The sequence below is a fragment of the Arenibacter sp. P308M17 genome (assembly GCF_003426735.1).
Classification (GTDB): Bacteria; Bacteroidota; Bacteroidia; order Flavobacteriales; family Flavobacteriaceae; genus Arenibacter.
On sequence record NZ_QVON01000003.1, the window covers coordinates 519,043 to 634,385 of the forward strand.

Genomic DNA, 115,343 nt, shown 5'->3' on the forward strand with positions numbered 1-115,343 from the left:
GACCCAACTCACGATCCATCATTCCTTACCTGTCGTTTAAACGTTGACCGAACACTGGATCCTTTCGCAACAGAAAATTTATTATCCAAATGCCAGAAATAATTGTAACTGCAAGGATTTTGAAATAAGATGTTTTATTTTTCATATGTTTGTGAAATTATGAATAATTCCCTTAAATAGTTCACAAAACTGGACCCATTGCTTAACTTTTAACCATACATTAACAGCCAATAACTAAATAAATTTTCAATTTGCATCCACTTTTGGAGTAAACCACTGTAAACAAAACAAAATAAAGGATTTTATGGAAGAAAATACTTCGGTAGACATTAGTGCCGTGAATGAGAAAATTGCCCGGGAGAGTGCTTTTATCGACCTACTTATTTTAGAGATGAACAAAGTAATCGTTGGACAAAAACATATGGTGGAACGATTGCTCATTGGACTTTTGGGGCAGGGCCATATTCTTCTGGAGGGTGTCCCGGGTTTGGCCAAAACCTTGGCGATAAACACCTTGGCAAAAGCGGTACAGGGAAGCTTTAGTAGAATTCAGTTCACTCCCGATCTTCTACCGGCAGACGTTGTTGGTACCATGATCTACAATATGAAATTGAACGATTTTTCAATTAAGAAAGGTCCCATATTCGCCAATTTTGTCCTAGCGGATGAAATTAACCGTGCTCCCGCAAAGGTGCAATCCGCCCTTTTGGAAGCCATGCAGGAAAAACAGGTTACCATAGGTGATGAAACCTTTATTCTGGACAAGCCCTTTCTGGTAATGGCCACCCAAAACCCGGTGGAACAAGAAGGAACTTACCCCTTACCGGAGGCCCAGGTGGATCGTTTTATGTTGAAGACCGTTATTGATTACCCCAAGCTCAGCGAGGAGCAATTAATAATTAGGCAAAACCTTAAGGGCGCCTATGAAGAGGTAAAACCCGTGGTTAGCGTTAATCAGATTCTCAGTGCCCAAAAGGCGGTAAGGGATGTGTATATGGACGAAAAAATTGAGAAATATATTCTCGATATTGTATTTGCCACCCGATATCCTGAAAAATATAATTTAGAAAACCTAAAACCCTTGATCAGTTTCGGAGCTTCGCCAAGGGGTAGTATCAATTTAGCGGTAGCGGCCAAATGCTATGCCTTTATAAAAAGACGGGGTTATGTTGTTCCTGAAGATGTAAGGGCTGTGATCCATGACGTTTTGCGCCATAGGGTTGGCATAACCTACGAGGCAGAGGCAGAAAACATTACTTCGGAAGAAATAATAAATAAGATCGTAAACGAAATTGAAGTACCTTAATCAGTCTACAGTTATCCGTCTACAGCTTTTAGTCTTTAATCCTTAAACTGTAACTGAATACTTTTTACTGCAAACTGAAAATGGATACCAAGGAATTATTAAAAAAAGTTCGCAAGATCGAAATAAAGACGAGGCGTCTTTCCGACCATATTTTTGGTGGGGAATACCACTCTACCTTTAAGGGAAGGGGTATGACGTTTAGTGAGGTGCGCCAATATCAATTTGGTGATGATGTCCGGTCTATAGATTGGAACGTAACCGCACGATATAACGAACCTTTTGTAAAGGTCTTCGAGGAGGAAAGGGAACTTACCATGATGCTCATGGTAGATGTGAGCGGTTCGGAACTTTTTGGTACCAGCAATCAGTTTAAAAAGGAAATTATTACCGAAATCTCCGCTACGTTGGCTTTTTCGGCACTTCAGAACAATGATAAAGTGGGACTTCTTTTGTTTACCAATGAAGTGGAACTTTACATTCCTCCCAAAAAAGGAAAAAGTCACGCCCTGCGTATAATTCGGGAATTGCTGGAGTTTACGCCCAATAGCAGTGAGACCGATCTGGGGGCTGCCTTAAAATTTCTTACCAACGTAATGAAGAAAAAGGCCATTGTCTTTGTCCTCTCGGATTTTATTACAGATGATTATCTCCAAACCTTACGTATTACGGGCAAAAAACACGATCTAACCGGCATTAGGGTGTTTGATGAGAGGGAGGAAAATATTCCAAATTTAGGCATGGTACAGATGCAGGATGCCGAAACGGGTGCTATCCAATTGGTGAATACCCAGTCCAAAAAAGTAAGGATGGCCTATGGCAAGCACTATAGTGAGCGGGTTGCCTATTTTCAGGAGACTTTTACAAAATCGGGTTGTGGGGTGTTAAGTTGTAGGGTGGATGAAAGTTATGTAAAGAAATTATTGGGCTATTTTAAGAGAAGAGGTTGATTTAAATGAGGAACTTAAATTTGAGCATCATAAATAATTATTCGTATTTACTACGATATATGACCCTGTGTCTAGTAATGGCATCGATACAAGGGTTTTCCCAAAATACGCCCATCATTGAATCCGGGGTGGATACCACCTCTATAAAGATTGGTGAGCAGATCAATTTTAAGGTTAGCGTAGAAACAGATTCCACCGCCCAGGTAATCTTTCCGGAAGGCCAAACATTTTCCCCATTGGAGACGGTGGAGGCCCTAAAGACCGATACTGTTAAAAAATTGGATAGGATGGTCTTACAAAAAATCTATGCGCTTACCCAATTTGATTCCGGTTCCTATACCCTTCCAAGACAACAGATTATGATAAACGGGAAACCGTTTTTTACGGACTCCCTAAGAATTGAGGTTGCCACGGTACCTGTAGACACCTTGGCGCAGAAGATGTACGATATAAAACCCATAATAAATGTAGAAAAATCGAACGGAGCGTTTTGGAACATTCTACTTTGGGTACTTGCTGTTTTAATAGTGGCCGGGGCAGCACTGTACTGGTTCGTTTTCAGGAAAAAACCCTTGAGCGAGGAGGAAAAAGTGGCCCTATTGCCTCCGTTTGACCGTGCCATCCTTGGTTTAAAACAATTGGAAAAATCAAAATATTTAATTCAGGACGATTATAAAACCTACTATTCCGAATTAACGGACATTGTACGGTCCTATCTGGAGGAAGATGTTCATGTTACCGCATTGGAAAGTACTACGGACCAATTGATAGATAAATTGGAAATGATGAAGGACGCCGGTCAATTGAAATTGGACCATGAGACCATACAACAGTTCAAAAAGGTGCTACAGACTTCGGATTTGGTAAAATTTGCAAAATCCAAACCCGAATCCTCGGCAGCCGAGCAGGATAGAAGGTCTGTGGAGCAGATCGTGATCAAGACCAAAGAGGCCATTCCAGAACCTACCGAAGAAGAATTATTACAGCGGGAGGAGTATTTGGAGGAACTGGAACGCAAAAAACATAAGAAAAAATTGGTAATAGTTGCCGTTACTGCGATACTTGTCCTATTATTTTCCGCTATTGCAGCAATAGGTTATTATGGGTTTGGAGAGGTAAAGGATACGGTTCTGGGCCACCCCACCAAAGAATTATTGGAAGGGGAATGGGTACAAAGTGATTACGGTTTCCCGCCAATTAGCCTACAGACCCCAAAAGTCTTGTTGAGACAGGCGGTAAAACTCCCACCGGAGGCCCAGGCATCTATCAAGGAAATGCAGGCATTTGCCTATAGGAGCTCCATTGGACTGTTTACCATTGGTGCCACCTCCATTACCTTGACCCAACCGGAGGAACCGGATTTTGAAAAGGCCGCGGAACAGATATTGAAAAATTTTGAAGATCAAGGTGCCAAGAACATCACTACCAAACAGGAAGCTTTTACTACCATCTCAGGGGTTAAGGGAGTTAAACTGTACGGCAGTGGAAAATTTGCCGTACCGGAATCCGAGGAACCGATCTCCGGTAACTATACGGTCCTTTTTTTTGGAGGTAATGGCTTTCAGCAAAATATTATCCTGACGTGGTTGGAAGATGACCAATATGCGGACCGGATAGTAGATCGAATTTTGAACTCAGTAGAAGTAAAAACAAGCTTATAGATGTTTGAGAATATTTCCTTTGCGAACCCACAATTTTTCTGGCTGTTGTTATTACTTCCAGTGGCAATGCTTTGGTATTTCTTTAAAAGAAGGGAGCAGACCGCTTCCTTAAAAATATCGAGCATCAAGGGCTTTCCCAATCGCAGCATATTGCCCAAATTAAAACCGGTGCTGTTTGGTATGCGATTGTTGGCATTGGCCTCCATTATAGTGGCCATGGCGAGGCCACAGACCGAGGATATCTCCACTAGGACCAAAACCACCAAAGGGATCGATATTGTCATGGCCATAGATGTTTCCTCCAGTATGTTGGCAAAAGATCTAAAGCCTTATAGATTGGCAGCCCTTAAAAAAGTGGCCGCCGATTTTATCAACGAAAGACCAAATGATAGGATAGGCCTGGTGGCCTATGCAGGGGAAAGCTATACCAAAACGCCCATTACCAGTGATAAATCTATAGTTTTAAGGGCTTTGGACGAGATAACCTATGGACAATTAAACGACGGAACCGCTATTGGAATGGGTCTTGCCACCTCTGTAAACAGACTAAAGGAAAGTAAGGCCCTGAGCAAGGTAATTATTCTTCTCACCGATGGGGTAAACAATTCAGGATTTATAGAGCCCCAAACTGCCGCGGATCTGGCAGTGGAGTTCGGCATTAAAACCTACACCATTGGTCTTGGCACCAATGGCAACGCCATGTCGCCCATAGCCTATAACGCGGACGGATCTTTCAGATATGGAATGCGGGAAGTGGAGATAGACGAAAGTCTATTGAAATCTATAGCGGAAACAACGGGGGGACAATATTTTAGGGCTACCGACAATAAAAAACTGGAAGCCATTTACGAGGAAATCAATAAATTGGAAAAAACAGAGGTAGAGGAGTTTAAATACTACAAATACGAAGAAAGATTTAGACCTTGGGTATATTTGGCAGGGGTTTTGCTCTTGTTGGAATGGGTGGCAAGGAACACCTTGTACAGGAGTTTTATATAATACAAAGGAAATTGATTTAAAAAGGAAGAATACGAAATGATTCAATTGGACGAAAAATCATATTTATACCTCTTATCCATCATTCCGGTGATGGTGGTCCTTTTTATGCTCCTTCAAATATGGAAAAAAAGGACACAGAGAAAATTTGCCGACCTTAGCCTTTTAAAGCGATTGACCCCGGATAGATCCAACTTTAAAGCTACCTTAAAATTAATTTTTGTTCTGTTCGGATTAGCCTCCCTAACAATGGCATTGGTCAACCCAAAGATAGGCACCAAATTGGAAACCGTTAAGAGGGAAGGGGTAGATATTGTATTTGCATTGGATGTTTCCAAAAGTATGTTGGCCGAGGATATCGCCCCCAATAGGCTGGAAAAGGCAAAACGTCTGGTTTCAGAGATCATCAATCAACTGGCCAGTGATAGAATTGGAATTATTGCCTATGCCGGACAGGCGTTTCCCCAACTCCCTATAACGACAGATTACGGGGCCGCCAAAATGTTCTTGCAAAACATGAACACCGACATGCTTTCCTCCCAAGGAACGGCTATTGATCAGGCCATTGAACTGGCTTCGACCTATTATGACGATGAGGAACAGACCAACCGTGTACTTTTCATTATCTCGGACGGGGAGGACCATTCCCAAGGTGATGTATCCAATGCCGTTGAGGACGCCACCAATGAAGGGATAAGGGTATTTACCATTGGGGTAGGAAAAATAAAGGGAGCACCCATCCCCCTAAAAAGAAACGGGATCGTTGAAAGCCTAAAAAAGGATAACCAGGGAGAAGTGGTCATAACAAAATTAAATGAAGAGGTACTTCAAGAAATTGCCGATGAGGGCAATGGGGAATACATAAACGGCGAAAATACGGAAGATGCCGTTGCCTTTATCAAGGAACAATTGAACCAGATGGACAAGAAGGAATTCGAGGCCAAACAATTTGCCGAATACAAAGATCAGTTCCAGTGGTTTTTGGCCGCAGGGCTTTTATTCCTATTTTTAGATATTTTTGTCCTGGATAGAAAGACCAAATGGCTTAAAAAATTGAATCTGTTTAACGAGCGATAAACGAACGAGGAAGGATTATGAAATATCCATTAGCAAAATTTTCAAGCCTCCCGATAATTATCGGGACGAAAATGATTACTTGGATATTACACCCGCCTGTCCGCCCGTTCCGGTACGGACGGGAATGAAGAAGTCGGGCAGGTCTGACCAATATGAAACAAATAAATACGAACAGATGAAATGAGCCATAACGATTCTGGATACTTCCCGATAATTATCGGACCGAAATGTTGATTGGCGAATTACATCCGACTGATATGAAACAAATAAATAGGAACAGATGAAAAAGATTGCATTTGTCATTATTTTGATAGGAGGCCTTGTCCACGCACAGGAACAGGAAGTGGATAAGGAAAAGGAAAAATCGATTAAAACTGCCAACAACTATACTTGGGAAGGTAATAAGAACCTGTCCGAAAGCGATTTTGTAAATGCTGAAGCCAATTACAGAAGGGCCATCTCCAAGAGTGCGGAAAGTAGTATAGCCCCTTATAATCTAGGGAATGCCTATTACGAAAACGAGACCTATAGCGAAGCCTTTGGCAGATTTAAGCAGGCAGGCGAAAATGCCACCAACAAAAAGGACAAGCACAGGGCCTACCATAATATGGGCAATGTCTTTATGAAAAATAAAGAATACCAAAAAGCGGTAGATGCCTATAAAGAATCTTTAAGAAATGACCCTACGGACGAAGAGACCCGTTATAATTTGGCATTGGCCAAGGAAATGCTAAAAAAGCAACAGGAAGAAGAGCAAAAAAACGATCAGAATAAGGAAGACCAGAACAAGGAAGACCAAAAAGATCAGAAGGACCAGAACGAGGATAAAAAGGAAGGGGACCAAAACGAAGACAATAAAGGCGATCAGAAAGAGGACCAGGGCGACAAAAAGGAAGAGGGGGATAAAGGCGAGGAAGAGAAAGAGGATAAGAAGGAAGGCCAGGGAGACGATGAAGAGAAAAACGACGAGCCCTATAAGTCGGAGGAACAGAAACAACAACAGCCAAGACCCAATCAATTATCCCCCCAACAGGTAAAAAACTTGTTGGAGGCCATGCAGAACGAAGAAAAAAAGGTTCAGGAAAAAATTGATGCCCAAAAAGTAAAAGGGGCAAAAATCCAAAATGAAAAAGACTGGTAATACAAGTGAATATTAAAAGATACATATCGTTATTTTCATTGTTGATCCTCGGCATGTCATCGTATGCGCAAAATGATGATACCGTCACCTTTGAAATGAATCTAAGCAAAGATGTGTTGGGTATTAACGAACGTCTTAGGGTAGACTTTACAATGAACAGGGACGGGGATAATTTTGTTCCACCGGATTTTGAAGGCTTCCGGGTACTTATGGGTCCCTCCCAATCCATTAGCTCGTCCTGGGTGAACGGGGTAAGAAGCTTTTCCAAAACCTATAGCTATACCCTGGCCCCTACCGCAAGGGGGAAATTTACGATCAAGCAGGCCACCATAGTCATTAAGGGCGAAACCTATAAATCCCTCCCCAAAGAAGTGGAGGTTACCGCTGCAGTGGAAAGACCGGACGGGGAAAAAACGGTGGATGATGTGGCGGATGAAAGCTTACATTTGGTAGCCGAAATATCCAAAACCGGCCCCTATTTAAACGAGGCCGTTACCGTAGTTTATAAACTTTATGCAAGTCCCTCCATAGACGTAACAAATTTTAGGGCGCTGGACAACCCTAAATATAACAATTTCTGGAGCCAGGATATCCCGGTCACCAAATACGATGTCCAGAATAGTACCTATGAGGGCAAGGCGTACCGATCCGTAATCTTAAAAAGGGTAGTTTTATATCCACAAAAAACGGGAGAACTGGAAATTGAGCCGCTTTCACTGGATGTAAGTCTCCAGGTCCCCACCAATAAACGCGATTTCTTTGGGGGAAGAATCTTTGCCCAAACCAACAAGACCGTATCCGCCGGCAATAGAACAATTAATGTAAAACCTTTGCCTACAGAAGGCAAACCGGCAGATTTTAGTGGAGCGGTGGGCGAATTCCAATTTTCGGTAACTACCAGTAAGACCCATCTTAATGCCTCCGAATCCCTACAGGCCAAAGTGGCCATAAACGGTAAGGGAAATTTAAAACTTTTCGAAATTCCAAGTTTAAATCTCCCCGGTTCCCTGGAAGTATATGATCCGGAGTTCAATGAAAGTGTTCGTACCACCCTATCCGGTATGGAAGGGAATGTAAGCGATAGCTACACCATAGTGCCCACATTTAAAGGCAAGTACCCCATTCCCAGTATCTCTTTCAGCTTTTTTAACCCTAAGACCGAAAAATATCAAACCTTGAGTTCCGGGGAAATTATGATCAATGTACTGGAAGGCCCCGTTAGCGGGGCCGTAGACAACACTGGTGCCGTTTCCAATAATAAACAAAGGGTTGTGGCTACGGGAGATCAATTTGTGTTCAATAAGATAACCCCAAACCTAAGGGCCATCAACAATAATTACTTTTTTGGGTCTACCGGTTTCTTTCTTTGGTGGTTACTTCCGCTGCTGTTAATTCCCCTGGCCATTCTTTTTGGTAAAAAAAGAGAGGCCATTTCGAGTGATGTGGAAGGCAATAAAATTAAACGGGCCAATAAACTGGCCAAGAAATACCTATCTGCGGCCAAAAAGGCCTTAGGGTCCAAGGAATCATTTTACGTGGCCCTGGAAAAGGCACTGCACAATTATTTGAAGGCCAAACTCAAAATAGAGACATCGGAATTCAGCAAGGATAAAATAGCCTCTTTATTAAGTGAAAAAAATGTTGAGGAGACAACGCGAGAGGGTTTTGTAGGATTGCTAAAAAATTGTGAAATGGCCAGATATAGCCCTTTCTCAGACGTTCAGATGCAACAGGATTACAATAAGGCCAGTGAGGTAATTTCACAACTGGATAAACAAATTTAAACAATGGTACGTAAATTAACTATTTTGGCTTGTTTGGTATGTACCTTGGGATTTTCCCAAAACGAACAACTGTTTGAAGAAGCTACGGCATTTTACAACCAAGGGGAATATACAAAAGCTGCGGACAATTATCTAAAGATCTTAGAGAATAAGGAACATTCGGCCGAACTCTATTTTAATTTGGGAAACACCTATTATAAGCTGAATAAAATTGCCCCAAGTATCTATTACTATGAGAAGGCCTTATTGCTAAGACCGAATGATCCGGACATTAAGAACAATTTGGCCTATGCCCAAAATATGACTTTGGATGCCATTGAACCCCTGCCCCAGACCACAATTTCCAAAATGTACGACAAACTTACCACCTATCTCACCTTTGACCAATGGGCCTATGTAGCCGTTGGCTTTATGATGCTCTTCGTATGCTGTTATATTGCCTTTTATTATTTCAAGTTTTCCTCCCAAAAGCGGATAGCCTTCATAAGTAGCCTTATTTTTCTTCTCTTAACCGTAGTTGCGGTAATGCTGGCCTATATACAGTTTTCCAATTTTAAATCGGAACAACCCGCCATAGTCTTTTCGGAAGAAGTGGGCGTTAAATCCGAACCCAACAATAGGGGGCAGGCCATTTTCACTTTACATGCCGGTACCAAGGTAAATGTACTTGAACAATTGAACGATTGGAAAAAAATTGCCATTGCCGATGGTACCACGGGCTGGATTCCCTCGGAGGCCATAAAAACCCTTAAAGATTTTTAATATATCTTTAACGTCTAATAAATCCGTTGGTGTTATATTTGCTCTAATTTGAGATTCTATGAAGGTTTTTGCCCGTTTACTTTTACTATCCCTTTGGCTATTTGCCATAGTGGCTCCGAGCGCCTTCACTTTATTGGATGTTGACAATCCCGTTATTATAACCAATCTTAACGAAGAGGAACAGCAAGAAACGGTTGAAAAATCTCCCTTACAGGAGAAATTTGTAAATGATGGTAATACCGATTATTCATTAATAGCCCTGTCACAAAAATCTATAATGGGTGTTTACCACCCAATGGGCCATATAGACTTCACCAAAAAAATTCTTCTTCCACCCCCAGAACATATTAGTTAATCCTTTAAGTTAAGTATAACTATTTCGATTAATTAAAAACTTGTCCTTGATTCCCATCAAGGATTAAATTATTATTATATATGTTCAAAACTATTAAATCGGACCTTCCGGCTAGTATTGTAGTGTTTTTTGTTGCGTTACCTCTATGTTTGGGTATTGCTTTAGCCAGTGGGGCCCCCTTATTTTCAGGTTTAATTGCCGGTATAATCGGCGGAATTGTTGTTGGAGCCCTTAGTGGCTCAAAAATTGGTGTGAGTGGACCGGCAGCAGGACTGGCCGCAATTGTTTTGACCGCCATAGGCGCTTTGGGAGGGTATGAAAACTTTCTTGTTGCGGTGGTCTTAGGTGGCGTTATTCAATTGATTTTTGGTTTTTTAAAAGCCGGTGTTATCGGATACTATTTTCCATCTTCCGTAATTAAGGGCATGTTGACCGGAATTGGTATCATCATTATCTTAAAGCAGATTCCCAACTTTTTCGGTTATGATGAGGAGTCTGCCTGGGATCTGGAGTTTTTTGAGATTGATGGGGGAAACACCTTTTCCGAACTATTTACCATGCTTAGCAATATCCAGCCCGGAGCGGCTTTCGTAGGAATACTAAGTTTGGCACTTTTAATATTTTGGGATAAAGTATTGAGTAAAAAATCAAAAATCTTTCAGTTGATCCAAGGACCTTTTGTTGTGGTGGTTCTGGGTGTTATTTTCCATAAATTATTTCAGGGCAACGAAATAATGGCCATTGAAGGAAAACATTTAGTGAGTGTACCCATACCAGAAAGTGCCACGGACTTTTTTGGCCAGTTTAGCTTTCCCAATTTTGCGGTAATTACCAATGTGGATATTTGGGTTACGGCGTTTACGATTGCCTTGGTCGCCAGTTTGGAAACCTTGCTCTGTGTAGAGGCTGCCGACAAAATAGACCCCGATAAAAACGTAACCCCTACCAACAGGGAGCTGTTGGCACAAGGTACAGGTAATATTTTGTCCGGTCTAATTGGTGGTTTACCCATAACACAGGTAATTGTACGAAGTTCAACAAATATACAATCTGGAGGAAAAAGTAAATTATCAGCCATTTTTCACGGTATTTTGTTATTGGTATCGGTGATTTTGATTCCGAAATTGCTGAACATGATTCCACTATCCGTATTGGCCGCCGTACTTTTGGTTGTTGGGTATAAATTGGCAAAACCATCCTTGTTCAAAAAAATGTATAGTTTAGGTTGGAAACAATGGGCCCCATTTATTGTAACCGTAGTTGGAATCGTACTTACGGATCTACTTTTCGGTATAGGATTGGGATTAATGGTAGGAATAGTTGTTATTTTGCTAAAAAGCTACCAAAACTCGCACTTCCTTCATATTGAGGATAAGAGCAACGGCAAGCATAAAATAAAGATGACACTTGCCGAAGAAGTTACCTTTTTTAACAAAGGTGCCATTCTTAAGGAATTGGATAGCCTACCAAGGGATACCTATTTGGAAATAAATTTGCTCAAGACAAGATATCTCGATTATGATATTATAGAAATTCTGGACAACTTTTTAGTGAAGGCGAAAGAACGCAATATAGATATTCAACTGACTTCAAAGCGGGGTGTAGTTGAAAATCCGGAAAGTTTTACTGAATTCTTTAAAACAAGACCTAAATCCAAATTAAGTTTAAGCTAATAGGCATGGAAAAGAATAAACACCAAATAGCTTTATTCACCTTTTTAAAAGAGGACATATCCAGCCTGCTAACAAGTACGGTTGGTCTGGCTCAAATGATCAATGCGGAAATTGAAGTCTTACACATAACAAAGCCTACAGCGGTTATTAGGAAAGACAACCAGCTCTCGGCCATGCGCTCAATAAATAGGGAGCATATGCTGACGGACAAACGGATGAAAGAAATAGTATTGCCCATAATTGATAATTATGGAATCCCAATTACTTATTCCAGTACCCTTGGAAACATTAAAAATGAGTTGGTCAAATATCTAAACGAAAACAATCCGGACATTTTGGTTTTGGGAAGGGGCAGGAGCAACCCTATTAATACTGCCGATGATAGAATAATCAATTTTGTCCTTAGTGTTTTTAAAGGTCCCATTCTTATTGTTTCACCAGACAATGGTCTTGAGCCCGGCAAGAAGATAGGTATAGGCACATTAAATTGTTCCGAAGCGGCATTTGCCCCGTCCTTTACAGAGAACCTCTTTTTAAATGCGAACAGCACCTTGAGGTCGTTCAATATTGTTGAAACTTCATATGTGCTGCCATTGGCAGAGGATATTCTAGGACGCAAGACCATCAACTACGTTTTTGATCACAATGAGAATACGGTAAAAAATCTTCCTATTTATTTATCCAAAAACAATATAGACCTCTTGTTTTTGGAAAGAAGAAAAAAGAAAGAAAAAGGTCTATCCGAATTCTTGGTTACCTATGATATGGTAAGAAAATCGGATATTAATCTTATGATAACCGCTGAAGAATACGGTCAGAAGAACTATAATACAAAACTAAAAAAAACATAATTTAAAATAAATACATATGAAAGCACATACAAGAGAAACCCAAGCAACAATGACCCCTAGCAAAGCGTTGGCGTTTTTAAAGGAAGGCAACCAAAGATTTCAAAGCAACCTGAAAGCCAATAGAAACCTTCTTGAACAAGTGAACGATACGAGCGAAGGCCAGTTTCCTTTCGCAACCATTTTGAGTTGTATCGATTCCAGGGTTTCCGCCGAATTGGTATTTGATCAGGGCCTTGGGGATATCTTTAGCATTCGAATAGCAGGTAACTTTATAAACGAAGATATTCTGGGCAGTATGGAATTTGCTTCCAAACTTGCAGGAACCAAGCTAATCGTTGTTCTAGGACATACCAGCTGCGGTGCCATAAAAGGAGCGTGTGATCACGCAAGGTTGGGTAATCTTACCGCCTTGATCAAAAAAATTGAACCATCAGTGGAAGCCGTTAAAGAACCTTCTGACGAAAATTTAAGAAATTCCAAAAATCTTGAATTTGTGGATAAAGTTGCCGAAAAGAATGTAAATTTAGCGATGACAAATATACGCAGGCAAAGCCCCGTATTGGCCGAGATGGAAAAAAATGGGGAAATAAAAATTGTTGGCGCCATGTACGATGTCTCCAATGGGGAGGTTGTTTTCTACGAATAATATTTCCAATGAATTAGTAGGTCAATGTTGCCATATTGGCCTACTTTTAATTGAACCCAACATTTGGTTTCAATCCGAAGTATTGATTGCTTAAACTAATCTGGCATTAAATTCAATTTTATGAAATATCCATCAGCAATATTTTAAAACCTCCCGATAATTATCGGGACGAAAATGATTACTTGGATATTACATCTGACCGATAAAAAACAATAAATATAAACAGATGAAAAATCTTTTTTCGAATTTAAGAGGAGACCTTTTTGGTGGAATTACAGCAGGTATTGTGGCTCTTCCACTGGCTTTGGCCTTTGGTGTAAGTTCTGGGCTCGGACCTAGTGCCGGACTTTACGGAGCCATATTCATCAGTTTTTTTGCTGCACTTTTTGGAGGGACCAACACTCAAATATCCGGCCCAACCGCTCCAATGACGGCTGTAAGTATGGTGATTATAGCAGGTATTGTGGCTATTAATGACGGAAGCATAGAAAAGGCCCTCCCCGCCATTCTTATTGTATTTCTATTGGCCGGCCTTATGCAGATAGGTCTTGGTCTTATGGGAATAGGCAAGTACATTCGTTACATCCCTTATCCGGTGGTCTCTGGATTTATGACGGCCATTGGGGTCATTATATTGGTTACCCAAATTTTGCCATCTGTAGGGTATTATCCAAAAGAAGATGACGAGTTTGTCTCACAGTACAAACCAATGGCCGAGGAAATCATATTGGATAATATTCTTAAGGAAGAGGCTGGTGAAGGTATTCTGGTTTTGGAGGATTTTGAGGAAACGATCAAACGTGCTGGAGGTATTACACAAGATGACATGATCAAAGAAGCCAGAACCTTGGCCAAAAATGATGCTTCAGGAGTTATAGGGACCATAAAAGTGCTTCCCAGGGCCTTGCAGAACATCAATTGGCTAGAACTTATCTTAGCTTTATCCACAATTGGGATTATTTACGGTTTCAAAAAAATTACGACTGCCATACCAAGCGCATTGGTAGCCCTTATAGTTGTTTCGGGCGTGGCATACGGATTTGGATTCGATTACCGTCCAATTGATGAAATACCCAGTGGTTTCCCTGTACCCAATCTTGATATATTCACCGATTTTAAACTCGGCTCCATAACCCCATATATTTTTACCGCTTTGACCTTGGCGCTATTGGGAGCCATAGATTCGCTTTTGACCTCTGTAGTAGCGGATAACATGACCAAAACTAAGCACCAACCCAACAAAGAATTGGTAGGTCAGGGTATAGGCAACAGTATAGCGGCCATTTTCGGAGGAATCCCCGGAGCTGGTGCTACCATTCGTACCGTCGTAAACATAAACGCGGGGGGTAAGACCAAGCTATCAGGGATGACCGCAGGAGTATTGCTTTTGATCATTCTTTTAGCTATGGGCCCTATTGCATCACAAATTCCTGCAGCCGTTCTTGCCGGTATATTGATTACGGTAGGTATAGGGGTTATGGACTATAAAGGTCTGAAAGCCATACCAAGCTTGCCGAAAGACTTAAGTATAGGACCCATCAAATTCAGTTCCGAAGTTACCATTATGCTTGTTGTGCTGGTTCTTTCTTCGATATGGAATTTGGTCTATGCCGTAGGTGTTGGTCTGGTAATCGCCTCGTTAATGTTCATGAAAAAAATGGGGGATCTTACTGCAGAAAGATCAGATGTAAAAACCCTGGAACAAGAAAAAGGGTGGGCAGATGAAGCCAATTTTCCGAAAAATTTAAAAGATAAAGTCTTTATAAAACACATTAAAGGGCCCCTATTCTTTGGTTCTACCAGTGAATTCCAGGCATTGGCAAACCAAATTCCAAGGTCGGCATCAACGGTAATTATTCGTATGGACCGAATGCAATATATGGATCAATCCGGTCTTTACACTTTGGAAGATGTACTTATAGATTTACTTAATTCCAACATCGAGGTCTTGTTCGTAGATGTACTGGATCAGCCTCGTTACATGATGGAACGTGTAGGCCTAATTCCTGACCTGATACCACTGGAACGCATTTTTGACACCTTCGATGAATGTATTACGTACTTAAATAACAAAACAATTAAACAAAAGGCGGAAGCTTCGGCATAGGTCCACACTACCCCAATTTATGATGAAATATGTAGTCGGTAATGCTGTAAATAACTTAAATTTGCGGAATTAGCCGAACACCATGATCGATACCATAAAAAAACACATTACAGAGGTAGAAAATTTTTCTTCTACCGATATTGAAACCATTGAAGCATTTCGAATTAAATATTTAGGAAAAAAAGGGCTGTTCAATCACTTTTTTTCAGATTTTAAGGATGTTCCCAGTGATCAAAAAAGAGAGTTTGGACAAGTTATAAATCAACTAAAAACAGCGGCAACCGAAAAAGTTAATGCCTTAAGGGAAGCCCTCGAAAATAAAAAGGAGGAAAAGGGAATATATGGCGACTTAACAAGGCCGGGAGAACCTTTGCCCCTAGGTACACGCCATCCCATCTCCATAGTAAAAAATCAAATCATAGACATTTTTACAAGAATAGGCTTTAATGTATCCGAAGGGCCTGAAATTGAAGATGATTGGCATAACTTTACTGCACTAAACTTACCGGAATATCATCCGGCAAGGGATATGCAGGATACTTTTTTCATACAGACCGACCCAGATATCCTATTACGTACCCATACTTCATCCGTACAGGTGCGCTATATGGAAAGTAACACCCCTCCCATTAGGACCATATCTCCTGGAAGGGTATACAGGAACGAAGCCATCTCCGCAAGGTCGCATTGCTTTTTCCACCAGGTGGAAGGACTCTATATAGACAAGGACGTTTCTTTTGCGGATTTAAAGCAAACCCTACAATTTTTCACCACTGAGCTTTTCGGAAAATCCCAAATAAGGTTAAGACCCTCTTATTTCCCGTTTACAGAGCCCAGTGCAGAGGTAGATGTGTATTGGGGATTGGAAACGGATGCGGATTACAGAATTACAAAAGGGACCGGATGGTTAGAGATCGGGGGCTGTGGAATGGTAGACCCCAATGTACTTACAAATTGTAAAATAGATCCCAATGAGTACTCGGGCTTTGCCTTTGGTGTGGGAATTGATCGTATTGCGATGCTTTTGCACCAAATTACCGATATTCGATTGTTAAGTGAAAATGATATCCGTTTTTTAACGCAGTTCAAAAGTGCATTTTAATTTGTTCTTCCCAGATTCCGAAAGGAATCTTTCCATCAAGCAATAGTGCCATAGTATAAAGGCTACGGATTTTGAATTTCCTAGCCTTATAAAGATATGCTACACATCCTAAATCGGATCGTCACCAAAAACCCACTATCTTTAGAACGGACCTAGCAAGTACTTATGGGTTATGCCCATACATCTACCTTGCCTAAAGACTATACTTGGCACAAGCCTCCACTTAAACCCCATTCATATATCGAACTCACTTTATTAACAAATTCTTAACTTCGCTTAGTTTTGTTTGTTCAGAACCAATTGTATTTTTGCAGCAAATTTTAAAACTAAAATTTTGGAAGCACCTGTAAAAAAAGAATTGATCGAAGCCTTGGGAATGCACTTTGAAAACCTGTACAAAATGCCCCCATTAGCTACAAGAATTTACGCAATGCTCATCCTTACAGGTTCTGAGGGGCAAACTTTTGAAGAGTTAATGGAAGCTACGGAAGCCAGTAAAAGCTCTGTATCCACCAGTATCAATCTACTATTGCAAACCCAAAAGATAGAATATTTTACAAAACCAGGTGATCGTAAGCGTCATTTTAGAAAGAATGTAAACTACCTTAAAAACAGATTGGTGAATTATACGCAACAAGCGAACAAGGAATTAAAACTTTTTGAAATGACCTGTGCTTTTATGAAGCAAAATCACCAAGCATCTTATATTAAAAATGAAAAGTTAACCACTATTTATAGAGACTATCTGAAAGCTATAAAACTACTTATGGAAACTACCATCAATAAGCTTGATGAAATTAACTAACATATTCATCTTAAACATTTATCATACCTAAAATCAAAATCCTATATCATTCTATGAAACGTTCTCATTATTTTTATTTCGTTATTGGTCTGCTTGTGTTACAAGCTTGCAAACAACAACCACAACAACAAGCTCCCGTAGCACTACCTTATCCGGTAATATCTATTCCAACAAAAACAGTTATTGCCCATAACATATATCCGGCCAGTGTTGAAGGTACAAATAACAGCAGTGTACGTGCCAAAGTACCGGGATATATCACTCAAGTACAGGTGGATGAGGGCCAAAAAGTAAGAAAGGGACAGGTCCTTTTTAAACTGGAAACACAATCATTAAGTCAGGATGCCGAAGCAGCAAAGGCCAATATTAATGCAGCGCAGGTGGAAGTGGACAAGTTAATTCCGTTAGTAGAAAAAAACATCATCAGCAGTGTTCAATTGGAAACCGCCAAAGCCAAATTAGCACAAGCCAAGAGCGGCTATAGCAGTATTGCTGCCAACATAGGCTATGCAACCATTAAAAGTCCCATAGATGGCTATGTGGGCTCCATTCCGTTTCGCGAAGGCGCTTTGGTTAGCCCATCGGACCCACAACCATTGACGACGGTCTCTACAACAGAGGATGTGTATGTGTTTTTTGCCTTAAACGAAAAGGATTATCTGAATTTTTTGAAAACAACCAAAGGAACCACCCGTGACGAAAAAGTGAAAAACTTCCCGGAGGTGGAATTGGAATTGGCTACAGGAACCATTTATGACCAAAAAGGTAAAATCGAAACGGTTACCGGCCAAATTAACAAAACTACGGGAACGGTAACTTTTAGGGCAAAATTCCCAAACCCCAACGGTTTGTTGGCCAATGGCAGCAGTGGTGCCATCCATATTCCGAAAACCTATGAAAATACCCTTGTGGTTCCTGAATCGGCGACTTATGAACAACAAGGCATTGTCTATGCTTATAAAGTGCAGGGAGACACCTTGGCCATAAGTATACCTATAGGTGTTTTAGACCGCGTGGACGGTTTGGTAGTTTTGGATTCAGGATTAAAAAAAGGCGATCATATCGTTGGCAGCGGTGTTGGAAAACTGCGCAACAATACCCCAATTGTACCACAAATGGTTGAATTTGATAGTATCGCTAACGGATTAAAAACAGTATTCAAATAAGATAATCGTATGTTCAAACAATTTATAGACCGTCCGGTTTTATCAACGGTCATCTCTATCGTATTAGTTATTTTGGGAGTGCTGGGAATTTCCACGCTTCCAACGACACAATATCCCGAAATTGCACCACCGACCGTACAAGTGAGCGCCAATTATCCAGGAGCCAATGCACAAACCGTACTGGAAAGTGTAATCATTCCCATCGAGGAACAAATCAATGGCGTGGAAGGGATGACCTATATTACTTCTACTGCCAGTAATAATGGTAGTGCACAAATACAAGTGTTTTTTGAGCAGGGTGTTGACCCGGATATTGCAGCCGTTAACGTTCAAAACCGTGTAGCACGTGCCAATCCGTTATTGCCAAGGGAAGTAACACAGTCCGGTGTTATTACCCAAAAACAGCAAACAAGTGCCTTAATGTTTTTGACGGTGTACTCCGAAAACGAAGCTTATGATGGTACGTATATTCAAAATTACCTAAATATCAATGTACTTCCAAGATTAAAACGTATCAAAGGTGTAGGGGACGTTTCCATTTTTGGTTTAAAGAACTACGCCATGCGTGTTTGGTTGCATCCAGAGAAATTAGCCGCCTATCAATTGGTGCCCGAAGATATCACGGCAGTTATCAATGAACAAAGCCGTGAGGCTGCTGCAGGTTCTTTAGGGCAGAACAATGCTGAAGCTTTTGAATATGTATTAAAATACAGTGGCCGATACAAGGAAGCGTCCCAATATGAAAATATTGTTATCAAAGCTTTGGATAATGGGCAATTTTTATATTTAAAGGATGTTGCTACAGTAGAATTGGATGCTGAAGGTTATGGCGCCATTTCTTTTACCAATGGAAATCCAGGCGTAAGTATGGCCGTGTATCAAACACCAGGTTCCAACGCCCAGGAAATTATTGAAACCATCCATGAAGAGTTGGAGGTGTTACGGGCAGAATTTCCCAAGGGTATGACCTATATTGTCAATTTTGATACCAACGAATTTTTAACAGCGTCTATTGACAAAGTGATTATGACCCTACTTGAGGCATTTGCTTTGGTGTTTATAGTAGTGTTCTTGTTTTTACAGGATGTACGTTCTACCTTGATTCCCGCTATTGCAGTTCCGGTCTCCATTATTGGTACGTTCTTTTTCTTGAACCTTTTCGGATATTCCATTAACTTATTAACGCTTTTCGCCTTGGTGCTGGCCATCGGCATTGTGGTGGATGATGCCATTGTGGTCGTGGAAGCCGTCCATGCCAAATTGGAAGAAGGTGCCAATTCTGCCATGGAAGCCACCAAAACTGCCATGGATGAAATTACGGGCGCGATTATATCGATTACCTTGGTAATGGCAGCGGTATTCATACCTGTAACGTTCATTACGGGCCCAACGGGTGTTTTCTATGAGCAATTTGGTATTACCTTGATGGTGGCTATTGCCATATCCGCTGTGAATGCATTGACCTTGAGTCCAGCATTGAGTGCTTTGTTCTTAAAAGCACATACGCATGAAGGCGAAAAGAAAAAGAATTTTGCAGATCGTTTCTTTATAGCATTTAATGTGGCTTTTGATAGAACGACCAAACGCTATGTGCAATCCCTTGGCTTTTTATTTAAGCATAAATGGATAACGGGTGCTATATTGATTGCATCGTTAGCTGGTATTTTTTGGGCAGCCAATACCACCCCCACGGGCTTTGTTCCCGATGAGGATAGAGGATTGATTTTTGCCAATATCGAATTGCCGGCAGGTGCCACTATTGACCGTACGGTAGCGGCAACCAATGAATTGAATAATCGCATAAAAGACATTCCGGGTATTTCCGATGTGTCCTTGGTCAACGGTTTCAGTATCATCAGTGGTGCAGGAAGCAACTATGGTATTGCCTTTATCAAATTGGATAACTGGAGCGAGCGTAAGGAAGATTCAAAATCGGTGGAAGCCATTACAGGTCAATTATTTGGAATAGCAGCAACGATTCCTGAAGCAAATATGTTGTTCTTTGCGCCACCTAGTGTACCGGGTTTTGGTCTGTCGGCAGGTTTTGAAATGAAAGTATTGGATCAGTCGGGGGGTTCGTTTAACGAATTGAGTGCAGTGACCCAGAGTTATCTGCAAGAATTGATGAAACGTCCAGAAATACAATATGCGCAAACGTCATTTAATACCAATTATCCACAGTATGAAATAGATGTCAATATTACCAAAACGAAAGAAGCTGGTATTTCAGTAAGTTCTATACTAACAACCTTACAAGGTTATATAGGAAGTATCTATGCAGCCGATTTTTCGCGCTACGGAAAGCAATACCGGGTGTATGTACAGGCCTTACCGGAAGACAGGGCAACCACCGAAAACCTTAATAGTTTGTTTGTTAGGAATGAGGAGGGTGCTATGGCCCCAATTACGGAGTTCATCAACTTAAAACGTGTATATGGCCCGCAATCCGCAACACGTTTTAATCTGTTCAATTCGGCAAGTGTCAATGGTGCAGCAGCTCCGGGCTATTCTTCCGGAGATGCTATTGCTGCGGTACAGGAAGTGAGTGCTACCGCATTGCCCAATAATTATACTGTGGATTTCTCAGGATTGACACGTGAGGAAATTAACGCAGGCAACCAGACGACCTTTATCTTTATATTGAGTATTTTGTTTGTGTACTTTATTTTGGCAGCACAGTATGAAAGTTATTTATTACCATTTGTGGTACTGTTTTCATTGCCCGTTGGCGTTATGGGTGCTTATGTGACCACAAAACTCGCAGGGTTGGAAAACAACGTATATTTCCAGATTGCATTGATTATGCTCTTGGGATTATTGGCCAAGAATGCCATTTTGATTGTCGAATTTGCTATACAACGGCGGCGACATGGCTATAGCCGAAAAGATGCCGCTTTTGAGGCAGCCAAAGTAAGGTTGCGACCTATTTTGATGACGTCGTTTGCGTTTATTATCGGACTCTTACCATTGGTATTTTCAGGTGGAATTGGTGCCAGAGGAAACAATGCCATAGGTACAGGTGCTGTAGGCGGACTTTTAATTGGAACCATTCTGGGGGTATTCATCATCCCAATATTGTACATTCCTTTCCAATGGATGCAAGACAAAGTAAGTAGAAAACCAGAACCAACAACAATTACAACCCATGATCATGAATAAAACATATATAGGCAAATTTTCAATCATCATCATTGTAGCACTCACCCTACAATCATGCTTCGTAGCGAAAAACTATGACCGACCCGATTTAAAGGAAATCGACAATCTGTACCGAACGGACCATATTGATACCGACAGTACTTCAACTGCAGCCCTTTCCTGGAAGGAACTCTTTCCGGACCCGTTTCTATCGGAATATATAGAAGAAGGGCTTCAGAACAATTTGGATATACGGATCGCCGTCCAGCAAATTGCTGCGGCAGAATCATATATGAAACAGGGTAAAATGGGCTATTTGCCCTCATTGGACGCAAAAGCATCCATGACCCATCAGGAATTGGCTGCAAACAGCCAATTTGGTTCTTTTTTTAGCGGATCCCTAGAACAATTCGAGCTCACGGGAAATTTATCCTGGGAAGCCGATATATGGGGCAAGATACGCAGTAACCAAAGAGCTACCCAAGCATCCTACCTACAAAGTACGGCGGCCCATCAGGCAGTAAAAACAAGGCTTATTTCGGAAATTGCATCCAATTACTATCTGCTATTGGCCCTGGACAAACAACATAAAATTACGGAAGAGACCATTGAAAACAGAAAGAAAAGTCTACAGACCATTCAGGCGCTTAAAGAAGCGGGCAATGTTACCCAAGTAGCCGTAGATCAAACAGCGGCTCAATTGTACAATGCCCAGGCCCTGCTCATAGATATTGAAAAAAACGTTTTTAGAACCGAAAATGTACTTGCCATACTATTGGGCAAGCCCGCTACCAGTATAGATCGTAACTCTTTGGAAAACCAAACCGTAACCACAGATCTAAACATTGGTCTTCCTGCCTATTTATTGGCCAACCGCCCAGATGTGCTTGCTGCAGAATACAAGCTTGTGAATGCATTTGAACTTACCAATGTGGCCAAAAGCAATTTCTATCCCTCTTTGACCATAACGGGGGCAGGAGGCTTCCAGAGTTTGGAATTTAAAGAGTGGTTTAGTTCCGGTTCCCTATTTGCCACTATGGTAGGGGGAATTACCCAGCCAATTTTCAATAAAAGAAGGATCAGGACCCAATATGAGGTGGCCAAGGCCCAAAAAGAGGAAAGTCTGTTAAACTATAAAAAAACTCTTTTGATAGCGGGACAGGAAGTTTCCAATGCCTTGTACGAATATGAGGCTGAAACCCGAAAATATGAATACCGAAAGAATGAGGTGGAAACCTTGCGCAACGCCGAACTTAACTCAGAGGTCCTTTTGAACAATGGATTTGGCACCTATTTGGATTTGTTGACCGCAAGGCAAAATGCCTTGAGTGCCGAGCTAAACATCATAGACAACAAATTACAGCAGTTACAAGCAGTAGTGGAACTATATAGGGCTTTGGGAGGCGGATGGAAATAAACTGGCCGACGGATGGAAAGTAAAGAGGAGTTTTTGGAATTTACCATTTCCAAATTTTTAAGGTATGGTAGCAAAAGGTTTACGTTGGACGATTTGGCCAATGAAATCGGTATTTCAAAAAAAACGATCTATCAACACTTTACCAACAAGGAAGCCTTGGTTTATGAAAGCCTTAAGTTTTTATTGGATAAGATAAAGCTGGAAATCCTTAGAGGAGTGGAAAAAGAGAAGTCGGACCCTATTTTGGCAATCATATGCATCTATAAAATAGGGTTGGACCATCTTAGGACATTTAGCCCAACCTTCCTATTTGGCCTTAAAAAATATTATCCAAAAGCCAATGAGGTGTTCTATAGCTTTAGGGCTGAAATCAATGCAATTATCATAAACCTGCTCAGCGAAGCCCAGCAAATCGGTTCCATTAGGAAGACCGTAAACCTTGAACTGACTTTCGAACTTTTCCTCAATCAATTTGAACTTAATATTTTTTTAAAAAATAACTTATTCGAAAAATATTCGAATAAAGAACTTTTACAACATTTGATCGTGCACAACCTACAGGGAATATGCAGTAAAAAATATTCGAACAATTTTTTTGAATAAGATGCATTATGCCCTTGCCCATCAGCCATTAAACCGCTAAAGTTGGTTTTCCAACAACCACTTTAGCGGTTTAAATTTTTATCCCTTCCAATTCTTAAAAGGGTTTTTGCTCAGTTGTGAATTGTAATATTTGGTAATTGCAGTTACTTCCTCCCCCAACCATTGAGGCTTTAAAAAATCCTCATCTTCATGCCCCAATTCAATTTCGGCAATTATTAATCCCGAATTATCCCCCAAAAACTCATCCACCTCAAACATATGTTTCCCAACTTCAACATAGTATCTCAGCTTATCTATTGCCCCGGGCTCGGACAATTTGATCAGGGCATCGGCTTCCTTGACCGATATTTCCTTTTCCCATTCAAAACGCGTTGTGCCATTCCGGTTGCCCTTTCCCTTCACGGTAATATACCCCTTGTCCCCCTTTATCCTTATCCTTACGGTCCTTAAGGGATCGGTATTCAAAAAGCCTTGTACAATTCGTTCCTTTCGGATTGCCTCCTTCTTAAACTCTTCCGAATCCACTAAAAATTTTCGCTCTATTTCTATCATCCAAAAAACGTGGTATTTAAATTAGGGTCGATTGTGGTACAACTTTTTAATTTTATCGGACGGAATCCTTGATTTTTCATAAGGATGGCTGGCCAGCCAGACCATGGCGCCCGCAATAACCTCTGGTGGAATGGCCCTAAATTTCTCCAAAGGGCCGATGAGGACCAAATTAAGTACTTTCATAAACTGTTTGGCCAACCATTCCCCTACCCGTTTCTCCTCTCTTTTTCCTCCAATTAAGGAAGGTTGTAAAATATGGGTCTTGGGAATATCGCATTTTAGGACAGCTTCTTCCATTTCCCCTTTTAACCTATTATAGGTCACCCTGCTTTTGGCATTGGCCCCCAGGGCGGAAATAACCAAGAAGGTCCCTATGCCAATGGATCGGCATAATTTGGCGGCCGAAACCGGGATCCCAAAATCTATCTTTCTGTACATTTCCGCATCGGGGGTCTTTGCTTTGGTGGTGCCAATACAGCAAAAAACTTCATCGGCAACAAAATAATCCTTAAAACCTTCCAATTGCAATAGATCGCCAATATGCTCCTCCAACTTAGGGTGGGAAAACCCAATACTGTTCCTGGTAAAGATCCTTACTTTCCCATAGCGTTCATCTTTTAGCAATATCTGCACTAAATACCCCCCTGTTAGCCCGGTAGCGCCCAATACTATGGCCGTTTTCTCCTTCGGTTTGCTCTGTTCCTTCCCCATTTGGCACGTTTAACAATTTAGTTGGGGCCATATAGCTCCAACTTGTTATAAATTTACGGTATGAAATTGGATTTCCCGCAACGAAAAATAATCCATATAGATATGGACGCCTTTTACGCCTCCGTAGAACAAATGGATAATCCTGCCTTAAAAGGCAAGCCTGTGGCCGTTGGTGGGGCCGAAAAAAGGGGTGTGGTCTCTGCCGCCAGTTACGAGGCAAGGAAATTTGGCGTCCGCAGCGCCATGAGCGGTTATTTGGCCAAAAAGAACTGTCCCGATCTAATCTTCGTACCCCTTCGATTTGACCGTTATAAGGAAATTTCCCATAAAATTAGAACCATATTTTTCGATTATACGGATTTAGTGGAACCGCTTTCATTGGACGAGGCCTATCTGGACGTTACAATCAATAAAAAAGGCAATCCTTCGGCCTCACTTATCGCAGAAGAGATTAGGCAACGCATCTTGGAGGAAGTAGGGTTAACTGCCTCTGCAGGGATATCCATTAACAAATTCATCGCCAAAGTGGCCAGCGACTACAACAAGCCCAATGGCCAAAAAACAGTGAACCCGGAAGAAGTAATATCCTTTTTGGAGGATTTGGAAATCCGGAAATTCTATGGGGTGGGAAAGGTTACGGCCGACAAAATGTACCATCTTGGAATATTTACCGGTAAGGAACTTAAGCAGAAATCCCTCGAATTTTTAAGGGAAAATTTTGGTAAAAGTGGCGATTACTACTACCATGTGGTAAGGGGGATTCACAACAGTGAGGTAAAGCCCAATAGAATTCCAAAATCGGTGGGTGCCGAGCGTACTTTCGATGAAAACCTCAGTAGTGAGATCTTTATGCTCCAAAGAATGGACAATATTGCCACGGAACTTGAAAAGCGCCTAAAAAAATCAAAGATATCCGGAAAAACCATAACCCTTAAAATAAAATATAGCGATTTTACCCTTCAAACACGGAGTAAGACCTTAGCTTATTATATTGCCGACAAATCCTTGATATTGGAAACCACCAAGGAGCTGCTCTACCAAGAAAAATTGGAAAATTCGGTTCGCCTTCTAGGAATATCCCTGTCCAATTTAAATACGGAAAAAAATGAACCCCTGGAGCAAAAAGTGCTTAGCGTACAATTAAAATTCGATTTTTAAGATATAATAATAATTGCCAATCTTCCGTTGGCGCGAGCCTGCCTTTGCATAAAAATCCCTAAATTGAAAAAAATAAAAGGATTAATCCCCATAGCATGCTAAGCGCAAGTGTAAAAAATGAACTCTTTTTTAAAATCTGAATTCAAATTAATTATCTTTCTTAGAAGATGTTTTTAATTAAGTTGGTTACAGCTTGTCTTTAAATAAATCAACATAGTCTTTAAAAATATAGAGTCGTCCTCGTTGACCTCCGGTAATTTCGTGCAGAATCTCAAGCTCCTCTAAAGACGCTATTAATTTGTATGCGGATACATTGGATTTTTGAATAATTTTTTCCACCCGGTTTACATCAATGACCGGTCTGGAGTAAAGACTTTCTATAACCAAGCGTGCATCTACACTTCTGTTTCCCAAGGTCTTTAATTTAATGTCCAGTGTCTTTTGTAACTGCATGATACTATCAAATGTGGTTACACCCGACTTTGCTGTTTCAACAACACCGCTCAGAAAAAATTTGAACCATTGGGAAAGGTCATTATGTGTTCTTACCCGCATCAGGTTATCATAATACAGTATTCTATTTTTTTCAAAAAAGTCCGACAAGTATAAAATAGGTTGTTTTAAAATTCCCTTGCTTACCAGATATAGTGTGATCAATAACCTTCCAACCCTTCCATTACCATCCAAAAAAGGATGTATAGTTTCGAATTGATAATGTATCAATGCGATTTTTAACAGATCGGGTAAATGATTGAGTTCGTCATGGGCAAATTTTTCGATGTCCGACATTAAGTCGTTTATTGAAGTATGGACGGGAGGAATAAATACAGCGTCATTTATTGTGGCGCCGCCAATCCAGTTTTGGCTAGTCCTGTATTCTCCGGGCAACTTGTTTTGTCCCCTTACTCCTTGTAATAATATCTTATGGGTCTGCTTAATAAGTCTCGACGAAAAGGGAAGCCTGTGTAACATTTTTACAGCCTCGTTCATTGCGGCAATATAGTTTTGAACTTCTTCCCAATCATCCCTTTTTTCAACGGATATTTCGTCCTTTTTGAGAAAGGCCTCCTCCATGTTAGTTTGTGTGCCTTCTATCTTAGAGGATTGTGTGGCCTCTTTCGCAATGTGCATACTTATGAATAGTTCAATGTTGACATATTCCGAATACATATCCAATCTGCCCAATTGCCTATCCGCTTTACTTAATAGTGCAAGTACTTCCATATCTTCAATTTGCCATTGTTTATGGACCGGATTAGGCTGAAAACTTTTATAATAGCCTTGATTAATTTGCGTACCGGAAACGAAATTCTTCATAATTGATTTCCTTTATTTAAATTGTTGTTAGTTAACAAATATACTAATTACCTTTAATAATTAAATCACTATTTAAGTTTTATCCCAAATAAATTAAATAACATTATATTTATTTAAATGTTTATAGTAAAAACCCAAATCTTACAAAAACTTTGCGCTTGGATCCTGATTCGATTTTATAGCGTTCGGGGGGATAAGCGTTAAATAAAATCGAATTAGGGCGCAACCTACTTTTGACCTGGCTTTCTTTCCTCATTAGACCATATCAAAAAGTGCTTGTAGATATCAGGATGCTCTTTAAAATAGCTATTCAGTTCCGTTGGATTGGCTGCTTTTCCCTCTTCGAAAGCCTTCTCCTTTTCTTCTTCGAACTGTACCACCTGGTAGCCCAAATAGCCCGAAATGGATAAAGAAATAATTAATATCAAACTGACCATGAACAATAGCCATTCAGGGATGATCTGCGACTTTTTCAACTGCTCCCCTATTTGGTTGGTTCTTGTATCCTGCCCTTGGAAATGATCCCCCTGTGTTCTGTTGAGTTCCTTCAGTTCTTTTCTGATCGCCGAAATATCCTGTACCGTTTCCGAACCCGTGAGTTCCTTGCTCAAGGTCTCCAGTTTCACCAACATCCGTTTCAATCCTTCAACTTCGTCCGTCAATAGTTCCGTAATCTCGTCCAACTTTGCCATATTATTTTCGTTTTATCATTAGTATCCTATCTCGAATACCGCACTTTTTTGGATCGATTGTTTGATGACCTGTTTTGCCAACTTCAAGGCGATATTCCCGCTGAGCTGCGTGGCCCTTCCCATGAGGCTGACTGTATTGTCCTTGTTCTTGACGAAGCCCTTACCCGCGTTTTCCCCTATCCCCATCACCAATCTACTGCCCGACATGGAACGGTGCACCTCGCTCCCCTTTAAACTATGCTCCTTGTATTCAAACCGGAACCCTTGTAGTTGGTTGGACTTGTTGATGCTTGGGACTACCTTTATGTCCTTTTCTTCCATTAATCTTATGTACCGGTCCAGGTCCTTGGGGCGGTATTCTGCCATGACCTTTTCATGGACCTGTTTGATCTCAAATCGTATAAGTTTGATCCGGTCCAGCTTTTCCTGTTGCACCTCCCTTGCCGTGGTAAGCCCCATTTCCCTGGCAACATTTTCTGCGGCCTGTTGGCTCTTCTTTCCGATAAAACTGTCGTTATAGGCCCTACCGTTAAAATCGATGCGGTTCACGTATAAATGGACATGGGTATGTTGTTGGTCCCTATGTACAAAGCCGATGGCCTGGTGCTCCTGTAGTTTCATTTCCTTGAGGAATTTTTCCGTGATCTCGCCAAGCGACTTGGCGCTCAGCTTCTTTCCCTCCTCAATGGTAGGGCTGAGGACAAAGCTCAGGGTATTGTTGGTGCACCTGGTATTCTGTTCTTGGATGATCTTGAATTCCTCCGTAATCTCTTTTGGAGTTTCCCCGGCCAGATGTTTGGAGTATACCACCTCGGCATCCTTCTCCTGGTTCCAGCCATATTGCATGGAAGCCCTGGTGTGCGATATCGATTTTCCCTTGCCTATCATTTTTTGAAATTGTAAAGATGGTTCCGTATTTCCTCGGCCAGTTTTGTGACCTCTTCCGCCAGTTTGGGATTTCGTTTGCGGAACATGTTCCCGATCAGCTTAAAGTTTGTTGCATATTGGATCAGCATCTTATAGATGTCTATCTGTTCCTCCGTCAAGCGTTCGACGATCCTGTCCCCGAAGGCGGCACGACGGCAATATTCGCTCACGCTCAGGCCGCTCTTTTTGGCCTTGATCCTGAGCAGTTTCTTCTCGAAGAGGGAACACCGGAATTTGATGTAGGTCCTTTTCATTTTTTGTTTCTTTGCGACCATCGGGAGCAAAGCAAGATCGTCTTTGTGGCAACAAAGACACATCTTGAATTCCTTCCCTGATGGGTCATAGTTTTTTCGACATCCACCATGCGTTCACATCTTTAAAATCCTTGTACAGGTTTGACATGTCCCTGCATTTTGGGCTTTGTTCCATCAATAATTCAGTGGCAATTTTACCTGTTTTGTCATTGTCCAGGTAGAGCTGTACGGATTCATAGCTTTCAAATAGTCTAGGTATTTTTTCCACAAAGGCAAGGGAATTCAATATCAATAGGTCATTTTCACCCCGTAGTTTTTTGTCCCGTTCCAACAGGCTCAACATATCGAACATTCCCTCTGTGACAATTAGCCTTCTTTTTCCATAATTGATGTATGTCATATCCTTTGGGGAACTTGAGTTCTTGACATATTTGTTGCGCAGTTCCCATCCATAGGAATCGTTTTGTAAACCGATGGCGAAGTACATTCTGTCCCTCAAGCTATAGTGGACCTCCCTGCACAGTCCCAGGGCCGTTGGCAAGGAAATTCCCCTTACTTCCACATACTCCTGTAGGGCATTATGGCCCAGTACTCTTACATCCCTAATTTTGATCCCCTCTTCATTAAATTCATTAAAACGATGCTGGTGAAAAGAAAGAGAGATCTGGCCGTTTTCCAACCAGTCCAATGCTTCCCTAACGGATGATCCGTTTACAATACAGACCAGGTCGATCACATTGCCCCCTTTCCCCGCCCCATGGTCGTACCATCTATTGAGTTCCTTGGACACCTTGAAAGAGGCTTGGGTTTCTGACCTGAAAGGACTCAGGAACCAAGCTTCTTTGACCGATGTCCGTGTGGGAAAGTGCCCGAGTTTTGCCAGCGCTTTTTCGATGGGAAAATCCCGGGCTGTTTCACACCGTGTCCTAAATGTTTTTTTTCTTTTCATCAGCCGGTTCTTTTTTTTGATTTTCTCTTACCTTCTTACCTAAGTCCCTGTTTATATAGGTTAAGAACCTAGGTAGTACTGATTTTGATGTTACCCATCCTACCCTAATAGGTAGGTTAGGTAATACCTAGGTAACCAGTAGTTAATGTATCCTACCTAGAGGTAGCTCCCGCTGTTGGGGAGGTCATGCCCCATTAGGTAACTAGGTAGGTGCTTTTGCACTTTTTCTATACTTCCACCTCCAAAGGGCTATCGGTAAATACAGGTTTTGCCAGATATCCGTATACCTGCCGCTTGGGATGTTTTACCCTTTGGAAGTTGAACCCGGACAGTGCCCGCCCCAGGTTGATCTGGTTCAGTCTCAGATTGAGGTGCCTTAGCTTTACCAACACGTCCGAGGCCGTCACGAAATCCACCATGTCGTTGGATTTTTCAAAGTATTTGGAGACCAGTTCCTCCTCGGTGGTCAATTTGGTGTATTTTTTATTGCGCTCCTCGTTCTCCAGAATATCGGTCAAGGTGAGCTCTGGATTGAATGAAGGATCATGATAGGCCAGATGATAGGCCTGGATCCAGACGTCCTTGATCTCCATTTCCCTGGAATAGGAAAAATCTATCTTGTCCCTGAGCTCAAAGCAAAGCCACCGTACCGATCCCGTCTCGTCGTTCAAAAAGGAGGACATATTGGTGGAGCCCAAAAAGGAACAGATCCTGGGCAGGGTAGTGTTCTTCCTGTCGTAGGGAAGCCGTTCATTGATAAAGGTCTTAGAGAAAAATGCTTTTAGGGCATTTACATCCTTTTTGGTCAGTACGGCCAATTCGTCCAGATTGTACAAAAAATTGCGGCACAATTGGATGCGTGCGTCCTTGTCGTTGCTGATGTCCTCTGCCATATAATCGGAGAGTTCCGGGGGACAGATAAAGCGGCACCAGGTGGATTTGCCAGAGCTTTGTCCCTTATGGCTTATTATCAGTGCCTGTTTGTTGAAATAGGCAGGTTCCAGGGCACATTTTATGGCCCGGACCAACCATTTTTTGAGGTGGTAAACAAAGGCCCCATCATCATAGGTGGGGACATAGGATGCCAATTTCAGGATATGGTCCTCACCGTTCCATTTTGGGAGGGATTCAAAATATGCCCTGATCGGATTGTATTTCGGGATAAGTTCCGATCGGATCAGGATCTCCAGTTTCCCCGTGCTGATATCGATACCCGCCTTGGCAAGTTCTATGATCAGGGAATTGAGGTTCAGATAGGACCATTCCGTTGTGTGTTTGAAAGATATCTGGAAATCATGGGATATCTCGTTGTACATAATGTCGTACTTCCCCTCCAGGTATTCGATGGTATAATCGTAGATGGTCTTTTTTTTGGCATCCTTTACATTGTAAAGTCGATTGCCCTGATCCCCGACTATCATGAGCTTGTAATTTTGAAAGAGTCTCCCTTCGCATCGCTATCAAAATGACTTGGGTGCAAAATGCCATTTTGCAGTAGCCAGTCGTTCAGCTTCTTCTTTTCAAAGAAGATCAGTTTCCCATTGGGCTTGGAGTGTGGTATATTTCCGGAAGAAGTAAGTTTATAAAGATAACTTCTTGAAATTCCCGTATAGTCACAGGTTTCCTCAAAGGTCAGTACCTCTTTATGGGCCGTCATGAGCCTTTCCAAACGGTCCAGTCGTTCAAGTATTAAAAAATTGTCCATTTTGTTTCTTTTTAGGTTACGAAATGAACAAAAGCGCTTTTGTCTTTCTACAGTATTGTAGGTAGGATAAATGTATAAAAATAGGCAAAAAAGGAATCTGAAAAATTGCAATATTTATTCACAACTAGGTGATATATAATTATTTACATCAAATCATATCAAATAATATTGCACTTAGCTTCACTTAATTTTATTGGATATCATTTGATATCAAATGGCCACAACATATAGCAATGGAAAAATGTCGATTTCTAGGTGACTTTGTAGTTATTAACAATGAATTTAGAAGGGCCAGGTAAATAATGGCTTCTAAAAACACAGATTTCTTCATTTGCATTTCTGCAATTGTAATTTTCCCCAAAGGTTTTTATGAATGACCTCCTAGGTATTTCAGATGTAAAGGTTTTAATTTTCGAAGTGGACTTTTGCAAACTAAATTTGAAGTAGGTTTAGCAATCTTCCAAATAATGTAGACCCTTAAAAGGTTGGTTTTAAGGGACGATTTACATTCTTTTTTCGATATACTACTTACCCAGTTTCAGTATCCGTATTGCCCCCTGTACTACCAATACGAAGACAATAGCACCGATGACCAGATCCGGTAGCCCCGAATCTAGCCAAAGAACAAGTAGACCCGCAATGATAACCCCGAGATTTATAATAACATCATTTGATGTAAAAATCATGCTAGCTTGCATATGGGCATCTTCTTTGCTCTTTGATTTTTGAAGTAGATAAAGGCAGAATGCATTCGCTATGAGCGCAAAAACGGATATAACAATCATAGTAGAGAAATCGGGTAGTTTTTCATTTCCCAAAAACCTTCTCAATATTTCTAGAAATCCCAAAGCTGCAAGTATTATTTGAAAATATCCTGCGATTTTCGCAATCCGTTTCTTTTTGGTCAAAGTGCCCCCAACTGCGAAAAGACTGATTCCATATACAAATGAATCCGCCAACATATCGAGGCTATCCGCAACCAAGCCCATTGATTTTGAAATAAGGCCAGTTGTCATTTCGATTAAGAAAAAAGCGAAATTTATGGCCAGTACAATCCAAAGTAACTTTTTTTGGTTTGTATTTTCATTAAAGTTCTTTTGGTCGGTCTGTTCTGTTAAAATTTTCTTTCCGCCCAATTTTAAATCGATAATCGACTTTTCAATTTGGTCAGTCTGTCCGTCGTGAAAAACGATTAATTTTCTATTAGTAATATCGAAGTCAAGATTTTTAATTCCTGAAATTCCGTCCAGTTTCATTCGGATTAGGTTTTCCTCGGAAGGACAATCCATTTTGGTAATTTCAAATATTGTTTTGTTCATTTTAGTCTTCATCTTCGTTACCAAATGGTTTTATGATTACTCCTACGCTAAAAATAAAACCGTCAGTAGGCGCATAAATTTCCGGGAATTCTGGGCTGTCGTGTGGCGGCAAGACCAAAGGTGAAAACCTGCTTTGTCTTCTGTCAGTAAAGTTTTCAAAATTCAAAAAGGTTGTTCCCCATTTGAAATTGCGCATTGCCACAAAACCCATTGTAACAAAATCCGTGGTTTCTGTGCCGGTTGACAAAAACTGCTTTCCTATGTAAAAAGTTTCGTAACCTATTCGCCATTTATCGGATTCGTACATCAAAACACTACCCACGTTGTGCTTTGCTGTGAGTGGTTTTTGGGGATTTCCTGCTAAATAATTCAGTTTTGTGTCGATGAGTGCGTAGTTTAGAAACCATCTAAAATCCTTGTATGTAAACTTGATATTGGTTTCCGCTCCTTTACTTATTATTTTATCGGTTGCATTTTCAAACGTAAAAAATCCATCGTCTGTAGAATTTAATAATAGTCCGTTGTTGATAGCTGAAACGTAGAAGAGTTGGTTAATGCTAAAACTTACAGCATCGAATAATCGTGCCTGATAGTTCACATCAAAATTAACACCATAGGAACGTTCGGCTTTAAGTGCAGCTTTATCTATTGCGAGAACATTTTCAAAATTTATATTTTCAGCCTCTTCGGTAAAAATATCTGGTATTTTGTAACCTAGGCCACCACCAATTCTGCTCGAAAATCCGCTATCGTTCTTGTAAAGCAAGGAGACTCTTGGAAGTGGAAAAAAACCGAAATCCGTATTGTAGTCTGCTCTTAATCCTGTTTCTAAAATCCAATTATCTGAAATGTCGTAAATGTTGTTTACAAATGTTCCATACGTAACGTCTCTTTGGTCACGTTGTAATGTTGCATTATCATTTTCATCAAAATTGGATGTGTATAAATTTGCTCCAATAATCCAATCTGCTTTTTTAGATGCCTTTTGATAGTTGATTTCTGTGAAAGTATTAGTTTGTTTTCCATCAAAACTAAAATCGGGAATAGACAGCTTTCTATCGAAAAATGAGATGCTATTTTTGATGTTCAATGAACTGACCGAATCCATCTGTTTTTCGTAAACAGTCTGACTGCTCAATCTTTTAGAAAGATTTTCTTCGGTATATTGATGAATCCCATTTTCGCCACTTTCAATTTTTGTGATATCGCCACCAATTCTGTCGTCATAAGTTCCATTGAGACCTATCCAAAACGTTGTTTTATCTGAAGGGTAATAAAAGAATTTTGGGTTAAAAGACAACGATGTTGTTTTTGGTAGATTACTGAAACCATCATCTTCTGGGTCATACGCTTTTTGGTAATGACCAGAACCGTACAACGAGACTCCAAATTTTTCATTCCGCACGCTGTAAAAGACATTTGCTGTACTACCTAGCGCTTGTGTTTGGGTGAGCATAAAATCCAAGGATGGTTCTTCATCAGGTGTTTTCGATACCATATTTATTAAACCTGCAATAGCCCCACCACCATAAAGTGTTGAAGAACTTCCTTTTATTATCTCAAATTGTTGTAGGTCTAAAGGCGGAATTTGTAGAATACTCAAACCACTTGAAAATCCACCATACAAAGGAAATCCGTCTCTTAAAAGCTGAGTATATCTACCGTCAAGCCCTTGAATTCTGATGTTTGTGTTTCCACTACTTAACGAGGTTTGTTGCATTTGTATTCCGGTACTTTCTCGAAGTACCATTGAAATATTGGTTGGATTCATTACTGCTTTTTCGCCTAATTCTTCCACTCCAATAAATTCAATTCTTGTTGGAATTTTTCTTACTGTCCGTGTACTTCTTGAAGATTGTATAACGACTTCGTCAAGTTCATTCCTTCTTGATTCGAGCTTGAAAAAGAACTCTTTTTTTGTACCAACCTCAATAGTGGTTTCGATAGTTCTGAAACCAACGTATGAAATTTTTACGGCTTGGTTTCCGTTCGGGATTTCTGTAAACGTTGCTATTCCGTCAAAATTGGTTATTGCTCCCTTTTCAAGTTCTTCAAAATAAACTGTCGCTCCTGGTAGTGGCTGATTGGTTTCCGTGTCGGCAACAAAAATTGAAACATCGCTTGTTTGTGCGAAAGATATAAGTGATAATGCTAAACATAATATAGTTACATATGCTTTTTTCATTTGCTAATTCTGGTTTTTAAGAATATTGCAAATGTATTTAGCTTTTAGTGCAACTCGATTGCAAAGATTATCTGTTGCAGTTGTCGCACAAGCCTTTCACGACCATATTTGCTTGTTGCAACTTGAAATTTTTTGGAAGTTGAATATTGGGAATAGGAATGTCGAAAAGACAAAACGTTTTGTCACAGTTAGTACAATAAAAATGATAGTGCAAATCTATTGGGTCGCAATTGCAACCTTCAGCGCAAACTGCATATTTGGTCATTCCAGAGCCATCTTCAATACTGTGAATTACTTTGTTTTCCTCAAAAGTCTTTAATGTTCTAAAAATAGAACTTCTGTCAGTATATGCCAATGCGTTTTCGATATCCTTTAGCGATTGGGCTTTTTCATGGCTTAAAAGATGGCGTAAAACCACAGTTCTAACTGCGGTATTTTTCACCTTTTTTATTTTTAGGATTTCTTCTTCCGTTTGCATTTTCCTAATATATCATTTTTTAGAGTGTTGTCTTTTCAGCAACAACTTTTGTTTTCTTGAATCGGCGGACAAGATACAGTTCCGTAAGAACAATAAACACAACAATCTCCTTCTTTTGGTTTCAGCACCGTTTTGCAACTCTCACATTCATAAAAGAATTGACATGCCGTTGTTGGCATTTCCTCTATTTTTTGGTGTCCGCAACTAGGACAGAAAATCGTAGATTCGAACTGTATCTCCATTACTTCACTATTTTATATCCAGTTTTTAAGATTGCCTCTTCAATCTTTCCTGCATCGACTTTTGCATGGTCGAATTTTATGACGGTATTCGCTTTTTCGAAATCGGCCTTGACGTTAAATATTCCGTCCAACTTGTTTATCTCACTTTCAACATGGGCTTCGCACCCTAGGCAGGTCATTCCTTTTACATCCACCGTGATTTCTCTTATATTGTTGGACATGGTAGGGGTGTCGTTTGTTTTGTTCTGTGGATAGAACACGGAGGAATAATAGGGAAACGCCAGCATTATGGCCGCAAATACGGTAACTATCCCTAGGAATTTCTTGGATTGCCAAAACGATGTTTTTTCATCTTCATCACAAGCGCATTCCAACTCTTCTTGCATCCTTGGCCGCAACCGTTGATACCACTCAAAGACCAAAACTAGAACCGTTAGACCAATCAAGTACGGTCTAAAAGGATTAATCCACGAAAATGTGGATGCTATACCACTTGTTCCGGCCAACATTGCCAATACGGGAGAAATACAGCATAATGATGCCGTTGTCGCCGTAAGTAGAGATGTGCCTATCAATTTTTTATTGTGCTTCATTCTTTATACCAATACTTTATTGTCCTTTACCATTTCAAATATAGGTGTCATTATGAAGGATTTGTCCTTATTTAGCGAATAGAAAACGGTCTGTGCCTCTTTAGTAGTGTATACAATATCTCTATCCCTCAATTTTCTCAAGTGTTGGGAAATTGCGGAAACGTTCATTTCCAAAATATCGCTTAAATCACAAACACATAGTCTTCCTTCTTTTTGAAGCAAATAAAGAATCTGAAGGCGAACTTTGTTTCCCGCTAAATTTAAAACCTCGGAAATCAATGCCAGGGAACCATCCAATTCCCCAATAGATGTCCTACAGTCCATTATCTGTTTTGCATTCGCTTCTAGTCTTATACATGGTTGATTTTCCATAGTATAAAGATATCTTTTTTTGTATTTAAGCAAATACTAAAATACGTTAAAATTACTGTCCCTTAAAAAGGCCGTTTTATGGGACACTTTTGAGAAAACTGATATTCTTTTATCCCAGTGTTCCATTCTTGGTCCTTTTTAGTAGTTTCGCTAATTAACCTTTTATGGGACACTTATGGTAGTAGGATATGCCTAGGTTTTTACAATAGATTAATTATTAAGTTCACAAATAAAACCTTTGGCAAGTGGGGCATATGATTTGTTCCAATACTGGCACTGAAAGATTCTAAAAATATGGATTGAATAATGAAAACAGAAGTCTATAAAACATATTTGCTGCATTTTGACATCAAATGATATCATTTGATGTCAAAATGATTTTTAACATATTTCGCGTGCAAATTGCGTGCAAATGAAAAAAGCTTCAAAAGTTAAAAACTCTTGAAGCTTCGTGTTTATTGGTGGAGAATACCGGAGTCGAACCGGTGACCTCTTGCCTGCCAGGCGCAAAAATTCTAGTATGTTTATTTCAAATAATTATATAAATATTTGATTTTCAACTATTTGTATTTATTTAAAATTATTAACCATTATATGATATCAAATGGTATGAAGAAAAAGTGAGCCTAAAGTGAGCCATATTTTTCATTAACTTTAAGTAAAGAACAAGAGAAATGGCCAAGATAAGATTGGTTTTGGATACAAGAAAATCAGCAAAAATTGCAAATACGGAACTATTTCCTATAGCGATTCGTTTGTTTCATCGTAAAACAAGAATTATTCGTCTACCTTATAGCACTTCACCAAGTGCATGGGATGATAAAATGATGAAAATTAAAAAATCTGCAATCGTTAATGAAGATATTGACTGCTCTGATGTGAACGAAATTATTTATGACAAACTGCATATTGCCCGGAAGCTTATCGTTGAATTTGGAGATAGCATAGACTTGATAAGTCCCGATATTCTGGTTGGACTTATCAAAAAGGCCTGGGACAAAGCCGTTGGTATCAGTATACGAGAAGAAGTGGAAAATGGACTGACCTTATCTGAATGGGGTAAGGTAATCATAGACAGAAAATTAAAATCCAATAAGCCAGGCACTGCCGAATGGTACAACAATGGGATTAATGCTTTCAACAAGTTTAATGCTAATCAAGATATAAGATTAGATGAAATCAATGTGACATTCTTAAAAGATTTCCAAATTGATCGTGAATCAAAAGGCAACTCAAATAATGCAATTAGCTCCTACATGCGGGCCATAAGAGCCATTTATAATAGTGCAATCAAAGAAGATCAATTTGTGACCAAAAAAAATCCTTTCGAACACTTTAAAATACCTGCTACCCGACGTACCAAAAAGAAGGCAATTGTAAAAATGAATTTCTTAAAGATTAGGGATTTATGCTATAAAAAAGGATCTCCAATCTGGCATGCTAAAAATTACACCCTTATTATGTTTAACTGTAGGGGAATGAATTTTGTAGATTTAGTAAAGCTTCAGGTAAAGGACATGGTCAATGACCGCATATTTTATGGAAGGAGTAAAACAGGCGACCAGCTTTCTGTTCGTATTACGGATGAGCTTAGAAAAATTTTGGGTTTCTATATCCATGATAAAACGGAAAATGATTATTTATTCCCTGCGAATTATGATGGAAGTACAAAGCGTTATGAAAAATACAAATCCTTACGAAGAAGGATGAACGGTTACCTTAAAATCATCGCCAATGATGTGGGTATAAAGGAAGCCTTTACGACTTATACTATCCGTCATTCTTGGGCCACTATAGCCAAGTTTATGGGAATATCAACAGAGATAATTAGCGAAGGACTAGGCCATAATTCGTTACGTACAACTGAAATTTATTTAAAAAGCTTTACCAACACTGTTTTAGACGAGGCGAATGAGCTCGTTGTATCCTAAATGGTTATTTAATTAAAAATTTGATTCAAATACTTTAACAGACATAGTTGCAACAATAATATACCAATCAAAAATCGGAATATAGTATGGTCTAAGCGAATTCTCATCCTTGTAACAAGCCTTTTCAATGCATAAGAAAGTAAAAATAGAATTTTGGATCTTTAACCGATTTTCAATTACTTTTTTTCAGTTTTATTAAACCTTTTGGATAAGCGAAGGTCAATAGTATTTGGGGACCCTTCCCTAGTATAGATTACTAAATCAAGACCGTTGCTAGGGGTTGAATAATTTTTCGATATTTCGTATCTTGTATTGATGGAAATACAACGTTCCCCCACATTAGCGGATAGTATATGCGACCTTCGTTCACGCAAGATAAAGCGGACCTTTTTCGCACAGATGGACACTCTTTTGGATTGGCGGCCCATCATCAAGGTCATAAAAAAGCATTATACCAAGGGCAAGAGTGCTACTGGCAAACCTAGCTATAGCGGATTATTGCTTTTTAAAATGAGTCTGTTACAGACTTGGTACGGCCTGAGCGACTATGAAGTCGAGGACCGGATGAACGACAGTATTTCGTTCGGTTACTTTTGCGGGCTCCACATCGACCAAGTGGCACCGGACCATAGCACCCTATCCCTTTTTAGGAGCGTTATGACCAGGGCCAATGCCTACGAACCGCTATTCAAAGAAATTAACAGACAGCTGGAACTTAACGGCATCATCGTAAAGACAGGGGCCATCGTAGATGCCAGCGTTATCGATACCCCGTTGAGACCCAAGGGCAAGACCGACCATAAAGTCACCGAGGACGGAAAAGATGGGCAGGAAGTTGAAGTGACCAAGGATTATGCGGCCAGTGTGGATACCGAAGCTGCTTGGTTAAAGAAAGGCGGCAAGTATAGGTTCGGTTACAAAAAGCATCACGTTACCGATAACGAAGGCTTGGTATTGGGCGTACTTACAACCAAGGCAAGCACCAATGAGATAAGCAATCTGGAAGAAGTATTGGACACGGCGGACCTGCCGGAGGACATTCCCTTAAAAGCGGACAAGGGCTACCAATCCAAGAAAAACGGGGCACTGCTAAAAAAACGAAAATTAAAGAACCACATTTTAAAAAAAGTATACAAGAACAGACCCTTGACCCATTGGGAGAAGGTGTTCAACAAACTTGTGGGCAAGACAAGGTTTAAGGTCGAGCGTACTTTTGGAGGTATTAAAAGGTGGTTTTCCGGAGCAACAGCAAGGTACAGGGGAATTAAAAAAATGCACACCCAAAATATAATGGAGGCCATGTGCTACAATTTGTACCGCAGTCCGGGGATACTTGCGTCCAATTGTAAAAATTAAGGGAAAATGGCTTTAAAAGACGGGCCATTTGACCCGAAAAATAACCAAAAAACGAAAAATGACTGAAATATCGGCCCGAAAAATTTCTAAAAAATCAAATTTAAAAAATCGACCCTTTTTGGTAAGGGTTATGCAACGGTCTTAAATCTATATGGATATAATTTCGCCAACCGGTGTTAATAGATATAGAACGCAATAGCATTTTATAAAACCTCACCCATCGGTACCCTCTGAGAAACGAGCAATTAACAATGAACTTCAAAAGTTTGACTTGCTCTATGCAGGACGATTTATTGATTTGTATACTGATTTTTCAAATGTGTATGCACTTATTTCAAAAAATATTTCTATATTGCAATCCGAATCACAAGTGTATACACTTTTGATTATGTGGTATTAAACAAATGATAACTATGGCAATCTTACTCCAATCTCCCCGGAAAAAATCAAGTGGGCTAACAAAAAAGGAAATTAAGGAAATCCTCAAGAAAATATTTATAAGTGACCCAAAAATCAATATAATCCAGGATTCCACCTAATGGTTAATTGAAAAAATCAGTTTAAAAAAGAATACAATAATCGCATTTATAAAAAGTGAATCACCTAATGTTTAATAAATCAACCATTTAAAGAATTATGAAAAAAGTCGATCAACAGAGGTCTTTCCATTTGGCTTGCCCATATAAGGACTTATTAAAAATTAAGCTCACGATACTCATTATGATGGTTTTTATTGGCTGGGCTAAGGCCAATGTGTATGAGCCCAACACAAAAGTATCGTTCGATACAGGTACTATTACTGTAAAGAAGGATTTGGAATCAATTGAACAATCTTTCGTTGTCAAGGGTACCGTTACTGACAATTATGGAGAGCCATTACCGGGAGCCAATATTATGGAAAAGGGTACCTCAAACGGTACCCAAACTGATTTTGACGGAAATTTTCAGTTAAGTGTACTTGATCTGGAGGCTATTCTGGAGGTGTCCTATCTCGGTTTCGGAACAAAGGAAGTTCCTTTAAAAGGATTGACGATTCTAAAAATCCAACTAGAGGAAAGTGCATCCGGTCTGGATGAAGTTGTACTTGTTGGATATGGCTCCCAAAGCAAGGCCACATTAACCGGATCCATAACCAATATGACTACGGAAAAGATTGCGCAAATACCCTCGGCCGATCTAACTACACTGTTGGCGGGAAGGCTATCGGGAGTAACGGTCTCAAGCAATACGGGAATGCCTGGAATATCCTCGGATTTAACAATTAGGGCGAGGGGAACTTGGAACAATGCTACTCCAGTATATGTTATTGATGGTATTGTAAAGAGCAAGGCCGATTTTGATGCACTTGATGTTAATGAGGTAGAGGAAGTCAGCATCCTAAAGGATGCCGCTTCTGGGGCTATTTATGGGGCCAGAGCTGCCAATGGGGTTGTTCTGGTAAATACGAAAAAAGGACATTCCGGTAAGCCTACGATAAATTATATTTCGACCTATAGTGTAGAAAAGCCAACTATATTGCCTGATATGATGTCAGGGATAGATATTGCCAATATGGCCAATACAATAAGTGAGACTTCATGGTTTTCTTGGAGCCAAGAAGATTTAGATTGGTTACGTACCGTAAACAATGGTTATGGTTACGATTATTTGGACGAAGTTTATAAAGATCCTTATAGTAGCCGTCATGCTGTTAGCATATCCGGAGGATCCGATGCGGTTAAATACTACATAGGGGGTTCTATCTTTAAACAGACAGGTTTTCTTGAGCCGATTACCTATGATAAAAACAATTTAAGGGCAAATATTGATGTCAAAATTTCTAATAACCTAACTGCGAATGTGAACCTTGCTATTTCCAATAGCTTACGCCAAAGAATGGACCCACCTGGTGATGGCAGTGATTGGGGAGGAGAGGGGTTATGGACAAAGTTACAGACTTGGAACTTTTACGACCCAATTTTTATAGATGGGAAAGCCCCTAATTTAGGATGGCTAGGTAATGTGGGCGGATTGATCAATAATTCCGGATATATGAAAAATAGAGGTCAAAATCAAAATGCTGTACTTAGTTTGACCTATAACATTCCAACATTGGAAGGCCTATCTGCAAAGGTTACTTACGCGAACAACCAGTCGACAAGCGATGTAAAAATATTTCAAAAGAAACATACGCTATACGAAATTACTGGGCATACACCTCATGACTTTTCACAAGTGAAACTTACTGGGCAAACTGTTAAAAGCAATTGGCCATCCAGGGAATCACTTTCGGAAACAGCTTATTTTAACAGGTCATATCAATTTAATACGCAAATAAATTTTAAGAGAGCTTTTGGTTATCACGGTATTGATGCATTGTTAGCCTATGAACAAAGTGAAGGTTTCAATAACAATTTTGGAGCTGGTCGATATGATTTTCCCGTTCTGGTAAGGGATCAATGGAATCAAACTAGTGGAGTACCTGAAGATTCATGGGCTGGAGGATCTGAAAATGAAACAGGTAGATTGTCGTATGTTGGAAGATTAAACTATGACTTCAAATCCAAATATTTGCTTACTGCATCATTTAGATATGATGGGTCTCTAATATTTAAACCAAGCGAGCGTTGGGGGTTATTCCCCTCTGTTTCTGCTGGTTGGGTTGTAAGTGAGGAAAAATTCTTTGACATTAATTTCATTGAGCGACTTAAATTAAGGGCATCATATGGGACTGTAGGTAATGATGCAGTTGATCCATGGAGATGGCAAGAGCAGTACGTCGGGGGCACCGGATATTTTTTGGGACAAAGTCCGCGAGAAGTCAAGGGAATACAATATGGGGGAATCACCAACCCCTTGATGACTTGGGAAACTTCCGAATCGACAAATTTTGGTCTTGATATAAATTTGACCAACAATCTCAGTTTTACCTTAGATGTATGGGGCAAAAGAACGAAGGATATCTTAGGGTCGCAACTTGATGAGCTGTCTTCTACGGTTGGGGGAAATATACCAAATACCAACTATGGTGAAATGAAGTCCAATGGTTATTTATCTTCAAAAATCACAAGGATTAATCAATTAACATTAATAAGAGCATAGGCTATGAAATCAAATAGGAGAGATTTTCTGAGAAAAACATCCATTGCTGGTATGGGTTTGGCAATGACCCCGGCATGGTCAAATTCAATCACTGGCAACAACCCGTATAATATTCCGGCACCTTTATCTAACGCCAACTATATGGGCGGATTTTCTGCTCCTAAATTGGAGACGGTAAAATGCGCTTTCATTGGAGTAGGTGCCCGAGGGTCTGGGCATGCACAACAGATTGCGGCCATTGAGGGAACAGAAGTAGTGGCTATCAGTGATTTGTACCAGGATCTAGCCGAAAAATCGGCAAATGTTTGTAAGGAGAATGGTGGGGGTACCAGGCACAAGAAGATAAGCCTGTACACCAATGGGGAGAACGACTGGAAAAAGATGTTAAAAAAGGAAAAACCAGACGCGGTTTGGGTTTGTACCCCATGGGAATTGCATGCACCTATGGCCATTGAAGCTATGAAAAGTGGGGCCCATGTTTTTGTTGAAGTTCCACTTGCCCTTACCATCCAGGAGATGTGGGACATTGTGGATACCTCGGAAAAAACCCAAAAGCATTGTATGATGATGGAAAACGTCAACTACGGCAGGGAAGAACTACTCTACCTAAATATGTGCCGAAAAGGTGTTATAGGGGAGTTGCTGCACGGGGAAGCATCCTATATCCACGAATTAAGGTCAGAAATGAACCAGGTGGAACGGGGCACCGGATCTTGGCGTACCTATCATTATGCCAATCGCGATGGCAATCTATATCCTACACATGGCTTGGGACCGGTTGCCCAATATATGAATTTAGCCAGGGGTGAGGATAATTTTAAATTTATAAACTCCTTCTCTTCTCCCGGCAAAGGACGTAATCTATACGCCGCCAAGAATTTTCCAGCAGACCACAAATGGAACAAGTTGGACTTTAAAGGAGGGGATATAAATACATCCATTGTAAAAACAAATATGGGTAGGACTATTTTGGTACAGTGGGACGAAACAAGCCCCAGACCCTATACCCGACTTAACCTGATTCAAGGAACAAAAGGAACCCTGGCAGGTTTCCCTACCAGAATTGCCTTGGAAGGTGGGATAGAAGGCGGTCCGGATAGCCACCACGAATGGGCAGAAGGCGAGCAATTGCAAAAGATTTTTGAAAAATATGAACATCCATTGTACGTGCGCTTGGGAGAATTGGCTACCAAAATGGGCGGACATGGTGGAATGGACTTTATAATGAGGTATCGAATCATCGAGTGCCTACGCAATGGCCTACCATTAGATCAGAACGTATACGAAGGCTGCTATTGGAGTGCTGTAGGTACTTTGAGCGAGGTATCTGTGGCCCAAAATGGTGCTCCTCAAGAGTTCCCGGATTTTACCAGGGGCAATTGGAAAACCACTGCGCCTTTGGATATTGTCGGCTAAAAGCCCTTCAGAATAAAAATAAAAAGTCATTGTATACCGGTTCAACCTAATATTATTTGGTCCATGTATACAATGACTTTTTCTTTGATATTAGGAGGGGTACTAGACCCTAAAAGTTACTCTGTACTATCAACGCCTGCAACTTCGGTCCTACCATCCATATAACTGATCAGGTCCAGGGTACTTGTAAATACCTTTTTACTGTAATAACGTCCTCTATCCCAATCTGCAGGGTCGGCAGCCTTTAAGGCATCCGCTATAATGTCCTGAACTTTTTCCGAAAGGCCTTCACATTGACTGCCTTCCAATAGCTTAAAAAGTTTTTCATAGGACTCCAAGGCCTTTCCCGAATAGAATTTCTGATGATCATAGTTATTCGCCTTCAATGCGCTTTTGGCATGATTAAGGGCATAGGAAGCGGTAGAATAAATTAATTCACAATCGTCCTTTGCCTGGGCTATGGAAAAAACAACAAATAAACTTTTGTCATAGGTACGGGGTTTTAAGATTTGTCTATAGAAAACGAAACTTTAATCCCAATATTGCTGGCCTATTTTATTTCTATTATTTTTACACAGGTTTCATACCTCCCTTATTTCCAACTAATTTCAATAAATTTTACCACCAAACAACGAATAGTTTTTCAAAGGTAAAATCCGATGATTTCATCCATAATAATGGAGAATTCTTAATTTCCAATCCAGCTGAAATCAATTCTAGCACATCATTATGGCTTAGCCAATTAACTCCTTGATGTGGGTCCAGAAGCCATTCCTGCTTGGACGGAAAATAATATTGGTGTTCAAGAAACAAAGGGGACTTAAATTTTTGGAAAGGAATCCACCTTCCACTTATACAATTGGCGTTAAAAGGTGCCAAATCCAAATTATGCGCCATAAAAGGGATAAATAATTGGGATTTAAAACATACCTGATGCAATAGTTCCGAAGGTTTTATATTAAACCCTTGTAGCACAGATATGGCTTCCGGTGTCTTCAAAAGTGGAATTTGATGATTTATCATCCTTTCTTTCTTAGCTTTAAAGGAATCGCGCTGGTTGGGCCCTATCAATCGGTGCTCAATATTTGTTGCCTCCTCAGATATTACATAAAACTTATACGTCAATTCAACATGAGTAAATTTATGACTGTCAATATCTTGCAACAAGAAATCTATTTCCCCTAAGGTTACTTTTTCCTTCCTTATGGGAATATTGTAGGCTATAATTTTGTATTGCCGCGAATGTTGGATCAGCTTTAGAAAAATGTGTTCTATTTTATGCCCTAACCGTACATTGGAGGGAATCAACCCCATATCCAAATTTTCAAAATATATTTCTGGAAATACAAATTGCTTCAAACCCTCCAATTCCCCAGTCCAAAGTGAAGGAGTGTTAAAAAATGCCCTGTAATATGAAAGGTTTTTATGATCCAAGCGATACTAATATAGGTAAACCGTTAAGTTTTCTTTAAAAAGGAAATGGTCTAGACCAAATTAAGTAAATTTATAGTATGGCTATTAATAAAAGAAAAGGGTTTCGATTTTCCAACTATGAAACCCCAGAACAAACTCCTTTTGAAAAGCTTTTTGACATTTTCAAGGAACTGATTACACATACTTCTGGAGATGTGGATGAGGCTTTGGATTGGTTAAGGGAGTTGGACAAGGAGTACCAACTTACCGATGAGAATTATACCATTGATGATTTTATTGAAGATCTTAAGGCTAAAGGATTTCTGAGAGAGGAACCAATAGAAGGTGATGGCGATGGTTCCGGGGGGGCAGAAAGCGGATTTGTCCATAACTGCCAAAATGGAACGGATTATCAGACAAGCGGCCCTGAACCAAATTTTCGGCAAGATAAAGCGCAGTGGTTCGGGCAATCATAAAACCGGCTTGTCGGGCAGGGGGGATGAACATATGGGAGAATTCAGGGAATATAGATTTGGCGATAGTTTAGAGCGAATTTCCATGACCGAGAGTTTAAAAAATGCCCAGATAAACCATGGTATCGGTAATTTCCATTTAAGCGAAGAGGATTTGGTGGTAGAGGACACCCAATTCAAAGCTCAAATGAGCACGGTCTTAATGATCGACATTAGCCATAGTATGATACTCTATGGTGAAGACCGCATTACGCCTGCCAAAAAGGTAGCTATGGCCTTGGCAGAACTCATCACGACCCGTTACCCAAAGGACACCTTGGAGATTTTGGTTTTTGGCAACGATGCCTGGCCCATTCCAATAAAGGATCTGCCTTATCTTAAAGTGGGGCCCTATCATACCAATACGGTTGCCGGATTGCAATTGGCCATGGACATGCTCCGTAGAAAGCGAAATACGAACAAACAGATATTTATGATTACAGATGGCAAACCCAGCTGTATTCGATTGGCTGATGGCACCTACTATAAAAATAGTGTGGGCTTGGACGATTATATCGTGGAGAAATGCTACAACATGGCCAGGCAGGCCAGAAAGCTCCATATCCCCATAACTACCTTTATGATTGCCAAGGACCCGTATTTAACGCAATTTGTGAGGCATTTTACGGAAGCCAATAAGGGAAAAGCCTTCTTTACCGGCTTAAAGGGACTTGGTGAAATGATTTTTGAGGATTACGAACAAAATAGGAGAAAAAGATTAAAAGGATAAATAACAAAAAAAAGCAAAAGCTGATAGGCGCCATTCCTGTTGAATTAAATAAACAGGGAGACCAAAATATAAATATTTACAGATGAAATTAAATCATAAGGATATTACCAATCTAGGGTAACTTAGAAAGGCAGGATACAAAACAATAAAAATAAAGGATGAGTTAAGGGCAAATCTTATTGACAAAATAAAGTCGGATGAAATTACATTTCCCGGGGTTTGGGGCTACGAAAATTCTGTAGTGCCGGAACTTGAAAGAGCTATATTATCCCGGCACAACATTAATCTACTGGGGCTTAGGAGCCAAGCTAAAACGCGTTTGGCAAGACTAGTGGTAAATTTATTGGACGAGTATATTCCAATAGTCACCGGTTCGGAAATAAATGATGACCCCTTAAGCCCAATCTCCCGCTTTGCTATAGAAACCATAAAGGAACACGGTGACCTAACACCCATTTCCTGGCTGCACAGAAGTGATCGATTCTATGAAAAATTGGCTACACCGGATGTTACTGTGGCCGATTTAATTGGTGATGTAGATCCTATCAAAGCTGCAAACCTAAAGTTGTCATATGCAGATGACAGGGTTATACACTTTGGAATGATCCCCCGTGCCAACCGTTGTATTTTTGTAATCAATGAACTGCCGGATCTACAGGCAAGGATACAGGTCTCCCTTTTTAACATCTTACAAGAAGGGGACATTCAAATCAGGGGTTTTAAGCTTCGATTGCCTTTGGACCTACAATTTGTATTTACTGCGAACCCTGAAGATTATACCAATAGGGGAAGTATCGTAACCCCACTAAAAGATAGGATAGGGTCCCAGATTTTAACGCACTATCCCGAAGATATTGAAACCGCGCGTAAAATTACGGAACAGGAATCCAAATTGGACAAACGCCAAACTGAGGCCATTTATGTCCCGGATTTAGCAAAAGATCTTTTGGAACAAATAAGCAGGGAAGCCAGGGAAAGTGAATATGTAGATGCCAAAAGTGGTATTAGCGCCAGGATGAGTATAACTTCCTTCGAAAATCTAATGAGTACCGCTGAGCGAAGGGTACTGAAGAATGGTCAAGAAACGACAATAATAAGATTGAGCGATTTTATGGGGGTTATTCCCTCTATTATCGGTAAGATAGAATTGGTTTATGAAGGGGAACAGGAAGGTTCCGGCAGTGTTGCAGAGATATTGATAGAAGATGCTGTGAAGTCCCTCTTCCTAAATTATTTTCCAAAGATAGATAAATTGGAACGCAAGGATGCCCAAGGGCAAGACCGACCATAAAGTCACCGAGGACGGAAAAGATGGGCAGGAAGTTGAAGTGACCAAGGATTATGCGGCCAGTGTGGATACCGAAGCTGCTTGGTTAAAGAAAGGCGGCAAGTATAGGTTCGGTTACAAAAAGCATCACGTTACCGATAACGAAGGCTTGGTATTGGGCGTACTTACAACCAAGGCAAGCACCAATGAGATAAGCAATCTGGAAGAAGTATTGGACACGGCGGACCTGCCGGAGGACATTCCCTTAAAAGCGGACAAGGGCTACCAATCCAAGAAAAACGGGGCACTGCTAAAAAAACGAAAATTAAAGAACCACATTTTAAAAAAAGTATACAAGAACAGACCCTTGACCCATTGGGAGAAGGTGTTCAACAAACTTGTGGGCAAGACAAGGTTTAAGGTCGAGCGTACTTTTGGAGGTATTAAAAGGTGGTTTTCCGGAGCAACAGCAAGGTACAGGGGAATTAAAAAAATGCACACCCAAAATATAATGGAGGCCATGTGCTACAATTTGTACCGCAGTCCGGGGATACTTGCGTCCAATTGTAAAAATTAAGGGAAAATGGCTTTAAAAGACGGGCCATTTGACCCGAAAAATAACCAAAAAACGAAAAATGACTGAAATATCGGCCCGAAAAATTTCTAAAAAATCAAATTTAAAAAATCGACCCTTTTTGGTAAGGGTTATGCAACGGTCTTAAATCTATATGGATATAATTTCGCCAACCGGTGTTAATAGATATAGAACGCAATAGCATTTTATAAAACCTCACCCATCGGTACCCTCTGAGAAACGAGCAATTAACAATGAACTTCAAAAGTTTGACTTGCTCTATGCAGGACGATTTATTGATTTGTATACTGATTTTTCAAATGTGTATGCACTTATTTCAAAAAATATTTCTATATTGCAATCCGAATCACAAGTGTATACACTTTTGATTATGTGGTATTAAACAAATGATAACTATGGCAATCTTACTCCAATCTCCCCGGAAAAAATCAAGTGGGCTAACAAAAAAGGAAATTAAGGAAATCCTCAAGAAAATATTTATAAGTGACCCAAAAATCAATATAATCCAGGATTCCACCTAATGGTTAATTGAAAAAATCAGTTTAAAAAAGAATACAATAATCGCATTTATAAAAAGTGAATCACCTAATGTTTAATAAATCAACCATTTAAAGAATTATGAAAAAAGTCGATCAACAGAGGTCTTTCCATTTGGCTTGCCCATATAAGGACTTATTAAAAATTAAGCTCACGATACTCATTATGATGGTTTTTATTGGCTGGGCTAAGGCCAATGTGTATGAGCCCAACACAAAAGTATCGTTCGATACAGGTACTATTACTGTAAAGAAGGATTTGGAATCAATTGAACAATCTTTCGTTGTCAAGGGTACCGTTACTGACAATTATGGAGAGCCATTACCGGGAGCCAATATTATGGAAAAGGGTACCTCAAACGGTACCCAAACTGATTTTGACGGAAATTTTCAGTTAAGTGTACTTGATCTGGAGGCTATTCTGGAGGTGTCCTATCTCGGTTTCGGAACAAAGGAAGTTCCTTTAAAAGGATTGACGATTCTAAAAATCCAACTAGAGGAAAGTGCATCCGGTCTGGATGAAGTTGTACTTGTTGGATATGGCTCCCAAAGCAAGGCCACATTAACCGGATCCATAACCAATATGACTACGGAAAAGATTGCGCAAATACCCTCGGCCGATCTAACTACACTGTTGGCGGGAAGGCTATCGGGAGTAACGGTCTCAAGCAATACGGGAATGCCTGGAATATCCTCGGATTTAACAATTAGGGCGAGGGGAACTTGGAACAATGCTACTCCAGTATATGTTATTGATGGTATTGTAAAGAGCAAGGCCGATTTTGATGCACTTGATGTTAATGAGGTAGAGGAAGTCAGCATCCTAAAGGATGCCGCTTCTGGGGCTATTTATGGGGCCAGAGCTGCCAATGGGGTTGTTCTGGTAAATACGAAAAAAGGACATTCCGGTAAGCCTACGATAAATTATATTTCGACCTATAGTGTAGAAAAGCCAACTATATTGCCTGATATGATGTCAGGGATAGATATTGCCAATATGGCCAATACAATAAGTGAGACTTCATGGTTTTCTTGGAGCCAAGAAGATTTAGATTGGTTACGTACCGTAAACAATGGTTATGGTTACGATTATTTGGACGAAGTTTATAAAGATCCTTATAGTAGCCGTCATGCTGTTAGCATATCCGGAGGATCCGATGCGGTTAAATACTACATAGGGGGTTCTATCTTTAAACAGACAGGTTTTCTTGAGCCGATTACCTATGATAAAAACAATTTAAGGGCAAATATTGATGTCAAAATTTCTAATAACCTAACTGCGAATGTGAACCTTGCTATTTCCAATAGCTTACGCCAAAGAATGGACCCACCTGGTGATGGCAGTGATTGGGGAGGAGAGGGGTTATGGACAAAGTTACAGACTTGGAACTTTTACGACCCAATTTTTATAGATGGGAAAGCCCCTAATTTAGGATGGCTAGGTAATGTGGGCGGATTGATCAATAATTCCGGATATATGAAAAATAGAGGTCAAAATCAAAATGCTGTACTTAGTTTGACCTATAACATTCCAACATTGGAAGGCCTATCTGCAAAGGTTACTTACGCGAACAACCAGTCGACAAGCGATGTAAAAATATTTCAAAAGAAACATACGCTATACGAAATTACTGGGCATACACCTCATGACTTTTCACAAGTGAAACTTACTGGGCAAACTGTTAAAAGCAATTGGCCATCCAGGGAATCACTTTCGGAAACAGCTTATTTTAACAGGTCATATCAATTTAATACGCAAATAAATTTTAAGAGAGCTTTTGGTTATCACGGTATTGATGCATTGTTAGCCTATGAACAAAGTGAAGGTTTCAATAACAATTTTGGAGCTGGTCGATATGATTTTCCCGTTCTGGTAAGGGATCAATGGAATCAAACTAGTGGAGTACCTGAAGATTCATGGGCTGGAGGATCTGAAAATGAAACAGGTAGATTGTCGTATGTTGGAAGATTAAACTATGACTTCAAATCCAAATATTTGCTTACTGCATCATTTAGATATGATGGGTCTCTAATATTTAAACCAAGCGAGCGTTGGGGGTTATTCCCCTCTGTTTCTGCTGGTTGGGTTGTAAGTGAGGAAAAATTCTTTGACATTAATTTCATTGAGCGACTTAAATTAAGGGCATCATATGGGACTGTAGGTAATGATGCAGTTGATCCATGGAGATGGCAAGAGCAGTACGTCGGGGGCACCGGATATTTTTTGGGACAAAGTCCGCGAGAAGTCAAGGGAATACAATATGGGGGAATCACCAACCCCTTGATGACTTGGGAAACTTCCGAATCGACAAATTTTGGTCTTGATATAAATTTGACCAACAATCTCAGTTTTACCTTAGATGTATGGGGCAAAAGAACGAAGGATATCTTAGGGTCGCAACTTGATGAGCTGCCTTCTACGGTTGGGGGAAATATACCAAATACCAACTATGGTGAAATGAAGTCCAATGGTTATGAGATAGAAGTAGACTATAATAATAATATTGGGGATTTTAATTATTATCTAGGGGCAAATTATGGATATGCTACGGATGAAGTCGTAAAAATAGCGCAAGGTGATAATATAAGGGATTTTCAAAATAGAATCGGCCGTTCCTGGAATTATATTGCCGGGTTGGTTTATGATGACATTCTAAGAACTCAGGAGGACATTGATGCTTTACCTACAGGTTATACGATCTATGGTCAGTCCCCTCAATTGGGTCAAATTAATTACCAGGATATTAGTGGTATAGACGGTGTACCAGATGGCAAAATTGATGGTTTGGATAATACTGTTATTGCTGATAATGCCGCTCCTACTTCAACTTATGGGATTCAACTTGGTGGGAGTCTAAAAGGTGTAAGCGTGGACGTATTGTTTCAAGGAACAGGAGGTTATAAGAAAATCCTAAGTGCCCAGGCTCCCTATGGATGGACACGGGTGTATGGCATATGGGAAGACTATTGGTCACCTGAGAATATAAATTCCTCAATGCCTAAACCAAATTGGGATATTGCATCAGACCGTTATCATTCTACTTTTTGGTTAAAGGATGCGGATTATTTGAGACTTAGATATTTGAACATAGGTTATGATCTGCCGGAGAAAGTGCTCAATACCATTGGGGTTAAAAAATTAAAATTGTTCATTTCAGGAACTAATTTATTTACGTTCTCGAAATTTAAAGACTATGATGTGGAATTGGGTAGTGCAGGAGTTTATCCAAATATGCAAAATTATAGTTTGGGTTTAGACATAACACTTTAATATAAATAACGTAACAAATGAAAATAAATAATCACCTAGTAGTACTTTTCATTCTGATAGGGCTTGCTTTTGGTTCCTGTGAAAAAGTATTCGAAAAAGAAAACCTGAATGCGATCAACCCGGAAGATGTATGGTTGGACGAAGGACTGGCAGAGGCCTATATCAATAATATTTATAGTCTTTTCATGCCAGGAATGGCTTTTAATGGGGGGGCATCGGACGAGGCACCTAATGGGGATGGTTTTACCATGCAGCCTCTTCTAAAGGGAACCGCAGATATAAATACAGTGAATTATTGGCCTTATGCAAATATTAGGAAAATCAATATTTTGCTCAGAGAAGTTGAAACCAGTACTCTTGATCCCGATTTTTTGGGTGGGCTGAAAGGACAGGCCCTGTTTTTCAGGGCCTGGGCATATTTCAATATGACGAAACTTTATGGAGGTGTTCCTTTGGTGCTGTATGCACAAGGTTTGGAGGAGGAAGATTTGTCCGTTCCAAGAAGTAATGCGGCCACCTGTTTTGAACAAATAATAAAAGATTTGGATGAGGCAATCTCATTGTTGCCCGATGAATGGACGGGCGCAGACTATGGTAGGATCGATAAAGGAATAGCAATGGCCTTTAAGGGGCGGGCCTTACTGTTTTATGCAAGTCCACAATTTAACCCTTCTGGGGATGCCACTAAATGGACTGATGCCTATAATGCCAATAAAGAGGCATTGGCATATTTGGAAACGATGGGGAAAGGATTGTACCAAGGCAATTATGAGGATATCTGGTACCAGGAATTGAACGAAGAGGTAATTATGGTAAACCAATTTTTGAATCCTGGCCGTACTTATAACCAAAATGTACTAAGACCTTTGTGGGCTACTAGTGGTGCTGTTGGGTATGATCAACCCGCTTTAAAACTTGTGGATGCATTTCCTATGAAGGACGGATCCGATTTTGATCCCAATGCCGGTTACGGAGAGTTCTATAAAAATCGTGACAATCGTTTTTATGCCAATATTGCATATAACGGGAGCCATCACTATAATATAAAAGATCTTGACACTTTCGAGTCGTATCTATGGCTATATACAACCGCCGCCGGAGAAGATTCCGAACAATTGCTTTATGGTTTTTCCGGATTTAATTGGACCGGATTCTATAGACTAAAGGCTGTGGATAAGGATGTAGATGGGGCAACCATTAATCTGGCGGATGTTGATTGGATCGAAATCCGATTAGCAGAAGTCTTGATGAATTACGGCGAAGCGGCCAATGAAATTGGCAATACGGCCGAGGCACTTCAGGTATTGTACGATATAAGGGCCCGTGCCGGTATAGAAGCCGGATCGGGGAATTATGGGATCACTTCTAACGATCAGGCAGGTATTAGGGAAGCGTATATCAACGAGAGATTTGTTGAGTTCGCTTTTGAAAATAAAAGATGGGATGACCTAAGAAGATGGAGAAGATTCGATATTCTTAACGACCAAGTAGTACATAAAGGATTGTCGTTTACCGTAAATCCAGGGGAACAGGCACCTCAAGGTTATGACAATATAGATGATTTTTGGGACAAGTTTTCTTGGAGTACTTTTGATGTGGAAACTGCCCCGAATGAAAGATTTAATATTCCTGATACCTATTATTTCTATGGGATTCCAGAATCTTATATTCAAAAGGATGCCAATTTGGAGCAGACAATAGGTTGGGATGGAGGTACCTTTGATCCATTGAATTAATATTTATTTGATAATTCTGGAGTTGTCCATAATTAATATGGCTGTAGTATTAGTTCAAATCAATAACGCAATTATTCATAATGATAAGTGAGATTTTGATCATTGGAGTTAGTTAAGTTAGTTTTAGTAGGGGGAATGGAGTGTTTAAATGCACTCCATTTCTTTTTTGGGTCAATACATGACTTGTCTATTTAGCATTTGACGAAGGGGGGGCTTTTTGGATCGTTGGCGCAGTTGCTAATCGTCACAGGATGGGTTTTGCAAAAAAACGATATAAACGGAGGCAGTAAAAAGTGCACAAATATCCGAAAGAAGCAATTTTCGATGTTTCATATATCATATTCTAAATAATTGTTAAAATGTGTATACACTTTTTTTGGAATTTAATATCTTTCGTACGAAATTAAAAGTATATACACTTTTAGTTAACGATTGAACACATTAGAAATATGGGCAATAGGTTTTGGGGAGGTATAGTAAAAATTTCAAATAAAATAATGGCATACTGTTCACAGTTCACCTTAAGGTTGATTCGTTTTTAGTTCTGATCAAATGACCGATTGGTTCCAAACGGAAGATATGGAACGTTTGTGGTATTGAATATGGGAACCAAGTATTATGGTCATAATCAGTTCTATTGATAATCGTTTCATTTTTATTAAAGGACGGATCATGGAAATTATTGTGGAATGGATCTTCCAGGAACAAAAATCTATGGAAAATGGAATTTCTTTTTCCGCGAGATCCTGGACCGGTGCTTTGGAGCCCTCAGCCTTGTTAGGTAACTAATTGTGTTGCCCAAAGGAATATGTATTGGAATAAAATGATCAATAATATAATAGTCTAATTAAAATAATCATGACCGTATTTTTAAAACACAGTTTTGTTCTCTTACTAATGATAGTCGGGATCGGCGCCAAGGCACAGATAGATGTGAAAGCCCATTTTAAAATGGGACAGGGAACAGCAGTTACCTATGCCATAGGGCCTAAACAGATTATCTCGGAAAACAATGCACAATTGACATTATTACGTAAAGGGAGTCCCGTATTTTATGCCAGCGCTCCTAACGGCAAACAAGGTGGATCTATACTATTTACACCTGATAATGGTTATTACCATTCGGAAAAGAATTTGATCGACAATAACGACAATTTTGTTCTTGAAGTCTGGGCAAAACCTAGATTGACCGAGGGAAAGGATATAGATGCCAAACATACTTTCGGGATTGTTGGTTTGGGCGATGCACGAAATGGATATGCAATAGTACAACAGGGCGATAAATGGTTTGCAAAAGTCGGTGGCAAAGGTATGTTCGAGATAGGAGTTGCAACTTACAATAAGTGGACCCATCTTGCTTTAGTGGCTGACGGCAATAATTGCACATTGTGGATGGACGGGGTGAAAAGAGGAATATTCCAAAAAGGAAATAAAATCAATGCAGGCTTCACTGTTGGCAATCAAAATAAGGGTAATAATCAATTTAACGGTGAAATTTACGAGGTGCGATTTGCTACTTTTAAAACAGGAGAATTTAATCCAGGGAAGGATTTTTTACTCAATTATGAATATAAAAAAGGACTAAGTGCCAACAGAATAAAAAAAACCGAAGCACTTATCCAAAACATAGAATCACCCGGAACCGGCAAAGAGATTGTTAATTCACTTTCTGTCTCCTCACAATCCCAGGACTGGCTTATACACAAAATCGATGAGCCCAGTAAATTATTGATAGAAAAATCCAAAGATGGCCTAACATCCATGTTTCAATTAAATAACGGATTGGTAAGTCGCACCTTTTATGTGTCAGACAACATTGCATGTGTCAGCTATAATAACTTATCAAATGGCGCAGAGTATGTGCGCGCTGTAAAACCTGAGGCACGTATTATGCTGGATAGTATCTGGTATGAGGTTGGCGGGTTGCAAGGTCAGCCCGAAAAATCGTATCTGATGGAAAGCTGGTATGCAACAATAGAAGCCAATCCCAATGCATTTAGTTTAGTAAAAATTGAAACGGGCTTGCCAAAAGAACGGTATCACTGGGAGCAAAAATATAATGCCCTATCCACACCGTGGCCTGCGAAAGGACTTAGATTGACAATGACTTTCAAGCCTACCGAAATAATGACGGCGGTAAAGGATATTGAAATAAAAATAAATTATGAGATCTACCAAGGCATTCCCGTAATTTCAAAATGGCTGGAAGTTATCAACCATAACGAAAGGGATGTTACTTTGGATCGTTTTGAATCCGAAGTATTGGCCATAAACCAGGACCAAGTACACCGGATACATGTAGAAAGTGATTATTCCTTTGCTTTGGCCAACTGGGACAAGGACGGGAGCGGCTTGCTCCATTTCACGGGAGACCCCAAACCCTACCAGGCAGGTCAATCTACCACGAAATGGGTAGTAGACCCTGACTATCATACTTGGGCCACTCAAAACGCGGCGGAGGATATTTTCTTGGATTTTCCACACCGGAACCTTTTATTGAGCAAGTTGCCGATGGGGCCTAATGTGCTAATAGGTAAAGAGGAACCCTTTATTTCAAATGTTACTTTTGAACTATTGAATGATAGTGACGATAGAGAAAGACAGTCACTGGCCCATCGGAGAATGTACAAAACTTTAGCACCCCAGGTAACCGAATCACTGATTGGTGCCTCTATTACCTCTCATGATGAAACTCTCTTAAAGTCCCTAATTGACCAGATGTACGAACTTGGCATGGAAAAACTTACCATTGACCCATGGCCTGGGGTGAGCTATGACAATATGGACGAAAGCTATCTGAAACATTGGAAAAAAATAGGTAAATATGCGGAAGAGCGAGGGATAATAATGGCAGGTTACGAATTGCAGGTCGCTTCCAGAGGCCGCGGACCTGAAGTTGACTGTATTGACCCGGCCACTGGCAGCCCTGGAACTATGTTTGGCCAAAGCGTATGTATAGCAAGTAAATGGCAGGATGATTATTATCCTAAGATGTGGAGGTTTTATGATGAGTCCAAGTTTATGGTGTATAGTGCCGATGGTCCCTACCATGGGGATGCCTGTGGGTCTGAAATTCATAAACATCACCGAGGGCTGAAAGATTCCCAATGGGAACAATGGAAGGCACAGGTGGAGGTAATTCATGAGGCCCAGAGACGTGGTATGAACATTCTTCTTCCAGATTGGTATTTTTTAAATGGGGGCAGCAGTACCGGTATGGGATATCGGGAAGCCACCGCCAATCTTTCCCCCCAACAGCAATTACTACTAGGGCGGCAATATATATATGATGGAACATGGTATAAGCTACCAACGATGGGTTGGATGACCTTGCAACTTGTTGGTTTTTACACAAATGACCCACGGGTTGGACTGGAACCCTTAAATGAAAACATCGAGCGATATGAACAGCAGTTAATTCAGTATCTAGCGAGCGGTTCCCAACTTACTATCCGCGGCAACCGTATGTACGATACCCCTGAAACAAAAGCAATGGTTCAAAAATGGTTGACCTGGTTTAAAACGTATCGCCAAATTTTAACTTCTGATATTATTCATGTGAGCCGCCCCACCGGTCGTGATTTGGATTGCATGCTACATGTGGATCCCTATGGAAAATATAAAGGCATGGCCGTTGTCTTTAATCCAACGGACAAGGACATTGAAAAGGAACTTAAATTGCCCTTGTATTATACCGGATTAAAAGACAGTGTAACTGTAAAGAAAGAGGGGGGCGGGCAAAAAAAATATACTCTAACCGAGGAAGGTGAATTATTGATGACCGTAAAGATAAAGGCGGGAGGTACATCATGGTATGTATTGGAGTAAAGTAACAGAGTATCTAATCGAATAAAGGAAAAGGCGATTTATACGAAAAATAATTTTACCGGGATTTGCTGTTCCGTTGTTGATAATTATCTGCCCATAAGGTAAATAAATCCATGTTCATATGGCTCCATTGATCCAACTATGTGCTGTTAAATAAAAATCAAATTATTAAATATGAAAAGGATGAACAATAGAACAGGGAAAATTGCCATGTTCTTATATTTTATTTTCGCCAGTATTACTTATACAAATGCACAGACTGTAAAACCGTTGTCACTTCCTGAAATTGGACAAAAAACAACGCTTCATAGCAATTGGTGGGCCAAGCGGGCAAGTGAGATAAATATGGATGGAAATACACTGACCTCAGCTCCAATAGTTGTTGATTCCGGATGGGTAGTGAAATCACCTCCAACCTGGGTAATCATACCTCCAACGGATCATAGTGTAGGATGGATGCCTGCCAAGGTTCCAGGTACGATTCTTACAACCATGTTAGAAAATGATATATTTCCTGACCCAGCAATTGGAATGAACAATGAACTGATCCCCGATGTATACCATGTAGGGGCAGATTTTTATACTTTCTATTTTCTAAACCAATTTACTGTAAATAAAATTCCGGTAGATGAAAAGGTGTGGCTTAATTTCCGGGGAATCAACTATAAGGCTGAAATTTTTCTCAATGGTAAAAAGATCAATACTACCACCCATGAAGGCATGTTCCTGCGTAAGAGTTTTGAAATAACACCCTGGCTAAATTATGGCAAACCAAATGTATTGGCCGTAATCGTTTACCCACCAACCCATCCGGGCAATCCAAATGGTGGACAAAGTGGCGACGGTACAATTGGCCGCGATAACACGATGCAATACATGCCTGGGTACGACTGGAGCCGCCCTATTCGTGATAGGAATACCGGGATTTGGGATGAGGTGACTATAACAAAGACCAAATCGGTGAAAGTGGAAAATCCCTATGTGGTAACCAAAGTCCCGGGAATTCGGGAAGTGAAAGGACTGCAGGAAGAAGCGTACGTAAAAACAACTGTTGAATTAGTAAACACCGCTAATGAAATTCAAACAGGTTTATTGATTTGCGAAACCAATGGACAAAATGTAACAAAAGAGGTTACCATACCTGCCAATGAAAGAATAGAGGTTGCGTTAGATGACCTCATATTCAAAAACCCGCAATTGTGGTGGCCAAATGGCATCGGAGAACAACACTTATATGACATGAAAATATCATTTAAGAGCAACGGAAACATAAGTGATAGTAAAGAGCTGCGGTATGGCATCCGAGAAATAAGTTCAGAACCATCACCTAATAACAAAGGCCGGAAGTTTTATGTAAACGGACAAAAGATTTTCATTCCAGGAGGAAACTACATATCATCGGATTGGCTCCTTAGGCTCTCTCCTGAGCGATACCGTACAGAGATACGGTTTCATGCAGAGATGAATCTTCGGATGATCCGTGTCTGGGGCGGTGCAATGATTGAACGTCCTGAATTTTATGATGCCTGTGATGAATTTGGTATCCTGGTTTTTCAGGACCTATGGGGTACGGCCGATGTTATCGGTGCATGGGACGATCCTATGAAGTTGGACAGCAGACAACGTAGAAGAGAATATCCCGATAATCAAGACCTTTATATTGAATCCGCTGTTGATCAGATCAAAATGATTAGGAACCATCCATCCTTAAGTGTATGGTGTGGAGCCAATGAAGCACCATTATCCGACTACCTAAATAAAACCTTGACGAACCAAGTATTCCCAAAACTTGACCCCCATAGGTGGTTTGTAAGTCACTCAACTAATCCCCTGCTGGTTGGAGAGGGGTTTGATGGTCCGCATGATATACAAGAGCCGGAATGGTTTTTCACTAAACACATTCCCTTTAACCCCGAATTGGGATCAGTTGGTTTACCTGAGATAGAAACACTTCGGGAAATTTTACCTAAAAAAGATTTGGATATGTTTCCTGTAGAAGGGTTATCCCGTAATTATGCATGGAGTTATCATTTAAATTTAGGTTATGGAAACCAACTTGAACGTTACGGTAAGATTCAGGATATAGAATCATATACTAAAATAGCTCAAGTTGTGAATTATGACCAATATCGCTCATTAATGGAAGGGCGGTCCTCGAAAATGTGGGAATGGTACACAGGTTTTCTAATTTGGAAAACACAAAACCCTTGGACAGCCCTCCGTGGCCAGGCCTATGATTGGTATTTGGATGTAAATGCTATGTTCTACGGGGTGAAAAAAGGCTCGGAACCCCTTCATCCCATGTACAATTTGGAGAGCAAAAGAATTGAATTGGTAAATTCAACACTAAATGCGTACAATGGATTGATCGTTAAGGCTCAATTAATTGATCTAAATGGAAAAACAGTATGGGAACGATCTCAAAAATCAGATGCCCTTGCGAATACTGTTAATACCCTGTACAAAATACCAAAACCAAAGGATTTGGACGGCGTCTACTTTTTGAAGTTGACATTGGTTGATAAAACTGTTCAAATTTCTGAAAACATTTACTGGCTGACAACAGAGAAAAAGGATTACTCTCAATTCGAGCAGTTACCTAAAACACGACCAGAATTCTCATTAGAGCTGAATAAGGAAGGAGATAATTATTCGTATACAATAAGTATGAAAGCTACCGATAATATCTCATTTTTTAATAGGATAAAAGTTTTTGATAGACAAAGTGGAAAAAGAATTTTGCCGGTGTATTATTCTGACAATTACATCACCCTTATGCCAGGGGACAAAAAAATTATCAAGTGCGAGTTTTCATCATCTATAGGTAAGGAAAACATTGGCGTGGCAGTGGATAGCTGGACCTCAGATCGGATAGAATTGAATTAATATGGATGTATACATTGCAACTGCAAATAGTTTATAGTTAGTACTTCCCTATATTAGACAGATACCCAGTATATATTTTCATGGATTAACAGGAGGTAGACCTTTGGTTCCTCATGATGTACTTATGGATTGGATCGATAATTTAGGCACATGTTTATAAAACGTTATAACCATTTTTTCACTAATAAGGAGGCTGAATAAAAATGGAATATATGAGAGGATTACTTTATTGTTGTTTTCGTTTCTTAGTGTTTTTCTTTAAGTACGGTCCAAACGCTGTTATTAAGAGGTAATGACTGGGAATTAAAAGACATTCCAAACGAGACAACCGACGCGGTCTTGCCTGGATAAGTGTGAAGTATGCTGGTTGGACACATACACTTCTTGTTTAGAATATACTACCATATCTACCTTTTGAAAATATTCACAAAGTGTATACACTTAAATAAAAAAAGCGTATATTGCCATAAATATTAAAGAGTATGTATTAACGAGGTTGTGAATTTCAACTGAACCGCAAAACTGTTACATATAATAAAGCTTAATAAGCAAATATCTACTCAATAATTTTTTGGTTTTAGATTTACTCCAAACCAAAGTTCAATGTTATTTGGATTTGATTCGCTAGATATTTATGTACTTGATTTAAAGTTGATTATGATGAAATACAATGAGGATACTCTTATGGTGTTACCCTAGAAGGCTACGTTTGAAGGTTAGCTGCTCATATAGCCCTAGGATATTTAATGGAGTGCCATCCTTGTTCGAAATAGATATGTGGACTTAATTAACAAATAAGCTTAAACAACCAAAGTCTAAGATTTCTTTAATACGTTAAAAATATGAGATTATTTTTTCTAAAAGCCACGTCCTTCCTTTCGTTACTCTGTTTAATTTCTTTTGATCTATGTAATGCACAGGAAGGAAAACTTGATTTTTCCGAAGTAAAATACAGTATCGGTAGCTGGCCTGTAGAATCCTATGGTAATTACCGTGCGGTGGTAGAGGTACAAAATAAAACAAATGCCTGCTTTGTGCGCCTACCATGGAGAAGACGGGACGTCGACCCACATAAAAAACAGATCATAGTGGTAGATGCGAGAACGAATCAAGTCGTTAAAAATGTTTTTTGCCCGGAGATCAATAGGGAGTACGGAGATGTAATTTTTCAGCCTGGGACCGTTCCGGGCAGGTACTATATTTATTATATGTCTTATTCGATCGGCCATAGCTATTTTCCCAATACTACGTACCTGACAACGGAAGACTTGGCAGACCCTGCTTGGAAAGCTTCTCTTCAAGATGATTATATGAATGGCTTGGACAAGGGGCAACTGATCGAATTTCAGTCGGCCGACTCTTTTTACCGGGTCGATCCCATGGAGGTCATTGCCACAGCCGGGGAAACTGCTAGATTGCTTGCGCGTTATAAAGAGGCAGACTACCTTCTATTTCCGGAAAAAAGGGAGTTCCCCATTGCAATGAAATATGATCTTCCCCTAAGATGGGTAAAGAAAGGCCCTTCAGATATTATTACGGGGGAAGCACAACCCGGAGAATATTTCACTTTTCAAATCGGGATGTACGCCTTGAAAGATGTGGAAAACATAAAGCTCGAATTTGCAAGCGCACAACTATCCAAAGACGCCTTCACCTGTTTTAATAAGGGGGGGGGCGACTGGATGGGCAAGGTATTTGAAAAAAAGTTATCGGTGAATACCGGTGAGGTACAACCTTTATGGTGCGGGGTTCAAATTCCGGATAATTTCAACGGTCCACTGGTGGCTACTTTGGTGCTAAAACCATCAGGGATGAAGAAAAGAAAGATCAAAATCAATATACTGGTTGCGGGAGACCGGCTGACGGATGGCGGGAGCAGTGATATTCACAAAATGGCAAGACTGAATTGGTTAAATTCGACCATAGGATTGGACGATGAAACTTTCGGCATATATCCACCGATAGTCATAAAAGATAATCAGGTGCAGACTCTTGGCCATAAGGTCGTTTTTGATGCAAGCGGACTTCCCGGACAGATTACCAGCTCATATGATGACATGTCGACCCTTACTGATGGGCCGGAACGCAAACTACTTTCGGCACCGGTCAAATTTGTGGCGGTAAAGGAGAACAAGGAGGTGGCTTTTACATATGGTCCAAATAAAGTAATGGATAGGGCAACAGGTGCCGTTACCCAAGCAACACAGGGAACCAGTGAGTCGTTGGACCTGGAATGTCGTTCCAAAAGCGAAGTTGACGGGTATATGAACTACACCATAACGGTCACTGCAAAGGAGGATGGTAATTTTGACGACATGAGATTGGAAATCCCCTATCGGAAGGAAATCGCAGAATATATGATCGGGATGGGACGAAAGGGAGGGACCCGGCCTAAAAATTGGAGTTGGAAATGGGATGTAGAAAGAAGCAATAGTGTTTTCTGGCTTGGAACCGTGGGGGCCGGCCTTCAGTGCAGATTAAAAGGGCAGACCGACACGTGGGAAATATTTAATTTTAAAGATACGGGCATTCCTGAAGATTGGTATAATCAAGGAAAGGGAGGATGTAACATGCAGGAAAAGGACGATTCCTTTTATGTACAAATCTTTAGTGGCAGTAGGAAGATGAAAAAAAGGGATCAGCTTACGTTTCGATTCGGCCTATCGATGACCCCGGTTCGACCACTGGATAACGACCACTGGCAATGGCGCTATTGGCATTCGGATAAAAATCTGGATCAAATGGACAGTATCAATGCGTCGGGTGCCAATATCATTAATATTCATCATGCCAATGGACTAAATCCTTATATCAACTATCCCTTTGTAGCTACTGACACCCTAACACCGTATGTTGCAAAGGCGCATCAAAACGAAAAAAGGGTGAAACTATATTATACCGTTCGTGAACTGAGCGTGAGGGCGCCCGAAACATTTGCTTTGCGAAGCCTTGGGGATGAGATTTATCGGACTGGTGAAGGTTTCAGATTGGCAGATCGATTCACCCTTCCCACAGAAACAGGAGGGGTTACCGGAGAATCATGGCTTTGCGAACACCTGATCAACGATTATCTACCGGCATGGCATCATTATTTTAGTGAGGGACATTGGGATGCATCCATTGCACAATCGGGTCTCTCGCGCTGGCATAATTATTACCTGGAAGGGTTGGACTGGTTGGTCAGGGAGGTAGGTATTGATGGCATTTACCTCGATGGACTGGGGTATGATCGGGAGATTATGAAACGTGTACGGAAGGTCATGGACAGAGCACGCCCAGGGTGCTTGATCGATTTTCACTGCGGAAACCATTTTCATCCTCAATATGGGATGAACAATATCTCAAATTTCTTTATGGAGCATTTCCCATTTATTAACAGCCTCTGGTTGGGGGAGGGCTTCGATTACAACGAACCCCCGGATTATTGGTTGATTGAGTTAGCGGGTATTCCTTACGGATTATTTAGTGAAACGCTTGGAAACCACAATCCTTTCCGGGCAATGGTCTATGGAATGTCAGAACGTATTTATGGCAATTCCAATCCGTCGGAGATATGGAAATTATGGGATGATTTTGGTATTCAGGAGGCAAAGATGCTGGGTTATTGGTCACAACGTTGCCCTGTAAAAACCGGAGAAACAGATGTAAAAGCGACGGCTTACGTGAAAGATGATAAAACGTTGATTGCAATCGGAAATTGGGGAGGGGATAAACTCATCACATTGGACATTGACTGGGACGCTATTGGATTGGATAAAAATAAAGCAATACTAAAAGCTCCTGACATTAAAGGAATCCAGATTGAACAAATATATAATCTGGACAAACCTATTCCGATAGAGTCTGGAAAAGGGTGTCTTTTAGTTATAAATGAATAAAATAGAAACAATGGGAATAAAATATATTGTCAACGCATTACTACTTGTCCTGATGATTTCATGCATTGAGGAAGATATTGAGAATTTTCAAAAAAATGAATTGCTGTTATCTGGTAATGATTGGCACTTAGTATCATTTGAGCCTAATGAGGGAGTGCCCAATTATGCTATGGATGCTGATTTTCCATTAGATAGGGCCATTGCGGCTACAGTTCCCGGTGACATACACTGGGACTTGATGCGGGCTGGTGAATTACCTGATATTTATATTGGTTCAAATGCGCAAAAAACCTACGATTTACCACTAAAGGAATGGTGGTACCGTAAGTCGTTCACCGTGGGGAAGGAATGGTCGGAAAAACACGTAAGGATCCAATTTGAAGGTGTTGATTATGCCACTAAAGTATGGTTTAATGGAGAGTATTTAGGGTCGCACAAAGGGCAGTTTACACCTTTTGAGTTCAATGTTACGGATAAGGTGAAAATCGACCAGGAGAACACCCTTACCTTATTGATCGAATCAGCTCCTGAGAATATAGTGCATAAATTATTTGAACTTCCAAGGGGCCAATGGCAACGTCAATATGCACAGGACGAAGTAACCAACACTTTGGATTATTGGAAAAGCCGTACCATGACCGGTTGGGATTGGGGGACCCCTTTATGGAGCATGGGCATTTGGAAAGATGTAAAACTTATAGGATCCACGGACCTTTTTCTTGATGATTTACTCATATATCCTCAAATTGAGACTCCGTATGACACGGCGATTGTAAATACAACGATACATGTAAATTCTGAAATGTTCAATGGGGATGAAATCGTCTTGGAGTATAAGGCAGAGTGTATTACTGCAAATGCGCCGGGTTCCAGTGCAACCCATCTCTTAAAACCCACCAAAGAAAACAGTAAAGGTGTTGAATTTTCATTTCCCCTATCATCACCGGCCCTGTGGTGGCCCAATGGTTATGGCGAGCAAAATTTATATAGCTTAACGGTTACCGCAAAACACAAAGAAAACGGAGAAATATTGGATCAGATTAAAAGAAACTTTGGAATCAGGGAAATACAATTATTGCAAAATCCAAAGGCCGATGATTATCAGAAAATGATGTGGTTTTCCCACAGGCCTACTGCTTCTGGCGTAAGGGAGATTCCAGAAGATTCGAAACCGGAATTTTTAGTGCAAATTAATGGGAGACCCATATTCTTGCATGGCGGCAATTGGCTTCCTTCCGACCTGTTATATGGCAGACCAGGAAAAGAGAAATATAAGCATTTGATACGGATGGCTACCCTGGCAAATTACAATGTATTTCGTGTTTGGGGCGGAGGGATAATTGAAAAACAGACATTCTATGATCTTTGTGACCAATATGGAATTCTTGTCTGGCAAGAAATTCCAAATGGGGGATCTATCCCTCTTGAAACAGATAAAAGTCTGGCTACTACCAACGAACAACAGCGAAAAATTATGCCCCAGCTTATTAATCATCCCAGTATCTTTCGGTATGGCTTTGGCAATGAGCTTTATATGACAAGGGATAATAGTAAACAAGTGGCCCAATTCGAAGATATATGTAAGGAAATGGACCCAATGCGACAAGTCGTTGGTCCTAGCCCGATTGTAGAATACCAGAGGCATGGCCCACATTGGTTCAATATACCCAATGAATATGACCTGTATAATACGGGCTATCCATTGACTGCTGGCCCGGATAATCCAGTAGAATGGACCGAATATGGGGCCTCGGGAGCATCCTCCCTGCAGACATTGAAACGTATATTGCCGGATACTGAACTCTGGCCATTACCATACAATGATTCGGTAATGAAATGGCACAACAGTACCGGGGCCTACACTCAAACGGACTGGCTTAAACCTGAAATCTACAAATCATTATTTGGGGAATTGCCGAACCTTGAGACCGAGATCAAGGCCAGCCAATTTGTTCAGTCTGAAGGACTACGTTACGCAAACCAGTCTCATCGACGAAAAAAATGGCATCGAAGCGGATCCTATATGTGGACCTTTAATGAACCATGGCCCAATGTTGCGCATGGCTCGATAGTTGAGTATTACGGACTTCCCAAAATGGCGTATTATTATGTAGGTAAATCCTATTCCCAAATAGATGTAAGTGCAGAGTATAAGAACATTTCTCTTCATCCCAATGACACATTAAATTTGCCTGTTTTTGTCACCAATGCTAGGTCGGAGCAGATTGACAAGGTAGAGTTGGTAACAAAGATCATGGATTTGGAAGGGAACCTTTATTATGAAGAAAGCAAAATGGTATTAATAAATGCCAATTCAGCACATAGAATAGATACTCTCAATTTTCATGTGCCAAAGAAGGCAAACAACAATGTACTGTTGGTTAGATTTGACCTTTTCGATGAACATAAAACGAATCTTTCATCGCAGACGTATACCTTTGGCATAAGTAGCGCTACAGTAAACAAGGTTCCCGATAAAGAGTATTTGCGCCCCATGCTTTATGCTCCCAAAACTGACATTCAGCTCTCGGTTAATTACCATCAAAATAAAAAAATGGGAAATGATGAGATGGCTTGTTATTACGCAAAAGTAAAAAACACATCAAATGTTCCTGCATTATTTGTGCAATTCATAAGTCCATACAAACCACAGGAAGTTTATTTTGGGGATAATTATTTTATTTTGTTGCCCGGAGAAGAGAAGATGATTGATATAATGGTCTCACAGGATATGAAGGGAAAATTTAGGACGACAGATATTTCTTTGGAAGCTTGGAACAGTAATTGATAACTATTGCAGACTGCACTGGAAGGAAGAATACTATAGACCTTTGTTTCATAAGTGAGAATTCCGTTGTTGTCCAACGCGGACTTAAAAAAAAGGGCCAGATTGACCGTAATGTAAATTGTTTCTTTCAGATGTGGTATCGACATATGTAGGATAAGCAGTCTCTTGCCTACCTATAAAAAAAGGGCCAATAGAAAATCAAGGAGGGCTTTATGCCTTCCTTGATATGTTGGTATAAAATTTGGGTTGGAGTTCCTCCTTGTAATTTTATCCACAGACCATGAATTTGACAAGTAATTCTAGACCTTGGACGATGTTATTTAGGGGTTTCTTTTTTTTCTTTTAATAGTTCCTGAAGGATCGGGGTGGAGGACCTTAAATGTTCATCCAAGAGTTTACGTGCAGCATGTATATCTCCCTTATATATGGCTTGAAGGATGGCTATATGTTCGGATAACGCTATTACGGCCCGGTTTAAATCATTGGCCGCGGCACGTTGTAGGATACGTATAAAGGTCCACAATGATTCGAAGGCCAATACTATAAATTGGTTTTCGCAAGAATCCACCCATAATCTATGTAGGTTCGTATCAAGTTCGAGTGCCTTTTCGGTGAAAGGATCATCAGGCCCGAAATTTTGTAGCTTAATGGATATGTCCAACAATTTTTTTACTTTTTTAGACCCTATCAATACATCGATGGAAGAATCAAAGGCCAATAATTCTATTACTGCCCTAACATCGGTTAATTTAACGAGGTCTTTTTGACTAAAATCCTTTACCAAAGGGCGTTGGTTATGCCTAATTTCCATTAGCCCCATGGCAGCGGCACTTCTAACGGCCTCCCGAACCGGTGTGCGGCTTACTCCCCAATCTTTGGCGAGCTGTGTTTCACGAATAGGCTCTCCTGGAGCAAATGAGCGGTTAACGATAGCTTCCAGTAGCTTTTGCAATACGATGTCCGAGGTATCCCCAACCCGTTTTGTTTTTAATGAATCCATATTTTTATTTAAAAGTGCATGCACTTTTAAATAAAAATCATATATTGCGACTCATTTAAAAATGTATACACTTGCAAAGATATTATTTTATTGGATATAACTATTGTATCACCATAAATATTGATATGGCGGTTAGTTGGCAATAACCAAGTAGTATGTTGTATATCTCAATTAGTAGAATTCATATAAGCTATTATCCAAAGTTCCGGATGACTGCGGGTAACAGACGACTTTAATCCACGTAGGCATAGGTCAAAAAAAGGGATTTTCTATAAAATGTACAAAACCATTTCAATCTTGAGTTTTATATTTTAATCTATAATTATTTTGAAAAAAGCAATCAATTTCACAGGGAAAGCAGTATTGATTTTATGTTTTCTAGGGACCATCACATCTTCGAATGTCCAATCGGACAGATCGCCTAAGAAGGATATTTTAAGTGGTAGGGATTTTCGATTCCTGAAAACACTTACCAAGGTTGTTATGGATAGTTCTCGCATATACCCCGGACAGAAAATTGCCGATATGATGGGAAATAACAATACTGGGGGAGTACTTATAAAACCCGGAGGAAGAGGAAGTTATCCCGCTTTTTGGATACGGGATTATGCCATGTCTTTGGAAACCGGATTTGTGGACAAGGAAGAACAAAGTCATATGTTGCTATTGACGGCGTCTACCCAGGCGGATCGGACCTGGATAACAAAGAACGGGGCCATGGTCCCTTATGGTGCCATAGCGGATCATATACGTATGGACGATAGTTTGCCCATTTATTTTCCTGGCACTTATAGCTATGATGAACAAGGAGCACCGGAATGGGGAATGACGCCGCCTTATGGGGATCAGTTTTTCTTTATCCATATGGCCCATTATTATCTGAAATCGACCAATGAAATTTCAATTTTAGAACAGGAAATAAATGGCAGTAAGCTTATAGATCGTTTGGAACTTGCCTATAATGTGCCCCCGTCAAGGCTGGATAATCATATTGTGACTACGACCGATAATTTTAGGGGCATCGATTTTGGGTTTAGGGATGCCCAGACCATCACCGGTGACCTTTGTTATCCGTCCATTTTAAAATATAGGGCATCCCTACAACTGGCCGACCTATTTGAAGCTTTGGATGACAAAAAAAAAGCGGCCAAATATAAGGGTATTGCCCATAAAATAAAGGAAGCCATACCTTTAGTGTTCTTGGATGACAGGGGCATGCTAAGGGCTTCCAACGGCAAAGGGAGCCAGGCGGACGTATGGTCCACCTCCCTCGCAATGTATTTAAATATTTTTAGTGAGGAAGCCAGTGATAAAACCAGTCGCTTTTTGTCCGATGCATATAGAAATGGTCATTTGGCCTATAGGGGCAACATTAGACATATCCCAACTACCGATGATTTTGACAATTCTACGGCATGGGAGTTTTCCATGGCACCCAAGAATACCTATCAGAATGGGGCCTATTGGGGAACCCCAACCGGATGGGTGTGCGTGGCAATAGCCAAAACCGATATTGTACTGGCCCAAAAACTGGCAAAAGAATTTATTGATGATCTAAAGGAGAACGATTTTAGAAAAGGATCCGTATTTGGAGCTCCCTATGAGTGTTTCCATCCGTCAGGTAATCTACAAAACCCTTTGTATATGACAACGGTAAGTTGTCCCTTAATTGCTTTTAGTTCTTTTTCCAATCCTTGAAGAAAACAGACAACATTATAACAACCAATAAAGTAACTATGAGATTAGTAAATAAAAAGGTAATTATAACCGGTGCAGCAAATGGCATTGGTAAAGCTATTGCAAAGTGTTTTGCAAAGGAAGGTGCCATAATATCCATTTTGGATATTGATTGTTCAAAGGCTTCCTCGGTTGCAAATGAAATACAAGGCGATGGTGGTGCTGCATATGCAATCCAATGCGATGTTGGGGATTCGCTTCAAGTGGATGCTGCTTTTAACGAGGCTATCAAAAAAATGGGTGGACTGAATATTTTGGTCAATAATGCAGGAATTATTAGGCAATCCCCAATTGTGGACATGATGGAAAAAGATTGGGATGATATTATTAGAACCAACCTTAAAAGTGTGTTTTTGTGTACACAGAAGGCGTTACAGGAAATGATCAAGAAAAATGAGGGAGGGAGAATTATTGCGATGTCCAGCATCCACGCTCAGTTAAGTGAACCTTCATGTGGCCATTATACTGCTTCAAAAGGAGGCATAGAAGCTTTTATTAGAACGGTGGCCTCAGAGGTTGCTCCGTATAAGATCACGGCCAATTTTATCAGGCCTGGTGCAACATATACCGAATTGACAATCCCGATGTATACCGACTCGGTGAAGAGATCCCTATATGAAAGAATTCCGCTACGCGAAATTGCCCACGCCGATTGGGTTGCCCAGGCGGCATTATTTTTAGCCGGTAATGAATCCGGATATATGACTGGTCAGGATATTACCATTGATGGCGGATATTTAATGAACGGCTCATTGCCGGGGGCTCAATATTGGGAAGAGTAATATGGAAAAATATATAGATATAAGTATTCCGTCATCATCCTCGATAACCGTATTTCCCGGAGACCCGAGCCCCCAGTTAACATGGCCTTTTTGGAGCCATGAGAAGGGAAATCCGGCCAATGTAGGGTTTTATAACGGAGGCCTGCACCATGGCTCCCATGTTGATGCACCATGGCATTTTATCCCCATTGGGAAAAAGTTACATGAAATCCCCCTGGATTACTGGTTGGGTCCGGCCTATGTTCTGGATTTGACTCATCTTAATAAATGTATAGATGCCCCTGCACTGGAATCACGCAATATTCCCAAAGATGCTGAACGGTTGTTGTTCAAAACTAAGAATAGCAATTCTGATTACTGGACAGAACCTTGGGATCCAAATTTCATCTATATTGAAAAGTCGGCCGCTGAATGGTGTACTTCCAATGGAATTATCCTGGTAGGGCTGGATTACCTTACCATAGACCCTCCTTCAGAACCAACATTTCCGGCTCATTTGGAGCTATTGAGAAACGAGACGGTTATTTTGGAAAATATATGTTTACGGAATGTTTCCGCATCTAAATATGAATTGTTGGCTCCACCCATAAATCTGGTAGACGTTGACGGAGGATGGTGTAGGCCATTATTAGGTAAATTTTATTAATATCTCAAATTAAAAGCATGAAATATGTACACTCAGAATCTTTTTCCAAATGGGGAAGGGCTTGTTTAATAAAAATGGGACTATCGGATAAGGATGCCGCTGTAGTTACGGACTGTTTGGTACAAACGAGTTTATGGGGCATCGATTCACATGGAATTGCCCGTTTTCCACATTACTTAAATAGAATAAAAGCAGGGTCATTAAATCCCATTCCTAAGTTTAAAATTGAAAATACCGGGCCGTGTTCGGCAAATATGGACGGTGATCACGGGCTGGGAATTGTAGTTGTTGATGCCGCTACCAGGGAAACAATTGCATTGGCCAAAAAAAATGGGATCGGAATTGTTGGAGTAAAGGAGTCCTCCCATTGCGGTGCTATTGGAGTCTATGGAAGAATGATTGCGGAATCAGGATTAATAGGCATAGTATTTACCCATTCGGATGCTTTTGTGGCCCCACATGGGGGATTCCGGAAATTCGTTGGAACAAACCCTATTTGTATAAGTGTTCCCAACAGTAATGGCAGGCCGTTATGTTTGGATATGGCCACCAGTGCAATAGCATGGAACAAGGTTATGAATGCGAAATATGAAAACGTAAAAATCCCTTCTGACGTGGCTTACACAATTGAGGGAGATCCTACGGATGATCCCAATTTGGTCAGGTGTCTAAAACCTATGGCCGAGCATAAGGGATATGCCTTGGCTTTTATGATAGATTTGCTTTGTGGGCCTCTTAACGGTATGCCATGGGGACCGAATATCTCTGAAATGTATGGAGACCTATCTAAGAAAAGACATTTGGGATCTTTGGTCATAGCAATTGATCCTTCCCGTTTTTTTGGGGGAGCCAATTTCTCGGAAATCGTATCGAATATGGCCGATGAGGCACGAAAACAGCCTGCAAAAGATTCCAGTGTGCCTATTGAGGCTCCAGGAGATGACCATTATAGAAAAGAAAAAGAAAGAATAATAAAAGGAATCCCAATGGAGCCCGCTTTATGTAATCAGATCAAACATTGGAGCATTGAGCTGGGGATAGATCTTCCCATAGAACTCGTTTAATAAACCTTATAACAGACCAAGTCAAATGTCAAAAATCGGCTATGTTTATGTAATCAGTAGTATTGCCGCCATTGGCGGTATATTGTTCGGATATGATACCGCTGTAATTTCCGGTACTACCGAAGCATTGCAATCGCACTTTAAACTGGATGATAACACTTTGGGATGGATTGTATCCTGCGCATTGATCGGATGTATTATTGGTGTTGCCGGTGCCGGGTGGATTATAGATACGTTAGGGCGTAAAAAAGGAATGTTCTTTTCCGGACTTCTATTTACGATCTCGGCACTAGGCTGTGCCTTTCCTATGAACATTGAATTTCTTATAATGGCAAGATTGGTCGGTGGTGTTGGAGTTGGTGTAGCTTCTATGGCAATACCAATATATATTGCAGAAATAGCACCTCCCAACATTCGTGGAAAATTAGTCTCCATTAATCAGGTAGCTATTATAATAGGAATGGTAATGGCCTATACGGCAAATCGATATATTATAGACTTAGGTGATGAAGATTGGATGAACAATATGGGGTGGAGATGGATGTTTGCTACGGAAATGGTACCTGCCGTTTTATATCTGATGTTACTATATTTTATTGTAGAGAGTCCCAGGTGGCTGGCCAAAAGCCAAAACTTGGAAAGAGCACAGTTGGTTCTCCGAAAGATAACACGTCCTGAGTTTGTAGAAGCAACCTATTCTGCAATCCTAAATAATCTAAAGGAGGAAGAAGGGAGGGTAGGAGAATTGTTTCGACCCAAAAGACGACGAATTACCATTATGGCTATGATACTAGCTCTTTTCCAGGCAATTACAGGTATAAACGTTATTATGTACTATGCCCCGAGAATTTTTCTGTCCGCTGGAATTGCAACAGGGGATGCATATGGTCATTCTATAATCATAGGTTTAATGATGCTTGTCTTTACTTTAGTTTCTTTGTCTTTGATTGATAGGGTAGGCAGAAGGATATTATTGTTGGTTGCCTCTTTTGGAATGGGGGCTTCATTGATTCTACTGGGGCAGGCCTTTCCAAACGCAGAAGAGGGAGGGGGCTTATTGCTTTTTTATACACTAAGCTATGTGTCCTTTTTTTCCGTAGGAATGGGTGGTGTATATTGGGTTGTGGTTTCCGAAATTTTTCCCAACAGGGTAAGGGGAAGGGCTATGACCATTTCGGTAATTTTTTTATGGGGCGGTAACTTTTTGGTAGCACAATTCTTTCCTCTTATGCTTTCGGTGCTTATGGAGCAAGTGTTTTTTGTTTTTGCCGTAAGTTGTGGAATATGCTTCTTGTTTATTTACCTCACTGTTCCCGAGACAAAAGGACAGTCGTTGGAGGAGATTGAAAATAAGCTATTTTAGCATTTTCACCGATTGTAGCAGGTCTAATTATTGGGGATGAACCAAAAAGTGGTCCCACGAATATAGAAATATGGGAGCATTCGAATTTTTCAATAATAGCAGTAGAAGCTCAAATTGCAAAAGTTTTCGTAACCCAATGTCCGGTATCCTAGAAGATATTCTGTTTCTGGATGTCGTCCAAAGAAGAATAATATCCTTTTGGGATACTTTGTCCCACCGGTTGTTTAATACAATGAACTGCATAAAAATTGTGGGGTGGTGTTTAATTTCTGTTGTAATTTTAGCGAATAATTCCGAATAGTATTGTAAATCATTCTAGTATTAATCAACCCATTCCCCTACATTCCGCAAAAAAAGCTCCATATGGGTAAATGCGCTTTGTTAAAAAAGTCTTGTACACAACTTGAAAGATTCCGATGTCCAGGTTGATAGCCCCGTAATAAAGCGGTAAATACTTCGTGCCTAATCTCTATCTTTAAAGTTAGGTCCACTTTAGTTTCTTGGCCAAAAGAATAATCCGCTTTCATATTCCGTTCAGCACATTGCCCTAAATTTCGCGAAAAGCTTCATTTCGGGCAAAGAGCTTCACTACAAATTTCTTGAACACAATCCCCAATTTCGGCTGTCCATTCCGTTAGTCCTTCCCGCTATGCTGGGAAGGAACACTTCATTACCTAGCCAAAATCGTGAATAGCATTCGCCTGATCGGATATGTGTTTTTGCCTTTGGTCCCGCTTCCTTAGTTTTCTTTATTCACAAGGACCATTAAACTTCCTTCCATAACCGCGACAGTCCCTACCTTTTTTTGACAGCAAAAAAACAACATTCATTCTAGGGCGGCGGCATAAACCGTTTCGCTTCGCTCCACTATTTATACGCCTTACCAAGCCTAAATATTGTAACCCAGTAAGCAACAAAAAAAGGTAACAGCTGCGGCTCTATGGGAAGTAAATCCAAAACGAATGTTATGAAATCTTACGAAAACATCAAAAAGGAATCGGGAACAAAGTTAAAAAAACTAAAAGAGGAAAACGCTCCAGATATAATAAGTAAATCATTTGAAAAAATATAAACGTACGCTGTCTGAGGGTCGGGCAGCCAATTTAATCTAAATCTTTTATTATGAGTACTATCAGAAATCATGTTCAGTTGATCGGGAACCTGGGGGAGGATCCCAAAATAACCGTTTTAGAAAGTGGGAAGAAAGTAGCCCGTTTTTCTCTTGCCACCAATGAGTATTACAAAAATGAAAAAGGCGAGAAAACCCAAAGCACAGAATGGCATAGGATCGTAGCCTGGGTAAGGACTGCCGAGATTGTCGAGAAATATGCAGGTAAGGGCAATGAAATAGGTGTAGTGGGGAAATTAAAGACCCGTACTTACACAACAGACGATGGGAACCACGGGTATATCACCGAGGTGGAAGCAAAAGAAATCCTTTTGTTGGGAACCAAGATCGGCAAAGATGCCGAGTAGTATGTAAACAAAAGAGGGCGTCTCTGTCGAAAAGTTGCGCCCTCTTTTCATTATTAACTTCTAAAACGAAATTACAATGAGAGCACAAATTAATGAAATAATTGGGGGATTGCAACATTTTCACGGTTCGGAAATGTTGTACCAAATCCCATTGATGGGAACCAGATATACTGAAGGAATTAAATATTTGGCCAATGCTGCGGAATGCTATTGGCTAATTACCGATGCTTCGATCATGGCAAAAAGCCTCATGACGATAAGCAGATTTATAACCGTAGACTTTAAAAGGCTATCGCAGGAAAAGCAGGATCATTCTGGATATGAGGCAGAAATAATTTACAGTGATGGCAACGACAATATTCTTGAATCGCACCGGTACCGCATTACGGATTTCCCACTGGACGAATTGCGGTTGTACTTTGTAGACAATACATTGATGCTCCCGAGCGAATATTAAATCCCATGCTATGATCTGCCTTAATTTCACCGATTTGAGGAAGGAAACCCTGGAATGTTTGTTTGTATCTTTCAAAGAAGCGATACGAAATTTATATTCCTATCAATACACTTTCTGTATTTAATTCAATTGTTCAATTCAACTATTGAAATGGTACGGCCCTTGAAACTCAAGGGCCTTTTATTTGGTTACAGCATTGAGGTATTCGTAAAGGTTTCGCCATTTTATTATGGATATCAGGGTATACCAATTTTTTAAATCTTAAAAAACCATAACTGTTTTCAGTTACCATAAAGAGCCATTAAATTACTATTGAATGGTTCGAAAGTTTGCCACGCTTTAGCGTGACAAAAAGGAGAAGCAAGAGGGTAACGGGCAAAGCCGCGTTACATATTTCTTTTTGAATTTAAATGACTTATAATCAGGTATTTATAAATATTTAAACATTTCGAATTTTTGTCATTTGCGTCAAATGCCATGAAATAGCCAATAAATAGGGATGAAATTGCGTCAAATGTCTTTAAAAAACTAAAATATGGATTCATTTATTACCATAAGGTTCAAGCGCAAAACGGCAAAGCGTTTTCAGACATTCTCACGCACCCATTTCAAATCCCATACGGAAGCCATGGCTACTATGCTCGATTTTTTCTTCTATAACGAAATCTCCCCTAGGGAGAATCTTGGACCCACGGGAAGGACCATTGAACAGTCCTTGAAGAAACGGATCAATGCATCTATCGCGATTATACGGGATATGGAAAAGACCCAGACCAAGCCCACTGTGGCCATGATACAATCCTTGTTTGAAATGGAGGAGCCAAAAAAGAAAACTTTGATTTTGGAGAAGAAAAAAGATGAGGAGAAACAACCAAAATTTCACAAGCGTAATAAATAAAAACAAAAAAAAGAGCACTATGTACATCACTATTACAGCCCAAAAACTCGGAGGTTCCTATTCCCCAAGTTCAGCAGGTTTTGTGGATTATCTGGGGAAGGAAAACCAAGGAGTGGAGGAGGACCTGCCTTCCTGCGAGGCAGGTATGGAACATTTTTTCAATCAGTACGGCGATCAAATTTCAGCAGAGGAAGTAGTAAGGAAAATCGATGGCAATACCGCTAAGCTGGAAAAGACCGAACCAAGGTTTTACTCTATTACTGTGAACCCCTCCAAATATGAACTTAACGCATTACAGAATCCAAGTGAAGACCTTAAGACATATACCCGGGAACTGATGAAGGATTATGTGGCATCATTTAATCGGGAGATAAATGGACGGCAGGTTACTGTTGATGATATAAAGTACTATGCCAAGATCGAGCAGCAAAGGACGTTTAAAGGAACGGATAAGCAAATCCGGGAAAATCAGCCCTTTGCTACAAAAATACTTGAGTTAAGGAATAACATAGGAAAGGTGGAAAACGGTACCATGGAGGGCAGTATTAAAAAGATGGAAAGACAGATCAACAGATTGGAACGCCAGGCCCCTCATCAACAAAATGGCCAACGAATCGTACAGGGAATGGCCAAGGCTGGGAGCCAAAGTCATGTACATATCGTCATGAGTAGAAAGGATGCTTCCAATTCCTTCAGCTTGTCCCCAGGGAGCAAGTACAAAGCCTCCGAAACGGAGTTGCACGGAAAGATGGTCAAAAGAGGATTTGATAGGGATCAATTTTTTGAACGAGCGGAAAGGACCTTCGATAGGACCTTTGGATACCAAAGAAACTTTTCGGAAAAATACAGTGCCCGAAAGGAGTTTATCAATAATCCGAAAATGTACTTTAATTCTTTGATGAGACTGCCCACCAACGAAAAGGCTATTGCCTTTAAAATAATGCGCGAAACAGGCCTTCCCATAATGGGTAGCATCCCGGTAAATAAAGCTCAGATAGCATTGAAAATTTTCAATAAGCTTAGGCAAGGGGTAGAGGGGGCCATCAAATCGAGTTCTATAGGAATCTAATTTAAGGGTATGGAAATAGTGGATCCTTTCCTGATTTTCATGATCATCGGATTGATCAGTATTCTGTTTTATATGTTGTTTAAGAACAATAAATTTGCGTTTGGTCTAAATATCTTACTTGTTTTGGGAATGTTGGTCGGGGCTGCCCAATTAATGACGTTGTTGCAGGGAATACTATACTTAGCATGTCCCTTATTACTTATCAATACGGTTTTATATGTTTTTCTTCATAAAAAGGATATAGCTGAATCCATTAATGATAAATATCAAGTCAGCTTTAAAACTACCAAGGGAAATTTCCAAATCAATAACATCAAACGGGGCGTTTCCATTATAGGATCTGCGGGAAGTGGAAAGACCGAAAGTGTGGTCTATGGCTTTCTACAACATTTTAATAGACATGGTTTCTGTGGGGTCATCCATGATTATAAGGATTTTGAGATTTCCGAGATGGCTTATCCACTGTTCAAGGATTCCGACATCCCTTTTAAAGTGATATCCTTTGATAAGATCATTCATCGGGTGAATCCCATAGCACCTCGATATTTGGAGAATCCGGAAAGTGTAAACGAGGTATCCCGGGTATTGATAGAGAACCTTTTGGAACAGAAAGATTCCGTTTCGATTGGCGCTACCAAGTTTTTCCACGATGCCGCGGAAGGGTTGATAGGTGGATTGATCTGGAGACTCAAGTCTTCCTATCCCGAATATTGCACTTTGCCACACGTCATCGCAATATACCATTACCTGGATACTGAGAGCCTTATTACATTTTTGGAGTCCAATATAATCTCCAAAGGAATGGCCGATGCTTTTATTAGCGGGATGGATTCGGACAGGCAGACCGCAGGGGTGAAAGGGACATTAAGCAATGCATTAAAAAGGATAAGTACCCCACGAATATTTATGGCCCTGTCCGCGGATGAAGTGCCGCTCAATATCAACCACAAGGATAATCCTGCCGTTATTTCCGTGGTGAACAATCCTAGGTTTGAAACCTCGTATTCACCAATAATTGCCACTATTATCCACACAATAACCAAACAGATGAGTGTTAGACATTCTAAACCTTCTTTTTTATTAATGGAAGAAGCCCCTACCATTAAACTTTTGAACATGCACCGGATTCCCGCAACTCTTCGGAGTTATGACATAACAACGATCTATGTTATGCAGGACAAGATTCAAAATGATATGATGTACGGTGATAAGGCGAGCAGGGCGATTTTGAGCAACTTGTCCTATCAGTTTTTTGGAAAGGTCAATGATCCTGACACTGCAAAATATTATGAACGATTTTTTGAGATTATCAAAGACCCAACCAAGAGTGTTAGCCGAGGCCATAGTCTTGATTTTGATACCCGAGTAACCACAGGAGAAAAGGAAATTCCGAAAATTAGAGCGGATGTGTTTTTTCGATTGGAACAAGGCGAATTTATCACCTATGCAGATGGAAAGGACAAAAAGGTGCAATTTAAATTACAGGCCATTCGCCGGGGTCTTCCTAAACCTTCCAAAGAATTTACTAAGTCTGATCTAGAAACTAATTTCGAGAGAATTTATAGAGAAGCCAGGTCTATATTTGAGTAAAATTTTCTGATAATATTATAGGAGGGGTATTAATTGAGTGGTTACACTAATAGCATTTTCAGTTTCGTTAAATCGCACTTTATAGAATCAGTAAAGTATATTTAATCGACCCTTTTATTAAACTTTATAGCCTTACAATATTTATTGATTTTAAATAGTTTAAAGTATCGTACTAAATAATTAGTTTGTATTTTGAGGTTTATTTAAACTTTGGGTCATGGTTTTTGGATACGCTAGGGTAAGTACTGCAGAACAGAATCTGGATTTACAATTAGATGCCTTTTTAAAAGAAGGCATTGATACAAAGAACATTTACACGGATAAAGTTTCCAGTTCACAAGAAGAACGTAAAAGCTTAAGCAAACTTCTGGACTATGCCCGTGAAGGGGACACTATTGTCGTTTGGAAATTGGACCGCCTGGCCAGAAGCTTGATTCATTTTACAAACTTTATCAATCAATTGAATGAAAAGGGTGTCAAGTTCCGGAGCATTACCGAACCTTTTTTGGATACCACGGACAAGTCTTCACATTCCCAATTCATTGTAAACATGTTCGCTGCCCTAGCACAGTTAGAACGGGATATTATTATTGAACGAACCAAGGCAGGTTTGGCCTCCGCGAGAGCAAGGGGTAAAATATTAGGTGCCCCTACGGGCATCAGTAATAAAAATCAACAAAAAGCCATAATTTGCGAACAGTACTTTAAAGAGGGTAAATTAACCGTTTCTGAAATTTGCGAGAGAGTGAATATTTCTAGAGCAACGTATTACAAGTATTTAAGGCATAGAGGGCTTAATGGGAAGCTTCGTCCTTACAATGCGGACAGTAAATAAAGGATTTATAAATCAAAAAACTAGAAGTACTCACAAAGCAGAAATATAGTAACTTGTTACTATATCCGTGACGTTACCTGCAAGCTGAAAAATAAAAATATGAACAAAACAACTAAAATACTAATCATACTAATTTTCACATCAATGTCTTTCAATAAAGTTTTTTCTCAAGAGATAATGTAGGCTTCCCTAAAAATGAATGAAATTCCAGATGAATTAAAAGAATTCTATAACTCAATTGAAAATCTCAATTCATTGAGCATTTGGAATATTCATAGAGAAATTAAACAAACTACAAGAATCGAAGGAGATTGGGAGGATAAACTAATCATCGAAAGAAAATCATTAAACTATAATTTAAATAAAGGGGAACTAAAAACTAATGTTCAAGTCACTGACTCAAAAGGTCAAATTGTAGGAATTGGACTTGAAAAGAAAGACCTAGAATATTTAAAGAACAGATTAGACGAAACTCAAAACACTTGGCTAAAATCTAGATATTCACACCTATTATGGCAAGAAACAAAACACAACAAATATGCGGAAATAGCAATTGATAATTATATTCAAACTATAAACAGAATAAAATCAGATGAAGCTAATGAATTACCTATTATTCTTTCAGCTATTCTAAATATATCAAAAAGGTCAAAGAAGAAAATAGAACAAGCTAAAGAATTAGCAATTATATTGATTCACGACTTACCAAATTGGTTTAAACCAAATATTCTAAATTCAATTTTAGATAATAATATACTTTCAAGTGAAGAACTAAATGATATAGCAGAGAAATTACCAAATTGGATAGAAGATGACAAATCTGTTTCATATTTTTCTAATAAAAGCACATTGGATTCTGGAATAAGACTTTATAATTCTCTCGAACTTCCATTGAATAAATTATACGAGTTATTAGCTAAAAATGAAGATGTAATTATCGAGCAACATCCAGAAGATACTGACTTTGTAAAATATACAACCATTGGCACTAAAGCTAAATATTTAAGGCTAGCAGGAAAACTAGATGAAGCTGAAGAAGTTTTAAAAGAATATAATAGATTAAAACAAACAGTAAAACTTGGAAAAGTAAGTTGGCAACTTGGTGAAAAAGAAACAGAAATGTTTAATGAATATCTTAATATGAAATCTAAAATCATTTTAGATATGCCAACTGAAGGTATTCTTGCTTTCTTTTCAATTAATGAGGACATACTTGTTGATCCAATTGAGAATGAAGAAAACGCGAAAAAATCAATAAAGAAGTCAATTAGCTATCTCTTTAGCACAAGTGTTTTTGACATAAACAGCAACTTCAAGAACCTCAAAGATTCAGAGAAAATTGACAAAGAAATAATTCAAGGCTATACAATTTCTCACGGAGTTAAATGTTCCAGCCTTTTTCTAAAAGTATTCGTAGATGGTATTTTAGCAGGTAAATTAAATTATTACAAAATATTCGAGTTCTTGGAAACTCATACTTGGTATGGTGTTAAATTCAAACGAGGAATGACTGACAATGAAATTGACCAAAACTCATCTTGGTTGACAATGCTTGCCCCTGGAATTCATAATTTATTCGCTCAATTTGAACTATCAGTATTGATGAATACTAATAAAATCAATAATTTCATTTTAGCAATGGACTCTTTGACTATCAAGTTTGAAGGAGCTTTAAGAGATTTTATTCGTTTGTCTGGTGGAAATACGTCTACATCAAAAAGAGGAGAAATCAAGGAACAACTTCTAGAAGAATTACTAGACAATCCAACAACAAAAAAACATTTCACAATAAAGGATATTGAGCTATTCAAATACACATTCACATTAAAAGGGAAAAATTTGAGGAATAATATAGCACATTCATTTTTACAATACTCTGATTATAACTTACAAGCTGTTATATTAGTTTTCTTCTGTATTTTAAGACTTGGAAAATATACATTTGAAGAAAAAACCCGAAGCTAAGACGTGTAAAATTTATTGCTAGATAAACCCAACTTAAGTAAGTCTTAGCAGACTTTCTGTCTGTAATTTATTTGCTAACTTTAGTGCTGAAACACGCAACGAAATCATAATGAAGGAAAAAAAAACAAATAAAATCAATTTTGGATTATGGATTTTTTTGTCTGTAATTATCGTTGCTGTGCTATTTGCTATAATTTGGCACATTACCTTCAATGGATATTCGTTTCCTGAAAACTCAAATGAATTTGGAGACAGTTTTGGCATGGCAAATGCGCTATTCTCGGCATTAGCTTTCGCATTTCTCATTGTCACAGCCTTAATGCAAAGAAAGGAGCTTGAGTTACAAAGAGAAGAGCTAATGGAAACAAGGTATGAACTCAAAAAATCTGTCACTGCCCAGGATGCCAGTCAACAGGCATTAAATATTCAAGTGCGTATAATGGCAAAGCAAGCAATGTTGACTTCTTATCAAAGCTTGTATCAACTGAACTTAGATAACTCTAGAAACCTGGTGGATCCTATTAAAGACATACAGGAATCAAAAAAGGAGGCTAAGGTGTACCTTGGACTAATCGAGCACATGGTTAAGGAATTGGAAAAGGAGCAAGAATTATTTGCCAACCCTGACATTATTGAATTAATAAAACTAACAAGGAAATTATGACCTCTTGGTTTTAAGAGGTTTCCAGAAGGTCTAATAAACGATTATCAAATGTAAAAAGGTTGGGTTAGAATATACAAGACGACGCGGAAAAATTTTAGGCGCCCCAAAAGGTATTAGTAAGAAAAATCAACAAAAAGCTGTACTTTGTGAACAGTACTTTAAGGAAGGCCTTCTTACAGTAACTGAGATATGTGAACGGCTTTAAACTTCAATGGCAACTTATTATAAGTACTTGAGGTACCGAGGGCTTGATGGGAAGTTAAGACCATATCCACAAAAATTATGAATAAATCGTGTTACCTACTTCCACGAAAGACTAATTAAACAGAACTATTCTATGAAGTTAGAAAAAATAACACTTAAAAATTTTAGATGTTATAATACCCGAACGGTCTTTAAAGTCGACGATTTAAATTGCTTGATTGGTAAAAATGATGTCGGTAAATCAACAATTTTAGAAGGACTTGAAGCCTTCTTTAATGATGGTATTGACTCCGGTGATTTATCTACAAATAGTGATGGAACAGAGATAGAAATTACCTGCGAGTTTTCAGCAGTTCCAGATACCATAATTCTTGATACTACAATAGAAACAAGTCCAATGGAAGAAGGAATACTTAACGAAGCTGGGAATCTTGAGATAATCAGAGTTTTTAAGATTGGTAAAACCATAGGGAAATCAATTTTCTTGAATGTGCAAAATTATGCCCATGCCGAATTATCAAACCTTTTAGAACTTAAAAATGATACTTTAAAGGCGAAAGCTCAAGTATTAGGAGTCGATTTAACCGGGGTTACTTTAACAAAAAATCCTCCCATTAGAAGTGCTTTTAGAAATCATTTTGGTCGTGACAAAGTTAACATGAGAATTAAAGTAGATGGAAATTTAACTACAGAAAACAATCTTAAAGCAGTTTGGGGTAAGCTAAAAGCTATGCTACCAATTTTTTCACTTTTCAAAGTTGATAAAAATCTCGATGATAAAGATGGTGATGTACAAGACCCAATGAAAAGTGCCATAGAGGAAACCCTAGCTATTGAAGCCATTAGGACAAGAATGGAAGAAATAGAAAATATGGTTAGGCTGCAATCTACAGATGTAGCTGATCGAATAATTGCAAAACTAAAAGACATAGATGCTTCCTTGGCTGAAACGCTGAAATCCGATCTTAGAAAACAACCTAACTGGAAAGGCCTTTTTGATCTTACACTTTTTAACGAAGATGGAATTCCTTTGAATAAAAGAGGAAGTGGGATAAGGAGATTAGTTTTGCTTAGTTTTTTTCAAGCACAAGCAGAAAAAAGGAAAGCAGATCAGAGCGCACCTGCTATAATTTATGCTATTGAAGAACCTGAAACGTCGCAACATCCTAATCACCAAAAATTACTTATACAAGCTTTAATAGAATTGGGCGAAAGCGAAAATACACAAGTTTTTTTCACCTCTCATAGTGCAAATTTAGTTAGAGAAATACCTATCCAGTCGCTAAGATATATTACCAATACCGGTGCAGGCCTTCAGATAGAATATGCTTGGAATTTTGAAACAGAAGAAGAAATTCAAGAAACAATTGATTCCGTAATAACTACATTGGGTATTTTACCTAATCCAAAAGACTCGATTAAAGTTTTAGTCTATGTAGAAGGAAATAATGATGTTCTAGCATTAAAGAGGTACAGTACAATCTATCAAATGGAAGGAGAGGAGACAATAGATTTAAATGATCCTTCAGTTGGATGGGTTATAACAGGTGGTTCTTCTCTTAAACATTATGTCGAGAATAGTTATCTGTCCGGTTTAGGCAAACCGGAGGTTCATATTTATGACGGTGATGACATTACTTATATAAATGCAGTAAAAGAAATAAATGCAATGGGAAATCCTAATAAAGTTGCATATAACACTTCAAGACGGGAACTAGAAAACTATTTGCATTATGAAGCAATAAACGAAGCCTATTCTGCAAATGGAAGCCAATGTCAACTATCTGCATTAGATGAGCAGGATGATGTTCCTATAATAGTAGCAGAGCATACATATACCCTAGCAGGAGGGGATTGGGCAGCACTGGGCTTCGAAAAGCAAAAAAAGAAATCTGACAGCAAGAAAAAGTTACTTAATACTCAAGCAGTAGAATTAATGACTCTAGCGAGATTAAAAGAGACCGATGGGTACACGGAAATTAGAGGTTGGTTAGATCAAATTGAAGTATCTTCAAGATTATAGATTATGTAATATTTAATAAGAAAGTTCAAATAAAGGATAATTTGCGAACAGTACTTTAAAGAGGGTAAATTAACCGTTTCTGAAATTTGCGAGAGAGTGAATATTTCTAGAGCAACGTATTACAAGTATTTAAGACATAGAGGGCTTAATGGGAAACTTCGTACTTACAATGCAGACAATAATTAAAGAATTAGTTACCTTAGTTTTTATAAATAATATATAGTTAATAGCTATATCCAATTGTAGGCAACAATTATATTAAAAAAATAAAGTTCACTTAATTAGTGAACTTTTTTATTTATTTGTACCTTTGCACTATGGTAAAAGAAAGTTATGGAAATAAACTTCGAGAAAGATTATTTAGAAGAACTGTATGAAAACGGAAAGGCTCGAAGCAAAAAACACAGGTTTCAACCAAGCGTTATCAAAAAGTATATACAAACAATAGATAAATTAAGAGTTGCAAAAAATACAGAAGAGTTATATCCCATTAAGAGTTTGAACTATGAACGGCTTATTGGCGATAAAAAAGGATTAGAATCTGTTCGAGTCGATGGCAAATATCGAATAGAATTTCTAACTACACTAGAAGGAGAAGAACCTAATAGTATTACAATATGCTCAATTATTGAATTGAGTAATCACTACAAGTAAATACTGGGAAAAATGGCAACAAACAAAGTTTTAATACCCGCGCAAGCGACACATCCTGGAGTTTTAATTAAAGATGAATTAGACGCAACACCTGATTTAAACCAAAGAAAATTGGCAAAGGAATTAGGTGTGCAACCTTCATTTTTAAATGAAATAATTAAAGGAAAAAGACCTGTAACCGCAGACATTGCAATTTTATTAGAAAAAATATTGGGCGTTTCAGCGGACTATTGGATGAAATTTCAGTCTCAATACGAGATTGACAAGGCAAGAGTTAAGCAAAAAAACATTAAAAGAGTTAAGAATATCGAACTATGGAACATTATAAAAGAGTATGTTCCAGTTCGATATTTTAAAAAACACAATTACTTAAATGATGATATTGAAAGTGACATAAAAACTATAAAAATTATTTATGCTGTAGAAACTATTGATGGTCTAGTATCAGCTTTTTCTAAAGATAAATTCGCATATTATCGTAAATCAGAAAAATTAAAGATAGACGACAAAAATATGTTTGCTTGGAGTTCTTTAGCACAATATGAAGCTAAAAATCAAAAAACGAACACTTTTAATTTTGACAATTTAAATCAACTCTGTTTAAATCTAAATAACATATTTTACGAAAACTCTGGAACACCTGAAAGAGTTAAAGCCGTTCTCAATCAATTTGGAATTAAAATGCTATTAATTGATAAACTAGAAAAAACACCTATTGATGGGTTTTCCTTTTGGTCTGAGAAAAATCCAGCTATTGCCTTGACATTGAGATATAATCGGATTGACAATTTTGCATTTACAATTATGCACGAAATTGGACATATTGATTTGCACTTGCGAAATGATAAGGACAGAAAGTTTATGGATTTAACTAGAAAACAGAATTTAGATAAATGTGAAACCGAAGCAGATAATTACGCTCAGGAAAAACTAATTTCTAAAGACATATGGCAAGATATTTTAGAAAACCATCTTCCATTGAATGATGAAAAAATTAAAGCTCTAGGTAACAGACACAGAATCAATCCCGCTATCCTTTTGGGCCGAGTTTGTTATGAAATGGATTATTACGCAATGAAAACCACGATTGACAAAAAAATGAAATAACTGTTTAACACAACCTATAAACAATAAGGGTTTCAGGCATAAACGTAAGGTTTGTATATTTTTGTGAAGACCCCAAAATCTTTTGGATTTTGCTTTGAGCAGAAAAAAAAGAAAAAACAAAACCAAAAGCTTTTGCTATGTGCGTGGGGGAAAGCAAACGCTGGTTTGCCCCCGTACTGTTCATAGAGCTAAACCGTCGTAGGCAATGCGAGAAAAACTGAATGGTAAGAATATATTTTGATAAACAAATATTTAGTCATCTTTTTAAACAGGAGAAAAGCCAATATGTTGATTTATTAAATAAAATTAAGAATCATAAAACCAGTCTCTTTTGCTATTCGCACGCCCATTTGCTTGATTTAAAAAGTGATAAAACTGATATAAAATATTCAGAATTAGAATTCATTGAAACTCTCGTAAACGACAACTATTTATCTTATCACGCTTTAGAGAAGAAAACATCTTGTTATTTAGCCAAGCCTTTAGACGCGTTTAAAGACGTAGAGGAAGAAACTGACCATATAGATTTCTCAAGCATCCTTGATTTTGACACTTCGAAACTACCAATTGAAGACATAAAAAAATTAGAACAAGCTAAAACCTTGTTAACTGAAAAATTTCTTGATTTCGGCTTTATTGATACTGATTCCATTGATTCAAAAGTATTAGACCCATTATCTAAAATATTACCAACTGACTTACCACCAATGAATATTATGGAGTGGAGTGAACACTTTATGGGAATGTTCAAAACTATGCAAGATGATAAATCCGTATACAAGGGACTTCGAAATGTAACTGACAAACATCTTAATAATGGAAAATTCGTTGTTGATTATGATGAAATTGATTTCAATGAAGACTTAAAAGATTCTTACCTTCAAAAAAGCTTCCTTGATTATGTTAGAAGTAACATAAACCCAAATGGCGATAAGGAAATGTCCAATTACGATTTTTTCACTAATGCCTATTTTACACTTGACCTTTTAGGCATTAGTAAGGAGCCTTCAAAAAGTGTTCGTTTCAACAACGTCCTCAATGATGGGATTCATAGTTACTACGGAGCATACTGTGATTGCGTAATATCCGATGATAACGAATTTTTAAAAAAAACAAGAGTCCTTTATAAACTTTTAGGAATTGAAACTAAAGTATATCACGCCGAAGAATTCATAAAGTCGTTCAATTTCATATTAGATAAAGAAGAAGATAGTTACCAAACTTTTAGCAAGTTACTAATCAACGATATTAAAACGGGTATAATTATAGACGATTTCAAATCACTGAATTTTGATAGACATACTTCAACTATAAAACCAATTCATAGTTATTTAGGATATTTCAATCGCATTGATAATTTAGTAGAGGAAGGAAAAAATTATCTCTATTTTTATAGAAGAACTAAAAACTACTCTAACTTTAGTTTTCTTCGAGAATATGAATTAGTAGTTAATAGTGGATTCCGAGTTTTAGGAATTGACCAAGATTCAAGGGGTATTTTCGATTGGGACACTGAAAAAGAGGAGTTAGTCAATGACAAATGGAATGGTCGATTTTGGGACTTTAATGACTTTACAATTAAAATAGAAAACAATAAAGGCTCTAAAGAATTGAGTATGCTAATGGCATTTAGGAGCGAAAGCACTGCCTACAACAATATATAAAAAAATAGGGCAAATAGTGCTTAATCGAAAGGTCTGTGTGTATTTAAAACAAAATGCAAAAGATTTGGCTTATGGATAATCCGCAAGGTAATTCCTTATTTTAAGCCCTACTTCTTTTATACTAAACGTTGTCAACCATATGGAAAAACAATTTTATATTCCATTTAAGAACTCGGAATTTAACACCAGTAGTTGCTTCTTATGTGGTTATATTATTGAAGAAAAAATAACTCGAGAACACGTTTTCCCTAAATGGTTACAAAAAGAATTTGATTTATGGGATAAAACCATCTCAATAACTAACAACACAACTATTCAGTATAAAAACCTTACAGTTCCTTGCTGTTCAAAATGTAACAATGAGCATTTATCAGTTATGGAAAGTAATTTTCAAGAATTACTTCAACAAGGTTTTAAAGAACTAACCGATTTTGATGAGCAAGTGATTTTCAATTGGTGTGGTAAAATATTATACGCCACAAGACACAGGGAATTATCATTGCTATATGATAGAAAAAAACCTGAATTTGGTTCAATAATTTCTGACGAGGAATTTCAAAGTTATTCTTGTCTTCAATTTTTTTTACAATCAATTAGATATAGTACAACTTGGAATGTAAAACCTTGGAGTTTATTTCTATTTGAATCTAAAACCAATGATTTCTTTTATCAAACGAGAGTACATTTTCCTTGCTTATCCATTAAACTCGGAAAATACATAGTGATTATTCTTTTTGAAGACAATAATGCAATTGAAAACCACTTTAGTAAATTCAAACAAATAAGGTTTACACCAATAAGTTTTGTTCAGCAAATTGAAATTACTTCATACTTATTTTATGCTGCCTCTATAAAAGAAAAAATCCCATCTTACAGCTCTCACTTTTTTGATAACCACCTAACAATAAACAGTTCTAATCAAATACAGAGTAGAAATTTTGATTATGATGAATTTGCTTTTTACTATCGATTGATGTTAAGAGATGTGGGAATAGAATTTAAAGATAAAATCCATACAGGAAACGGAATGATTAACACAAGCTTAATTGACGAAAACAATGAGCCTTTAATAAAATGAAAAAATGCGATTGCCAACAAACAACTGAGTTAACTAAATGTTCAAATAAACGATTAATTTTTATGAATAGAAATAAATTTTGTTTGTTGGTTTTCATAATATTTTTTTGTCCTTGGGTAGTTGTGAGAAAGTAGAGGAGTCTACGAGAATGTATACAAAAGGAGGAGGACTAAGACATGGATGACAGATTAAGGTTCCATGTATTTTTCCAGAGCCATTCCAGGTACCTATGAAAATTGTAAGTCAACTTTTAAGTTATAGGAAAATTAGTATTCCTAAGGTTGTATTGAGTAAAATAAGTGAAAACATCAGCATAATAAAATCAAAGCTTATATGAAGTGCTAATTATTATAGTTTTAATAAAAGGAAGAAAATATATCTTCTCCTTATTATAATAATAAGGAATTAATTTTATCTTAATCAACTATTATACTAATAATTAGCAGGATGTTCCAATTTAAATATAATTTAAATGATATTCACCTATATGAATGGGGTGATCTGTGGTGGTTTGAATATGAAGTTCAAGTGGGCTTGTGGGCATTACAAGATTTAATAAAATACCAAGAGGAAATTTATCACCTAAGAAAAGATGAATTCATTAAATCTAAAGAAAAGAGGCTTGCGCAAATTCCAGTTGAATATAAAGACTCATACGAGCAACATTCTTTTGAAGATGGAGATAGAACATTTACTGAATTAATTAAAATTCAAAGAAATTCAGTCTGTTTGTCTATTTTTTCATATTTAGAGGGACAACTAATAAAGTTGTTAAGGATGATGGCGAAAGTTTTTAAAATTGATATAGAACCACCCACTACTGGTATTTTATCATCTATTAAAGGAACTATGGAAAATACATTTGAAGTAAACAATGAGAGTTACCAAAGGTATTTTGGAAATATTATTAATCAATTGGGTACTAGAAATGCTATTGCACATGAAAACTCTCATATTACTGACAAAAAAAAGTTTAGAAAGACTGAAGGTCTAGAATTAAGAGGCTTGGAAATCATTATTTCTGACATTAAATACTTAGAATTCCTTATCAATCAGGCAGAAAAATTATTTGAAAATTTGCTTGTTGCAATAGATAAAAGGCTATCCATTTGTACCTAATTTAAATGAATTTACCCAACCATCACTTCCAAGACTTTCTTATGGAATTCAAATATATTAATACTGAAGATTTTCCACATTGTGAAGTAGATGAAAAACAAAATATTGATATTAATAATAGTTATATCGGAGATTCATTTATAGCAAACATATTTTTAGATGAGTCTAACACTGTAGTTGTCAATTGTGGAGTTGGGAATGGTAAGACTAGAAATAAACTATGAAAAAGTATAGATGAACTAAAACTTTTTTGTTCAAAATATCCTTAACTCCATGCATTCAATTGAGTCTATTATAGAGAAAATATTTACCGGTGAACTTAAAATCTCAAGTTATAATAGATAGGTATCCAACTAAAAATTAAGATGATTGGATTGTATTAAAATAAAGGTATTTCCAAAACTAGTTTTCCTATGTATTTTAGAGGTGTGAACTTTTTTAAAGTAGTGTTGTCTTTGGCGTAGAAACTTTCTACAACTATCTTCGCTGTCTCTGTATGAGATAGGTCTTGTTTATAAGAACAGGCGATCAGCAAGAATGCCAATATGGAAGTGATCAATGTTTTCATAATATTTTAATTTGGGTTATTGATATATCTATGCGAGACTTTAAGCACTATATTCCGTTCTCCTTTCTTTTCATTTAACTCAAGGACAGCGATGCGGTCATCACTCAAGGAGATTTTATTCAATACATAAACCAATCTGATGGCTTCACCTTTAGTAATTCTGGAGGGCACATTATATCTGAATAGCGGTTCTTGATACAATTTCTGTAAAGATTTCCTTTTTCCCTTCTGTCTTGTTTCAACCGAGAGTTTTAAGAAATTCAAATCGTAATCCAAAGTAGATTTGTTTTCAATCTGGATAACGAAGTAGAGTTCTTCGGTATCAAAAACAATATTTTCAACGCTTAAAAGGATGTCCTCGCTACCCTTTTTTAACCTCCCTATTTTCTGCTTTTGGTTGAGAAGGTATGCGCAAATTTTCTTGTAATAAAAAGTTTTTTTGTCAATGGTATCCCCAAGTGAATCTTTACGGGTAATCACTGGGACCAGAGGCTTTTCATTGCCTATACTACTGGAATCCGGTATAAAATAATTCAGCTTGGAAAGCTCCTTTTTATAACTTACAATATACGAATAAATAGAACCATTTCTATTGACTACCAGCAAGTTGCTTTCCTTTCCCGGCTTTGCCTGAAGCAAACCGAAATATTGTTCTTTTTCCCGATTGTAGGTAAAGATGAAGTTATCGGACCCAGTAATTCCTTGGCGAATGGGATCGGGAAAAAAGAGTGCCACATTCTTTTGGTCATTAGCGTAGATGGTATCCAATACTATTGGCTGTTGTGCTGGGGCCTGCGCTGAGCAAGGCCGAAATAAAAAAGCGGAAATTACTATAGCAGATATTAATATAAATGTTCTCATAGCTTTGGTTTTAGAATTAGTTTGTAGTTGTTCAGTACGGTTACTTTTACGTTTCGATTCTTTCGCCGAAGTACTTTGGTCATACCTCCCACCTGAGGAACGCTGGGAATATTGATGTCCTGAATAATATCGTTGAGGACCTCGGTACCAACTTCTTCCCGAAAACTATTTTCTACATAGATACCCTCGCTACCATCCTGAACATCAAAGGCCTTTAATTTGGTAGGATGATGGTCAATATTTTCAATTTCGATCAACGCACGATTGGGCTGAAAACTTATAAATCCAAAAACAGGTGTGTTTTTAGTAATTACCTTTCCATTGATAGTCGCTGTGTTGGTCAACCGCATTCGCAATCGAGAATTGGCCTGGACTACTTGGTCACCGTCGGCAACTGCATAAATCGTAACATCCGTATTCCCGATAATTGAAATGTCGTTTGGCTTAGGCGAAGCAGCAAAGAATAATTGATGTTCCAAACCCAGTTCTTTGGATTCAATCTTTTGTTCCCGTTTTATTTCCGCGGAATCTATTTCCTGAACATTTTTGGGAGCGGTTTTTCTTTCCCCAAGATTCTGATAGGACGATTTAGAATATTTAATTTTCCCTGCTGCATAGATGCTATCCACAATACGCTCTTTTTCAAGTTCAGGAAGATTTGGATTATAATAACCAAGGGAATCAATCAGTTTTTCATCATAGATACTCGGCGCATTGTTCTCACGCTCTTCTTTCAAATCATTGATGGCATCCAGTTTGGAATTGTATTCTTTTTGATTCTCTTCCAAATTGGGCACAAAGGTTTGCTCCAGGTTTTCATTTTCACTTTCATCATCGCCCATTACCATTACGGAATAGGAAATTAGAAACAGAAATATCACAGCTAGGACTGCAGCAAAGACAATTTTATTTTTTTCTATCTTCATCGTTAAGTTTTTTTAAAGTGTTCTCGAAAAAGTCAGTAATCAATAGGCCATGTGGATTGTTTGGAAAGTTTCGATCGACCATAGCTAGGTTGCCAGTGGAAACAAGTTCATAGGTGTCGATTATAGACCCTCTATTGATTTCAAAAATGGTCTTAGTCGTAAAGCCATAGGAACCATTATCTTCTGTTAACCGTGAATCGATGCTCAGCACTTTTTGAACCAAAGAATATTGCAATAATCGATTATAGACACCATCAGCTTTTTTTTGGCGATAGAGATTATCCACAGAACTATTACCTAACCAAAGTGCTTTTTTTAAATTACGTTCATAGTTACTGGCATCAATATTATAGAAGTAATTGTGGAACAGTTCCAAATGGGCCAAAGCTTCGACCCTGATATTCTCTTTTTGGGTTACAAGCTTTAACGGAATGATACTCCCATCGGTATTGATGGCAAACGCACTATTAAGCGCATTTTTATTGGCCGTAAAAGCCATCCAAACCGAAAAGGTGCTGGACAACAAAGCAAAAACGACGACCGTAAAAACGATGAATCGGTTTAGCTTTAGGACGTTATAAATATTCTTGTATGCTGTTTTCATTTTAAGTTAAATTAGCTAGTAAACAATCTGAGTGTGAAGGAAGTGGCGCGCCTGTATAATTTGAATTTTAGGAAGACAATGAAACCCACAGATCCAAGCTGTACCACAGGGGCAAAAAAGCCTTGACCTACATCCGTACCAAAAAGATTTGTCCAGAAATTGGTATTGATTTCGGTGTATATGGCATTCACAAATATGTTGACCAAAAAGAAGGCGGGTACGAGCATATAAACTGCAGCATACAATTTGAAAAACGTGTAGGCCAGTGATCGAAATTTTTCAAATACTGCCAAGCTTATGACCAATGGGAACAATGCCTGCATTATTCCCAATAGAAAATATCGTTCTGCAAGAAATAATGGATAGATAAACAAATCTAAAATCCAAAGAATGATACTTATGATAAAGGCGAATATTTTAAAGCCATATAGTGGCGTTATTAGGGCTTCATAGAGCAATGCCATAGCAGCTTGCGCTGCTCCAATAAAGTTGATATCCTCCTCTATTGGAATGTCCTGCATCTGTAATGGCAATAGTGCTGGTGCTGTGCCGCGATATTGCCCTTCAATTGCTACTAAAATGCCATCAAACAATCCCAATACTTGTGATGAAAAAATGACCAATACAACTATTGCAAAATTCTTTGCCAATTCCCCAGGGTTTAATCCCCAGGTGTAGCCATCCTTATCCGCTATCCCTTCATTATATTTTTTAAGGATATTGACCAAAAAGAACAGAACAGCAAGCGCTTTGATTCCTGCAATAGTGTATTGCGAAAAGCTGCTGTTCCGTATGGTCTGGAAAACCGTATCTATATATTCCAGTCCTATCCCTAAAATGATGGTCGCCGTCATCTTTAATATTCGGTTTCGCGGTTATTGATTTTATCCTGCATTTTCCTGAAGGAAATAATATCCTTGTAGCGTCTTGTTTTAGTAGTGATATTGGAAACCATTTCTTGAGATTCCAGCTCTTTTTCCTTTAGAATTTCGGCACGTTCGGCATCGCTCATTTTAAGATAATCACTGGATAGGATTTCGTCTATAAAATCCATGGTGTCCAAAGAGTTTTCTATAACAGCAGTGAACGATTCCGAAACCCTTGCCACTTCCTCGGGTTTGATGTAGGGGCTATCAAGGATGTTTCTTAAATCATCCTGCATCATATCGATAAGGCGTTGATTATTGCGTCCAATTTCCCGGACAGCTCTTAATTGCTTGACCACATCGTTGACCTTTTCAAAATTTTCTTTTTGTGCTTTCAAGAACTTTACGGTTTTGATAATGTTCGCGGTCTGCTTACCAGATTCTATCAGTTGTTTTACCAAGCTGATGAAATTGGTGTTGTCATAAGTCGGTATTCCTTGGCACATGGCACGTGCAGGCAATAAAAAAATAAATGCCATTACGATAATTAAGATTTTTGTTTTACTCATCGCTAAAAATTTATTTTGGTATTCGTGAATCTGTGATTTCATTTTATGGTGTTTTAGATGTGAATTCTTTAATGGCTTGTTCCATATTCTGGGTCCTTTCGTAAATGGCCATTATGGCTTCGTTTTCTTGTCCATCGGTTAGATAGGCGGCATAGACCTCCTTTGGGACTTCGAGCCGAAAAATGTTGCTTTCCTTTCCTATTTTGATGAACATTTCGGTGTACTTCCTTTGTCCGGAAAGATTGTTCTTGATCGATTTTAATTGGTTCAGGTCATGGCTGGAAAGGTTAAGCCTTTTGACCAGTTCATCATAGCCTTTCTCATTGTTCAGGCTATAAATGACCTGTGTGTTTTCCAGAATACTTGCGGAAGTAGAATTGTTGGGCAGTTGATTAATGGATTGCAAAATAATCCCAATTGCACCGTTCTGTTTACGGATAGCTTGGTAATAGAATTCAACACTTTCCAGTACGTTTTCAAACTTGAGTTGTTTGGCAAACTCATCGAATAGGATGATTCCTTTTTCAGCTCTATTTTTCCAAATAGTCCTTTGGATCGCCGACTTGATCAGCTTCAACATTACGGACAGGATTTCCTTATTATCCTTTACTTCATCCAGTTCAAAAACTATCAATCTTTTGTCCTCGATCTTATAGGTTTGGTCTTCGCTGACCTCAAAAAGAAAGCTATATAGACCATCGCCGACGTACTCGGACATTACGTGCAGGAAGCTTGTAACATTGAAGTAGTCGGGATGGATTTTAAGGGTATTGAGAAGGTCTTCCCGATTCCTTTCGATAAAGTTATAGAAGCCTTCCAATGAATGATTTTCCACAGTGCTATCGTAATAATGCCGTAGTATTTTCTTGATGGAAACCGATTGTGCCTTGGTTACTTTCAGATCTGAAGCGAACAATTCAAAAAGGAACACGGACAGATCTTCAAGACGTTCCGGTGTCAGGTCATTTTGGTTACTGATATAAAATGGATTGATGCCCAGATTCTTTCCGCTCTCGTAGCGAAGCACCGTGTATTTTTCGGGATAGAGTTTTGCGAATTTGGTATACGAGCCCCCCAAATCTATAATGACCAGACGAACGCCACTTTCAAAATATTGACGCAGGATGTTATTGGCCAAAAAGGATTTTCCCTCGCCTGTGGGCGCGAAAATGGCAAAGTTCCTTGCCTTTATTCGTTTCTTTCGTTCGTCCCAAACATCCTTTAGAACTGGAATATTATGTTCCCTGTCATTAAAGATGATCCCGGTAGTATCAGATTTATAATTGGTGTTGTTTATAAACAAACACAGTGCGTGTTTCAAATCGGTAACGTACAGATCGTTGTTCGAGAAATTGGAAGAGAAGCAGCAGTAACTGTTCAATATATAATTTTTGCGTTCTTCACCACGGGGATAGTAGGGGATAATATCCAGTTCCTTGAATTCGGTCTTTATCATTGACGTTATTTTGTCGAGCTCTTTGGATTCTTTGGCCCAATAGACAATATTGAGGTGACCGCGGATAATCCGCGCATTATCATCGGCATTGATTTGGTCAAGAATGTGCTGGATCTTTCCAAGAACCACTTTGTTCTGTGAACCAAAATTCGAACTCTTTTTCAGTTCCTCAATTTTCTTATCGAGCAGCTTGCGCCACTTTTGTTTGTCATCCAAATACAGGATTTGGTTGACGATATGGTTTTCATTTAGCGTAAGCCCTAGGCCATCAATAAACCCTTGATGAAACACAAAATCATCAGAAGTGAATTTTTCATTGGTCTTGCTGCTCTGTACGCTTTCGCCAAAGCACAGTTCACTATTGATGGCCAGGGCATCAAAATGGTTTTCACCAATATTGACGCTTTTCTTATCCAGTAAAATATCGGTATCAAAGCCTTCGTTGAAGCCGTTGAAAAAGGTCTCTGTGAGGCTGACAATTTCATTTTCATTCAATGTTCTGAGAGATACTTTCCGGCTATTGTTTATAAAGGAAACCGAGTCGCTTACGGAGTTGACGAAGCTTTTAATGTTGCCATCCAGTTCCTGTACAATTCCATTTGAAACTTTTCTGAAGGGATTGACGTATTTTGGGTTGTTGAGTGCTTTGTTTTTGGTCAATATGAAGAACAAATAGCAACGATGTTCAATATGTCCACGTCCCTTAAAATACTCGTGTGTGGCCTTTTCCAAAAAAGTTGAATTCGGAAGTTGCTCCGAGGAATAGGATTTTTTGAGGTAGACATCCTGTTTGTGAACTACAGTCCCAACGGGCAAAGATTTTAAGGCCTGAAACCAGGCACCATGCATATCCTCAAAATCCTTTTCGGACAAGGAGTAGATTTCCGGTAGATTTCCTTCATAGCATAGGACTACATTGCCATTATTGGCAAAAACGATATGGTCCTGAATATCTACAATTGGCCGATATGCCGAAAGATTGAACTTATTCATAATCGAGGCCGGAATTTCGTTTGTTACTTATAATTCTTGGGAAGACCTTCCCCGTCTGAAATAGTTGTGGATTGTTGGTAATTCGGGTCAATACCACGTAGAGCGCAGCATTAAAAATCATTATGCCTATAATCATCCCGAAGCTGAACGAGAAGATGATGACCATCAATGACGCAAGTATGGACATCATCATTAGGGCAAAAAGTGAAATGGGCAGTCCAAAAATGACCGCCTGTTTTCTGATGTTCTTATATACTTCGAACTGCTTCACTATACCACGATTGAAATTAGATAGGTAAATATGCCCACTACCGCACCGGCGATAAGGACAAATACAAGAACTCTAGTAATTCCCTTTTTTAGATCTGCGTTTTCGCCAAAGAAGTGTCCTGCATTGAAAAGGAAACCGATAAGGAAGATGACGCCTAAAATTATTGGAAAGATGGTCCTGATGGTGTCCGAAACATCGTTTACAGAATCCTCGATACCACCGATCTGTGCAAAAGTGGGCATTGCCATAAGCAGCATTCCCATTAACATAAAAAGTGATTTTTTCATAACTGTTCGTTTTTGGTTATTAAATCCCTATGCCTGTTTACTTTGCCGTCCGAGTTGGACGTGATATATAAATTTTGTGAAATCTATTGAGAAAAGAAGCTTAGAGAAGGAAATCTCTAAACTTTAACTCGAAATCTTGTTAAACTTTGGAAGATTCCTAAGGAAAGGAGAAAAACGTTGCAAATTGTTCAAAAATAAAAGTGTGATGACCATTCAAAGTCGATTTTTTATAGGGTTGATCGTGGCAGGTATTTTATGGAGCCCAAGAGCATTATTTTCCCAATTCAAAGAAAGTTCCAAAAAGGTAGTGGTCATAGACCCGGGTCATGGAGGAACGGATTCCGGTGCTACGGGAACCAATGGCATTATTGAAAAGAATGTCGTGCTGAAAGTTGCCAAGGAAATGGTGCGATATAACCAAAATCTCTTTGATAATGCCCTTGAAATATACCTGAGCAGATATACGGATACCTTGATTTCTTTGGGTGAAAGGACAAAATTGGCAAAAAGGCTGAATGCCGATATATTTATTTCCCTGCATTGCAATCATTCGGAAAACCCTAATGCAAAGGGTATTGAAGTTTATGTTTCCGATCGAAAGGGGGAACATACCAATGAATCTATTTTATTGGCCTATAACATTCAAAAAGCCAATCAAAAAAATCTAGGCTTTAAAAGCCGTGGCGTAAAGTTTGCCAACTTTCAGGTTCTTAGGGAAGGGTCCCGGCAGATTCCTTCCGTGCTTGTGGAGTTTGGTTTTTTATCCAACTCAGTTGAGGCAGTGCATATGGGCGAGGAAGGAAATATCCGTGCACTTGCGTTGTCGGTTCTTCAAAGTTTAATCCTATCAAAATAATTGTATGGAAGAAATGTTTACTGCCGTAATCCGGAATATTAGAGTATTGCTCCTAACGATAGCCTTGGAACTCAAAGCTGCTATCAATGGCCTTAGAAAACCTAAATCTTGATATCCGCCCATAGCGCAGGATGCCCACTTGCTTCCTGTGACTTTTCCTGGACGGTTGAATACACGGACCACATCGGTTTTTCTAATGGCCATATGGCCATACGATTGAGACCACCTGCCTCGGCATTTTCAAAGAGTTCCGGGGAGAGCAAGAGATAATCTTTCTGCTTAATATTGACCCCCATTCGATATGCCCCAAGACGAAAGTAACTAGCATCATTTCCCTTATCAATATCAACGTTGAACGATGGGTGTTTGGTAATATCCCTAAGATCGGTACCTCGGAGTAGGGGGGAGAGGCAGTCACTGTAAGGGACGTTATTCAGGGTCCCAGCAATGGAAATATTGGTTTTACCATCTTCTTGCAAACCCTTATAAACCTCTGCTACTTTCATAGCCTGTGCCTTTCGTATACGGTCGGTTTTATCGATATCTGCCGTGCGCTCCTGAAAATACGCGGAAATAAGATGGCATATAGTACCGGACGGGGTCTTGACCTCATACTCCAATAGGTCTTTTTTAAAGGGTGGATTTCCATTTTCATCTTGATCGTAGATATGGCTTCTAATAGATTGCAATCTATATCCGTTCTTGGTCATTATGGCCATTTCCAGCCCACGTTTATCGGTCCCCTGCACCACGAAAATCTCGTCAAAAGGACAACAACCCATCTCGGGGAGGAACTCCTGGTTAAACTCTTCCAAGGACGCCCTGTCCTCAATTTCCTGTAACAGTAAAATATCGGGATCGATATCCGCTATCACCCTTGCCTTATTTTTTACGGCCAATGTTTTGATAGGGACGGTCCTGAGGGAGACCCAACCGTTCCAATCGTTAATCTCATTGGCGGCCAGCTCCTTGGAGTAATTTTTGCCCTTTAGAAAAAGATAGCCGGCCCTGCGGCGCATTACCGCATAAGGTTGGTGATATGTTTTGTCGAACCCGAGCAAAAAGCTAAGTTCTTGGATACGCTCGGCATTTGATCCGTGCCGATCGTTTTTCTTAAGAAGGCCATCGAGTTCATTGACCCAGTCGGACATACATTTGCCGAATGTTCTTTCCGAATTGGTCCGGTCCCGATGGAAAAGGTTTTGGATATTAAATGTGGCCAGTTTCATAATTACTTGCGTTTGTCGTTAGTATTCTTATCAAATGCGATCAGGTTAAAAATATCCCGCATCCGGCTGCGGACACGGTTGCCGTAAAGCTCTTCCAGTTCCTCGGCGTTAAGGTTTGTGGTGGCGTGGGTCTTGACCTTCCCCTTGGTCTGAAGAAACAGTTCATATCGGGATAATAGCACTTCGCCCATCACGTTGCAGTCCCTGCCATAGTAGCGGCCGATCGGCTCTATCCCCAGATCATCGAAGCAGTAGGATCTACCGTTCCCAAACTCTTCGATGGTCTTATAGCCCAAATGGTTGAAACTGAATGTAATATTCCTTGAGGGAATCACTTGGTAAGGGCGTTGCTTCGGTACAAGATGGCGGATCAACTTCATTAGGCTTGTCTTGCCACAGCCCACTGGACCGGTAAGAAGAACACCTTTTGTGGGGTCGATATTCTCTTTATTGCAAAAGTCCTTGTCATTGATGAAGTAATTGCACAGTTTGAATACGATGTCCCTATCCCGGTCAAAAATCTGGAATTGCTTGCCAAAGAGCAGTTTTCCTTTGGCGTTCAAGTAAATCAAGATCTTGTCGAAATCATAGAGCACTTCTTTCCCGTCGAACACACCAAGGGTATATTCCGTACCATCTTCGATAATTTTAGAGGGGTTGTCCATAGTCCTTGTCTTTAGTGATTTTTAAGTTGTCCCGTTTTTGGGACGGTCCGTGCAGCGTTTTTTCTTTATTTATTTCTTCGCCCTTTAACATCCAGTTCTTGGCCGTAGAATGCCAATCCAGTATCGGTATTTTTCCACCAACTTTCCACCCGATAGAAGTGTAATGATTGAAGAATTTTTTTGCTTCATTAGCGGGCCATTTCTCTTTTTTAAAAAAATCCAAAACCTCATTTTCATTTTTGGGTAGCTTATGTTTATTAATGTTTTTATTTTGTTTATTAATGTTTATATTAGGTACTAATGCTTGTCCCTCTACTTGGCCACTACCTGAACCTATAGTTGCCCCAGTGCTAGTATCATCAGTTATACCGAATTTGAGCATGTGTACCCGGCTTCCTTTGTACGGATTGTGCGAGGGCAAATACCTGAGATATTTCCAATAGTCCAATTCTTTTAGACAGCGATGATAAGTGCTCTTTGAACCAACTTTTGCAATACGCATCACTTCCTCCCGGTTGACATAAAAAGATTCTGTAAAACGGTTGATGTTCCACAGTTGGAAAAGAGCGATATAGATACTGATATGTGTGGGATTGAGCCTAGAATCCTTCGTAAACAATTCAAAAACAGAATTTAGATGTCTTATGTAATTCATCTCTTTGTCTTAAAGGGTTTCACGGTATTCTCCTTAAGAACTTTTTCGATTTCCCCTGCTTCATAAAAAATAAGTCCCCCAATTTTGATAAATGGAAGGGTTCCGTTAACCCGGAGGCCGTGAAGGGTGGTCATACTTATTTGGAGCATATCCATAACCTGGGTGCTCCTGAGCCATTCCTTCTTTGTCATTTTAGAATGTTTTTCGTTCAACAATTCCTTGATCTCGTCGAGAAGTTCCAGTTTAAATTCCCGCAGATCGTCCGTAGTGATAATAGCTGTTGGCATATCCATTGATTTAATACAGAACCTACTTAATTGTAGTTGTCTGTGGTTCGGATACAAAGTTGAAAAGGAGTTTTGGAATAAATTGCCAAGTCATAGCCAGTTGACATAACTGATTATTGCATTAAATATGAACAAATTGGCAGGAAAACACCTCGCATCCGGACGAAATTTGGTATAATTTGAGTGATTTCGTCAAGAAATGTTAAACAGTCAATTGACTATGACCTGACATTTTTTATTCGTCCAGATTGGCCATCCAATTCTGCAAGGAAATTTTAAGTTTATCCATAAATTTGGTGGGGTGAGAACGGTTTCTGATTCGGATTGCTGTATGGTGATAATCCCCTAGATCTGTACCCGTTACCTGCTCCAACAATTGAATTATAGATTTCAGACTGGCATTGCCGTGATTAACGGCACCACTATAAAACAGGGCAAAGCCAAGTTCCGTAAGGGCAATCTTGGACCCGGTCCAGTTAATGTTGGGAAAAGGTATTTTTGGAAAGGGCATGGAAATACTCAATTTTTGTTGAAGAAATTGCAGGAAACCTTGATATCCAACTATATTGGCAATCAATCCATCATGGGAAGTACAAAATTCGGAATCAAAACTATGGTCATGACGACCTGGATAGGTAAATAGTCCCCTGTTCTTTCTTAGGAAAAATTGAGAATCGAATGTTTTACTTTGCAGTTCAAGGTATAGGACCATATCCTTATGGCTGGAGAGAAAGGCAGTGACTTCCTCTATTTTTTTATTGACAATATCATCATTCCCGGCATAGGGGATATTAGGGAAATCCAATTCAAAAGAAAGCTGATGAGTATATTGAAGAAGAAGACCAAAAAGGTAGGGTTTATCCTTTTTAAAAAACTGAATTTCAGATGCTTCGTCAGGGAAGCCTTTGGAAACTACAGCTATGCGATATTCCTCCAAAATATGTTGGCAATGAGAAATAACCTTATCGTATGATACTATCGTACTTAAGAATGATCGTTCTATATGGTGCAATTCAGATTCAATTTCTTCCTGGGATCGTAGCCAATCCATTGTCCTATTCTTTTAAATCCCTAATGAATCGTTTTAGCCAATCATCAAAGAATCCATTAATAATGCTCTATTAAATATCATTAGAAAAATAAAGAAATAAAAATGGTATGGAAGGTCATTTATAAATTCAATGTGGCATTTATAAATTAAAGGCGAATAATGGGGAATTTAACAGCGGGATACGGTCATCGTTACTGATCGGTTATTGCTGGGTGTTCTTTCTGATCTTTAATTCCTTTAATAAATTGGAAGGATATACCCCGGTCTTCTGGTGGAATGCTTTTGAAAAAGACTCCCCAGTTTTGAAGCCAAAGGTTTCCGCCAATCCCTGATAGTTGTATTTCAAAAGTTCTGGGTCTTTTGAAAGCATCTCAATCGCTGTGGTAATTTTCAGATCTTTTATATATTTCGGGAAACTCATCTGTTTGTAATGATTTATAATAATTGACAAATAAGAGGTATTGGTATCCATTTCTTGAGCTAATTGGGCCATATCAAGATCTTTTCTCAAATATAGGTCCGAATTCTCGAACGCTTCCAATTTCATCAAGAGTTCATTCCGTATCTCTTCAGGAACTGATTCAGGATGTGTGCCTACTTTTCGGGAGGAAGATCTAATGGGTTTAATACCATCCATCAGTTCTTTCACTTTTTTTTTCGTCTTCCGTACCCTGATATAGAAGTAGATGCCTATCAGGGCAACAAACCCAGCCATTGCCCCCAAAATGATAATCCAGGTGGATTTAACCTTCAGCTGTTCCTCTGCTTTCTTTTTTTGAAGTTTGAGATAGGGAATATCATAGGCCATCGTGGCCTGCATAAAAACTCCTTTATGATCTTTGGTCATTAAACTATCAAAAAAGATAAGTTTTTCGATAGACTCAATTTCCAGCTGCTGTTCATCTTGTAGACCATAGTGCCTAATTAATTGCTGGTATACATCCTTAATCTCATCAAACGGCTTTTTTGTGACTTCCACAATGGAATCAATTTGTTGAAAAAAGGTAATGGCTATGGGATGATCTCCTGAGTTTTGTGCCATCTTCCCTAAATAATACAATTTCATGGCCTTGCTATTCCCTTCCAATTGGTTCGTATATTTTATAAGGGTATCCTTTGCCTTTTGATAATTTCCTTCATAATAATCCAACTGGGCCCCCACTAAAACGAAATCACGATATTCCAAGGTATCGTTTACAGAGATAGCCTTATGAACACCCGACTCTAAATAGTACCGCGCAGAGTCCAATTGAGATAACCTTAGATGGGCCAAGGAAAGGTTGTACATCAAGAGCATATAATCCCTATATTGACTATTTTCATAATCCTCCTCTTTTTCCAATAATTTTAATGATCTAATGTAAATATCGGCAGCTGCATGTGGTTGTCCATTGATATTTCTTATTGCTGCTATGGCCATGGAACAGGTGAGTTGGTCCTCATAATTCTTTTTTTCCACGGCTAGATCATAGGCAGTTAGATAGTTGTGCATAGATGTTTCATAATCGCCTATGTCATAATAAATTATTGCCTTTAGAATATAGCCAAAGGTGGGATATTTGGAATGGTCACTATCCATCGTCGCTAAAATTATAGAGTCAGAATAGGTAATCGCCAAATCTGATTCCTCTATGATTGTGCGGTAGTAATATCCGCTTGCCATTTCCAAGGGGTTGTCCTCACTCTTTGCTTTCTGAATGTGGATATCAGTTAAGATACGAAGTCTCTCAAGTTCATTATTTTCGTAGGCTTCATCTTCCAATTCCATAATTTCATCATAGGTCGGATTCAAGATTTTAATTTCCTTCATGGAAGTGAGTTCCTGGGCAAAGCAGTTTTGTATAGGAAAATATATCAAAACAAGGAAGAATAAAAGATTAGAAAGAAGACATGAAACTATGAATTCAATTTGATTGGATTGGTGGTAATTTAGAGATTTTGCAGTACCAAACATTTTCTTTATTTCAGTTATACTTCCCTAAATTAATCCAAAATCTATAATGAAATTCTAGCATGTCAAGGCCATTTATAAATGAAGGGATGTTGATCCTGAGTAATTTACGCAATTCTAAAATGTAAAGCAGAGGATGTCGACCAAGGCATTGGATATATAACCAAACTGAGAAACAACCATATCAAAATCGATTTAAGTTTAGGATATTCAAGTCTATTCTTTTTAAAAATCTAAGAAGTGCAAATTGAATGATATCAAACAATATCAAATGGAGTATGAAATAGTTAAAGTTCTGTTAAAAAGAAAAAGTGAGCCTAAAGTGAGCCTTTTTTCAATTTTAGGGAAAATAAAAAAGCTCCCAATCTCTTGGAAGCCCTATGTTTGTTAAGTGGAGAATACCGGAGTCGAACCGGTGACCTCTTGCCTGCCAGGCAAGCGCTCTAGCCAGCTGAGCTAATCCCCCAAATTTGGCTGCCGCAAAGAAAATACTTTTTCCAACATAATCAAAGTACAATTTCAGCTAATTCCAAATTTCTTAGTCTTTCTTTACACTTAAGACCAAAACAGGTACCGGGGCATAAAATTCGGATTTAAGAATAGTGTTCCTTTCCCATAATTTTTTAAAGAACCCTCTTTTTCTCCTAAAAACACATAACAGATCGGGATGTTTGGCTTCAAAATGCTGCAAAACCCCCAAATAGGTGGATGGATTTTCAGATTGGGTAAGTTCGGAGCTCAAGCCCATTAGGGACATGTTTATTTTAAGATCCTCCTTGGTGTAGCCCGGTGTCTTTACAAATAACAGGCTTACCTTGGAATCAAACTTTTCCTTAACTTCAATCAAAGGGTTTAAAATGCTCTTCTGCTTTAATACCCCGGATTTAAAGGCGGTCAAGATGGTTTTGAAGGGTTTGAAAACGGTCCCTTTGGGCACGATTAGGGTAGGGATATCGGTTTGTTTTACAATTTTTCCCGAAGTATTTCCTAAATAATATTCTTCCTGTATGTCATTACTTCTGGGCGCCAAAATAATTAAATCTATCCCTAGGTCCCTATCAATATCCTTAAGGCCATCAACAATATCACCGTTATAGGTGGCTATCTTAATATTAATATTCCTTGCATCTACCTTTTCAATGACCCCTTTTATATGCTCTTTGGTAAGTTCGTCCAGTTTTTCCCGGATATTGGCCAGACTGCTTGCACTGGCACTAACACTAAATACCTCCATTACATAAACGTTGGAGTCAAATTCGGTAGCAAAATCTACCGCATATTGTAATGTTTCATGGGCATTCTCAGAAGTTCCAATAGGAACAAGGATATTTTGCATAAGTTCAGTATTAATTGTTTTTAACGCCCATACTTTTTTGTTGGTCAGACATGGCGTAGTTAAACCTCCTGGTTATTAACAAATAATGGGATTGTTCCCTTTTAAATAATTCAATTGTTTATGAATAGCATAAATTTACAAATTAAATTCAACCGTACATGATTAGATTGGCAAAGATATCGGAAATTCCGGAAATTCTTAGTATTACAAGGGCCTGTGCTAAAAGTATGATAGACCAGGGAATCTTTCAATGGAACGAGCACTATCCTTCAGAAGAAGCCTTTAGAAAGGATATTGGCCGGAAGGAACTTTATGTTTTGGAGGAAAATGACCAACTAATCGGGACCATTGTATTGTCCACACTAATGGATGAAGAATATTTTCCCATTAGTTGGTCAATGCCCAATAACAACAATATGTATATTCACCGTTTGGCAATACATCCCCAAGAACAAAACAAGGGCTATGCCAAAGTTTTAATGGATTTTGCAGAGAATCATGCCCGTAAGGGCCGATTTGTTTCCGTTAGGCTGGATACCTTCAGCAAAAATGCCCGTAATAATAAATTTTATCAGGCACGCGGTTACCGGGCAGTTGGGGATATATACTTCCCCAAACAAAGTGAATTTCCCTTCCATTGTTATGAGCTAATTTTATAAAATATTCCTTTTTTTGAAGCACCCAATTAATTTTAAGACCATTAATAATCTGGCCATTCCCGCCACTATTGCGGGCATAGCCGAACCCCTGCTGTCCATAACCGATACGGCCATAGTGGGGAATATTCCCCAAGACGGGATGGAATCCTTGGCAGCGGCAGGCATAGTGGGATCATTTTTATCCATGTTGATTTGGATATTGGGCCAGACACGTAGCGCCATTTCCGCTATTATTTCGCAATATTTGGGTGCGGGGCGGTTGGATGGGGTCAAAACGCTCCCTGCACAGGCCATTTATCTTAACATTTTGCTGAGTATTGTGATTCTCCTCTCCACCGTTTTTGTCGTAGAGGAAATATTTGTTTTGCTAAACGCCTCCGGCAAAATTTTGGAGCTATGTATTTCTTATTATTCCATAAGGGTCTGGGGTTTCCCCCTAACCCTGTTCGTATTTGCCGTTATGGGCATATTTAGGGGTTTGCAGAATACCTATTATCCTATGTTGATCGCCATCACCGGGGCTGTATTGAATATAGTACTGGACCTTGTTCTGGTATATGGCTTGGAAGGGCTAATTTCCCCAATGTATTTGGAAGGGGCGGCCTGGGCCAGTCTAATTGCCCAGGGTATTATGGCTTTAATGGCTTTTGTTCTACTGATTACAAAAACAAATATCAGACTTTCCCTAACATTCCCCCTGCACCGGGAATTGGGCAGGTTGGTGGTCATGAGCCTAAACCTTTTTGTAAGGGCACTGGCCTTAAATATAGCCTTAATTTTGGCGGTTAGGGAGGCAACTGCCCTAGGGGACAAATATATTGGGGCACATACCATAGCAATTAATCTTTGGCTTTTTTCTGCCTTTTTTATTGATGGCTATGGGGCCGCAGGGAATATAATGGGCGGTAAGCTTTTGGGTGCCAAGAATTACAACGGACTTTGGGATTTGTCCAAAAAAATAATGTTGTACGGTTTTGTGATCAGTGTGATACTTGCTGCCGCTGGTTTCCTGTTCTATAAGCCTATTGGACGTATATTTTCCAATGATCCAACCGTATTGCAGGCCTTCTATTCCATATTCTTTATTTTAATTCTAGGAATTCCAATGAACATGGTCGCCTTTGTTTTCGACGGACTTTTTAAAGGCCTAGGGGAAATGAAATACCTTAGGAATGTGCTATTGGCCGCCACTTTTCTCGGTTTTGTCCCTATGCTTTTCCTTGGTAAGTTCCTAGGGTGGGGCCTTTATGGAATTTGGATCGCCTTTACGCTTTGGATGTTTATTAGGGGCGGGGCCTTGGTATGGAAATTTAGGCGAAAGTTTCGTCCGCTTCTCCAAAACGTGTAAATTTGAATTAATACCATAAATTTTAAATTTTCCCAATAGCAATAAGCTGAGGTTGAATCGGAACTGATCCTAAGAGGATCCCCCCCAATTTTAGGCCATTCATATAAGAAGGGGGAACAATTGGGAAATAATAACAACAAACGATAACAAAATGGGCACTACCCGATCAAATGGAAGTTTATACACCAATATTGTAAATGGTATTGCCACCATAGAATTTGGACATCCTGCCGGCAATTCATTTGTATTGGAACTACTGGAGAGGCTTACAAAGACCTTGGGGGAATTATCCAATAATGAAGCCGTATCGGTAATCATATTAAAATCCGAAGGGGATAGGACATTCTGCGCCGGAGCCTCTTTGGATGAGTTGTTGGAAGTGGACAATATTTCCGAGGGTAAAATATTCTTCAGTGGCTTTGCCCATCTTATCAATGCCATGCGGAACTGTAAAAAGCTCATTGTGGGCAGGGTGCAGGGCAAGGCCGTAGGGGGAGGGGTAGGCATTATCGCGGCATGCGATTATGTATTTGCCTTGGAGGCGGCTTCCATACGGTTGTCGGAACTTAGCATAGGCATCGCCCCCTTGGTGATCGCCCCGGCGGTACAGCGAAAAATTGGTGTAGCCGCCCTTTCGGAACTGTCGCTTTCCCCCAATGAATGGAAAAGTGCTTATTGGGCACAGGAGAAGGGTTTGTTTTCAAAGGTCTTCGGTAAACAGGAAGAAATGGACAAGGAACTGGAAATTTTCACGGAAAAATTGGCCCAATACAATCCAGAGGCTATGGAAGAATGGAAAAAAGTGCTTTGGGAAGGGACTGGAAATTGGGATACTTTATTGACCAACCGGGCAGAAATAACCGGCCGTTTGGCCATTTCCGAAGAAACCAAGAAGGCATTGGAAAAATTCAAAAACAACTAAATTATGGGAAAGTTCCGTATCGAAATTAAATGGGCCATTATTTTTGCATTGGCCACTCTGCTCTGGATGGTCTTTGAGAAATCTATGGGCTGGCACGATGTACTCATTGAAAAGCACGCCATATATACCAATTTTTTCGCCCTCATTGCTATTGCAGTCTACGTATTGGCCCTGTTGGACAAACGAAAAGTAGATTACAATGGAAAAATGAGTTGGAAACAGGGATTTATCAGCGGTATTATTTTAAGTGTGATCATTGCCGTAATAAGTCCAATTACCCAATACATTACCAGTACTTTAATTACGCCAGAATATTTTACGAATGTTATTAATTTTGTGGTGGATTCGGGGAAAATGGATCGGGAAGCTGCGGAGAGCTATTTTAATTTAAAAAGCTATATACTTCAAAGTCTTTTTGGAGCACTGACTATGGGAATCGTTACTTCGGCGATCGTGGCGTTTTTTGTGAAGAAGCAATAACCGGCCCTGTTCGGCGTTTTATTTTTTTAAACTTTTCTAATGGATATTTTATCATTTTTGAACGGGAACTTTGTTTTCCCCCTATTGGCCTTGGTGCTATTGGTAGTTTATTTCGTAAATCGAATTAAAAACAATAGAAAATATAAGCGATAAGTCGGTTATCTGGTCTTTAACCACCCGGTGATGCTCAGCCGTTCCCGATGGGCAGGTTTCACCTCGTGTTCCAATTCCTGACTTTCAAAGATAACTACCCTTCCCGGAAAGGGGGCAATATGCTTTGCCTCTTCCCCGTTTTCCGTGGGCAGGTAAAGTACCAATTCCCCCCCATCTTTTTCTGGGATCCAGTCCGGTTCATTTAGATAGCAGACCATGGAGAGTTTACGTCTGTCGTCATTCTGAAAGGTATCCAAATGTCTTTTGTAAAAAGTGCCTTCAGGATAGATGGCATAGTGAAATTCCTTGAACAGGATTCCCATAAAGCAGGTCTGGTTCAGATAATGGGCCAATTCATTAATTTTCAAAAAGAATTGCTGCTCCAGCACGTCCTTACTACGTTCATCCATCCACAGTATAAAATCGCCCCGGATCGCCGTTATGATAAATTCGTTGAGACGATTCCCAATGGCCGCTTTTTTAAACCGCTCCCCTTCATATTTGGCCAATAGGGAATTACGCAATTGGGCCACCTCTTCCGGAGAAAAGAAATGGTCCACAATACTGTATTTCTGTGTCAGGATGTCCTCTATCACTTTTTCAAAAAGGGGATTCTCCTTAAACTCCAGTTGTTCAAATAGTTCTGCCAATCTTCTACCGTTTTAAAAATCGGACAAAAATAGATGAAAATGCAATTGGTTTTACATATTGTACTATATGGTGTTCCTTAGTTATTTCGAAGCACGTGTTATTTAATTGTAATCTTTTGTTATTGATCTTAGTACATGACAAAATTTAATTCCGCAAGATTTTTCTCAATTTTTGACCCCGACCCTAAAGGGAGAAATCGAAGAAAATCAGGCTCCCTTTAGGGTTGGGGAAAAACGGATTTTCAGAGAAACCTTATTAAGACGATTTTTGTCATGTACTAAAATTATTGATTTTTAGTGTATTGCTTTATTTCTAATACATTTTTATTAACTTTTGCATTAATTAACCAAACAAACCTAGAAATGAAATATTCTTTGTCCCCTATTTTGTTGATTTTGCCCTTTCTAATCGGGAGCTGCGGAGATAGTACTAAAAATGCTGAAGAAGCTGTTGCCAAAAAGTGGTACAAAGGGAATTTACATACCCATTCCTTCTGGAGCGATGGGGACGAGTTCCCTGAAACTATCTTGGATTGGTACAAGTCCAACGATTACCAATTTATTGCCCTATCGGACCATAATACCATTTCTATGGAGGAAAAATGGATACAGGTAAGGGAAGATTCCATTTATCAAAACAGTTTCAAGAGCTATTTGGAAACCTATGGGGAGGATTGGGTAAATTATAAAACGGATTCCGGAAAGGTGCATGTAAAATTAAAGACGTATACCGAGTATAGGGACCTTTTTGAAAAGCCTGGAGAATTTTTGGTGGTCCATTCGGAGGAAATAACGGACAGGTACGAGGACAAACATGTTCATATGAACGCTACAAATATTCAGGAAAAGATAGAACCCCAAGGAGGCAATAGTATCTCCGAGGTAATGCAAAACAATTTGGATGCGGTACTTAAGCAGCGGAAAGAAACCGGGATTCCTATTATGCCGCATATAAACCATCCCAACTTTTATTACAGTATTAGCCTTCAAGATATGATTTCCTTGAAGGGAGAACGCTTTTTTGAAGTGTACAATGGCCATCCCACGGTGCACAATATGGGCGATTCCACCCATATTTCTACAGAGGAAATGTGGGATCAGATCAATATTTCCTATATAGCGGCCAAAAAGCCCCTTATGTACGGATTGGCCACCGATGATTCGCACAATTACCATAAAATGGGCAATAAATGGAGCAATTCCGGGAGGGGTTGGGTCATGGTGCAGTCAGATACCTTATCAGCTCCCGCTTTGATAGAGGCCATGGAAAAGGGCGATTTTTATTCCTCCACCGGGGTTAGCCTTAAAAACTTGGATTATGATAAAAAGAATGTAAAGGTGGAAGTGGAACCGGAAGCCGGGGTAAACTATACCATTACTTTTTTGGGCTGCCTTAAGGGGGAAACAGAGGTAAAGGAGTTGAAAGTTGTTGAAGGTACTACTGCCGATTTCGAAATAAAGGACGATATATTGTTTGTAAGGAGTAAGATAACATCTTCAAAACTTCAGGAAAACCCAATAGAGGACATCAAATATGAATCTGCATGGACCCAGCCCCTTCTAAATGATTAGGGCCTGTTAACACTAAACACTCAAAGCGCCTTTTGGGTCTATTTTCCGCCTAGTTTCGCAGAATAATTTACCTTTGCAGTCCAAATAGATGATATGGGCAATATTCGTATTACCAAACAGTTCAATTTTGAAACCGGACATGCCTTGTTCGGTTATGATGGTAAATGTAGAAACGTACATGGCCACAGTTACAAACTTTCGGTAACCGTAATTGGACGGCCTATTACCGATACCTCTCACGTAAAATTGGGAATGGTCATAGATTTTGGGGATTTGAAGCGGATCGTAAAGGAAGAGATTGTGGATCAGTTTGACCATGCCACGGTCTTTAATAAAAATACCCCACATGTGGAATTGGCGCAGGAACTCATGGATAGGGGACACAATGTAATACTGGCCAACTACCAACCGACCAGTGAAAATATGGTGTTGGATTTTGCCGATAAAATTAAGGCCAGGTTGCCAAAAAATATCAGCCTACATTCTTTAAAGCTACAGGAAACCGACACCTCTTTTGCGGAATGGTATGCTTCTGATAATTAAATTGGCCCTGCATGAAAGCTATAGACGTTCCCACGGGCAAAAAAATATACTTCTCCAGTGACAATCATTTGGGGGCCCCTACCAGGGACCTCAGTGTTCCAAGGGAAAAAAAGTTTGTGGCCTGGTTGGATACCGTTAAGGTAGATGCTGCCGCTATTTTTCTCCTTGGGGATCTTTTCGATTTTTGGTTCGAATATAGAACGGTAGTCCCCAAGGGTTTTACCCGTACTTTGGGGAAGTTGGCCGAAATTTCCGATTCGGGCATTCCTATTTACTACTTTGTGGGCAACCATGACCTATGGATGAACGGCTATTTTGAAGAGGAGCTGAACATTCCCGTATTTCACGGCCCCCAACCCTTTCTTTTAAACGGGATGTCCTTTTTAATTGGACATGGAGATGGGCTGGGCCCGGGGGACAAAGGGTACAAACGCATGAAAAAAGTGTTCACCAATCCGCTATCCAAATGGCTTTATAATTGGTTGCATCCCGATTTTGGGGTTAAACTGGCACAATATCTTTCCGTAAAGAACAAATTAATTTCCGGGGAAGGGGATATTGAATTCCTTGGGGAGGAGAACGAATGGTTGGTGCAATATTGTAAGCGAAAACTGGAGCAGCAGCACTATGATTATTTTGTTTTTGGACATCGGCACCTACCTTTGGAAATCCCTTTAAATGAAAATTCCACCTACCTGAACACAGGGGATTGGATCTCCTATTTTACCTATGGCGAGTTTGATGGATCTTCCCTGTCCCTAAAAAAATATGGGTCTTCCCCAATCTGAAATACAGCAAATTTGGCAGATTATCCGGAAGGATAATCATAATACGGTTGATTGTGCCTTTGTTTATGGATAATGACTAATTGTTGTGTTTATAAAAAATTGAAATAATTTGAACAAACGCTCTCTTTAATGTTTCGTTTAAATTATTGGAAATTATATAACAAAAATAATGGTGGTATTATTCTTTCATTTTACGCAATTGGTTTTATAGACCCAACATCGGGCCTTGCAGGCAATTTTAAAAAGGGTTATGATAACGGCCAAAGGGTGACGGAACAAAGGAACGGCCTATTTTCAATTTCGTATTAAATCAAGTGGTTTCCACATTGGGCAATGGAAGGCGTCCAAAGAGCATTTCACCCAAGTGAAAGCGGTCTGGACGGTGCGGCCGTGGAAAGTGCGTGGATTTAAAGAAATTTAAAATCAGCCTAGCGTTTTTTGGTTCGTTTTTTGGGCGATGCAAAAAATGAACAGAACACGAATTAGAATATAAAATTCTATCTTATTCCAATTCACACACAACTTTTGCGATTGATCCTTGTTTATGTTAAAAGTGATATAATTCTTACTGCAATTTGTAGCTGTAGCCTGTTAAAGTTATTATTCAATGATGCCTATAGGTTATCGAGATATTTAAAATTGATAACTATCATGCTCTTTAAGGTCCTTTAACTTCATTTGAAGGGCTATTTTACCCTGCCATTCGTTTTCATCCAGTGTAAAAACGGCACTAAGGGTTTTACCCAATACCGTGGGCAGATCCTTGCCAAGGTTAAACCCAATAGCATCAATGGCCAACCTCTTGGAGCCATTATTTTTGTCAAAAAGTTTACATTTTAGATGTTTGCCATCTTGGCCAACTACTTTTGCGTATCCGGTATCACAAAGATTTTCGGCCATGAAAATGGGGGTCATATTTCCTGGGCCAAAAGGGGCAAACTGTTTAATGATCCGCATTAACTTTGGAGTAATTTGATCCGGGCCAATTATGGCATCTACCATGATTTCCGGGGACATCAAATGTGGATCCATACTATTGGCAACTACTTCCTCAAATTTGGATTTAAAGGCCCCGTAATTTTCCTCAAGTAGGGTAAGTCCGGCGGCATACATATGGCCGCCAAATTGTTCAATGGTATCCGAACACTCTTCCAAGGCCTCGTACACGTCAAAGCCTTTAATGGACC

At 39.3% G+C, this 115,343-nt stretch carries 94 protein-coding genes, 1 tRNA gene and 2 pseudogenes (1 of these 97 running past the window's edge); 61 read left to right on the forward strand and 36 right to left on the reverse strand.

From position 1 onward, the window contains the following. The first annotated feature begins 304 nt into the window (after positions 1-304). The 19 genes from D0S24_RS10145 (at position 305) to D0S24_RS10235 (ending at position 23,537) form a co-directional block, all read left to right on the forward strand. Positions 305-1,306, forward strand: coding sequence for a MoxR family ATPase (locus tag D0S24_RS10145; RefSeq protein WP_117019752.1), 1,002 nt, complete (start codon positions 305-307; stop codon positions 1,304-1,306). Between the two features lie 80 nt (positions 1,307-1,386). Then, on the forward strand, positions 1,387-2,253 hold the full coding sequence (locus D0S24_RS10150) for a DUF58 domain-containing protein (protein ID WP_117019753.1): 867 nt from the start codon (positions 1,387-1,389) through the stop codon (positions 2,251-2,253). A 59-nt stretch (positions 2,254-2,312) separates the two neighbouring features. Continuing rightward, the gene (locus tag D0S24_RS10155) at positions 2,313-3,914 is read left to right on the forward strand and encodes a hypothetical protein (RefSeq protein WP_117019754.1); all 1,602 of its coding nucleotides are present in this window, start codon (positions 2,313-2,315) and stop codon (positions 3,912-3,914) included. Beyond that, entirely contained in the window at positions 3,915-4,913 is a 999-nt protein-coding gene (locus D0S24_RS10160; RefSeq protein WP_117019755.1) for a VWA domain-containing protein, read from the forward strand. A gap of 36 nt (positions 4,914-4,949) precedes the next feature. After that, a complete protein-coding gene (locus tag D0S24_RS10165) occupies positions 4,950-5,987 on the forward strand; it encodes a VWA domain-containing protein (RefSeq protein ID WP_117019756.1) in 1,038 nt (345 codons plus the stop codon). 280 nt (positions 5,988-6,267) lie between these two features. Next, on the forward strand, positions 6,268-7,128 hold the full coding sequence (locus D0S24_RS10170; RefSeq protein WP_117019757.1) for a tetratricopeptide repeat protein: 861 nt from the start codon (positions 6,268-6,270) through the stop codon (positions 7,126-7,128). Between the two features lie 5 nt (positions 7,129-7,133). Then, on the forward strand, positions 7,134-8,912 hold the full coding sequence (locus D0S24_RS10175) for a BatD family protein (RefSeq protein ID WP_408912543.1): 1,779 nt from the start codon (positions 7,134-7,136) through the stop codon (positions 8,910-8,912). A gap of 3 nt (positions 8,913-8,915) precedes the next feature. After that, positions 8,916-9,674, forward strand: coding sequence for a tetratricopeptide repeat protein (locus D0S24_RS10180; protein WP_117019759.1), 759 nt, complete (start codon positions 8,916-8,918; stop codon positions 9,672-9,674). 58 nt (positions 9,675-9,732) lie between these two features. Next, positions 9,733-10,029 (forward strand): hypothetical protein, encoded by a 297-nt coding sequence (locus D0S24_RS10185; RefSeq protein WP_117019760.1) that lies wholly within the window; start codon positions 9,733-9,735, stop codon positions 10,027-10,029. Positions 10,030-10,109: 80 nt separating this feature from the next. Then, complete coding sequence (locus tag D0S24_RS10190; protein WP_117019761.1) at positions 10,110-11,702, forward strand: SulP family inorganic anion transporter; 1,593 nt, start codon at positions 10,110-10,112, stop codon at positions 11,700-11,702. A gap of 5 nt (positions 11,703-11,707) precedes the next feature. Next, entirely contained in the window at positions 11,708-12,553 is an 846-nt protein-coding gene (locus D0S24_RS10195; protein ID WP_117019762.1) for a universal stress protein, read from the forward strand. 16 nt (positions 12,554-12,569) lie between these two features. After that, positions 12,570-13,199: a carbonic anhydrase family protein gene (locus D0S24_RS10200; protein ID WP_117019763.1), complete on the forward strand. Its 630-nt coding sequence runs from the start codon at positions 12,570-12,572 to the stop codon at positions 13,197-13,199. A 226-nt stretch (positions 13,200-13,425) separates the two neighbouring features. Continuing rightward, positions 13,426-15,306 (forward strand): SulP family inorganic anion transporter, encoded by a 1,881-nt coding sequence (locus tag D0S24_RS10205; protein ID WP_117019764.1) that lies wholly within the window; start codon positions 13,426-13,428, stop codon positions 15,304-15,306. Between the two features lie 82 nt (positions 15,307-15,388). Beyond that, a complete protein-coding gene (gene pheS, locus D0S24_RS10210; RefSeq protein ID WP_117019765.1) occupies positions 15,389-16,408 on the forward strand; it encodes a phenylalanine--tRNA ligase subunit alpha in 1,020 nt (339 codons plus the stop codon). A gap of 334 nt (positions 16,409-16,742) precedes the next feature. After that, positions 16,743-17,213 carry a GbsR/MarR family transcriptional regulator gene (locus D0S24_RS10215; protein WP_147321447.1) on the forward strand — a complete coding sequence of 157 codons (471 nt, stop codon included), beginning with the start codon at positions 16,743-16,745 and terminating at the stop codon, positions 17,211-17,213. Positions 17,214-17,266: 53 nt separating this feature from the next. Then, positions 17,267-18,379: an efflux RND transporter periplasmic adaptor subunit gene (locus tag D0S24_RS10220; RefSeq protein ID WP_117019767.1), complete on the forward strand. Its 1,113-nt coding sequence runs from the start codon at positions 17,267-17,269 to the stop codon at positions 18,377-18,379. Between the two features lie 9 nt (positions 18,380-18,388). Continuing rightward, positions 18,389-21,538, forward strand: a complete 3,150-nt coding sequence (locus tag D0S24_RS10225; RefSeq protein ID WP_117019768.1) for an efflux RND transporter permease subunit — start codon at positions 18,389-18,391, stop codon at positions 21,536-21,538. Then, entirely contained in the window at positions 21,531-22,934 is a 1,404-nt protein-coding gene (locus D0S24_RS10230; RefSeq protein WP_251795763.1) for an efflux transporter outer membrane subunit, read from the forward strand. Before D0S24_RS10225 ends, D0S24_RS10230 begins: the two co-directional genes overlap by 8 nt. Before the next feature lie 12 nt (positions 22,935-22,946). After that, complete coding sequence (locus D0S24_RS10235; RefSeq protein ID WP_117019770.1) at positions 22,947-23,537, forward strand: TetR/AcrR family transcriptional regulator; 591 nt, start codon at positions 22,947-22,949, stop codon at positions 23,535-23,537. Between the two features lie 78 nt (positions 23,538-23,615). Here the strand turns inward: D0S24_RS10235 and D0S24_RS10240 are convergent, their stop codons facing one another. Together D0S24_RS10240 and D0S24_RS10245 are read right to left on the reverse strand one after the other, a co-directional pair. Then, positions 23,616-24,089, reverse strand: coding sequence for a CYTH domain-containing protein (locus tag D0S24_RS10240; protein ID WP_117019771.1), 474 nt, complete (start codon positions 24,087-24,089; stop codon positions 23,616-23,618). 21 nt (positions 24,090-24,110) lie between these two features. Next, on the reverse strand, positions 24,111-24,800 hold the full coding sequence (locus D0S24_RS10245) for an NAD-dependent epimerase/dehydratase family protein (protein WP_117019772.1): 690 nt from the start codon (positions 24,798-24,800) through the stop codon (positions 24,111-24,113). Positions 24,801-24,860: 60 nt separating this feature from the next. Between D0S24_RS10245 and dinB the strand changes: the two genes are divergently transcribed. Then, positions 24,861-25,958: a DNA polymerase IV gene (gene dinB, locus D0S24_RS10250; RefSeq protein ID WP_117019773.1), complete on the forward strand. Its 1,098-nt coding sequence runs from the start codon at positions 24,861-24,863 to the stop codon at positions 25,956-25,958. 186 nt (positions 25,959-26,144) lie between these two features. Here dinB and D0S24_RS10255 read toward each other — a convergent pair whose 3' ends face one another. From D0S24_RS10255 to D0S24_RS10315, 13 genes are all read right to left on the reverse strand, one after another. Then, on the reverse strand, positions 26,145-27,275 hold the full coding sequence (locus D0S24_RS10255; RefSeq protein WP_117019774.1) for a Fic family protein: 1,131 nt from the start codon (positions 27,273-27,275) through the stop codon (positions 26,145-26,147). Between the two features lie 227 nt (positions 27,276-27,502). Further along, complete coding sequence (locus D0S24_RS10260; protein ID WP_117019775.1) at positions 27,503-27,967, reverse strand: DUF6730 family protein; 465 nt, start codon at positions 27,965-27,967, stop codon at positions 27,503-27,505. Between the two features lie 18 nt (positions 27,968-27,985). Next, a complete protein-coding gene (locus D0S24_RS10265) occupies positions 27,986-28,855 on the reverse strand; it encodes a relaxase/mobilization nuclease domain-containing protein (protein WP_117019776.1) in 870 nt (289 codons plus the stop codon). After that, entirely contained in the window at positions 28,852-29,148 is a 297-nt protein-coding gene (gene mbpA / locus D0S24_RS10270) for a mobilization protein MbpA (RefSeq protein WP_117019888.1), read from the reverse strand. Before mbpA ends, D0S24_RS10265 begins: the two co-directional genes overlap by 4 nt. Before the next feature lie 85 nt (positions 29,149-29,233). Next, entirely contained in the window at positions 29,234-30,097 is an 864-nt protein-coding gene (locus D0S24_RS10275) for a toprim domain-containing protein (RefSeq protein WP_117019777.1), read from the reverse strand. Between the two features lie 227 nt (positions 30,098-30,324). Next, complete coding sequence (locus D0S24_RS10280; protein ID WP_117019778.1) at positions 30,325-31,518, reverse strand: VapE domain-containing protein; 1,194 nt, start codon at positions 31,516-31,518, stop codon at positions 30,325-30,327. Continuing rightward, positions 31,515-31,802, reverse strand: a complete 288-nt coding sequence (locus tag D0S24_RS10285; RefSeq protein WP_117019779.1) for a helix-turn-helix domain-containing protein — start codon at positions 31,800-31,802, stop codon at positions 31,515-31,517. Before D0S24_RS10285 ends, D0S24_RS10280 begins: the two co-directional genes overlap by 4 nt. Positions 31,803-32,326: 524 nt before the next feature. Then, positions 32,327-33,121, reverse strand: coding sequence for a cation transporter (locus tag D0S24_RS10290; protein ID WP_117019889.1), 795 nt, complete (start codon positions 33,119-33,121; stop codon positions 32,327-32,329). Position 33,122: 1 nt separating this feature from the next. Then, a complete protein-coding gene (locus D0S24_RS10295) occupies positions 33,123-35,306 on the reverse strand; it encodes a TonB-dependent receptor (protein ID WP_117019780.1) in 2,184 nt (727 codons plus the stop codon). Positions 35,307-35,373: 67 nt separating this feature from the next. Continuing rightward, a complete protein-coding gene (locus tag D0S24_RS10300; RefSeq protein ID WP_117019781.1) occupies positions 35,374-35,784 on the reverse strand; it encodes a Fur family transcriptional regulator in 411 nt (136 codons plus the stop codon). Between the two features lie 35 nt (positions 35,785-35,819). Continuing rightward, positions 35,820-36,026: a GDCCVxC domain-containing (seleno)protein gene (locus D0S24_RS21330; RefSeq protein WP_117019782.1), complete on the reverse strand. Its 207-nt coding sequence runs from the start codon at positions 36,024-36,026 to the stop codon at positions 35,820-35,822. Beyond that, positions 36,026-36,619, reverse strand: a complete 594-nt coding sequence (merTP, locus tag D0S24_RS10310) for a mercuric transport protein MerTP (RefSeq protein ID WP_117019783.1) — start codon at positions 36,617-36,619, stop codon at positions 36,026-36,028. The genes D0S24_RS21330 and merTP overlap by 1 nt, the downstream gene beginning before the upstream one ends. 3 nt (positions 36,620-36,622) lie before the next feature. After that, the gene (locus D0S24_RS10315) at positions 36,623-36,991 is read right to left on the reverse strand and encodes a metalloregulator ArsR/SmtB family transcription factor (protein ID WP_117019784.1); all 369 of its coding nucleotides are present in this window, start codon (positions 36,989-36,991) and stop codon (positions 36,623-36,625) included. Between the two features lie 674 nt (positions 36,992-37,665). Between D0S24_RS10315 and D0S24_RS10320 the strand changes: the two genes are divergently transcribed. From D0S24_RS10320 to D0S24_RS10335, 4 genes are all read left to right on the forward strand, one after another. After that, positions 37,666-38,922 (forward strand): site-specific integrase, encoded by a 1,257-nt coding sequence (locus D0S24_RS10320; RefSeq protein WP_117019785.1) that lies wholly within the window; start codon positions 37,666-37,668, stop codon positions 38,920-38,922. A gap of 315 nt (positions 38,923-39,237) precedes the next feature. Further along, positions 39,238-40,278 carry an IS5 family transposase gene (locus D0S24_RS10325; RefSeq protein ID WP_117019786.1) on the forward strand — a complete coding sequence of 347 codons (1,041 nt, stop codon included), beginning with the start codon at positions 39,238-39,240 and terminating at the stop codon, positions 40,276-40,278. Positions 40,279-40,998: 720 nt separating this feature from the next. After that, complete coding sequence (locus D0S24_RS10330) at positions 40,999-43,359, forward strand: SusC/RagA family TonB-linked outer membrane protein (protein WP_181938066.1); 2,361 nt, start codon at positions 40,999-41,001, stop codon at positions 43,357-43,359. Positions 43,360-43,362: 3 nt separating this feature from the next. Next, positions 43,363-44,775 (forward strand): Gfo/Idh/MocA family protein, encoded by a 1,413-nt coding sequence (locus D0S24_RS10335; protein WP_117019788.1) that lies wholly within the window; start codon positions 43,363-43,365, stop codon positions 44,773-44,775. Positions 44,776-44,891: 116 nt separating this feature from the next. On the opposite strand, the gene D0S24_RS10340 is transcribed toward D0S24_RS10335, so the two are convergent. Next, positions 44,892-45,161: a hypothetical protein gene (locus tag D0S24_RS10340; RefSeq protein WP_117019789.1), complete on the reverse strand. Its 270-nt coding sequence runs from the start codon at positions 45,159-45,161 to the stop codon at positions 44,892-44,894. Between the two features lie 232 nt (positions 45,162-45,393). Further along, positions 45,394-46,209: a DUF1853 family protein gene (locus D0S24_RS10345; RefSeq protein ID WP_117019790.1), complete on the reverse strand. Its 816-nt coding sequence runs from the start codon at positions 46,207-46,209 to the stop codon at positions 45,394-45,396. A 77-nt stretch (positions 46,210-46,286) separates the two neighbouring features. On the opposite strand from D0S24_RS10345, the pseudogene D0S24_RS10350 reads away from it, so the two are divergent. The 9 genes and pseudogenes from D0S24_RS10350 (at position 46,287) to D0S24_RS10390 (ending at position 68,215) form a co-directional block, all read left to right on the forward strand. After that, positions 46,287-47,430: pseudogene (locus tag D0S24_RS10350) on the forward strand (vWA domain-containing protein). A 145-nt stretch (positions 47,431-47,575) separates the two neighbouring features. After that, positions 47,576-48,703 (forward strand): annotated as a pseudogene (locus D0S24_RS10355) (magnesium chelatase); the annotation flags it as partial. Further along, positions 48,696-49,274, forward strand: coding sequence for a transposase (locus tag D0S24_RS10360; protein ID WP_251795764.1), 579 nt, complete (start codon positions 48,696-48,698; stop codon positions 49,272-49,274). The pseudogene D0S24_RS10355 and the gene D0S24_RS10360, both read left to right, overlap by 8 nt. A gap of 720 nt (positions 49,275-49,994) precedes the next feature. Further along, positions 49,995-53,099 (forward strand): TonB-dependent receptor, encoded by a 3,105-nt coding sequence (locus D0S24_RS10365; RefSeq protein WP_181938067.1) that lies wholly within the window; start codon positions 49,995-49,997, stop codon positions 53,097-53,099. Between the two features lie 17 nt (positions 53,100-53,116). Continuing rightward, positions 53,117-54,835 (forward strand): RagB/SusD family nutrient uptake outer membrane protein, encoded by a 1,719-nt coding sequence (locus D0S24_RS10370; RefSeq protein WP_117019792.1) that lies wholly within the window; start codon positions 53,117-53,119, stop codon positions 54,833-54,835. A gap of 858 nt (positions 54,836-55,693) precedes the next feature. Continuing rightward, complete coding sequence (locus D0S24_RS10375) at positions 55,694-58,663, forward strand: LamG-like jellyroll fold domain-containing protein (protein ID WP_117019793.1); 2,970 nt, start codon at positions 55,694-55,696, stop codon at positions 58,661-58,663. A gap of 183 nt (positions 58,664-58,846) precedes the next feature. Further along, entirely contained in the window at positions 58,847-61,549 is a 2,703-nt protein-coding gene (locus D0S24_RS10380; RefSeq protein ID WP_220377742.1) for a glycosyl hydrolase 2 galactose-binding domain-containing protein, read from the forward strand. Positions 61,550-62,391: 842 nt separating this feature from the next. After that, positions 62,392-65,427, forward strand: a complete 3,036-nt coding sequence (locus tag D0S24_RS10385; protein ID WP_117019794.1) for a glycoside hydrolase domain-containing protein — start codon at positions 62,392-62,394, stop codon at positions 65,425-65,427. A 10-nt stretch (positions 65,428-65,437) separates the two neighbouring features. Further along, positions 65,438-68,215, forward strand: a complete 2,778-nt coding sequence (locus tag D0S24_RS10390; RefSeq protein ID WP_181938068.1) for a glycosyl hydrolase 2 galactose-binding domain-containing protein — start codon at positions 65,438-65,440, stop codon at positions 68,213-68,215. A 316-nt stretch (positions 68,216-68,531) separates the two neighbouring features. Here the strand turns inward: D0S24_RS10390 and D0S24_RS10395 are convergent, their stop codons facing one another. After that, a complete protein-coding gene (locus tag D0S24_RS10395) occupies positions 68,532-69,215 on the reverse strand; it encodes a GntR family transcriptional regulator (RefSeq protein WP_117019796.1) in 684 nt (227 codons plus the stop codon). Positions 69,216-69,542: 327 nt separating this feature from the next. Between D0S24_RS10395 and D0S24_RS10400 the strand changes: the two genes are divergently transcribed. The 20 genes from D0S24_RS10400 to D0S24_RS10500 all read left to right on the forward strand — a co-directional run bounded on the left by D0S24_RS10400 (position 69,543) and on the right by D0S24_RS10500 (position 91,610). Continuing rightward, entirely contained in the window at positions 69,543-70,913 is a 1,371-nt protein-coding gene (locus tag D0S24_RS10400; RefSeq protein ID WP_117019797.1) for a hypothetical protein, read from the forward strand. A 38-nt stretch (positions 70,914-70,951) separates the two neighbouring features. Next, positions 70,952-71,734, forward strand: a complete 783-nt coding sequence (locus D0S24_RS10405; RefSeq protein WP_117019798.1) for an SDR family NAD(P)-dependent oxidoreductase — start codon at positions 70,952-70,954, stop codon at positions 71,732-71,734. Position 71,735: 1 nt separating this feature from the next. Next, positions 71,736-72,380, forward strand: a complete 645-nt coding sequence (locus D0S24_RS10410; protein ID WP_117019799.1) for a cyclase family protein — start codon at positions 71,736-71,738, stop codon at positions 72,378-72,380. A gap of 17 nt (positions 72,381-72,397) precedes the next feature. After that, positions 72,398-73,444, forward strand: coding sequence for an Ldh family oxidoreductase (locus D0S24_RS10415; protein ID WP_117019800.1), 1,047 nt, complete (start codon positions 72,398-72,400; stop codon positions 73,442-73,444). 25 nt (positions 73,445-73,469) lie between these two features. Further along, on the forward strand, positions 73,470-74,807 hold the full coding sequence (locus tag D0S24_RS10420; RefSeq protein WP_117019801.1) for a sugar porter family MFS transporter: 1,338 nt from the start codon (positions 73,470-73,472) through the stop codon (positions 74,805-74,807). Between the two features lie 1,122 nt (positions 74,808-75,929). Continuing rightward, a complete protein-coding gene (locus D0S24_RS10425) occupies positions 75,930-76,283 on the forward strand; it encodes a single-stranded DNA-binding protein (RefSeq protein WP_117019802.1) in 354 nt (117 codons plus the stop codon). Positions 76,284-76,359: 76 nt separating this feature from the next. Next, the gene (locus tag D0S24_RS10430) at positions 76,360-76,740 is read left to right on the forward strand and encodes a DUF6876 family protein (protein WP_117019803.1); all 381 of its coding nucleotides are present in this window, start codon (positions 76,360-76,362) and stop codon (positions 76,738-76,740) included. Between the two features lie 535 nt (positions 76,741-77,275). After that, positions 77,276-77,638 carry a BfmA/BtgA family mobilization protein gene (locus D0S24_RS10435; protein WP_117019804.1) on the forward strand — a complete coding sequence of 121 codons (363 nt, stop codon included), beginning with the start codon at positions 77,276-77,278 and terminating at the stop codon, positions 77,636-77,638. 19 nt (positions 77,639-77,657) lie between these two features. Next, positions 77,658-78,707, forward strand: coding sequence for a MobB family relaxase (mobB, locus tag D0S24_RS10440; RefSeq protein WP_117019891.1), 1,050 nt, complete (start codon positions 77,658-77,660; stop codon positions 78,705-78,707). A gap of 9 nt (positions 78,708-78,716) precedes the next feature. Continuing rightward, positions 78,717-80,297 carry a type IV secretory system conjugative DNA transfer family protein gene (locus D0S24_RS10445; RefSeq protein WP_117019805.1) on the forward strand — a complete coding sequence of 527 codons (1,581 nt, stop codon included), beginning with the start codon at positions 78,717-78,719 and terminating at the stop codon, positions 80,295-80,297. Between the two features lie 217 nt (positions 80,298-80,514). Beyond that, a complete protein-coding gene (locus tag D0S24_RS10450; protein ID WP_117019806.1) occupies positions 80,515-81,132 on the forward strand; it encodes a recombinase family protein in 618 nt (205 codons plus the stop codon). A gap of 195 nt (positions 81,133-81,327) precedes the next feature. Continuing rightward, positions 81,328-83,097, forward strand: a complete 1,770-nt coding sequence (locus tag D0S24_RS10455) for a DUF4209 domain-containing protein (RefSeq protein WP_117019807.1) — start codon at positions 81,328-81,330, stop codon at positions 83,095-83,097. Positions 83,098-83,206: 109 nt separating this feature from the next. Beyond that, positions 83,207-83,761, forward strand: coding sequence for a hypothetical protein (locus tag D0S24_RS10460; protein WP_117019808.1), 555 nt, complete (start codon positions 83,207-83,209; stop codon positions 83,759-83,761). A 337-nt stretch (positions 83,762-84,098) separates the two neighbouring features. Then, a complete protein-coding gene (locus D0S24_RS10465) occupies positions 84,099-85,988 on the forward strand; it encodes an ATP-binding protein (RefSeq protein WP_117019809.1) in 1,890 nt (629 codons plus the stop codon). Between the two features lie 39 nt (positions 85,989-86,027). After that, the gene (locus D0S24_RS21445; protein WP_408912545.1) at positions 86,028-86,174 is read left to right on the forward strand and encodes a helix-turn-helix domain-containing protein; all 147 of its coding nucleotides are present in this window, start codon (positions 86,028-86,030) and stop codon (positions 86,172-86,174) included. Between the two features lie 147 nt (positions 86,175-86,321). Further along, a complete protein-coding gene (locus D0S24_RS10475; RefSeq protein WP_103478223.1) occupies positions 86,322-86,642 on the forward strand; it encodes a type II toxin-antitoxin system RelE/ParE family toxin in 321 nt (106 codons plus the stop codon). A gap of 12 nt (positions 86,643-86,654) precedes the next feature. After that, positions 86,655-87,749, forward strand: a complete 1,095-nt coding sequence (locus D0S24_RS10480; protein ID WP_103478224.1) for a HigA family addiction module antitoxin — start codon at positions 86,655-86,657, stop codon at positions 87,747-87,749. A gap of 221 nt (positions 87,750-87,970) precedes the next feature. Next, positions 87,971-89,413, forward strand: coding sequence for a hypothetical protein (locus D0S24_RS10490; protein ID WP_117019812.1), 1,443 nt, complete (start codon positions 87,971-87,973; stop codon positions 89,411-89,413). A gap of 139 nt (positions 89,414-89,552) precedes the next feature. After that, the gene (locus D0S24_RS10495) at positions 89,553-90,491 is read left to right on the forward strand and encodes a hypothetical protein (RefSeq protein ID WP_117019813.1); all 939 of its coding nucleotides are present in this window, start codon (positions 89,553-89,555) and stop codon (positions 90,489-90,491) included. Between the two features lie 447 nt (positions 90,492-90,938). Then, positions 90,939-91,610 (forward strand): hypothetical protein, encoded by a 672-nt coding sequence (locus tag D0S24_RS10500; protein ID WP_117019814.1) that lies wholly within the window; start codon positions 90,939-90,941, stop codon positions 91,608-91,610. Between the two features lie 574 nt (positions 91,611-92,184). Here the strand turns inward: D0S24_RS10500 and D0S24_RS10515 are convergent. Genes D0S24_RS10515 through D0S24_RS10550 form a run of 8 tightly spaced genes read right to left on the reverse strand, consistent with a single transcriptional unit; the run spans position 92,185 to position 99,011 of the window. Further along, positions 92,185-93,039, reverse strand: coding sequence for a DUF4138 domain-containing protein (locus D0S24_RS10515; RefSeq protein WP_117019817.1), 855 nt, complete (start codon positions 93,037-93,039; stop codon positions 92,185-92,187). Next, positions 93,036-93,965, reverse strand: a complete 930-nt coding sequence (traM, locus tag D0S24_RS10520) for a conjugative transposon protein TraM (protein ID WP_117019818.1) — start codon at positions 93,963-93,965, stop codon at positions 93,036-93,038. Before traM ends, D0S24_RS10515 begins: the two co-directional genes overlap by 4 nt. After that, positions 93,946-94,569 (reverse strand): conjugal transfer protein TraK, encoded by a 624-nt coding sequence (locus D0S24_RS10525; RefSeq protein WP_117019819.1) that lies wholly within the window; start codon positions 94,567-94,569, stop codon positions 93,946-93,948. Before D0S24_RS10525 ends, traM begins: the two co-directional genes overlap by 20 nt. 11 nt (positions 94,570-94,580) lie before the next feature. Then, the gene (locus D0S24_RS10530) at positions 94,581-95,423 is read right to left on the reverse strand and encodes a hypothetical protein (protein WP_117019820.1); all 843 of its coding nucleotides are present in this window, start codon (positions 95,421-95,423) and stop codon (positions 94,581-94,583) included. 2 nt (positions 95,424-95,425) lie between these two features. After that, entirely contained in the window at positions 95,426-96,004 is a 579-nt protein-coding gene (locus tag D0S24_RS10535) for a conjugal transfer protein (RefSeq protein ID WP_117019821.1), read from the reverse strand. A 43-nt stretch (positions 96,005-96,047) separates the two neighbouring features. Beyond that, on the reverse strand, positions 96,048-98,453 hold the full coding sequence (locus D0S24_RS10540) for a TraG family conjugative transposon ATPase (protein ID WP_117019822.1): 2,406 nt from the start codon (positions 98,451-98,453) through the stop codon (positions 96,048-96,050). Further along, positions 98,446-98,724 carry a hypothetical protein gene (locus tag D0S24_RS10545; protein ID WP_117019823.1) on the reverse strand — a complete coding sequence of 93 codons (279 nt, stop codon included), beginning with the start codon at positions 98,722-98,724 and terminating at the stop codon, positions 98,446-98,448. Before D0S24_RS10545 ends, D0S24_RS10540 begins: the two co-directional genes overlap by 8 nt. Next, a complete protein-coding gene (locus D0S24_RS10550; RefSeq protein ID WP_117019824.1) occupies positions 98,724-99,011 on the reverse strand; it encodes a hypothetical protein in 288 nt (95 codons plus the stop codon). Before D0S24_RS10550 ends, D0S24_RS10545 begins: the two co-directional genes overlap by 1 nt. Before the next feature lie 184 nt (positions 99,012-99,195). Here D0S24_RS10550 and D0S24_RS10555 point away from each other — a divergent pair, with 184 nt between their 5' ends. Continuing rightward, positions 99,196-99,867 carry an N-acetylmuramoyl-L-alanine amidase gene (locus D0S24_RS10555; RefSeq protein ID WP_251795766.1) on the forward strand — a complete coding sequence of 224 codons (672 nt, stop codon included), beginning with the start codon at positions 99,196-99,198 and terminating at the stop codon, positions 99,865-99,867. A 101-nt stretch (positions 99,868-99,968) separates the two neighbouring features. On the opposite strand, the gene D0S24_RS10560 is transcribed toward D0S24_RS10555, so the two are convergent. The 8 genes from D0S24_RS10560 to D0S24_RS10595 all read right to left on the reverse strand — a co-directional run bounded on the left by D0S24_RS10560 (position 99,969) and on the right by D0S24_RS10595 (position 107,041). Continuing rightward, a complete protein-coding gene (locus tag D0S24_RS10560) occupies positions 99,969-101,096 on the reverse strand; it encodes a hypothetical protein (RefSeq protein WP_117019825.1) in 1,128 nt (375 codons plus the stop codon). Between the two features lie 2 nt (positions 101,097-101,098). Continuing rightward, a complete protein-coding gene (locus D0S24_RS10565) occupies positions 101,099-101,761 on the reverse strand; it encodes an ATPase (RefSeq protein WP_117019826.1) in 663 nt (220 codons plus the stop codon). After that, positions 101,745-102,380: a hypothetical protein gene (locus D0S24_RS10570; RefSeq protein WP_309545096.1), complete on the reverse strand. Its 636-nt coding sequence runs from the start codon at positions 102,378-102,380 to the stop codon at positions 101,745-101,747. Before D0S24_RS10570 ends, D0S24_RS10565 begins: the two co-directional genes overlap by 17 nt. A gap of 32 nt (positions 102,381-102,412) precedes the next feature. Continuing rightward, positions 102,413-102,703 carry a helix-turn-helix domain-containing protein gene (locus D0S24_RS10575; protein WP_117019893.1) on the reverse strand — a complete coding sequence of 97 codons (291 nt, stop codon included), beginning with the start codon at positions 102,701-102,703 and terminating at the stop codon, positions 102,413-102,415. Between the two features lie 235 nt (positions 102,704-102,938). Then, positions 102,939-103,754, reverse strand: a complete 816-nt coding sequence (locus D0S24_RS10580; RefSeq protein WP_117019828.1) for an RteC domain-containing protein — start codon at positions 103,752-103,754, stop codon at positions 102,939-102,941. A 202-nt stretch (positions 103,755-103,956) separates the two neighbouring features. Next, positions 103,957-105,564 (reverse strand): helix-turn-helix domain-containing protein, encoded by a 1,608-nt coding sequence (locus D0S24_RS10585; RefSeq protein WP_181938069.1) that lies wholly within the window; start codon positions 105,562-105,564, stop codon positions 103,957-103,959. A gap of 533 nt (positions 105,565-106,097) precedes the next feature. Further along, a tRNA-Ala gene (locus D0S24_RS10590) sits at positions 106,098-106,171 on the reverse strand. Positions 106,172-106,243: 72 nt separating this feature from the next. Then, positions 106,244-107,041: a universal stress protein gene (locus tag D0S24_RS10595; protein WP_117019830.1), complete on the reverse strand. Its 798-nt coding sequence runs from the start codon at positions 107,039-107,041 to the stop codon at positions 106,244-106,246. Between the two features lie 158 nt (positions 107,042-107,199). Here D0S24_RS10595 and D0S24_RS10600 point away from each other — a divergent pair, with 158 nt between their 5' ends. From D0S24_RS10600 to D0S24_RS10615, 4 genes are all read left to right on the forward strand, one after another. After that, entirely contained in the window at positions 107,200-107,700 is a 501-nt protein-coding gene (locus D0S24_RS10600) for a GNAT family N-acetyltransferase (protein WP_117019831.1), read from the forward strand. A gap of 13 nt (positions 107,701-107,713) precedes the next feature. Beyond that, positions 107,714-109,048, forward strand: coding sequence for an MATE family efflux transporter (locus D0S24_RS10605; protein ID WP_117019832.1), 1,335 nt, complete (start codon positions 107,714-107,716; stop codon positions 109,046-109,048). A gap of 151 nt (positions 109,049-109,199) precedes the next feature. Next, the gene (locus D0S24_RS10610) at positions 109,200-109,970 is read left to right on the forward strand and encodes an enoyl-CoA hydratase/isomerase family protein (protein ID WP_117019833.1); all 771 of its coding nucleotides are present in this window, start codon (positions 109,200-109,202) and stop codon (positions 109,968-109,970) included. A 3-nt stretch (positions 109,971-109,973) separates the two neighbouring features. Beyond that, positions 109,974-110,450 carry a DUF4199 domain-containing protein gene (locus D0S24_RS10615; RefSeq protein WP_117019834.1) on the forward strand — a complete coding sequence of 159 codons (477 nt, stop codon included), beginning with the start codon at positions 109,974-109,976 and terminating at the stop codon, positions 110,448-110,450. A gap of 158 nt (positions 110,451-110,608) precedes the next feature. Here the strand turns inward: D0S24_RS10615 and D0S24_RS10620 are convergent, their stop codons facing one another. Further along, complete coding sequence (locus D0S24_RS10620) at positions 110,609-111,253, reverse strand: 2OG-Fe(II) oxygenase (RefSeq protein ID WP_117019835.1); 645 nt, start codon at positions 111,251-111,253, stop codon at positions 110,609-110,611. Between the two features lie 363 nt (positions 111,254-111,616). Here D0S24_RS10620 and D0S24_RS10625 point away from each other — a divergent pair, with 363 nt between their 5' ends. From D0S24_RS10625 to D0S24_RS10635, 3 genes are all read left to right on the forward strand, one after another. Continuing rightward, positions 111,617-112,825 (forward strand): PHP domain-containing protein, encoded by a 1,209-nt coding sequence (locus tag D0S24_RS10625; RefSeq protein WP_117019836.1) that lies wholly within the window; start codon positions 111,617-111,619, stop codon positions 112,823-112,825. Between the two features lie 93 nt (positions 112,826-112,918). Beyond that, positions 112,919-113,368, forward strand: coding sequence for a 6-carboxytetrahydropterin synthase (locus tag D0S24_RS10630; protein WP_117019837.1), 450 nt, complete (start codon positions 112,919-112,921; stop codon positions 113,366-113,368). 20 nt (positions 113,369-113,388) lie between these two features. Next, positions 113,389-114,156, forward strand: a complete 768-nt coding sequence (locus D0S24_RS10635; protein ID WP_117019894.1) for a UDP-2,3-diacylglucosamine diphosphatase — start codon at positions 113,389-113,391, stop codon at positions 114,154-114,156. A 633-nt stretch (positions 114,157-114,789) separates the two neighbouring features. Here D0S24_RS10635 and recJ read toward each other — a convergent pair. Continuing rightward, positions 114,790-115,343: the end of a single-stranded-DNA-specific exonuclease RecJ gene (recJ, locus tag D0S24_RS10645; RefSeq protein ID WP_117019839.1), read on the reverse strand. The gene runs 1,165 nt beyond the window's last position; the window shows 554 of its 1,719 coding nt (coding positions 1,166-1,719); its start codon lies off the right edge, out of view — the gene reads right to left on this strand; the stop codon is at positions 114,790-114,792.

Excerpts from the sequence above, each read along its gene's own strand:
- D0S24_RS10145 (WP_117019752.1), top strand. The coding sequence starts at position 305 with ATGGAAGAAAATACTTCGGTAGACATTAGTGCCGTGAATGAGAAAATT.
- D0S24_RS10150 (WP_117019753.1), top strand. The coding sequence starts at position 1,387 with ATGGATACCAAGGAATTATTAAAAAAAGTTCGCAAGATCGAAATAAAG.
- D0S24_RS10155 (WP_117019754.1), top strand. The coding sequence starts at position 2,313 with ATGACCCTGTGTCTAGTAATGGCATCGATACAAGGGTTTTCCCAAAAT.
- D0S24_RS10160 (WP_117019755.1), top strand. The coding sequence starts at position 3,915 with ATGTTTGAGAATATTTCCTTTGCGAACCCACAATTTTTCTGGCTGTTG.
- D0S24_RS10165 (WP_117019756.1), top strand. The coding sequence starts at position 4,950 with ATGATTCAATTGGACGAAAAATCATATTTATACCTCTTATCCATCATT.
- D0S24_RS10170 (WP_117019757.1), top strand. The coding sequence starts at position 6,268 with ATGAAAAAGATTGCATTTGTCATTATTTTGATAGGAGGCCTTGTCCAC.
- D0S24_RS10180 (WP_117019759.1), top strand. The coding sequence starts at position 8,916 with ATGGTACGTAAATTAACTATTTTGGCTTGTTTGGTATGTACCTTGGGA.
- D0S24_RS10185 (WP_117019760.1), top strand. The coding sequence starts at position 9,733 with ATGAAGGTTTTTGCCCGTTTACTTTTACTATCCCTTTGGCTATTTGCC.
- D0S24_RS10190 (WP_117019761.1), top strand. The coding sequence starts at position 10,110 with ATGTTCAAAACTATTAAATCGGACCTTCCGGCTAGTATTGTAGTGTTT.
- D0S24_RS10195 (WP_117019762.1), top strand. The coding sequence starts at position 11,708 with ATGGAAAAGAATAAACACCAAATAGCTTTATTCACCTTTTTAAAAGAG.
- D0S24_RS10200 (WP_117019763.1), top strand. The coding sequence starts at position 12,570 with ATGAAAGCACATACAAGAGAAACCCAAGCAACAATGACCCCTAGCAAA.
- D0S24_RS10205 (WP_117019764.1), top strand. The coding sequence starts at position 13,426 with ATGAAAAATCTTTTTTCGAATTTAAGAGGAGACCTTTTTGGTGGAATT.
- pheS (WP_117019765.1), top strand. The coding sequence starts at position 15,389 with ATGATCGATACCATAAAAAAACACATTACAGAGGTAGAAAATTTTTCT.
- D0S24_RS10220 (WP_117019767.1), top strand. The coding sequence starts at position 17,267 with ATGAAACGTTCTCATTATTTTTATTTCGTTATTGGTCTGCTTGTGTTA.
- D0S24_RS10225 (WP_117019768.1), top strand. The coding sequence starts at position 18,389 with ATGTTCAAACAATTTATAGACCGTCCGGTTTTATCAACGGTCATCTCT.
- D0S24_RS10230 (WP_251795763.1), top strand. The coding sequence starts at position 21,531 with ATGAATAAAACATATATAGGCAAATTTTCAATCATCATCATTGTAGCA.
- D0S24_RS10235 (WP_117019770.1), top strand. The coding sequence starts at position 22,947 with ATGGAAAGTAAAGAGGAGTTTTTGGAATTTACCATTTCCAAATTTTTA.
- D0S24_RS10240 (WP_117019771.1), bottom strand. The coding sequence starts at position 24,089 with ATGATAGAAATAGAGCGAAAATTTTTAGTGGATTCGGAAGAGTTTAAG.
- D0S24_RS10245 (WP_117019772.1), bottom strand. The coding sequence starts at position 24,800 with ATGGGGAAGGAACAGAGCAAACCGAAGGAGAAAACGGCCATAGTATTG.
- dinB (WP_117019773.1), top strand. The coding sequence starts at position 24,861 with ATGAAATTGGATTTCCCGCAACGAAAAATAATCCATATAGATATGGAC.
- D0S24_RS10255 (WP_117019774.1), bottom strand. The coding sequence starts at position 27,275 with ATGAAGAATTTCGTTTCCGGTACGCAAATTAATCAAGGCTATTATAAA.
- D0S24_RS10260 (WP_117019775.1), bottom strand. The coding sequence starts at position 27,967 with ATGGCAAAGTTGGACGAGATTACGGAACTATTGACGGACGAAGTTGAA.
- D0S24_RS10265 (WP_117019776.1), bottom strand. The coding sequence starts at position 28,855 with ATGATAGGCAAGGGAAAATCGATATCGCACACCAGGGCTTCCATGCAA.
- mbpA (WP_117019888.1), bottom strand. The coding sequence starts at position 29,148 with ATGAAAAGGACCTACATCAAATTCCGGTGTTCCCTCTTCGAGAAGAAA.
- D0S24_RS10275 (WP_117019777.1), bottom strand. The coding sequence starts at position 30,097 with ATGAAAAGAAAAAAAACATTTAGGACACGGTGTGAAACAGCCCGGGAT.
- D0S24_RS10280 (WP_117019778.1), bottom strand. The coding sequence starts at position 31,518 with ATGATAGTCGGGGATCAGGGCAATCGACTTTACAATGTAAAGGATGCC.
- D0S24_RS10285 (WP_117019779.1), bottom strand. The coding sequence starts at position 31,802 with ATGGACAATTTTTTAATACTTGAACGACTGGACCGTTTGGAAAGGCTC.
- D0S24_RS10290 (WP_117019889.1), bottom strand. The coding sequence starts at position 33,121 with ATGAACAAAACAATATTTGAAATTACCAAAATGGATTGTCCTTCCGAG.
- D0S24_RS10295 (WP_117019780.1), bottom strand. The coding sequence starts at position 35,306 with ATGAAAAAAGCATATGTAACTATATTATGTTTAGCATTATCACTTATA.
- D0S24_RS10300 (WP_117019781.1), bottom strand. The coding sequence starts at position 35,784 with ATGCAAACGGAAGAAGAAATCCTAAAAATAAAAAAGGTGAAAAATACC.
- D0S24_RS21330 (WP_117019782.1), bottom strand. The coding sequence starts at position 36,026 with ATGGAGATACAGTTCGAATCTACGATTTTCTGTCCTAGTTGCGGACAC.
- merTP (WP_117019783.1), bottom strand. The coding sequence starts at position 36,619 with ATGAAGCACAATAAAAAATTGATAGGCACATCTCTACTTACGGCGACA.
- D0S24_RS10315 (WP_117019784.1), bottom strand. The coding sequence starts at position 36,991 with ATGGAAAATCAACCATGTATAAGACTAGAAGCGAATGCAAAACAGATA.
- D0S24_RS10320 (WP_117019785.1), top strand. The coding sequence starts at position 37,666 with ATGGCCAAGATAAGATTGGTTTTGGATACAAGAAAATCAGCAAAAATT.
- D0S24_RS10325 (WP_117019786.1), top strand. The coding sequence starts at position 39,238 with ATGGAAATACAACGTTCCCCCACATTAGCGGATAGTATATGCGACCTT.
- D0S24_RS10330 (WP_181938066.1), top strand. The coding sequence starts at position 40,999 with ATGATGGTTTTTATTGGCTGGGCTAAGGCCAATGTGTATGAGCCCAAC.
- D0S24_RS10335 (WP_117019788.1), top strand. The coding sequence starts at position 43,363 with ATGAAATCAAATAGGAGAGATTTTCTGAGAAAAACATCCATTGCTGGT.
- D0S24_RS10360 (WP_251795764.1), top strand. The coding sequence starts at position 48,696 with ATGCCCAAGGGCAAGACCGACCATAAAGTCACCGAGGACGGAAAAGAT.
- D0S24_RS10365 (WP_181938067.1), top strand. The coding sequence starts at position 49,995 with ATGATGGTTTTTATTGGCTGGGCTAAGGCCAATGTGTATGAGCCCAAC.
- D0S24_RS10370 (WP_117019792.1), top strand. The coding sequence starts at position 53,117 with ATGAAAATAAATAATCACCTAGTAGTACTTTTCATTCTGATAGGGCTT.
- D0S24_RS10375 (WP_117019793.1), top strand. The coding sequence starts at position 55,694 with ATGACCGTATTTTTAAAACACAGTTTTGTTCTCTTACTAATGATAGTC.
- D0S24_RS10380 (WP_220377742.1), top strand. The coding sequence starts at position 58,847 with ATGAACAATAGAACAGGGAAAATTGCCATGTTCTTATATTTTATTTTC.
- D0S24_RS10385 (WP_117019794.1), top strand. The coding sequence starts at position 62,392 with ATGAGATTATTTTTTCTAAAAGCCACGTCCTTCCTTTCGTTACTCTGT.
- D0S24_RS10390 (WP_181938068.1), top strand. The coding sequence starts at position 65,438 with ATGGGAATAAAATATATTGTCAACGCATTACTACTTGTCCTGATGATT.
- D0S24_RS10395 (WP_117019796.1), bottom strand. The coding sequence starts at position 69,215 with ATGGATTCATTAAAAACAAAACGGGTTGGGGATACCTCGGACATCGTA.
- D0S24_RS10405 (WP_117019798.1), top strand. The coding sequence starts at position 70,952 with ATGAGATTAGTAAATAAAAAGGTAATTATAACCGGTGCAGCAAATGGC.
- D0S24_RS10410 (WP_117019799.1), top strand. The coding sequence starts at position 71,736 with ATGGAAAAATATATAGATATAAGTATTCCGTCATCATCCTCGATAACC.
- D0S24_RS10415 (WP_117019800.1), top strand. The coding sequence starts at position 72,398 with ATGAAATATGTACACTCAGAATCTTTTTCCAAATGGGGAAGGGCTTGT.
- D0S24_RS10420 (WP_117019801.1), top strand. The coding sequence starts at position 73,470 with ATGTCAAAAATCGGCTATGTTTATGTAATCAGTAGTATTGCCGCCATT.
- D0S24_RS10425 (WP_117019802.1), top strand. The coding sequence starts at position 75,930 with ATGAGTACTATCAGAAATCATGTTCAGTTGATCGGGAACCTGGGGGAG.
- D0S24_RS10430 (WP_117019803.1), top strand. The coding sequence starts at position 76,360 with ATGAGAGCACAAATTAATGAAATAATTGGGGGATTGCAACATTTTCAC.
- D0S24_RS10435 (WP_117019804.1), top strand. The coding sequence starts at position 77,276 with ATGGATTCATTTATTACCATAAGGTTCAAGCGCAAAACGGCAAAGCGT.
- mobB (WP_117019891.1), top strand. The coding sequence starts at position 77,658 with ATGTACATCACTATTACAGCCCAAAAACTCGGAGGTTCCTATTCCCCA.
- D0S24_RS10445 (WP_117019805.1), top strand. The coding sequence starts at position 78,717 with ATGGAAATAGTGGATCCTTTCCTGATTTTCATGATCATCGGATTGATC.
- D0S24_RS10450 (WP_117019806.1), top strand. The coding sequence starts at position 80,515 with ATGGTTTTTGGATACGCTAGGGTAAGTACTGCAGAACAGAATCTGGAT.
- D0S24_RS10455 (WP_117019807.1), top strand. The coding sequence starts at position 81,328 with ATGAATGAAATTCCAGATGAATTAAAAGAATTCTATAACTCAATTGAA.
- D0S24_RS10460 (WP_117019808.1), top strand. The coding sequence starts at position 83,207 with ATGAAGGAAAAAAAAACAAATAAAATCAATTTTGGATTATGGATTTTT.
- D0S24_RS10465 (WP_117019809.1), top strand. The coding sequence starts at position 84,099 with ATGAAGTTAGAAAAAATAACACTTAAAAATTTTAGATGTTATAATACC.
- D0S24_RS10475 (WP_103478223.1), top strand. The coding sequence starts at position 86,322 with ATGGAAATAAACTTCGAGAAAGATTATTTAGAAGAACTGTATGAAAAC.
- D0S24_RS10480 (WP_103478224.1), top strand. The coding sequence starts at position 86,655 with ATGGCAACAAACAAAGTTTTAATACCCGCGCAAGCGACACATCCTGGA.
- D0S24_RS10490 (WP_117019812.1), top strand. The coding sequence starts at position 87,971 with ATGGTAAGAATATATTTTGATAAACAAATATTTAGTCATCTTTTTAAA.
- D0S24_RS10495 (WP_117019813.1), top strand. The coding sequence starts at position 89,553 with ATGGAAAAACAATTTTATATTCCATTTAAGAACTCGGAATTTAACACC.
- D0S24_RS10500 (WP_117019814.1), top strand. The coding sequence starts at position 90,939 with ATGTTCCAATTTAAATATAATTTAAATGATATTCACCTATATGAATGG.
- D0S24_RS10515 (WP_117019817.1), bottom strand. The coding sequence starts at position 93,039 with ATGAGAACATTTATATTAATATCTGCTATAGTAATTTCCGCTTTTTTA.
- traM (WP_117019818.1), bottom strand. The coding sequence starts at position 93,965 with ATGAAGATAGAAAAAAATAAAATTGTCTTTGCTGCAGTCCTAGCTGTG.
- D0S24_RS10525 (WP_117019819.1), bottom strand. The coding sequence starts at position 94,569 with ATGAAAACAGCATACAAGAATATTTATAACGTCCTAAAGCTAAACCGA.
- D0S24_RS10530 (WP_117019820.1), bottom strand. The coding sequence starts at position 95,423 with ATGACGGCGACCATCATTTTAGGGATAGGACTGGAATATATAGATACG.
- D0S24_RS10535 (WP_117019821.1), bottom strand. The coding sequence starts at position 96,004 with ATGAGTAAAACAAAAATCTTAATTATCGTAATGGCATTTATTTTTTTA.
- D0S24_RS10540 (WP_117019822.1), bottom strand. The coding sequence starts at position 98,453 with ATGAATAAGTTCAATCTTTCGGCATATCGGCCAATTGTAGATATTCAG.
- D0S24_RS10550 (WP_117019824.1), bottom strand. The coding sequence starts at position 99,011 with ATGAAAAAATCACTTTTTATGTTAATGGGAATGCTGCTTATGGCAATG.
- D0S24_RS10560 (WP_117019825.1), bottom strand. The coding sequence starts at position 101,096 with ATGAAACTGGCCACATTTAATATCCAAAACCTTTTCCATCGGGACCGG.
- D0S24_RS10565 (WP_117019826.1), bottom strand. The coding sequence starts at position 101,761 with ATGGACAACCCCTCTAAAATTATCGAAGATGGTACGGAATATACCCTT.
- D0S24_RS10575 (WP_117019893.1), bottom strand. The coding sequence starts at position 102,703 with ATGCCAACAGCTATTATCACTACGGACGATCTGCGGGAATTTAAACTG.
- D0S24_RS10580 (WP_117019828.1), bottom strand. The coding sequence starts at position 103,754 with ATGGATTGGCTACGATCCCAGGAAGAAATTGAATCTGAATTGCACCAT.
- D0S24_RS10585 (WP_181938069.1), bottom strand. The coding sequence starts at position 105,564 with ATGAAGGAAATTAAAATCTTGAATCCGACCTATGATGAAATTATGGAA.
- D0S24_RS10595 (WP_117019830.1), bottom strand. The coding sequence starts at position 107,041 with ATGCAAAATATCCTTGTTCCTATTGGAACTTCTGAGAATGCCCATGAA.
- D0S24_RS10600 (WP_117019831.1), top strand. The coding sequence starts at position 107,200 with ATGATTAGATTGGCAAAGATATCGGAAATTCCGGAAATTCTTAGTATT.
- D0S24_RS10610 (WP_117019833.1), top strand. The coding sequence starts at position 109,200 with ATGGGCACTACCCGATCAAATGGAAGTTTATACACCAATATTGTAAAT.
- D0S24_RS10615 (WP_117019834.1), top strand. The coding sequence starts at position 109,974 with ATGGGAAAGTTCCGTATCGAAATTAAATGGGCCATTATTTTTGCATTG.
- D0S24_RS10625 (WP_117019836.1), top strand. The coding sequence starts at position 111,617 with ATGAAATATTCTTTGTCCCCTATTTTGTTGATTTTGCCCTTTCTAATC.
- D0S24_RS10630 (WP_117019837.1), top strand. The coding sequence starts at position 112,919 with ATGGGCAATATTCGTATTACCAAACAGTTCAATTTTGAAACCGGACAT.